The sequence below is a fragment of the Algoriphagus ornithinivorans genome, from assembly GCF_900115305.1.
In the GTDB taxonomy this organism is placed as follows: domain Bacteria; phylum Bacteroidota; class Bacteroidia; order Cytophagales; family Cyclobacteriaceae; genus Algoriphagus; species Algoriphagus ornithinivorans.
This window is the reverse complement of record NZ_FOVW01000002.1, coordinates 1-115343: the sequence shown is the minus strand read 5'-3', so window position 1 is coordinate 115343 and position 115343 is coordinate 1. Positions and strand designations below refer to the sequence as shown.

Sequence of the window (115343 nt, the reverse complement as noted above, 5' to 3'; positions counted from 1 at the left end):
GAAGCAATGAGCAGGTATTTAGCTAAAGAAGGTGCTACGATTTTGATCCTTGGAAGGAATGAAGTTAAAATAGAAGATCTCATTGTCAAAATAAAATCAGAAGGCGGAAAAGCTGAGGGCTTTCAATGTGATGTTACCGATGAAGACCAATTAAAAAAGGCTGTAGAAGAAGTAAAAAAAACAGTCGGTAGGATTGATATCTTGATTAATGCAGCAGGTGGAAATATGCCGAGTGCTGTAATCAGACCTGATCAAAATTTTCTTGATCTGGATGCCAAAGCTTTGAAGAAGGTAATGGATCTCAACTATTTGGGAACTGTGCTTCCAACCAAGCATTTTCTCCCTTTGATGCTGGCGCAAAACAAAGGAAATATTATCAATATCAGCTCCATGGCTGCCAGTAGACCTATGACGAGAGTAATGGGATATGCTTCCGCCAAAGCCGCTATAGATAATATGACCAAGTGGTTAGCTGTGGAATTGGCGAAGAAACATGGTCCTGATTTCAGAGTGAACGCGATTGCACCTGGATTCTTTCTCACAGAACAAAACCGGACTTTATTAACGGAAAATGATGGATCACTAACCAGTCGAGGAAATCAGATCATAGAGCATACTCCTATGGATAGATTTGGAAAACCAGAAGATCTCTTTGGAGCATTACAGTGGCTTTGTTCAGATGCCTCTGCTTTTGTCACTGGAACAATCATTCCGATAGACGGAGGCTTTAGTGCATTTTCCGGAGTTTAATTTTCATGATCTCAACCCAATAAACCCTAAATAAAAGACAATGGCACTATTCAAAATGGAACAAACCATGCGATGGTATGGACCTAATGATCCAGTCAGTTTAAGAGATATTCGTCAAGCAGGTGCTACAGGTATTGTAACTGCCCTTCACCACATCCCAAATGGGGATATATGGTCAAGAGAAGAGATCCTGCTTCGAAAAAAAACTATTGAAGATGCCGGATTAAACTGGTCTGTGGTAGAATCTGTTCCAGTTCATGAGCGTATCAAAACCAGATCTGGTAACTTTCAGGAACTGGTAGCCAATTACCAACAAACCATCAGAAATCTGGCATCTGAAGGAATTTTTACTGTTTGTTACAATTTCATGCCCATACTGGACTGGACTAGAACAGATTTGGAACTAGAACTTCCAAATGGATCCAAGGCCTTGTTTTATGAAAAGAAGGCGGTCCAGGCATTCGACCTTTTTATTTTGAAAAGACCTGCAGCTTTGGAGGAATATACTCCCAAAGAAATTGAGGAAGTACGGCAATATTACGAAGCCCTTTCTCCTGAAAAGAAGCAACTGATTATAGATAACATTCTGAAAGGTTTACCCGGCTCTGAAATTGGTTACACCATGGAGGAGTTCAGGGAAATGCTTTCAACTTATGAAGGCATTGATGCATCTAAACTTCAAGAACATCTAAGGCTTTTTTTAGATGCTATAGTTCCAGTAGCTGAAGAGGCGGGAGTTTATATGACTATACACCCAGATGACCCTCCCTTCTCGCTGTATGGCTTGCCTAGAGTAGTGTCAACAGCTGCAGATGCAAGAAGAATAATAAGGGATAACCCAAGTCCAAATAACGGATTGTGCTTTTGTACCGGAAGTTATGGAGTAAGACCGGACAATGATTTACCTGCAATGGTTGCAGAATTTGGTGATCATATCAATTTCATCCATCTGAGAAGTACTAAAAGAGATGAGGCAGGGAATTTCTTTGAAGACAATCATTTGGAGGGCGATGTGCCTATGGTTGCCGTAATTGATGAAATACTGAAAATTCAGGAAAAAAGAGGAAAAAGTATTCCTATGCGTCCTGATCATGGACATCAAATGCTGGATGATTTAGGAAAAAAAACGAACCCTGGCTACTCTGCAATTGGAAGATTAAAAGGTTTGGCTGAAATTAGAGGAGTGGAGCAAGCACTTCTTTACAGCAAAACCAAATGACAGAAAAAGAAAAAATGCTCGCCGGCCAACTCTATCAGGCCGGCGATCCTATTTTATCATCAGAGAGGCTAAGAGCAAGAAAGCTATTAAAGGAATTCAATTTTTCAGATCTGGAAGAATCCGAGAAAAGGCAAAATATCTTGAGCCAATTACTGGGCAGCATCGGTGAAAACTGCTGGATCGAGCCCCCTTTTTCCTGTGATTATGGTTATAATATTTCTTTGGGCAACCATGTCTTTTTTAATTTCAATTGTGTGATATTGGATGTAGTCCCTGTAACCATAGGGGATAGAACTTTAGTGGGTCCAAATGTTCAATTTTACCCCGCAACCCATCCTATCGATTCAAAAACCAGAGGAGAGCTTTGGGAATTCGGAAAAGAAATTCATGTTGGATCAGATGTTTGGATTGGAGGTGGTAGCATTATCTGCCCTGGAGTAAAAATTGGTAATAGGGCAATCATAGGAGCTGGATCTGTGGTAACCAAAGATGTTCCTGATGATGTGATAGTTGCAGGTAATCCCGCCCGAATAATCAAAAAATTATAAGCTAAAAATCATGACTCAATTTTATTCTAAGCGAGACCTTAAGTTTCAACTTTTTGAATTGATAAAAGCTGATGAGTTAAATCAAATCGAATATTTCCAAGACCATAACCGGGAAACCTTTGAAATGATCCTTGAGGCTGCCGATCAAATAGCTCAAAAGTCCTTGAGACCTTTACTTACCGAGATGGATCGCAATGAACCTCAATTAGAAGACGGGAAAATCAAGATTCATCCAGGAATGAAATCCATCATACAACAATTCGGGAGGGATGGATGGATTAATGCTACTTTTAGCTATGAAGAAGGCGGCCAACAATTACCTTGGACTATACATATTGCAGCGGGGTTCATTCTTCAGGCAGCAAATTACTCAGCCTCTGTATTTCCTTTTTTGACTACTGGAGCGGCTAACTTGATACGATCTTTTGGTAGTCAGGAATTAATAGAAAAGTTTACACCAAATCTCTACTCTGGGCTTTGGCAGGGCACCATGGCTTTGACTGAGCCCGATGCAGGAAGTTCCCTCTCAGACCTAAGCACTACTGCGTTTCCGACAGATGAAGCTGGAGTCTATAAAATTAAAGGTCAAAAAATCTACATATCCTGTGGAGATCATGATGCCTGTGAGAATATCATTCATCTCATGCTGGCCAGAATAGATGGTGCACCTGCACGAACAAAAGGAATATCTCTTTTTGTAGTTCCCCAAAAGCGAATTGATACGCAGGAAAGTAACGATGTATTAACTCAGGGCATTTATCACAAGATGGGTTATAAAGGAGCCCCAATAGCTCATTTGATGATAGGTTCAGAAGATCAGTGTGAAGGATATCTTGTGGGTGAAGCTAATCTTGGCTTGAAGTACATGTTTCAAATGATGAATGAGGCAAGACTTGGAGTAGGAATGAATGGGGTTGCAATTGCTACGGCCGCTTATTATTCCTCTTTGGCCTATGCCAAAGAACGTCCTCAGGGAAGGAGAATTAACAATAAAGATCTCAATCAACCACAAGTTCCCATTATAGAGCATGCAGATGTAAAACGGATGCTTTTGTTTCAGAAAAGTGTCACTGAGGGTTCATTGGGACTATTGCTATACTGCTCTAAACTTGCGGATGAAGTCCAGCGAGAGCCAAATTCAGAGAAGAAAAAAGCCAAGGAAGCATTGCTGGACTTATTAACCCCAATTGCAAAAAGCTACCCATCAGAAATGGGTGTTCATAGTACATCTGCAGCTGTTCAGATTTTAGGCGGGGCTGGCTATACTACGGATTTTCCTGTAGAGCAATATTATCGTGAAGCCCGAATACATCCTATTCATGAAGGAACTACAGGGATTCATGGATTGGATCTTTTAGGAAGGAAGGTCCTAATGTCAGAAGGACTAGCTTGGAAATTACTTCACCAAGAAATATTGAAGAGCCTAAATCAGTCAAGCCTTGACCCTAATTTGAAATCAAGATTTGAAAAATACCATAGGATAGTTTTAGAAACAGCCGAAAAAGTATTGGCAAGGAGTAAAAAAGGCCTGGAATATTATCTTGCCGATGCCACTTTATTCTTAGAAATGTGCGGAATCCTTTGCGTAGCTTGGAAATGGCTAGATCAATCCAATATCGCCCAAAGTCAATTAAATGGTGGATCTCCGGAGAAAGCTTTCTATAAAGGTAAAATAATGGCCTCAGAATATTTTATGGAATATGAGCTAACAAAAATAGAATCCCTTGCAGCAAGGCTTCAATCAGAGAGCTACCCTACTCTTGAAATGAAAAATGATTGGTTTTAATCCTTCAAAGTGAGAGCTACTGTTTAAATCGATCTTTATCCATGAATATTGAAAAACATTTGCTTATTTTGGCGAGCAATAAATTTTAACCTCATTTAATATTAATGAAAAGAGTTTTAGTAAGTGGTGGTGGCGGATTTTTGGGTAGCCATCTATGCGATAGATTATTAAAGGAAGGTAACGAAGTACTATGTGTGGATAATTTTTTCACGGGAAATAGAAGAAACATTCACCATCTTTTAGACAATAAGAATTTCGAATTATTGAGGCACGATGTGACTCATCCTCTTTATGTGGAAGTGGACGAGATTTATAACCTCGCTTGCCCCGCCTCTCCAATTCATTATCAATTTGACCCTGTTCAAACGACCAAAACCTCCGTGATTGGTGCTATGAACATGTTAGGTTTGGCTAAAAGGCTGAAAATTAAAATCCTTCAGGCAAGTACATCTGAAGTTTATGGAGATCCAGAAATCCATCCTCAACCTGAATCCTACAGAGGTAATGTAAATACGCTTGGTCCTCGTGCTTGTTATGATGAGGGAAAGAGGTGTGCAGAAACTTTATTCTTTGATTATCACAGACAGCATGGAGTTGCGATCAAAGTGATGAGAATATTCAATACTTATGGTCCAAGGATGCACCCGAATGATGGCCGAGTTGTCAGCAACTTTATTGTTCAGGCATTAAAAAATCAAGATATCACCATCTACGGCGATGGAAAGCAAACTCGTTCTTTCTGTTATGTAGATGATAATATCGAAGGAATGTACAGGTTGATGAACTCCAGAGACGGATTTACTGGTCCGGTTAATATTGGAAACCCCGGAGAATTCACCATGTTGGAGCTAGCCAACTTGGTAATCGAACTGACCAACTCGAAAAGCAAGCTGGTTCATATGCCATTACCACAGGATGATCCAATGCAGAGAAAGCCAGTTATCGATCTTGCAAAGAAAGAATTAGGCTGGGAGCCTACAATTCCACTCCGAGAAGGTTTGGTCAAAACAATTGAATATTTCGAAAGTATTATATAAATCAAAAGCCACCCTCTCGGGTGGCTTTTTTTTTATTTGTCTCCGTGCTTTTCTATATGAGCCTCTTTGATTTTTCTCCTCAGAATTTTACCCACATTGGATTTAGGCAGCTCATCAGTAAAATATACTTCTTTTGGAATCTTATAGTTGGTCAATGATTCGTGGCAATGTGCTATAACAGCCTCAGCCTTCAGACTTTGATCTTTTGCTACTACATAGGCTACCACCTTTTCAGTTGATTTAGGATCCGGCATTCCTATGACTCCGACTTCTAGTACTCCTGGACAGGAAGCTATACAATCTTCAACTTCATTAGGATAAACATTAAACCCGGAAACTAGTATCATTTCCTTCTTTCTATCCACGATTTTAAAGAAGCCATCTTCATCCATAACTCCAATATCCCCTGACTTAAACCATTCTCCATGCATTACATTTGCAGTTTCCTCGGGACGATTCCAATAACCTTTCATGACTTGAGGTCCTTTTATCAAAATCTCTCCTCTTTCTCCTAATCCCAATGGTTCACCCTCATCATTAGCGATCATTACCTCTGTATTTGGCAACGGAATTCCTATTGTCCCAATCCTCTCAGTTCCATCAATAGGATTACATGTAGCTACTGGTGCAGTCTCTGTTAAGCCATAACCTTCTGCTAAAGGAACTCCAGTAACTTTTTTCCACTTTTCAGCAGTAACTTTCTGAACAGCCATCCCTCCTCCTACTGCGATCTTTAATTTGCTGAAATCAAGATTCAAAAATGCCTCTTGATTGAGAAGTCCATTAAACAAGGTATTTACTCCTGTGAAAACCGTGAATTGATGCTTGGATAGGTCTTTGCAAAAGGCCTTCATATCCCTTGGATTGGTGATCAAAAGGTTATGTGCTCCAATTTTTAGCATAGCCAAACAATTCACTGTCAAAGCGAAAATATGGTATAATGGCAAAGCAGTAATTACAATTTCCTCTCGCTCTCTCAACTTAGGTTTCATCCAAGCAGAAATCTGCTGCATGTTTGCCACTATATTACTGTGCGTTAATTCAGCACCTTTAGAGACCCCTGTAGTTCCTCCTGTATATTGTAGGAAAGCGGTATCTTGAAGAGAAATCTTTGGTTTTTTGAAGCTATGCTTAGCTCCTTTTGAAAGTGTGGACTTCAAGGAAACAGCATTGGGAATACTGTAAGCAGGAACCATTTTTTTGATATGCTTCACCACCAAGTTTACCAATGTGCCTTTGAAACCGCCCAACATATCCCCCAATTCTGTAACTATGACATGTTTAGCGGGGATTTCATGAAGGATTTTTTCCAAGTTGTAGGCAAAGTTGGCTACAATGACAATAACATCAGCCCCAGAATCATTGAACTGATGCTTCATCTCGGAAGATGTATAAAGCGGATTAGTATTAACTACAACCATCCCTGCCCTCAGGGCACCAAACATCACCACAGGATATTGAAGGATATTTGGCATTTGGATTGCCACGCGGGAACCCTTTTTCAACTTTAATTCCTCTGTAAGGTAAGCAGCAAAATGAGCACTGTATTCATTTATTTGATTGAAAGACAGTGTCTTTCCCATGCATTCATAGGCGACCGCATCTTTGTATTTCTCAACGCTTTCATCGAATAAATCTGCAACACTGGAGTATGCTTCACAATTCACTTCTTTTTCAACAGAGGCAGGGTAATGTTTAAACCACGGGAAATCCTTCATCGATTGGCTAATTTGGGTGTAACGTTATATTTAATTAAAGCCTAATATAATTCTATTTTAAAATTTTTCGGGCAATTAACTCCTTCATAATTTCATTTGTACCTGCATAAATTCTCTGAACTCTCGCATCTGCATAAGCTCGAGCTACTCCATACTCCCACATGTACCCATATCCTCCGTGTAATTGTACACATTCATCCGCCACCTTGCACTGAAGTTCGGTCATATTGTATTTAGCTGCAGACGCCATGGCAGGATCAACTAATTTGGAATTATGCAACTGCACCAAATGGTCACAATAGATTCTTCCCTGCTCCAAAGCTGCTGTCATCTCTGCTAATTTGAATCTGGTATTTTGGAACTCCGAAATACTTTTATTGAAGGCTTTCCTTTGCTTCACATATTCAACAGTGGATGCCAGCATATATTCTCCCAAAGCAACTGCCGCCAAAGCGACTACCAATCGCTCTTGGGCAAGTTCGGTCATCAAATATTTGAACCCTTCTCCCAACTTACCAAGAAGGTTTTCCTTTGGAACTTTCACATCTTCAAAGAATAATTCGCAAGTATCTTGGGCATGAAGGCCAACTTTCTCAAAAGGCTTTCCTTTTGAAAATCCTTTCATATCCTTATCAATCAGAACCAAACTGATGCCTTTTGCACCTTTTGCAGGATCAGTTTTAACCGCAACAACCACAACATCAGATAGATAACCATTTGTAATGAAAGTTTTACTTCCATTAACCAAAAAATGATCTCCTTTATCCTCAGCTGATGTACGCATTCCCTGTAAATCAGAACCAGCACCGGGCTCAGTCATTGCAACGGCACCGATATAATCACCTGAAACCATCTTGGGGATATACTTCTTCTTGGCTTCTTCTGTGCCATAATGCAAAATATAAGGCATCACAATGTCACTGTGAAGGGGATATCCAATCGCAGGTCCTGAGCATCCACTCAATCCCAATTCTTCAATTAATATCGCATTGTATCGGAAATCTTGTATGTTCATTCCTCCCAATGACTCGGGAGCTTGTATGCCTAAGAATCCGTTTTCACCAAATTTTTTCCAGGATTCTCGAGAAACCATTTTTTGTTTCTCCCATTCTGCATTGTAGGGGCTTATCTCTCTGGCAATAAAATCTTTTACACTCTGCCGAAAAAGCTCATGCTCTTCGGTAAATAACATTCGTGGTAGTCCAAACATTGGGTTTATATCGTTTTTAATTCCCTCAAAAATAGAAAATTCAGCTGTTTTTGAGGTTAATTAAGGGTTTTCATTTAAGGAAAAATAAACAATTCCTTTTCTGAAAAATTGATTAACAAGACTTATGTTTAAACTTCAACCACAAAGACATCTAGCTTTCCTATGACCGAGTTAAGTATCAACAGCCCCATTTCTGATTTAGAAGTACTGGATTTTTGGAATAAAGGAGAAAAAATTCTCAATGTATTGCCTGCCGGCGACAGTAATATGAACCTGGTTTTAAGAGTACAGACAAATGAAAAGTCTGTCATCCTCAAGCAATCCAAACCTTATGTCAGGAAATTCCCTCAAATCCCTGCTCCCATCGAAAGAATTGATGTAGAATACCAATATCTCAGCAGGATTAATCAGAAGGAAAGTCTGCGTCCCTACTCCCCGGAAGTATTGGCTTATTATCCTGATCAACATATTTTAATTACTGCAGATTTGGGGACAGAAGGAGACTTTTCGAAAATGTATCAAGCTGATTTTTCTTTAAGTCAAAATCATGCAAAATCCATCTTTCAATATCTCAATTTCCTACATCAGGTTGATGGGTTGGGTTTTCCTGAAAATCTAGAAATGAAGAAATTAAATCATGAGCACATTTTCAATTTTCCTTTCTTAGAAGAAAATGGCTTTGACTTAGATAGCGTTCAGCCTGGCTTGCAGGATTTGAGTATGGCTTGGAAAAGGGATACCCAGCTGAAATCCAAAATCACTGAATTAGGTAAAAGATATCTTTCTACCGGAAAGACTTTACTTCATGGTGACTTTTATCCAGGTAGCTGGATAGAATCCCAGGGTGAGTTAAAAGTCATAGATCCTGAATTTGGTTTTATGGGTGATGCCGAGTTTGATCTAGGCGTGGTCTTGGCACATGGAGATCTCAGTGGAAACTCTGAAATTATTCAGCAGGCTTTCCAGGATCATTATACCCTGCCTTATTCCCAAGCTTTGTTGGATCAATACCATGGGGTTGAAATCTTGAGAAGACTGATAGGTATAGCCCAGCTTCCAGTAAATTTTGATCTGGAAGCAAAGAAAAAATTATTGGAAAAGGGAAGAAAGCTCATTCTTGGCTAAGTTGCCGTGAAAAACAAAAAAGCTCCAAACATCTTCGTCTGGAGCTTTTTTTCTTCAATTTTTGAATTAGAAATGGAGAATTTTCATTCTTCCTTTAGAGTCTGTTACCTCCAAATAAACTTCTTCAGGACTTAATCCCTGCAATTTGAAATCCTTGGTAAAGCCTTCTGAAACATTGATTCTTTCAGAGTGCAAAATTGCATCAGAATCTTCATGACGAACTTTAACTCGAACTCCAGGTTCGGTCAATCCAAACACAGATAAATTGATGGTCTGATCGTCCACTTTCTTACCGTAAGCTGCCAATGGATACTCATCAATTATTTTTTTGCGCTCAAACGTTTCCACCTTGTAAGTTACTTCCTCATCCTCTGTAGTAATTTTGACCTGATATTCTCCACAAGGCATTTCATTCAAGTCATAAGGAACGATTACTTGCTGGTCCTTTACATTTACTTTTCTTTGATGGAGCATTTTTCCATCCTCATCAAGGATTGCTACTTTGGCTTTCCCAATACCTTCTTTAAGAAGGACGTTTACTTTTTTAAACTTGGCGCTGGCAGTAGATAAAGCCATCAAGTCTTCATTTGAATTTGAAGCCAGAGTGCTAGTTGCTAAAAGTCCGGCCATTGCGATTGTGAATAAGGTTTTCATAATGTGAGTTGGTTTAGTGTTTCAATGTCTACCCTCTTGCGAAGGACATACCAACTCTGAATAATCCCAGTTTCTCATTAAAACTGAGAAAATACATTTTTCAAAAAATTAACAATTGAACAAAATTAAATTTGGATAACGTGTCAAAAAATTAACAAAAACTGTATAACTACTGAGCAAATCCCCGTTCGCTTGTATCAGTTCCGAACAAAATCCTTGGATTTCTTACTGGAAGAAGGTTGCATGATTACCGGTATTGTTAAGGAAAATTAATTCAAAAAAAATTTCCATCGCATCATGCCAATTTTTACAAATAAAAAAACCTGTACGCTTCTGTACAGGTCTTGTTCGTCGCGGGACAATTAAAGTCTTCTTTTAAGATTTCTTAAACTCTGAAATCAACATTTTCACTCGATCTTTGATATCTAAATCACTGATATCCAGGTTTCCTGAAGTAGCCTTTAGGAAATCTGCCACTGCACCTTCATGATCTGTTGACTTCCCTTCAGCCAATGTCACATAGCGCATAGTAGACCAAAGCAAGGTCTTGAGCTGAGTCTTGCTATCATCAGTCATGTAGTATTCAACCACTATAGTATTGTGATTATGCCAGATGATTCGGCTCATGATGCGGACCCACTCTCCCACCATGGCAGGTTTGACATAGCTGATATTATGATTGTACACCACCCAGGCAGCTTTATACTTTCGGATCAAATCAATAACTTCCAAGCCATACAGCTTTGGCACCTGATCTTCCCTCGCATTGAAGAAGTAATCAAAATACTTCGCATTATTTAAATGCTGTAAAGGATCGCAATCTTGAAAACGGATTACAACTCTGCTTTCCGTTTCTTGGGGGTAGTATTTGTCTGGGTTAAATTCAAACATTCTTTTAAAGGTCTTTTGAGGTAATTAAATGAATTCCTGCATCCTGCATTTCCTTCAAAGCCACATCTCCATCTTCCGCTTTAAGGTTTACAGGCTTGGTCGCATCCGTAATTAAATAGGTTTCAAACCCCAGGCTTTTCGAATCCATAGCTGTAAACTTCACGCAGTAATCTTGTGCAAGACCGCAAACATATACCTTTTCCACTCCAATATCTTCTAAAAATTTTCCCAAACCTGTAACCCCTCTTCTGGCATTATCGAAAAAGCCTGAATACGAGTCCACTTCCGGATTAGTCCCTTTTTGAAAAATATCCTCCCATTGAGATTGATTAAGGTCCGAGGAAAATTGGGCTCCTTTGGTAAACTGTACACAGTGAACTGGCCACAAAACCTGCGTCAATCCCTGGAGATCAATCAGATCCCCAGGATTCTTGCCTTCATGATTGGCCGCAAAGCTTTGATGATCAACTGGATGCCAATCCTGAGTCGCTATGATCAATTCAAATTTTTCCTGAATTGAATTAATGATGGGTACAATTTGATCTCCATCAGAGACCGCTAAAGCGCCTCCCGGTAAAAAATCATATTGAACATCAACTATTACTAAAGCTGACTTTGAATTATGCATTGCCATTTTCCATCTTTTTTGCCTGTAAAACCAATTCCATTCTCAAATGGTGCAAATTTTCCTCCAAGCCCACTGGATATAGATGCGGATTGACCAATCTCTTATGTGTTTTATCAAAGGAATCCAGCTGTTTCTGTGCTCTTTCACGGATTTTTTGAATATCAGGACTTTGATAAACTGCTTTCCCTTTTTTGAAAATAGGTTTTAATAAATCCTCTTCCTGATAAAATGCCGGCATGATTCTTTTTCTTCTAGTCGGATCAGTTGGATCAATAATGACCGTACCTCTTGGGTTGATCTCCTCATTTTCCAAGTAAATCATATCAGCCACTGCTTTGTCATTAGAGTAGTATCGCTTCACATTGTGAATTCCCGGAATATTGATTTTCAGGGATTGTTGACTGATTTTAATCTTAGGCTGAAAAATTCCATTCTCGGTTTTAATAGCTGACAACTTATAAACGGCGCCCAAGGCAGGCTGATCAAACGCTGTAACCAGTTTGGTTCCAACACCCCATACATTGATTGAGGCCTCCTGCCCTTTCAAAGAAGTAATGATATGCTCATCCAGGTCATTGGAAGCTACAATTTTTGCCTCAGGAAACCCTGCCTCATCCAAGAGTTCTCTTGCTTGATTGGAAAAATAAGCCAAATCCCCGCTGTCAATTCGGATCCCCATCATCTCTTTTCCTTTTTTTCGCAAAGCTTGGCCAACCTTAATTGCGTTTTTGATTCCATTGATTGTATCATAGGTATCTACCAAAAAGACACATTGATTGGGAAATGCATCTGCATAGGCTTCGAAAGCTTCCAGTTCAGTCTCAAATGACATGATCCAGCTATGGGCATGTGTTCCGGAAACAGGTATTCCAAATAGCTTTCCTGCCATTACATTACTGGTAGAAGCACACCCTCCAATATAGGCCGCTCTACTTGCTGCCAATGCTCCATCTATGCCTTGTGCCCTTCGTAAACCGAATTCTAATACAGGTTCTCCTTTTGCTGCCAAATTAATTCTAGCTGCCTTAGTAGCGATCAATGATTGGAAGTTGAGGATATTCAGAAGGGGTGTTTCCAGCAACTGACACTGGATTAAAGGGCCTTTTACACGCACCATAGGTGCATTGGGAAATACCACGGTTCCTTCCTCCACGGCATCTATGTCACAACTGAATTTTAATTCGCTCAAATACTCCAAAAATCCCTTTTCAAACTGTGGGCTTCCATCAGGGGCTTTCATTTGTGAGAGGTACTCTATATCCTCTTTCCCAAACCTGAAATTACTGCAATAGTCAATGACATAATCCAGTCCAGCTGCCAAGGTAAAACCGCCCTGAAATGGATGTTTTCTGAAAAACAGATTAAAAACAGCCTCCTGCTCACCTTTTCCCGATTTCCAATAGGCATACGCCATGGTAAGCTGATAAAAGTCAGTGAGAAGGGCCAAGCTTCCCTGATATAAGTCTTTCGTGATTTTCATAAATTCAATTCTGACTTAAAAATATAACAGACATTGATTCTTCCCTAAAGTTTTCTAAACACATTTCCGGACAAATGAAGTTTTATCACTGATGAACTGTTTTTTTTGGATATTGTGGTTACAAAATTCCAAGCTGTATCGACCTAAAGATGAATAGCAAATGAAGCTAAATCCAAATTTCACTGATCAGGAACTGGTGGAAATGATCCTAACCAAAAACCGGCAGAATATGGCAATAACTTTACTTTATCGACAATATTACGGAGTCTTAGAAAATTACATTTTACAGAATTCCGGCAGTTCAGACGATGCGGCAGACATCATTCAGGAAGTGATGCTGATTTTTGTACAAATGATTTCTGAAGGAAAATTCAGAGCAGAGTCCTCCATCAAATCCTTTCTTTACAGTATTTGTAGAAACCTTTGGATCACAGAGTTAAGAAAAAGAAAAAGCTCTGCTGCAAGGCATGAGAAATATGAAGAAAGAACTGAAAAAGTAGATTCAGATGTCTCGGAAAGCATAGCAAAAACCGAGAGTCTCAAATACATCATGGGACTCTTTCAAGAGTTGGGAGACAAATGCAAGCAGATTCTTCAACTCTTCTACTATGAAGAACTTCCAATGAAGGAGATTTGCGAGAAACTTGACTTTAGTTCAGAGCAGGTTCTCAGAAACAAAAAATACAAATGCCTGAAATCATTGATTGAAAAAACACAGGCTTCACCTCAAGTATATCAAAACCTTCAAAAAGCTTTACGCCATGAATAATATAGACTTGGAAACATTGGAAGCTTATTTGGATGGAAAATTAGCTTCTGAAGAAAAAATACTACTTGAAAATAGCTTAAAGGAAGACGCCTCTTTAAGAGAGGAACTGGAATTACTAAAACTCTCAAGAGAGGCAATAGCTATGAACTCCTGGGCAGAATTGATCTCCGGAACTCAAAAATCATTTTTGAAGGAGAGAAAAAAAGCAGATTCAAAAGCAACTCCACTTTGGTCTTGGGCTGGAAGAATCGCCGCAGGTCTGTCTTTTTTACTGGTGGTGGCAACTGTGGTACTATTCGTCACAACGTCCCAAAATTCCATGGTAGAGAATTTTTACAGCTATCAAATTCCTGTGATGCGAGGAGAACAAAATACATTCTCACAAATTCAGGATGCCTACCTCAACCAGGATTATGAGCTGATAGAGTCCTTAAGAAGTCAGGTCAGTCAATCAGATTTAGAATCCCTATTTATTTTAGCCATGGCTGATTTGGAAAACGAAAAGTCAGCTTCGGCTGAAATCATATTAAAAGATCTAGAAACCAGAAGTTCACAATTGGAAGAACCAGTATTTTCGGAGGAAATCGATTATTATCTGATCCAGTCATTACTTCAGCAGGAAAAATATGATGAGGCTGAATTACGTCTTGAAAAGATCTTGCAGGATCCTTCACATCGATATTTCAAAAACTTTACAAAGTTGGATTTATGGAAAATAAGAATTCTAAAACTGAAAAAGGGATTATAATAAAGCAAAAACTCTCTTCGGGGAGTTTTTTTAATTTTTTTTCAGTTAAGTGGTTACATATTTGCAATTGACTCCGACAAAGGATTAAACCAACAAAAATTATGAGAACACTAATCAAATTAACACTAAGCACATTTTTGATTATCGGGCTAGCTGCCTGTAACAATGATGAAGATCCTCTTTCCTTAGGTGAAGGAGAAGTGAGAATGGGTGTTGGAGTCAAAATGAACTCCGGTACGAATCCAGGCGCAAGAATCCAAAATTCAGGACTTGATATCAACTCAGGCTTTTTACAAGTGAAAAAAATTGAGTTGGAAACAGAAGGAGTTGACGAAAATGGAGAATTCGAGCGTGAGCTTGAATATAAATTTCCGGAAATTCTGAAAATCGATTTCAATGAATTTGATTCAGGAGCCGACTTCTTTATCAATATTCCTGCTGGAAACTATTATGAAGTTGAATTTGAAATTGACTTGATTGATAACAGAAACGAGCCAAGCATTCAGCTAGACGGTACTTTTAATAAGGAAGACGGAAGTTCAGTACCATTTAGACTTCAGGTTTTTGGAGATGATGACGAGGACTTGGATTTTGAAGTTGAGTTGGAAGCCGAAGATGATGATGAATTATTCTTCCTCGATGCAGTAAATAATCCTTTGGCAATGCTAGAAATTAATGCAAAAGGTTGGTTCTCTAGTATCTCAAATTCTGAATTAGAAAATGCAGAATTGACTGATGGTGTCTTGCTAATTTCAAGAACAAAAAATAGAGAAATCTATGAAAGAGTATTGGATAAAATAGAAGCTTCAAGCGAAATTGAGCTGAAACTAAAATAGGGCTAATTTTCAGCGAAATAATCCGGCAGAGCAATTTGCCGGATTTTTTTTATTCCTTTTTATTTGACCTGTAAATTATCCAGACTATACCCGCTAGAATAAAGAGAACCAAAGCTATCCTACCTATTACTTCTTTTACTTTTCGCTCAAAAGAAACTACTTCAGGCTGACCGATTAACACATAATTTGCCCAATAACCAGGGTGAGAGAACTGGGACATTTTGGGATCATTTAGTAAATCCAATTTTGCCAATCTTAATGCCGAGGCATAGGTTTCACCTTCTTGCAAGTGTTTGTAAAAGGCGTCGGATAAATACACAGCTACCTGATTTTCGGTTAACCATAATGAGGTAATTAAGTGATCAGCTCCAGCCAAAGCGAAACTTCTAGCTAAACTGATCAACCCCTCAGAGTCACTCAACTGCCCTGCTCCTGTTTCGCATGCACTGAGAAATACAAATTCAACCGAGTCCAAAGCCTGATAGCTCAATTCCTGAGAAAAAAGCCTAAATTCTTCCAGACCGGGATAGAATGCGATAAATGAAGAATTGATGTCCCCGGGCTCAGCTTTTGCATGCGTCGCCAAATGGATATAGGGATAATTAGAGGCTTCTTTCAAGAAAGTTTCCAGATCGGCAGACTCATCTGTAAACACGGTAAATCCTTTCCTGCTTATTTCCTCTTTGGATCCTGGCAATCTGGATAAGCCTTGAAATCCCTTTTGCTCAAATGGAGAAAAACCCAAAACAGCATTGGAAAACCATTCTTTCTTGGGTTCTGATTTAACCAAAGCGGCAGAAAACTGATATAAAACTGCAATTCGCTCAATTAAATATTCTCCATCAATGGGTAATACCTCAAAAGGAATAGAATTAAACTGCGCATGAGGAACTACAATCAACTGATTCCTGCTTTTCATTCTCACCAGCCAAGGATCAAAAAGTGTTTTCCCAAATTGACTGATAAAGGAACCAGCATCATACTTTCTGCCCAAGTTAGGAGTTTGTAATGCCTTCCTCCAATTTTCAAGTTCTCTGAAATTGATTTCTTTGATATCCAACGCTTTGAAATCGAAAAAATCAGGCTCAACCCAAAAAACAAATAATTTTGAAGAAGTTTGGAATAGAGATAAACTCGCCTTCCTCCTACCCAATTGATCCTGATATCTAGCTAAACTAAAGACATCTGCATTTTCAAAATCAGGCAAAAAACTCTTGAATTCTTCACGTAACCTGGACAAGTCAACTTGCAGTTTGACAAATTCCTCCTGAAGCTTCTTTAACTCTTCGGGATCATTGGATAAATATTGTCTTTGATAATTTTTTGAAAGCAGAAACTGGAGGTTTTCCTCTTCCTGAAGCTTCGCTAAAGGGATTCCAGACCTTCTTTTGAGTCTTTCAAAATAGGCACTTTGTCTCAAAGCCCCGGCTTTGCTTTGCTCTGCCCAAACAAAAGCCTGCTCCATTAAACCCAATTCATCTCTCTCAAGAGCAATATTATAAATCCTCTCGATGGCGATTTGATAGGCCTTGAGAACTTGGTCTCCCAAAAAAATTCTAGCCTCATCGTTATCAAAATTGAAGCTGATGTAATTTGCAAAATCGAAAGCACTGAGATAGGTACTCAAGCCCAACCTGAACCATTTGGAATCTTCTTCTTTTTCGTAAAGCATCCAGGCTATTTTCGCCTTTGATGCTAAAACTTCAAAAAGCGTTATAGACGACATTCCTAAGGATGATTTTTCCGGATTTTGAAAAATATCTGAGTTTTGAAAAGTTGGATGTAGCTCAATGATTGCTTTTTGGTAAGAATTCAAAGCCTTCTGATACTCCTTTTTCTGTTCATGGAGCTGGCCTCTAAGATTATGATAGATACCTCTCTGAAGATCATTTTTCCTTGTCAATTTGATCATGAGAGAGTCCCTAGTCCTATCCAAAGCCAATTCAGCAGCCTCAAGATCATTTTTTAACAAATAACCTTTCGCAAGTAAATTCCAATGCGAAAACTTTAAAGGCTCAGAGGTCTCACTTATCTGGTTTAATACATCCAGCGCTTGATCAGGATTTCCCTCTTCCAAATGAGTGTTTGCCAGATTGATTCGAACTTGATTTGGATTAATCTCCCAAGTCAGTAAATCCTCATAGATCTTTTTCGCACTATCGTATTTTTCCAGATTATACAAGGCTGATGCCTTATTACTCAAGAAACTATAGCGTGCATATCGTCCATAATCCCCTAAAGAAGAAGGCAAGGCTGACTCTGCCCTACTGAAATAGCTGATACTTTGGCTGTAATTTCCTGTTTCAAAAAAGTAAACCCCTAAAGCATTAAATAGCCGTTCAGGCTGAGTCTTTTCCTGAATTAATTTCTGAAGATTTTCCGCCTCCTTCAAATGGTAAATTGAACTATCCAGCTTACTCAAGCTAAAAAGAAGCTCTCCCAAAAATAGATGAGATGAGTAAACTAAAGTATCCGGAAGCTTAAATGCTTTGGCAAGTTGAATTCCTTTTCTGTAAGATTTGGCTGCAGCTTCATTTTTACCATAAACTGAAAGTAACACTCCTAACCTTTCAGAGCCTCTCAAGAAAAGCTGAACCTCTTCAGAATTGGGAGTTTCAGCCAAAGCCTCAGAGTACAGCTTGATGGCAAGCCTATCATCCTCCTCAGTAGGTGAAGGCAACTGGTAAAGAGAGTCGGCTTTTTTCAGCAAATCCAGTTTTCCTTGCGCTAATACGCATATGGGTGAGAAGCATAAGCTTAGGAAAATGGAAAGATAGAGTCTCTTTACAAACACGGAAATAGGGATAAACCCTACTCCAGACGAGCAACGATTACCACAAAAGGAGGTCTCGGCTTGCCGGCAGGTCGGGTTTCATTTAGTGATCTAAAATTAACCCAATTTCCTCCTCTTCGCTCATTGATCAAGTCATTTTTTTCCTCAATATCATCCAATAATGCTTGAGGAATGTCTGCCACAGTTTCAAAATAGAAAAATCTCAAGGGGATAGAATTGAGTGCCAGATTGCTTAAATCAGGTAATCTGTAAAGCAATTCAACATCTAGGACTTGTCCGTTTACGGGAATAGCACCAAATGTCCCATTTTCAACTGTTTTTTGAAGGTCAAAAACACCTTTGGATGAAATCTCAAAACCGAGATCCTCTAGAGAAATACCGTTTTGATCCTCTACATCAAAATCACAGCTGGTATCATCATCGTCGTCATCATCTCCATCATCGCAGGGAAGTAACAAACCCGGAACTCCATTATAAATTGGAGCTGCCTGTATTTGATTCTGTCCAAGGACATAAATACCATCCCGGTAATTCACCCCTCCGATGGTAACAAAAGTATCACAGGAACTGGAGCTTCCTTCCGGAGTAAATGTTACTTTATATTTCAATCCGGTTTCACTTGCATTTACATCAATAGCCCCCGTCTCTCCATTGATAGCCAATCCATCAGGACTGGCAGTGAAAGTTCCTGATGCATTGGTAATCGGATTTACAATTACATTTTGGGTTGCATTGATGTAATAAATGGTGTCTGTGTAAGCAAATAACTCGCAATCAAATGAATTATCTCTGATCTGATTATCCTGAACACAAGAAAAAGATAGCAAAGCCAATAAGGCAAAAGTCAAAGTTGAAAGTAAAGCATGTGGGCGCATGAGTTCCTTTTTTATTTTAAGTCGATTCCAATTATAAAATTGTAATCAGATAACAGATTATTTTTCTCTTAAATTCAACAAAATGCCTATTAATACCAATCCCATTCCAACATAGGACATAATTCCGAAGGTTTCTCCAAATAGAACGAACCCAAAGAACAATGCATATAAAATTCCTAAATAACTCAGACTGGAAATTTTTGAGACATTGGCGTTTTGATAAGCAACTGTCATAAAATACTGTGCTGCCTGAGTACAAATACCTATCCAAAGTAAAATCAACCAATCCCAGCCTATCGGTTGAACCCAAGTAAAATAACTGATCAACGTAGCAACTGGAAGAGTTACCAAAGGAAAATAAAATATGATTACCAGCGGGTGCTCTGTGTTTTTGAGCTTTCGAATCACATTGTAAGCCAAACCAGAAAAAAGTGCAGCGATGATTCCGATTCCGGCATAAAAGAAATCTATTCGAGGATCAAAACCCTGTATCACTAAAACGCCGGCGAAGGATATAAAGAAATAAAGAAACTGTATAGGTTTGACTTTTTCTTTGACTAAAAAAATACCAAGAATGGTAGTAAAGATTGGGGATAGATATTGTATTGTTACAGCACTGGCCAATGGAATTTTCTGAAGCGTGTAAAAGAACCCTATCAGGCCCACAGAGCCTACAATTCCACGGATAACCAACAGTTTCTTATTATTCCCAAAGACCGGTATTTTTTGATTTTTCAAAAAAACATAGCTGAAAATCAAGGAGAAAATAGACCTAAACAGAATAATCTCTATGGCAGGGATATGAGGAATGAACTTGACTGATACATTCATCAACGCAAAAAATACTCCAGCCAAAAGCATGGATTGAACGCTAGAAATCTTCAATTTTTTATTTCATTTTAGGGTGTTGTACTTACAAAGCAAAATTATCATTGGAGAGTTCAAAAAAAATCTTCAAAAACAGAATAAACTATCTATACTTAGGAGAGTTAAAAAAGATAAGATGGCATTAAAACTAGGACAAATCGCTCCGGATTTCACTTTGAAAGGAACATCCGGAACGGAACTCAAACCCAGCAGGGATTTAGAAGGCAAATCATTCATCCTTTATTTCTACCCAAAAGATTTTACAAGAGTTTGTACTGCAGAGGCATGTGAATTCAGAGATCAGTTTGCGGCATTTCGGGATCTGGACATTCCTGTTTTTGGCGTTAGCAGAGATGATTTGGCTACGCATGAGAAATTCAAAAAGCAATTCAATCTTCCCTTCGAACTTTTATCTGATACCTCAGGAAAGGTTTGCCAAAAATACGATGCCTTGGTACCGTTGATCAAAATGCCGAAAAGGATTACCTATCTGATAGATGCTGAAATGAAAATAGCTGGAGTTTTTTCAGATATGTTTGAATCCAAAGGACATATAGAAAGCATGCTCAAAAAACTCAATAAATAAGTTAACTGAGAATATTTCCGTCTCTCATTTCTACTTTTCTATCGGCCATGGCAGCCAATTCCTCATTGTGAGTAACTATCACAAAGGAATGCCCCAACTCTTTTCTCAAGGTAAAAAACAGCTCATGCAAAGCTCTTGCATTGCTGGTATCCAAGTTGCCACTGGGTTCGTCAGCAAACACCACTTCCGGACTATTGATCAAGGCTCTCGCCACTGCCACACGTTGCTGTTCCCCACCGGATAAAGTGGATGGTTTATGATCCAGTCGATGAGAAATACCCAGAATTTCAGCTAATTCGCCAGCTTTTTTTTCGATTTGCTGAGGATTTTTTCCCTGAATAAAGCTTGGTATTTGAATATTTTCCAAAGCTGTAAACTCAGGAAGTAAATTATGAAATTGAAAAATGAAGCCTATTTGCTGATTTCTAAATTGAGCCAGCCCCTCTCCTTTCATGGCTATTAAATCCTTACCATTCATGGACAAAGTTCCTTGATCTGGCTTATCCAAAGTCCCCAAAATATGCAACAAAGTACTTTTTCCGGCACCCGATGAACCGACTATGGAAACAATCTCTGAAGTGGAAATCTCAAGATCCACCCCTTTTAAAACATGGAGATTTCCATAGGATTTATGGATGTCTCTGGCTATCAACATACTATTAAAATTTACGCTCCTAAAATTAGAACAATTCTTCGAGGCAAAGGGCATTTATGCCATCAAATAAGGTCCTAACAAATAAAAAAGGCAAAATTCAGATTTGATTTATCCACGGCTAGGGCTTAACTTCGCCCAAAAATTTTGAGAGATGAACATTCACGAATATCAGGCTAAAGAAGTACTAAAAAGTTACGGCGTTAGAATTCAGGAGGGCATCGTAGCAGACAGTCCCGAAGCCGCACAAGAAGCTGCAGAAAAACTCAACGCTCAAACAGGAACTTCCTGGTATGTGATTAAAGCTCAAATCCATGCTGGAGGCCGTGGAAAAGGTAAGGTTCAAGAAACTGGTTCCAATGGTGTTGTACTTGCCAAAAAATTGGAAGAGGTAGCTGAAAAGGCTAAAAATATCCTTGGAGGAACCTTGGTAACTCACCAAACCGGACCGGAAGGTAAAAAAGTAAACAAAGTTTTGATCGCTGAGGACGTATACTACCCTGGTGATTCAGAACCTAAAGAATATTATGTTTCTATCCTTTTGGACAGAGCTACAGGATCCAATGTGATCATGGCTTCTACCGAAGGTGGTATGGATATCGAAGAGGTAGCCGAGAAGCATCCTGAGAAAATTATCAAAGAATGGATCGATCCTAAAGCAGGACTTCAGGGATTCCAAGTAAGAAAGGTAGCTTTCAAATTGGGATTGAGCGGAAATGCTTTCAAGGAGATGACCAAATTTATCACTGCGCTTTATAAGGCGTATGAAGCTACAGATTCTTCTCAGTTTGAAATCAACCCAGTATTGAAAACTTCAGATGATAAAATTTTGGCAGTAGATGCTAAAGTAAATCTGGATGACAATGCACTTTACAGACATAAGGATTTGGCTGAATTGAGAGATTTGGCTGAAGAAGATCCATTGGAAGTTGAAGCTGGAAAATCCGGTCTTAACTATGTGAAGTTGGACGGTAACGTTGGCTGTATGGTGAACGGGGCAGGTCTGGCTATGGCAACTATGGATATGATCAAATTATCTGGTGGTGAGCCGGCTAACTTCCTAGATGTAGGAGGAGGAGCAAACGCTACTACTGTGGAAGCTGGATTTAGAATTATCCTTCAAGACCCTAATGTAAAGGCAATTTTGATTAACGTATTTGGCGGTATCGTAAGATGCGACAGAATCGCTAACGGTGTGGTTGAAGCTTACAAATCAATCGGAGACATTCGAGTTCCTATCATCGTAAGACTTCAGGGAACCAACGCTGAAGAAGGTGCTAAGATCATTGACGAATCAGGCCTTAAAGTATTTTCTGCAATCACTTTGAAAGAAGCTGCAGAAAAAGTACAAGGTGTACTAAAAGGCTAAAATATAGCAGCACTCGTAGTTCAACTGGATAGAATATCGGATTTCGGCTCCGAGGGTTGAGGGTTCGAATCCTTCCGAGTGCACTCTTTTAAGCTCAGACTCCTAGTCTGGGCTTTTTTTTTGTTATATACTCTAGCAGGGATAAGGTAATATGAGAGAAAGTGGACCGTATTTTTTTTGATTATGGAGAAAAAGGCTGGAGTATTAAACTTTAAGAGAAAATATTTTCTCCCTAAGGAAACTCCCTTGAAAATATGGATAAGGAAAAGGGAAGGATAGAAATAAGTTAAAAAGCTAGAAATTGTACTTATCCAAGATTAAAATAAAAAAGCAGGAGAAAATCTCCTGCCCTTTATTTGAAAACTAAACCAACTATTATTTAACTACCACAATGAATTCAAAAATAATACAATTATTAACAAAACAAAATCCAAAATAAAAATTTGTTTTTATTAATTACTTAGCCGGAAACGTACTGCGCTTAAAGGAAATCCCCAAAGCTAGCCCTTGGCTAAATTGTATTTTATCGTCTTGATCAATATCGTAAATGCTCAAACTGGTTAAACTCACATTGATCAAATTGGAAACTTTCGCTGTTAATGCTACATCCAATCTATGATCAATCGTGTCAAATGCTAAGGTCTCGTAATTTGCATACAACTGGTAACGCACCAGGAGAGAAACATTCTCTGAAAGTTGTTTATTCCAATCTGCCATGATATTCATGGCAAGCAATTCTGTTCTGACCTTGTCTCCTATCGGCACTCCATAATTTTGAGGGACATTCAAATATAATTCGGTATCGGTGACAAATGTAAATCTCGGAGCAAAGGGGGATAAACGAAGGCTAAACTCATCATTGGGCTTATACTCAAATCCCAAAGCAAATGTAAGGTAAGCCGGATTGGCAAATTTGGAAATTAAGGTTCTACCTGTGTCGTCAAAGTTATAGCCCGGTGCAAACTGAGAAAGGAAGTTTGCAGAGGAGTATAAATTCCAGAACTCACCAATCTTATATCCAACTTTTGAATCTAGAAATAACCTATCATTGGATTTTCTACCGTCTTGGTCTTGGTTTTTTACCACACCGTAAATGAAATCCAAGGTATTATCCCAAGTCCATTTCTCCTTCTTGTAATTTGCCCTGCCCTGAAGATAGGTACCAACTGCAATGGAGTTCACTCCACCACCCGTCCAGTTACCACTGAAGGAAGCTTGGTTAAAGTTTAGGCCTCCCCCTATTTCTTTTAACCAATAAGTTGTATCCTTTTCAGTTTCTTGAGCTTGCGCAAAAGCTACCCCAAAAACTAAAAAGAAAAGCGTAAATATTCTTTTCATAGGCTGTGTGATTTGTTAAATTACTTTTATCAACTAGTATAAGGTATGGAAAATGACTTTGAAAATGAATTAATAATCAGGGATTTTTTAGCTAGACAGAGAACTACTTTAGCCAATCAACGAACCCTGCTATCTTACATCCGTACTTCTTTGTATTTCCTGGTAAGTGGCACGGCATTGTTTGAGGTGAAAAATTTGGACCACATACGGGATTTAGGATACCTGTCATTTGGATTATCTCTGATTTTAATCATTCTAGGTTTTTACAATTATTTCAGAGTTCGGAAAAAACTCAAAAAAGGCACTTATCACCTGATGTAATATGACGTTTGAAATCGGTCTTGTTTTCGCCATCATTGGTTTGGCGATGATTTTATTTTTTACAGAAAGGCTGAGCATAGATACCGTTAGCATTGGCATCATGGGGCTTTTCATCTTTACAGGGATTTTAGACCTAGAAGAGGGCTTTGCCGGCTTTTCCAATCCTGCTACAGTCACTGTGGCAGCCATGTTTGTTATCTCTGCTGCAATCTTTAATACAGGACTTTTAGACTCATTCGGTCGTTTATTGACACTTCAAGCCCAAAAAAGTGAGGTTGGTCTGATATTAAGTTTGATGCTCTCCGCAGGTATTTTATCTGCATTTATCAACGATACTGCAGTTGTCGCCTTGCTAATGCCAACCGTTATTCAACTCGCCAAAAAAAATGGAATTTCACCATCCAGAGTTTTAATGCCCTTATCTTTTGGAGCTTTAATGGGCGGAATATGTACCCTACTAGGTACCAGTACCAATATCCTAGTAAGTGGAATCGCTGCAAGAGAAGGCTTGGAGGAGTTTGGTGTATTTGAAATGACTAAAGCGGGAGTTATATTTTTTATCGCTGGTATTATATATATGATTTCAATAGGCACTTGGCTTATTCCCAAGCGAAAGGCTCTTTTCAGTGTAAAAGACAGCTCCCATCTCGGAAATTACCTCATAGAAATTGTCATTACTAAAGAGTTTGAACAAATCAGTGAGCCTTTTCACAAACAGAAATTATTCAAAGCTTATCCTATCGAAGCCCTACAAATTTTAAGAGCAGATGGAAGAAAAGTGAAAGTATACCCCAATACTCCCATTGAAAAAGATGACCTGATAAGAATCACCTGTGAAAAAGAAACCATACAAAAACTCAAGAAAATCGCAGGACTATCGATAAAATCAGAATTGGAATGGAGCACGGAGAATATTACAGATGATGAAGTTAGACTGTATGAAGCATTAGTCACTCCAAACTCAGACTTAGTTAATAAAAAGCTATTAGCCCTTAACTTTCGGCATATTTTTGATCAGATTACTGTAGTAGGTATACGACACAGAGCGGGGCTTTTGGAAGGCTTACTCAAGCAGACTAAGCTACGTGCAGGGGACATTTTACTTCTTAGAGGTACAGAAGAAGCAATTCAAAGGCTAAGTGAAGGAAACGACCTTCTATTACTGGCTGAAAACAAGAGCAGAAATATCAATAAGACTCAGAGTATTCTTACGGTAGCTACCTTAGCAGCAGTAATATTACTTTCGGCTTTCAAAATTTTTCCAATTGCAGTTAGCGCAATAGGTGGTGTGGTAGTCCTAGTTTTACTTAAATCAATCAACCCGTTGGAAGCTTATAAAGCTATTGATTGGAAAGTGATTATGATGCTGGCCGGCGTACTCTCCATGGGTGCTGCTCTGGAGAAAACTGGAGGAGCACAGCTCTTAGGGGATTTGATTACAGAAAACTTGGGGGAGTTTGGCCCTAGAGCTGTTTTGGGAGGGATATTTGGACTGACTTTCTTATTGACCAATATCATGTCCAATAATGCTACCGCTGCTCTCTTAGCTCCTATTGCCATCACTGTAGCTGCATCAATTGGAGTGGATAGCAGACCTTTTTTGATGGCTGTTACATTTGCGGCAAGCTTAAGTTTTATGTCTCCTATGGGTTACCAGACTAATACGATGATTTACAATCCAGGAAATTATAAGTTCAGGGATTATTTGGTGGTGGGAATTCCACTAAACCTGATCATGTGGATATTAGCAACTTGGTTAATTCCATATTTTTATCCTTTTTAATAATTGGATAAATCACCAATAAAACCAACCTTTATACTCGTTTTTGTTCCATTCAAACCCTCTTCCAATGAAAATTTTCGGAATTATTTTAATTATTGCAGGCATTTTTATGCTTTTTAGTGGTAGTATCAGTTTCACTACCAAAGAAAAAGTCATAGATGCGGGGCCATTAGAAGTCACAGCTGACAAAGAAAATAAGCTGGATTGGCCTCAATATGCCGGAGGAATTGTGGTGGCAGCAGGAATTGTTCTATTGGCTGTTGCAAGTAAAAAGAAATAAAAAAAGCGCCTCTCGGCGCTTTTTTTATTAATCTATTAATCTGACCTGCATTACCTTATCAGGGTCCAGATTGAAAAATTCTTTGTGAACATTGAAAACTTCGTCCCCATTTTCCGGCTCCTTAGCCAGATAAGTCCCATCCTCTTGCATCACGTATGAATTGAAATTATCCCGAAGATTAAAAGCTAAGATATTCATCAACTGCTTTTCCAATAATGGAGATTCTACCTTGAACAAAGACTCCAGTCTTTTGTCAAAACTTCTAACCATCATATCAGCACTACCTGCATAAGTTCGTGTTTGGCCATTATTATGGAAATGATAAATCCTGGAATGCTCCAAGAAGTCACCAACAATAGAAATCACTTCTATATTTTCACTCAGTCCAGGTCTTCCAGGTCTTAGGCAACAAATTCCCCGAATCACTAATTTAATAATCACACCTGCCTGAGAAGCACGGTACAAGGCATAAATAATTTCGGAATCTTCCAAAGAATTGACTTTGATAAAAATCCCACTTGGAAGACCATTTCTTGCATTTTCTGCTTCCTGCTCAATGTATTCAATTAGCTGATTTCTCATGTCCCGAGGAGCAGTAATCAAATTTTGATATTGAGAAGGCATGCTGTGACCAGTTATTACATTAAAGAATTCTGATACATCATTTGCCAAAACCTCATTAGTAGTCAGGAGCCCAATATCTGTATATAGTCTTGCTGTATCCTCATTGTAATTACCTGAGCCTAAGTGAACAAAACGCGTAATCTCATTTCTGTCTTTTCTGACAATCAAAAGAAGTTTGGTATGCGTTTTTAAATGAGTGATGCCATAAATCACAAAGCATCCAGCCTTTTGAAGTTTTTTGGCCTCTCTGATATTATTCTCCTCATCAAATCTTGCTTTGACCTCAAAAAGAACAGAAACGTGCTTTCCATTTTCAGCAGCCTTTAACAAAGCTTTGGTAATTCTACTTTCCTTCGCTAACCTGTAAATGGTCATTTTGATAGCCATCACATCCGGATCATCGGCTGCCTTCTCAATTAGGTCCAGAATAGAATCAATATTGTTATACGGGTGATGAAGCAGGATATCCTTTTCTTTCAAAATCTCAAAAATATCAGCAGTCCCTTCATCTCGATAAGAAAGAGGCTTAACCGGCTCAGGGATTTGTGGCAATCTATCTCTGAATTTTTTATTTCCAACGATTTGCCAGAAACCGGTAAAATCAATCATGCTGGATCGTTTCACCAAAAAGACCGAATCACTTTTCAGATTCCATCTCTCTAATAATGAGTTCAGCATCCATTTGCTATACCCTTCTTCAATTTCAATTCTAACTACCCTACCGGTTTTTCTTTCCATCAGCTTCCGCTTCACTTCTTCCAGAAAGTTAGCGTCCATATCTTCACTTTCTTCCAGAGTAAAATCACCATTTCTGGTAATTCTGAAGAGACTGACTGCTTCTATTTCTACATTTCTAAAAAGCGAAACGATGTTTTCACGAATTACCTCTTCAATAGGAATCAAAAGCAACATGTTATCCCGCTCGATTTCAAAAAAACGAGGGATATTTGCTGGAATCTGTACAAAGCTGAGTTTGCGCATATCCTTCTTCTCTCCCGGGCTAGTTGTCACCACACCGAAGATCAGAAGCTTATTCATCAAAATTGGGAAAGTTCTGTACCCGTCATACACCATAGGCGTAAGCATTGGATAAATAGCCTTCTGAAAATACTGACGAACCTTTTCCTGTTCATCGGCTGTCAGTCTGGAAGTATTGACCAAAGAAATCCCCTCTTCGCCCAATCTAGGAAGTACATTTTCAATAAAATGATGATGCTGCTCTGCATGAAACTGCTGGCAATCTTTCATTAATTTAGCTTTGAAAGGCTCTTCTCTAAGGCCGGAGTAATCAATCCGCTCTTTATCATAATCCAGGTAATTATACAATGAACCTACACGGATCATAAAAAACTCATCCAGATTAGATGCAGTGATTGCCAGAAATTTCAGTTTTTCAAAAATTGAACGGTGCTCCTTCTTGGACTGATCCAGCACGCGTTCATTAAATTTCAGCCAGCTTAAATCTCTACTGACTAAATCACTTTTTTGGATGATTGACTCGTATTTATCTCCAACTGCCAGTTTCATACCTGATAATTTTGTTCCAGAATAGCTTATCTTATTTATTGGCCAAAAAAAGGGGCTCGAAAGCCCCTTTGGGAAGTATTAGGTATCGATTTTTGCGTATTTAGCATTTTTCTCGATAAACTCTCTTCTTGGGGCGACTTCATCTCCCATCAGCATGCTAAAGAGATGGTCTGCTTCAGCCGCCGAATCGATAGTCACCTGTTTAATGGTTCTGACATTTGGATCCATGGTGGTAGTCCAAAGTTGCTCTGGATTCATCTCACCGAGACCTTTGTATCTCTGAATACCGACACTGTCCTCTTTACCGTCTTTGGCCATTTCAGAGATCAATCTTTTTCTCTCTTCTTCAGTCCAGCAATAGCGCTCGTCTTTACCTCTCTTCAATAAATAAAGTGGTGGTAAAGCAATGTAGATATACCCTCTTTCAATCAAGGTCCTCATATATCTGAAGAATAAAGTCAAGATCAAAGTTCGGATGTGGGAACCATCAATATCAGCATCCGTCATGATGATGATTTTGTGATATCTCAAACCGGTCAAATCAAGTTCCTTATCGTCATCAGCAGTTCCAAACTTAACCCCTAAGGCAGTCAGGATGTTTTTGATTTCATCATTATCGTAGATTTTGTGCTCATGCGCTTTTTCTACGTTCAGGATTTTTCCTTTCAAGGGAAGAATAGCCTGAAAATCTCTGTCTCTCCCTTGCTTGGCTGAACCACCCGCTGAGTCACCCTCCACTAAGTACAATTCACAAACAGTAGGATCAGAATTCGCACAATCCGCAAGCTTTCCAGGTAGACCACCGCCTCCAAGGACATTCTTACGCTGCACCATTTCACGAGCTTTTCTAGCTGCATGTCTTGCCTGAGCTGCCAAGATTACTTTTCCTACGATAGTTTTCGCTTCTTTTGGATGCTCTTCCAACCATGACTGTAATGTCTCGGAAACAGCAGAATCCACTGCGCCTACCACATCGGAGTTACCCAATTTGGTTTTGGTCTGGCCTTCAAACTGAGGCTCTGCAACTTTGACGGAAATAACCGCAGTAAGACCTTCTCTAAAGTCATCACCGGAAACCTCAATCTTCAACTTATCCAACATGCCGGATTTATCAGCATAGGACTTGAGCGTTCTGGTTAGAGCTCTCCTGAATCCAGTTACATGGGAACCTCCTTCGTAGGTATTGATGGTGTTCACATAAGAAACCACATTTTCAGTGTAGGAATTGTTATAGCTCATTGCCACTTGCACAGGAACTTCCTGATCAAGGGCCTCTATGTAAATAGGTGCATCGATGATTTTCTCTCTAGTCTCATCCAGGTATTCTACGAATTCAACCAGACCACCTTCAGAGAAAAATTCATCAGACTTTGGATTTCCATCGTCTTCAATTTCTCTGAGATCCTTGAGGTAAATTCGAATTCCTGCATTCAAATATGCCATTTCTCTAAGCCTGTTGGCAATGGTCTCATACTTGAATTCAGTAATAGCAAAAATGCTGGAATCTGGCTTAAAGTGAATGATCGTTCCTCTCTTATCAGTTTTTCCTATTTCTCTGGCAGGATATTGAGGAACACCAATTTTAAATTCCTGCTCGGTGATAACACCGTTTCTAAATACTGTGGCTTTCAAGTCAGACGACAATGCATTCACACAGGAAACACCCACACCGTGCAAACCTCCGGAAACTTTGTAAGTGTCCTTATCAAATTTACCACCAGCGTGAAGCACAGTTAGTACGACCTCCAGGGCCGAACGTTTTTCCTTCGGGTGCATATCGGTTGGGATACCCCTACCATTATCCTCCACTGTGATGGAATTGTCTTCATTGACAGTGACATGAATAGTATCACAATGACCAGCCAAGGCCTCGTCAATGGAATTATCCACTACTTCCCAAATTAGGTGGTGAAGACCTTTTACTCCCACATCTCCGATGTACATGGCAGGTCTTTTTCTAACTGCTTCCAGACCTTCCAAAATCTGAATATTGCCGGCTCCGTACTCTGCCGGATTCTTCGCTTTTTCTTCGCTCATATTAACTGGAAAAAAACCCTTAAAACGGGCTTAAACGGTGATTTTCTGAAATTCAATTGATTCGGCAAGATAAGCAAAAAAAGTGACTCAAACGAGAATAATTACAGCATTATCTAAGTGAATATAATAGTATGCCTTAGCTCTGATAACCCAAATATTATTCTAAAATCCATATTTGTTGTAAAATTTTTTTCACCTATTCCTACCTGATTATAGTACATATAAACTTGTTTTTTAACACTTTATACCATTTTGTTTAATTTCAGATTCTTTTTGTTAAACAAATTTAATTCTGAATCTATTTAAGTAAGCAAATCAAACAGTTAACACTTTCCCCATTAAAAAATTATGAACCTAACCTTAGCAGCCGATCTAGTAGGACTAGATCGAATCATTAACTCAGACCCGGTAGCCATTACCTTCTTCATTGGGTATATGGCTATGTTCGCTTCTGCAGTCTTCTTTTTCGTAGAAAGAGGATCTGTAGATGGAAAATGGAAAACCTCTCTTTTAGTATCTGGACTGATCACAGGTATTGCCGCAGTTCACTATTACTACATGAGAGATTTCTATTTACAAACTGGTTCCAGCCCAACAGCTTTCCGTTATGTTGACTGGACTTTGACAGTACCTTTGATGTGTGTGGAGTTCTATTTGTTGACCAAACCATTTGGTGCAAAAGGTTCCACTCTTTTCAAATTGATCGTAGCATCTCTTTTCATGCTAATAACCGGTTACATCGGTGAAACTTCAGGTATCGATAGCAACATCATGTGGGGTATCCTATCTACCCTAGGTTATTTGTATATCGTATATGAAGTATTCGCAGGAGATGTAGCGAAATTGGCTAAAGATTCCAACAGCCCTGCTTTAGGAAGAGCTATGTTCCTATTGAAAATCTTCATCACCCTAGGATGGTCAATCTATCCAATCGGTTATATGGTATTGCCAGGAAACTTGTTGTCAGGTGCATTTGAAGTAAGCTCAATCGACTTGTTCTACAACTTGGCTGATGCTATCAACAAAATCGGTTTCGGTTTGGTAATCTACTCTGTAGCAATTTCCGAATCATCCAAAAACAAAACTGCAGCAGCATAAACCTAATTAAGAGTCGCCCTCTCGGGCGGCTCTTTTCTTCCCATGAAGCACTACGATTTCATATTTGCAGGTGCGGGTTGTGCCGGACTTAGTATGGTGTATCACCTACTCAATAGTCCGTTAAAAAATTCAAAAATATTACTTCTAGACCCAAATATGGGTCAAATACCGGATAAAACCTGGTGCTATTGGGCTGAAAAGCCTTTACCAATTCACCCAAGAAATGCGATCCATTCCTGGAATCAACTTAGCTTGAGTTCCAATTATGATAAGGATACTCACCAAATGGAAAACCTTCAGTATTTCCATTTAAATTCTAGAGATTTTTTTGAACACATCTATACTTTTTTAAAATCTCACCCCAACGTGACTCATGAACAACATGCTGTCACTCAAATCATTGAAAAAGAAAATTCAGTAGAAGTATTCACCTCAAATGATACTATCTATCAAGGAAATTATATTTTCGATTCCAGACTTACAGATTCGGATCACCTAGGTTCCAAAGCTCTAAAACAGATCTTTGCTGGATGGAAAATCGAAACTGATCAAAACATTTTTGATAAATCAACCTTCACGATGATGGAGTGGACCCACAGTGAAAAGGGTCTATTTGATTTCTTTTACATTCTACCCTATCATTCCAAATCAGCCTTGATAGAGTATACCGCCTACAGTCGACAGGATATAAGTCAAGAAATCTTAAACGCAAAAATCAAAGAATATCTGGAGGAAAAATTTAGTGGAATAGCTTATGAAATCACTTTTCAGGAAAAAGGAGTTATTCCAATGACAACTCAAATAAAAGCCCCCGATTTTTCAAAACGGATCATTCCTATCGGTACCAAAGCGGGATGGACTAAGGCATCTACAGGTTATACATTCCACACCATTCAAAAGAGAGCTCAATCACTTGTCAATCAGCTATTGAGTGGTGAAAACAACATTAAAACCGAAAAGTCTCCTGCCAGATTTCGCTTTTATGATAACATCCTACTCAATATCGCCCATAGATGGCCCCATGAACTCAAAGGAATTTTCGAGGATTTGTTTAAAAGGAATGAAACTGATTTGGTCATGAAATTCTTGGGAGAAGAAACTAGTCTTTTTCAAGAAATTAAATTGCTTAGCCGACTAAGGTTTCCGATTTTCATCAAAAGCCTCATGAATTATGAGAAGCATTGAAGGCATTTTCAAAATATTGGGCTTGGGGATAGGCTGTGTATATGCCCTTTTCTCATTTGACCTTCCTATCTTGGATTATGGGATTTTTCTACTAATACTCCTTACAGCCGGAATCCCTCACGGAGCAATAGACCATTTGACATCCAATCCTCATACCAACCAAAAAAGCCTTATCAGGTTTTTAATCAACTACTTATCATTGATTGCAGCTTATCTTTTGATTTGGTATATAGTACCCAAAATCGCCCTTTCTGCATTTCTTCTTATGTCCGCATACCACTTCGGACAAACTCACTTTATTAAGCGGGAATTTGTTAATAATAGACTTTTAAACTTTTTGTTATACTGCAGCAGGGGATTGTTAATGCTGTCTGTGATTCTCTTTGGAGATTTTGAAATGACCCAATCAATCTTAGCTCCTATTTTAGATGTTGAGGGATTCTATGATTATCAAATTCTCATTATAAGCGTATTTTTGATCAGCAGTTTATCAACTCAATTATATCTGAAAATTGGATTCAGTAAAGCTGATTTGATTGATCTGACTGTACTGCCCATACTTTTATACTTTAGCCCATTGCTAGTTTCCTTTATTATTTACTTTGGATTCTGGCATGCTGTTCCGAGTATGATGGTCGAATACCGATTTTTGGAAAAATTCCCCAAATTTCGGGGCTTTAAAAAATTTCTAATTCAACTTCTCCCCTTCTCAATATTGAGTTTCATAGGAATTGGCCTTATCCTATTTTTGGGTCTTAGGTTTTTAGAATCTCAGGAATTACTGCTTTTATTTTTCGTATTAATCTCCCTGATTTCCTTTCCACATATTTTGTATATGGATAATTTCTTCAAAAAAATCTCTAATACTGACCAGTACTAAGCATAACTAAAGTACATGCTGGGGTCACTTCCACACCTTGCTTTTTTGCTGCCTGAAAAAACTCTGGGTTTTCGGTTCCTGGATTAAAAATGATTCTCTTTGGATTGAGTGAAAGCAAATAATCAATCCACTCTTCTTGATGATCCGGACCAATATATAATGTGATCGTATCAATATCTTCCAAAGCTGGCTTTTGTCTCAAATCCAGAATTTCCTTTCCAAAAAGTTCTCCTTTTTTGATTCCAATGGGGATAAATTCCATATCTCTATCATCAAACATTCCCGCCGCTACAAATGCATATCGGGAAGGATTGGGAGTAGCACCTACGATTAATGTTTTTTTAGATTTGCCCATTTCTACTTCCTAAAACTCTGTCTCTTTCAAAGGTATCCATGTGTCTATGTTTTTTGGTATCATAGATATCTTTTAATGTGATTAGAATTCCTGTTTCCTCTACCTCTCCAAACTCATCATTCAGAGCCGTACCAAAAGTCATCATGGTAGGAGACAAATTCATATAAGTATTGATCAAAGGCGGAATATTTTCTCCGTAATTTCTAATCCGGGAATTGAGAAGTTTGTAGCCCTCTTTATAGTCTAGGCCTTCAAAAATATTTGGACCTGTTCCTAATTCGGTTTCATAAGTAAGTCTTAACTCAGGTTTGGGGCTGACTAAATTTTCTTTATCTGGGAAATAATGATTCATAAATCTCAGCAAAAGATCTCTTCCTTCTCTATTGTAATGCGGATACATGGTCACTTTGCCAAATAGATATTTGACATCTGGATTTAATAAGACCACTGCTCCAAGCCCATCCCATAGATTATCCAAGCTGAAAATTCCTTTTCTATTATCTATGCTTGGCTGATATTTAGGCTGAACAAAAGAGCGTCCCAACTCAATAGTGTAAGGCAAGTAGTCAGAAATAAATTTCTCTGAAAAATCGAATAAGTGAGTGGTGGATAAATTGATTTTCCCAGATGAATTAATGGCTTTTTTACAATGAATTAAACGGTATCCAGCCACAATTTCCTCATCTTCGGGGCTCCAGGTAATCAATTGATCATAGCAATTTTCACAGGTATCATTTTCATCAAGATCCAATGCTAGGCCAGTTCCTCCTCCTGCTGCTCTAAAGGTCAATTCTCTCAAACGGCCGATTTCTCGGACCACATTTGGTGCATTGTGGTAATTAACCAAATAAACCAGATTGTTTCCATTGTTTGCGTAACGAATGAATCTTTCAGGCCTTAATTCAGCCTTAATCAACTCCGTGCTCACTGCAGGAATAATTTCAGCCTCTTTATGCATTTTTCGATCCGAGTTCATACACTTTTTCTTTCATTTGATCAGCCCATTGAGCGTCAGATTTCTCATCGGTAAAGGTTTGATATTTGATTCTTTCACCAATTCGAATCTTAACTTTTTGACCCCTTTGCTTATACATTTCATCTGCAAGATAAAACATCTCCAGATTTGCCTTTATCCCAAGTTTCTTTCGCCAGTTAGCTAAATTGTAAAAGAATTTTGAATTTCCCCCCTCAATAAAGCTTAGAAGTATATCTTTTTTATATTTTTTTGACTTGGCAATAAAACTTTTTTTCCATTGCAAGTCCTTTATTTCTCCGTCTATTTTTCTGGAAACCAATCCTGCCGGAAATATTAGCACAGCAAAATCTTTGGAATATACCTCTTCAATTTTATCCAAAGTTTCTTGAGAATTCCTTCCATGCTTATTGACAGGGACAAAAATTGGATTGAAATTATCGAAGGTCATTAATAGATCATTCACCAAAAAGCGGATATCAGTTCGGATTCTACCCAAGGCATACATCAGTGCAATTCCATCCATTCCACCCAAAGGATGATTCGCAGCGATGATTACGCCTCCTTCTCTGGGTACTTTTTCCTCTCCTATTAATTCCACATCCATCTCAAACTCCTCGATCAATGCATTGACAAAATCAAGACCTTTCAAGTGCCCAATGCGGTCCATGATTCCATTCATCCATGACTCATGCGTGACACGTTTGATGTAGGAGAGCACAAAACCAGGCATCCATTTCAATAAAGATGGGTTTTTGGAGGCAATTGCCTTTTCTATATCAATAAATTTCTTCGACATAGCCAAATGCTATTCAATAGAGTTAGGATTTATTCGCTTAGATTGGGAAAATAAGGCTAAAATTACAAAAATTCTGCATGCATAACATTTTTGTATGTTATCAACTCTACAGTAAACTGAAAACCAAGAGAGTACTTTTTGAGTAGTCTTAGAAAAATACTATATGAATTTACTTTTGACAGGCAGCACTTCCGGAATTGGACTAGAAACTCTAAAAGCACTTTATCCCCATTTTGACCGATTTATTTTACCGGTAAGAAATATGGAAAAAGCCCAAAGGTTAGCCAGTCAATTCCCAAAAACCGAAAAGCTAGACTGGGTAGAAATGGATCTTTCTTCCATGAAATCCGTTCAAAATGCCGGATCTTATATTAAGGAAAATTACTCTGAAATCCATGTTGTGATCAATAATGCAGGCGGCATGTTTCCTGCTGGAAAAAAGACAGATGATGGCTTCGATATGACTTTTGCTGTCAACCATCTGGGGCATTTTTTCCTATTTAAATTAGTAGAAAATGCCCTGTTCAAAGGCAAAGCAAAAATTATCAATGTGAGTTCAGAGGCTCATAGAATCGCAAGTTTTAATACTGAAGACCCAAGTCTCAAAAAATCCGGAAATACCTTCTCAGCATACTGTCAGGCAAAACTTTATAATATTTTATTCACCAAAGAATTAAAACGAAGATTTAGTGAGCAAGGCATCTCTTCTTTCTCATTACATCCTGGAGCAGTCAAAACAGCATTCGGATCCGAAACAGACCCAATCAGCAAGATGATCATTCGGGCAACTCAATTATTTTTTATTTCAGCCAAGAAAGGAGCCCAAACCAGTATTTTTTTAGCAAAAATACCTTCAAAAGAACTCAAAAACGGAGCTTATTACGTCAGAAAGAAGCCTAAATCATCTAATTCCGCTTCCTCAGATCCTGAAAATGCCCGAGCTCTTTGGGAATATAGTGAGGAATGCCTGGCGAATTTGGGTCTGCTATAATTTCCCTATTTTTGCTCGCTCAAATAACTAGCTATGCAAGACAGAATTTTATCCCTTAGTCCCGGAGTTTGGAAAGATTACGAGCTGATAGATACAGGAGGCTTTGAGAAATTGGAACGCTTCGGAGAGTTTATTGTCAGCAGACCTGAACCGCAGGCTATTTGGGATAAAAGCATGCAAGACTCCGAATGGAAAAAGTTGGCACATGCCCACTTTGCAAAAGAAAAAAACAACCCTGAAAAAGGCCATTGGGAGCAACTAAAAAGAATGCCTCACAATTGGCAAATCGGCTATCAAAATGAGGAAGGTTTGGATATCAAGCTAAATCTTGCCCAAACGTCCTTTAAACACATTGGCCTGTTCCCAGAGCAAGCAGTCAATTGGGATTATATTTTCTCCACCATCAAACGCTCTCCTGTAAAAAACCCAAAAGTTCTCAATCTCTTTGCCTACACCGGAGCAGCTTCTGTGGCAGCCAAAGCTGCGGGAGCAGATGTCACCCATTTAGACTCAGTCAAGCAAGTAGTGACCTGGTCTAGACACAATATGGAGGCTTCTAAGCTGGATGGAATCCGCTGGATTGTGGATGATGCGATGAAGTTTATCAAACGGGAAGCCCGAAGAGGAAATAAATACCAGGGAATTATTTTGGATCCTCCAGCCTATGGAAGAGGACCAGACGGAGAAAAATGGGTATTGGAAGAGCAAATCAATGAAATGCTTAAAACCTGTGCAGAAATCTTAGATCCAAAAGATCATTTCTTACTCTTAAATATGTATTCACTCAGTTTTTCTTCTTTGATCGCTGTCAACCTGATCAAATCCAATTTCGGAGAAGTGAAAAACCCAGAGCACGGAGAATTATATCTGCAGGATAAATTTGAGAAAAAGCTTCCTTTGGGAATTTTCTTCAGATTCTCGAGTTTCTGATAAGTAAATCATGAATAACCGACAATTATTTTTATCTCATCTCGCCCAAACCACAGATTTTCCACTGATGATAGAAGTGGAAAAGGCGGAGGGAGTATACCTATATGGCCCCAATCAAGAAAAATACATTGATCTGATTTCAGGAATCGGAGTCAGTAATGTGGGGCATAGGCACCCCAAAGTGTTGGAGGCAATCCAGAATCAATTGGACAAATACCTCCACCTGATGGTATATGGAGAATATGTTCAAACTCCCCAAACCCTACTTGCCAAGGCACTTTGTGATACTTTACCGGATCAGCTTGACAATGTCTATTTTGTAAACAGTGGTTCGGAGGCAATTGAAGGAGCGCTCAAGTTAGCCAAGAGATACACTGGCAAGAAAAAGCTTTTCTCCTGCATCAATGCATATCATGGGAGTTCTCATGGTTCACTGAGTATAGGAGGAAATGAAATTTTCAAAAGAGCTTATAGACCTCTTTTACCTGGAATCACCAATATAGTGTATGGTGGCTATGCAGATCTGGAGAAAATTGATTCGGATACTGCTGCAGTAGTCGTAGAAACAATCCAAGGAGAAGCCGGAATTCGAGTAGCCTGCACAAATTATTTTCAGGATTTACGGAAAAAATGTGATGAAGTAGGAGCATTATTGATCTTGGATGAGATTCAGGCTGGCTTTGGCAGAACCGGCAAATTCTGGGCTTTTGAGCATTTTGATATAGTCCCGGATATAGTTGTTTGTGCCAAAGGTATGGGAGGTGGAATGCCGATCGGAGCATTTATAGCCAACAAAGAGGTGATGGGAGTTTTTAAGAATAATCCTTTGCTGGGCCATATCACTACTTTTGGTGGGCACCCAGTAAGCGCAGCTGCATCCTTGGCCACTATTCAGATTTTACAAAAAGAAAATTTGATCGCTCAGGTAGAGGAAAAAGCAGCGCTTTTCAAAAAACTACTCATTCACCCCAAAATCAAAGGTATCCGAAACAAAGGTTTGATGATGGCCGTTGAGTTTGAATCTTTTGAAGTTCTAAAACCAATTATTGACCGGGCAATCGAATTGGGTGTGATTACCGATTGGTTTCTGTTTTGTGATGATTCTATGAGAATCGCTCCACCATTGGTAATAACCGAAGAAGAAATAAAAGGTGCCTGTAGCATCATTTTGCAGGCTATTGATGATGTAGCTTAATTTTAAACTTTATTTTTTATGGGACAGAAGAAATGCCCCCATTGTGGGCAATGGTCGGATTGGAATCAGAATCTTACAGATACTTGCCAGCATTGCGGCAAACCACTGGGAGGCAAAGACCTCGAAAATCAACAAAAACGAGAGGCTGATAAGAAATCCAATGAAGAAAACTGGATGTTTTACATCAAGGAAGATGATTCTGATTTGGTCAAAACTTTCAAAAAGATCGGAAACTTCTTTTATACCATATATATGGCTATCATTACCTTCATCCTTTGGTTAATTGCAGCGCTCCCCGGATAATGAAAGTGATCAAAAATCCATTCTTTTTTATTCCTGTGATATTATTTTGGACGAACCAGTTTTTTGAAAGAGTCATGGGCTGGCATTCAAGCGGATTCCTTTCCTCTTATGCTGATGATTTGTTAGCAATGCCTGTTATACTCGGAATAACCCTTCAAATATATCAGTGGATTCATCCTAAAAAGGAGCATTTCAAATTTTCCAAGGCTCAGGTTTTGGTTGCATTTGTGTATGTCTCAATAGTGTTTGAGTTTTTGTTACCAAGATATTCATCTACCTATACCTCTGATTATTGGGATATTCTCTGCTATGGATTAGGGAGTATCTATTTTTATAAATTTATCAACCATACCAGAAGCCAGAAGGTCTTTAATTAGATCAAAAGTTTAATATTTCGCTGCTCATTTTTTCCGCTATCTGCCGAAGGCATATTTTGATAATTTCTCGAAGAGTGCCCCTCGGATCACCGACAGGAGTCGGGAGTAATTCCGAGGCTTTATCGTTGGATTTTCTATCCGATAAAAATAAAATCTCGTTCTATCTTGCTGGCACAGGGCCCCATTTCCAAAAGGAGAAATAGGGCCAGCGCTGGGGAGGGAAACGTAACCTTCCTAACCCTGGGTTGCACCCAGGCCTGCGCGCCTCTGGCGTGGCTAATAAATTACGCTCCTTTGGAGCTTTTGATCCGAGTACGATCGGAGGTTTTTCTCGCCGAAAGCATATTTTGATAATTTCTTGAAGAGTGCCCCTCGGATCACCGACAGGAGTCGGGAGTAATTCCGAGGCTTTATCGTTGGATTTTCTATCCGATAAAAATAAAATCTCGTTCTGTCTTGCTGGCACAGGGCCCCATTTCCAAAAGAAGAAATAGGGCCAGCGCTGGGTAAAGGCGTTGCATAATGAAACCAGGGGTTAAAACCCCTGGCTACGATATAGTACGCTCCTTTGGAGCTTACGATCCGAGTACGATCGGAGGTTTTCCCGCCGAAGGCAAATCTTGATAATATCTTGAAAAGTATCTTCTGAATATTTCGCCGAAGGCGTATTTCAAATTATTTCTACTGTATTTCTTTATCTATTTCGCCAAAGGCGTATTTCTAATTTTTTCTACTGAATTTTCCTTGAATAAAGCTTTATTTCTAAATCCCCCTTTCCCCCTTTACATATAGCTATCATCCTGAATTGAATTTACACTTCCAAAGGGGGAATTGACCCGTATCTCGCCGAAGGCATATCTTGATAATATCTTGAAAATTATCTTCTGAATATTTCGCCGAAGGCGTATTTCTATTTATTTCCACTGTATTTATTTATCTCTTTCACCTGAGGCAGATTTCAATTTTTATTTCAATTATCTTTTCTAAAATTTTGACACATGAGAAAAACAGGAATCGTATTAGGCATTTTGCTTCTTATTTTAGCAATTGGTGCATTGGTTTTTACAGCATTGCATACTCCTCAATATGAAGGGGAGATTTCAATCCAAGGGTTAAATGAAGAAACCACTGTTTACTTCGACCAATACGGAATCCCTCATATTTATGCCTCAAACCAAGCTGATGCATACATGGCTCTTGGATACCTCCATGCTCAAGATCGACTATTTCAGTTAGAGATGATGAGAAGAGTCGGAACTGGAACCTTAGCCGAATTTTTAGGGCCGGATTTATTGGAAATAGACCAGTTTTTCAGAACGCTGGGAATTCCTGAGCATGCTCAAAGCTCCACTGACTTTTGGAACTCTCAACCTGATTCTCCTTGGAAAAAAGCCACTGAAGCCTATATAGCTGGAATAAATCAATTTATTCAGGAAGGTACTTTACCTGTAGAATATACCCTTTTGGGAGAAAAGCCCCGGGAATTCACCATCAATGATGTTCACTCTATTTTGGGCTATATGTCATTTACTTTTGCCATGGCGGTAAAGACTGATCCATTGATTACTGAAATGAGCAGAAAACTCGGTGAAAATTACCTACAAGCATTATCCGTTCATACACTTCCAGAACACCATGTAATCCCAAACAATTATCCTGATTCTCTTAAGTCTACTTTAGGCAGCGGGCTTATATCCATGCTAGAAAAACTTCCTGTTCCTCTTTTGGAGGGTTCCAATGGCTGGGTCATTTCTGGATCTAAAACGAAAAGCGGGAAGGTCATTTTTGCCAATGACACCCATATTGGCTTTTCTTCTCCATCTGTTTGGTATGAGGCGCATTTGGAATATCCTGGTTTTAATTTTTATGGAAATCACCTTGCCGGTGTTCCTTTTGGTCTGGTTGGACATTCCTTGTTTCACAGCGTGGGCTTGACCATGTTTGAAAACGACGATCAGGACTTTTTTGAAGTAGAATTGAATCCCAATAATCCCAATGAATACAGATATGGAGATGAATTTCTTCCCTTTACTATACTCAAAGATCAAGTCCCAGTAAAAGGGCAAGACCCGGTAGATTTTGAAATACGTCAAACCATTCATGGTCCCATCATGAATGGGGTCGTTCCTGAAATAGCCTCTTTGACACAAAGTCCTGTTAGTTCTTGGTGGGTATATACATCAGAACCCACAAGAGCTTTAGAGTCACTTTACAAGATAAATCATGCCAAATCTATGCAGGATGTGGCTCAAGCCGCAGAGCTCATTCATGCGCCCGGCTTGAATATCATGTATGGTGACAGTTTGGGCAATATCGCTTGGTGGGCCGCTGCCAAATTGCCTATCCGATCTGAAAAAGTTCATTCCAAGATTTTTGCAAATGGCTCAGACCCCGAAACCATGCCTCTTGGTTGGTACCCTTTCAGCATGAATCCAATGAGTATCAATCCTCCATCGGGATTTGTTGCCTCTGCAAATAATCAACCTGACACCCTAAGAAATGGCGTGTTTTTTCCTGGCTATTATTATCCCGGTGAAAGATGGCTAAGAATCGCTGAGGCTATTCAATCCAAAAATGATTGGACCTTGGATGATGTAAAAGCGGTGCAGCTTGAAGTGATCAATACAGACCACTCTCAAATCGCCCAATTCATGTTGGATCAAATCCCGGACTTTGATTTTCAAGGAAGAGAAAAAGCTCGAGAGCTTCTAAACCAATGGGACGGCAATCATGAGTTAAACTCCCCTACTCCAACTATTTATTACAAATGGTTATACCATACCCTTCGCCTTTCAATGGAAGATGAGCTGGGAAAAGCAGGCTTTGAAAATTATCTAGGCACATTTATGATGATTCGATCCAACCTTCCCTTTATCAAAAACCTAGGAAGCCCTTGGTGGGATGATATACAAACCCCCGAGAAGGAAAGCGCAAAAGATATATTCACCAACAGCTTGCAGATTACCCTGGATGAGCTTAGCGATCAATTAGGAAAGGATTTGGATGACTGGGACTGGAAGAAGGTAATAATCGCCGAGCACCCCCACCCTTTAGGAAGTAAAAAACCGTTGGACAAGATATTCAATGTTAAAACTGCACCGATTCCAGCCAATGATGAAGCAGTCAATAAACTGGCCTTCAAATTAAATGGAGAAGGAATTTATAGGGTTACTACTGGACCGGCTATGCGGATTTTGATAGATTTTCAAAATATTCAAAAATCGCTTTCTGTGCTTCCCACAGGTCAAAGTGGGAATCGTTTTAGCAAACACTATAAAAATCAGGCGAATCTTTACGCCAAAGGGAAATACCGATATCAGTTGATGGATAAAAAGGACATCATCAAAAGCGCAGAGGAGCCTCTCATATTAAAGCCGAGATAAACTTCTTTGGCATCGGATGGGTTAGAATTCTAAATAGATATCTATGAGCAAGAAAAATAAAAAAGAATATCCGGTTCAATTCTCTGAAGAGGAACTTAAAAATAAACTAGATCCTGAGTCCTATCATGTGCTTAGAGAAAAGGGAACAGAAAGGCCATTCACGGGGCAATATTACTTAAACAAGGACACCGGCATATACGAGTGTAAGGTCTGCAATAATGAGATTTTTCACTCTTCGAAAAAGTATGACAGTGGCTGTGGTTGGCCTAGCTTCACAGAGCCAATTCGTCCAGAGGCAATCGAGGTGCAGATGGACTATTCGCACTTCATGATTCGGGAAGAAATTCTCTGCGGAAATTGTGGATCCCATTTAGGTCACCGTTTCCCGGATGGCCCTAAAGATCAAGGAGGAATTCGCTATTGTATTAATTCAGTCAGTATGGATTTCAAGAAAGGAGAGTAAAACCGGATTATATCAATATCCGGAATCTTGTCAGTTGCCAAATCTCCTTTGCTTATCGAGCAGGGAGACCGAAGACAGTTGACCGAAGCTTGTTTGAATTGAACTGTTGTGCTTCTTTTATGCACCTCAGTTCTCTTATAGACAGAAAATCGGATATACATGTCAAAAATATGTCAGTTCGAGCGAAGTCGAGAACCCATCGACCTTGCCCGAATTGACATAAGTTTTTTTAGTCAATACAATTATTTCCTTTTCCCTGGCTTATAACGCTCCTTAGCTCTGGCTTCAACATCTTCTTGATAATAAGCCACATCTTTCCAATTTGCATCAGCATAACGCTGCGCCTGATCGGTAAAATGAGGTGAATTAGGATCCCCACTTTGACCTCCAGCTAAAATACTTTTAGCTTTTACCTTTTCACCAAATTCAACTACGGCTACAAAGCTATTCCCTCTATATCCATATAATCGCTTGGTATCTTCTGTACTTCTTGCACCATAAGCCGCCAAAGCTCCCCAGGTTCCAGAAGCCATACCTACAGGGATATATGGTTTATCATCGTCAAACTTCAAATCAATAGCACCTGAAAGTCTTTGAAATCTATTGATCTCGCCCCAAGGGGTATTCCAAGATCCGAAATCTGCGTTCATTTCCTCAATAGTTTGATCAAAAGCCTCCACGACTTGATTGTCGCTAGGCTTAGAAAATTCCCCACTAATTGATGGATCGTCGATGAAGCGATTCAACGAACCTACATTTCGCGCATAATTCATCCCATAAAAATGAGCCAGAGACATAGCCACTGATTCCTTACTAGTACGGAAATCCCAAGCTTTCAGCTTCTGAATTGCCTCTTTATTTTTAGATCCTACTTTTTCATAGGCAGCGACCAATTCAGGAATCAAAGCTTCAAATGCAGGTAAATATGGATCGTGTGCCAATTCTATAAATGAATCCAATGTCAAATTTTTAGCCTCTTTCAAAACTTTAACTGCATGAATGCCTCGGAAATTTTCCTGATCAGGGGCCATGTAAATAGGATAATTTTCCCTTTTCGGAGAATATTCCCCTGCGGCTGTATATGGTGTGGAATTACAATTTTGAATCCAGCCCGTTTCAGGATTGAGGATCACAATGCTTTCATCCACCGTGTGTAAGCCTTGCCAGTCTGTAGCCGGATTAGAGCCATCTACGGGTTCAGAAAAGTCAAATTCAGGATTCCTTTTAGGAATAAAATTCCCGTGGAAATAGCCGATATTCCCTTCTGCATCAGCAAAAACAGTGTTATTGGATGAGTTGGTACGGATATTCATCATATCCTTAAACTCTGCAAAATTATTCAACTTGGTTCGGGTAAAACTTTGAATCAAGGCCTGAACAGGATCCCAATTGATTTTGGTTGCCACCCATTTTCCATCCATTTCGTGAGTGATCGGGCCATGATGGGTTCTATAAAAGTCAAAAGTTTTCTCTTTAATCCCCTCGGCTGTTTTATACTTAATTGTCGCTTGCTTTACTTCCACCGGTCTTTCCTCATCTCCATATTGATAAACCAGTGAGCCATCCTCTTTTTGGAATACTTCTTCTACAAATTCATCGATAAAGTCAACTCGGGTGGAAGTATGAATCCAACCGGTTTTTTCATTAAATCCCTGATAAACAAAAAGCTGACCCCAGGTCACAGCTCCATAGGCGTTCAAACCCTCATTGGAAACAACATGCACCTCTGGTCTGAAATAAAATGAGGTATGGGGATTGATAAGAAGCATAGCATTTCCTGACTCTGTCAGTTCCCCGGCAACTGCAATTCCATTCGATCCCGCAGGTTCTTCCAATGCCTCAGGGCTTTTCCATTCAGCAACTGCCTCCAAAACAGGTACACTGATTTCTTTTCCGTAGAATTCCCGAATTCCATTTAGAGGTATCTGCTCGATGTCTCCACCTATGGAACCTTCAAAAAAGAATAAATGCATCCATGGTTCATAATGAGTAATTACCTGAGCCTCAACTTCTGGATGTGTATGTAGGTAGTAATTTATGCCATCTGCGAAAGCCACACATAATTCCTTCAACCAATCCGGAGCTGTTTCATAAGCAGCCTTAGCTTCCTCTTCTGTCATGTACAAATTGGCTCTCAAATCAGAGAAAATTGCCTCCTCCCCTTCCAGTTCAGCTAATCTTCCTGTTGCCCATACATAATTTCGCTCAACCCTTCTAAAATCATCTTCGCATTGAGCGTAAAGCAGTCCAAATACCGCATCAGCATCGGTTTCTCCGTAAATATGAGGAACTCCAAAGTCATCCCGAATTATTTCCACTTGGGCAGCTCGGGTTTCCCAGCGATCAACTTCTGTTTCAACTTTGGGACTGCAAGCGATAAAAGCTATCAGAAGTAGCAAGCAAATATTTTTAATCATAGGTATCTATGGGTGGTTGATTTTCAATCTTGAAATTAAGGGAAATATAAATCCTGTATAGAAGAAATTGATCAGCGGTGATCTTGGTAATGATTTGCGGGTAATTTCCTTCGAATTGCTTGGATGAAGTCTTCCTCTATCTGCATCCCTTCTTCGTAGGCTCTCATCATTTTTTCAACTTGGCCTACTGAACTAGCCCCAATGACCAAAGATGCAACTGCCTTTTGGCTTAAGCCAAAGCGAATCAACAAGGACTCGGCTGAGTAGATGAATGAATTTAAAAAGTCCTTCATAGCCTTTACTTTATCAGCATGATAACTCAAGAAATCAGAGGATTGCTTATCTATCAATAAGCCTTTTGCGAATGCCCCTCTTACCAGAACCCGGGTTTCACTTTGTTCCAACACGGGAAAAACAACTTCCTCAGGTCTTCTATCCAATGGACTGTATTGCATCATAATGCTGGCCGGAGGGTTTAATTCCATTACTTTTCGGATAACATTGGGCCGAATAGAGGAAATCCCAAAAGCTCGGATTTTTCCTTCCTTCTTTAATATTTCAAAGGCTTCTAGAGTCTCCTCCCATGGATCCTCAATAGTGCCTCCGTGTAGCTGATATAAGTCTATATAATCGGTTTTCAAACGGGACAAACTTGCATCCACCGCCCGTAAAATGTATTCTTTTTTAGGGTTCCAATCCCATCCGGAACCATCCTTTCTCCATTCATTCCCAACTTTACTTGCTAAAATCACCTGATCTCTGCGGTCTTGAATGGCTTCTCCTACCATTTCCTCATTAAAGCCTCTTTGATACAAATCAGCCGTATCCAATAAATTGATTCCTGAAGAAATCGCAGCCTGAATGATTTTTATACCTTCATTCTTCTTTTCAGGAAGAGACATACAGCCTAAAGAAATTTCGGGTATTTGGAAATCCACAAGGGGAAGAGTTCGTCTATTCATTTTGATTTTGGGTTTACAATTCAAAAATATGATTTCATTCCATAGATAAAATTTTCCACTTAAATCATCCCAGAAACTACGGCTTTCCTCCTTTAATCCCTATTTTTGCGGGGCTTAAAAACCTATTTTATTAAAACCAGACGATCTAAGATTTTCCCTCATGGGAATTCTATCAAGAGATTGGTTTTATTGACCTTTTAGATAATACAGAAAACATGAAAAAAATTGCCGTTTTTACTTCAGGAGGTGATAGTCCAGGAATGAATGCCTGTGTGAGAGCTGTTGTCAGGACAGCTATTTTTAAAGGACTGGAAGTTTACGGAGTATTTCGCGGATATGAAGGAATGATTGAAGGTGATATCAAACGCATGCATTCCTACTCTGTAAGTAATATTGTTCAGCGTGGGGGAACCATCCTTAAATCTGCCAGATCAAAGGAATTTAGAACTCCGGAAGGCAGAAAAAAAGCCTATGACAACCTGATGAAACACGGAATCGAAGGAATTGTCGCAATCGGAGGAGACGGAACATTTACAGGTGCAAAAATTTTCTTCGAAGAATTTGGAATCCCAACAATCGGCTGTCCAGGAACCATAGACAACGATCTATACGGGACAGATTACACCATAGGGTTTGATACGGCAGTTAATACCGCTTTGGAAGCAATCGATAAAATTCGGGACACTGCTGCTGCTCATGACAGAATCTTTTTCATAGAAGTGATGGGACGAGATGCTGGCTTTATTGCAGTGGAATCAGGAATTGGAGGCGGAGCAGAATTCGTGATGGTTCCTGAGACCGCTACGGATATAGAAGGGGTGGTAAAGTCCTTGAAAAACCTTAGAAAGACTAAATCTTCCAGCATTATCGTAGTAGCAGAAGGAGATGATGCCGGGAATGCTGAGGAAGTGATGCAGAAAGTTAAAAGTAAAATCAAGGACACTTCCAAGGAATTTAAGGTGACTACTTTAGGACATATTCAAAGAGGTGGAAACCCTACGGCCCGAGATAGAGTTTTAGCAAGTAGATGTGGAATGGCAGCTGTAGAAGGTCTGTTGAAAGGAGAAGTGAACTGCATGGCCGGAGTGATGAATCAACAGGTTGTTTACACTCCATTTGGAGACTGCATAGGCAAAACCAAACCACTGATTGAAGATCATTTGAAACTGATAGAAATCTTAAGTATCTAAAATGGGCTATATCCCTTTATTTCTGACTGTAGGAGGCGCTTGTCTCCTTTTTTTCTTAACCGTTAAAACTTCCTTACAAAGGAAGCTCAACCTTCAAAAAGAGTTGCTTACTCAATTAAGCTTGGCCTTTCCTGAGCTTCAACTAACTGCAGGTAGTTTGGTAGATCCAGATGTGATTTTGGAAAAACTGAAAAAATCAGACGAAAAAAAATCCAAAATAAAAGATGCCTTAAAGGTAGTCAGAGAACTAAAGTATAATCGGATTCAATACAATCAACTGATCAAAAAAGCACCTTACAATTGGGTGGCAAAAATCAGTGGTTTTCAGCCAATCTAGTTTGAACCCACTGAATGATTTCTGATTTTTGATCAGGATGAAACCAGTGAATAGCTAAATCCCGTCGAAACCAAGTCAATTGACGCTTGGCGTATCGTCTGGAGTTTCTTTTTAATAAGCGGATAGCTTCTTCCCTATCATATTCACCTTCCATGTAGGAGAATATCTCTTGGTAACCTACGGTCTGCAAGGCATTCAAGTGTCTTTTTTTGAAAAGGCTTTCTGCCTCTTGAAATAAACCTGCCCAGATCATCTCATCCATGCGTTGGTCAATCCTTTGGTATAATTCTTCCCTTTCCCGATTCAGTCCAATTTTAATGGTTTGAAAGGGTCTTTCCACTTTTTGCTTTACCCTAAAAGAAGAAAACTTCTTGCCAGTGCCCCTCCAGATTTCCAAGGCTCGCATAAGTCTTTGGGGATTTTGCCTGTCGACAGTTTCAAAATATTCAGGATCTGCTTTTTTGACCTCTTCCTGCAAAAATTCTATGCCTCTTTCTTCATACTCTTGGATAATTTGAGCTCTGATTTCGGATTCAACTTCCGGCATTTCATCCAAGCCTTCTGTGATGGCATCTGCAAATAAGCCTGAACCACCGGTCATAATGACCACTTTTTTTTCCTTGAAGAGCTGAGTTAAAATATTCATAGCATCCTGCTCGAATTTCTTCACATCATATGCATCTTCAATAGACAGCGTATCTATCAAGTGATGCTTAACCTGAGCCAGTTCATCCGGGATAGGTTTTGCAGTACCCAAGTTCATTTCTTTATAAAATTGCCTACTATCGCAAGAAATGATTTCGGTATTGAAAAATTTAGCTAGCTTTAAACAAAGGTTAGTTTTCCCAACTGCAGTGGGGCCAACAACCAAAATTAATGTAGGTATTTCAGACAAGTCCTGAGGATTTGATTTGATGTAAAATTCTAAAGTAAAGGAATGAAAAGCAAAAGCATCCTGATCGTTGATGATAATGACCTCAACAGAAAGCTTTTCGAAAATCTCATCAGTCAATCCTGGTATTGTGAAACTGCGAGGAATGGTCTGGAAGCATTGGAGAAATTAAAGTATCAGAGTTTCGACCTGATTTTAATGGATATTCAGATGCCGGAATTGGATGGTATTTCAGCCATGAAGCTGATCAGATCGCGTGAATTAGCTGATTGCCCGATTATTGCAATCACGGCCTATGCAGATGAATCAGATCGGGAAACCTTCCTTTCCCAAGGTTTTGATGAGTTTATGGTCAAGCCGATAAGGCCAAGAGAATTTCTAAACTTGATTCAAAATACCCTGGACTCAAAAAATTTACCTGAGGAAGAAAGTGAAGAAAAAACTCTTCAAAAAAATATTTTAGACCGGGAAGTTTTTGAGCAATTGACAAAATACAATAACCCGGAAATGATCAAACAGGTATATCTAGACTTTTTGCAAGAGTGTGATCAACTGATAAAAAAATCAAAGATTGCATATGAAAGCAAAAATTTAGAGGGTTTGAGCAATTCTATTCATATTTTGAAAGGCAACTCGGGCACCCTTGGAGCCAATAGAATATTTCTTGCGGCACAGACTCTTGAGCTATCCGGTAGAAAAGGATCTTTAGAAGAAATCCCCAAACAACTGAATCAATTAGAAGAAGAAATACAATCTTTCAAACAATATTTAAACCAAGCAACTATTTTTGAGCTATGAATGCAGACAAGAAAATTTTGGTAGGTGAAGACAGTTCAGTCATTATCAACCTGACGAAAAATGTATTGGCATTTGAAAATTACCAAATGACAGCAGCCCGAAATGGACAGCAAGTTTTGGATCTTTTAGCCAAGGAGGATTTCGACCTTATTTTGATGGATATCAGCATGCCGGTCTTGGATGGAATCGCTTGCACCAAAGCAATCCGCGAATTGGCAGATGAGAAAAAATCCAAACTTCCTATTATTGCCATCTCTGGAAATATCCACAACATGACTCATGATGATTTCAGAAAGGCCGGCTTTGATGACTTTATTCAAAAACCTCTTGATTACGATCAGGTATTGGCTACAGTGAAAAAATTCCTAAGCTAAATGGCAGTCAAATACACAAAGCATTTTTTAGATAAACTCGAAAACTTATTCGCAGCTTCAGACTACGTTTTGCGCTACGAAAAAGGGAGTTTTAAATCAGGCTATTGTGTATTAAAAGACACCAAAATCGTCATTGTCAACAAATATTTTCCGCTAGAAGGGAAAATTAATGCACTGATCGACATTTTAGGGGAACTTCAATTCAATCCTCAGGATTTTAAAGAGAAGTCCGTTCAGGATTTCTTAAAAGAATTGCAACAAACCCAATTAAAATTTTGAAAGTACGATTTTTAGGAACAGGAACCTCACAGGGAGTGCCAGTCATCGGCTGCTCATGTCCGGTCTGTAAATCTTTGGACTTTAGGGATAAAAGATATAGGTCCTCTATTCATATACAGGTGGGCGAACTGAGTTTGGTAATTGACACGGGTCCAGACTTTCGATCTCAGATCCTTCAAAGTGGCATAAGCACGTTAGATGCCGTACTATTTACCCATGAGCATAAGGATCACACCGCTGGTCTGGATGATATCAGACCATTTAATTTTGCCCAGCAAAAAGATATGCCAGTGTTTGCAAGAGCTCAAGTGCTGGATCAAATTCGTAGGGAGTTTTCTTATATCTTTTCCAGTCAAAAATATCCGGGAGTCCCTCAGGTTGAAACCATAGAAATTGATGAACAAAGCTTTACCATAGAAGGCATTACCATCACTCCTATTCCGGTTTTACATTACAAATTACCTGTTTTAGGGTTTAGAATCGGCGATTTCACCTATATAACAGATGCCAATCACATTCCCGATTCATCTATTGATTTGATCCGAGGCTCTGAGACCATCGTCCTCAATGCCCTTCAAAAAAAGCCCCATATTTCCCACTTTACTTTGGACGAAGCATTGAAAATGGCTGAAAGTTTAGGAGCAAAAAATACTTATTTCACCCATATCTCCCACAAACTGGGACTTCATGCTGAAGTTGAAAAGGAGCTTCCTGAGGGCATTCATTTAGCCTACGATGGATTAGAGTTAACTTTAGACTAATGCATCTCAATTATCATTTTCTGAAATACCTCTGCCCTGAACTTGAGCAGGAATTGAAAGGAATGACCATTATCTCCTGCTTTTCACAAAGCAAAGATGAATTGGTGATAGAAACTGAATTAGGTGAAAATCATCGGTACATTCGGGCGCACTTTTTACCACCTCAGATTTATTATGCTTTTCCTGAAGATTATAAAAGAGCTAAAAGGAATTCGGTAGACCTTTTTCCAGAGTTAATAGGAGAAAAGATCAGTTCTTGCAAAGTATTAAGCTATGAAAGGGCTTTTAGATTGGAATTGGAGTCTGGAGGCACTTTGTTGTTTAAACTGCATGGAAATCGAAGTAATGTGCTTCATTATCAATCTGGAAATAAGCTACCCATTCGGGTTTTCAGAAATGAATTTGTAGAAGATAAAAGTCTATACTGGCCCGATTTAGAAAAACCCTTGGATTTAAGTCAAGAACAATTTTTCAGGCTTGAAGGCAATGCTTCCCAGTTTTTGCCAACTCTCGGGAAGATTCCTCGGGAATGGTTGAAAGAGCGGGGATACATACAGGCAACGATAAATCAAAAGTGGGCACTCATGCAGGAGTTGTTGGACATGCTCGACAGCCCGCTTTTTTCCTTGGCTCAAAAAGAGGAGGAAGTTTATTTGACCTTGCTTCCTGATTCCAATATCCAAAAAACCTTCGCCAACCCCGTAGATGCATTGAATGAGCTTTTTTATAAAGCCATGGTCGTGGGCTCTTTTGAAAAAGAAAAGAGGGCTTTGCTGAAGAAATATGGGGACGAACTCAAGAAAACTGAAAGCTATATCAAAAAATCTCAAGAGAAGCTGGAGGCATTGATTCAAGCCGCCCCTCCTTCTCAATTAGCTGATGTAATAATGGCTCATATTCATGAGTTTAAGCCAGGTCAATTAACCTATCGCTTTACCAATTTTTATTCAGGAGAAGAAGTCGAAGTAAAGCTAAAACCCAATCAGAAACTTCAAGATTATGCTGAAAACCTTTACAGAAAAAGTAAAAATAGGCAGCTTGAATTAGACCAGATTGAACAGGCTATCGCTTCTAAAAAAGCAAAAAAGGAGGAATTAGAAACCAAGCTCTTTGAGTTGGAAAACCTGGATGGTTATAGAGATTTAAAGGATTTTAAAAAATCACATAAAGAAGATAAGTCGCTCCAAAAGGATAGTGTCAGTCTTCCTTTTAGGCAATTCGAATATGCCGGTTTCCCTATCTGGGTGGGTAAATCTGCCAAGGATAATGATGAGATGCTGAGAAACTATATTCACAAAGATGATTTATGGTTGCATGCAAGGCAGGTTCCGGGATCTCACGTTGTCATCAGAACAAAGGGCAAGGAGAAAGTCCCCAATCAAGTGCTTGAAAAAGCGGCTTCTTTGGCAGCTTATTATTCAAAATACAAAACTGAAAGCTTGGCTCCAGTGATTTACACTGAAGCAAAGTTTGTAAGAAAGGTGAAAGGTCTTGCTCCAGGTGCAGTCATGGTAGATAGAGAATCGGTGATAATGGTAGCACCTGAAGGCCCTTCAGAGGAGCTCTCTACCTAATACCCAAAGGAGGATCAGGAGCTCTTAGAGAGAGCTTTTTAAATCCTTTGACTAGAACAAAAGTTCCGGCGATACCTGTGGCTCCTCCCACATATAGGAGTGACTTTCCCAAATCAGGATTAGACCCTAATAATTGACCACCAATAATGGTGATTGTATATCCCATGGTGGCTACAAAAATCCCGGTTTTCAGTTGGCTTTGAGCTTGATGTAAATTCAGTTTCACTTCATAGACTTCTTGATCCAAAGCAAGAATAGTTCTTTTCAAAGAATCATAGGCTGGATGTTCTATTACCTGACTATGGGCTAGATTCGAAATCAAAAGAGTTGCGATAAATAGAAAAAATATTTTTGTCAACATGTTATTGATTGATCCAATTTTTAAACTCACTCACCCTTTCTCTTGCCACAACTATAGCAGCCTCACTTCGGGCATTTAAAGATAAAACAAGCCTCCCATTCAGGTAAGGTTTGATCTCCATCAGGCCATCCAGATTAATAATAATGGATCGATTGACTCTATAAAATTGCTGAGGATCCAATAAATTATCCTGAAGTTCCTGCAAGCTGTGATCTATCATATATCGGGAAGAAGAGCCTATTTCTACAACGTAGGTAAAACCTTCTTCCGAATAGAAATAAGCTATTTTGTCACTGGAAATAAAACTGAATTTATTCCCAACTTTTACCAAAAATCTTTTTTTGTAAGATTTTGAATTATAGTGACTTATTAATCTATCTATCAATCTTGAGTTTAAGTTTAAACCCGAATTTGAAATACAGAGTTTTTCAGCTTTTTGACAAGCCAGAACCAACCTGTTTTCGTCAATAGGCTTAAGTACATAGTCTATACAATTATGGTCAAAAGACTGCAGTGCATATTGATCATAGGCTGTGATAAACACAACCGGATGAGCAATTTCTCTCCCTTCGAAAGCTTTAAAACTCAAACCATCAGCAAGGTGGATATCGCAAAGAATAATATCAAAAGCATCAGGACTTTTTAACTCTTCCCGAAGTTCCTTGATACTTTGTACAGCAGAATGAATAGTCCAGGAAGGAAAATGATGCTCAATGATCGATTTGATTCTGTCTTGAGCTAAAGGTTCGTCTTCGACTAAAAGTATCCTCATGGGTCTCTAACAATGGTAAAACTACTTCAAACCAGTCTTTCTGATCGGTAATCCTAATGGACTGATTTAAAAACCTATATCTATCGGAAATGTTTTTGAGGCCAATTCCCGTAGAATCCTCCACGGCTTCTTTCAATTGCTTTACATTTCCAACACTGATCCTTTGATCATCCGCAGAAATCTGAACAATCAATGGCTCCTTTTTAGTGAAATAATTATGCTTAACCACATTTTCTACCAGCAATTGGAGTACGGCTGGCGGAATCAATTTGTTTTTTGCTTTTTCAGAAATTGAAAAATTAAAGCTGAGTGAATCCTGAAATCGAATTTGCAAAAGCTCTATATAGTCCTCCAGAAAGACTAATTCATCTTTTAAATTAACTAGTTCTGATACCTTGTTTTGAAGAATGTATCGATAGGTAGCACTCAATTTTTGAAGGTATTGATCTGCTTTCTCCACGTCCTGATGGATCAAAACTGAAAGGGCACTGAGATTATTAAAGAAAAAATGAGGATTTAACTGTGAATTGAGGGATTCTAATTTGGCTTCAGTAGAGAGCAATCTTAACTTATCTGCTTCTAACTTTTTCTCTGTAAATTTTTTAAAGAAAAAATAAATTGCATTGACACAATTTAGGAAGAGGTTAATTCTAAATAAAAAACCGAGAGTCAGCAGAAAATTAGGTAGCGAGTTCCCAAAAGGCCCTCCAAATAAAAAAGAGGTAGTTTGTACTGAAAGTGCCGCTAATCCAGCTACCAAAACAAAACTTCCCAAAAATTGAGCTAATAGCGGATGTAAATTCTTGAATGAATAAGAAAAAAACCGCTCTAAACTCCAATTAATAAACCAAACAGCGTAACAAAGTACCAGGATAAGTGAAAATAATTGGGCCTCCGGCAATGCAGCCTGATACAATCTATCACCATCCAAAATAAGGATATTCAAGAAAGAATAAACCCCTAATAATCCTGGAAAGATAAATTTAAATCGATGGCTAAACATATCGGTTTTTGACTTTCATCACGGTTGGTAAATGTACAGAAACCTACGATGGAAAAACAAGGGGCAGATGTACCTGCCCCTTAATTGTGGTATTTAGTTGATTGTCAGATTAAAGGGTTGGCAATAATACCCCGTCGATTACGTGAACAACACCGTTTTCTATTGCCACATCAGCTGCTACAACATTGTAAGTTTGTCCATTGGCATCAGTGACGGTTACTTGATTTCCAGATCGAGTTACCATTAGATCTTCTCCGGCTAGAGTTGTTACCATTTGAGTTCCCTCAGCTAGATCAAATGAGAAAGCCGTTGTTGGTACAACATGAAATCCTAATACTTTTTGAACAGCTTCAAGCCCTAGATTGGAGATCATTTCTTGAAGAGAAGAAAAACCCAAAGCATTCAATAGATTCACAAAGGCCTGATTGGTAGGGGCAAAAACTGTAATTTCATCCGCATCCAATAATGTCTGTCCCAAATTAGCGGCAGTTACAGCGTCCAACAATACAGAAAGGTTAGCGGCTGTTGCTGCTTCCACAACATTTGGAAGATTATATTCCGGCAACAAAACCCCGTCAATGACATGCACCACTCCATTAGAAATGGCGACATCAGCAGTCACTACATTAGCTGTATTTCCTAATGCATCCGTCACAGTCACTCCAGAGCCTCCAGCGGTAACAGTTAGCTCCTGCCCTGCTAGAGTGGTAAAAGTATTACTTGCGTTCAAATCAGTAGAAAAAGCTACCGCAGGAACAACATGAAAACCAAGGACAGTTTGAAGGTTTTCTACGCCTCCTATTTTTGTCACCAACTGAGAAAGATTAGCAGCGCCGAAGGCTTGTAAAGCTGCCCCGAAAGCATCATTGGTAGGCGCAAATACTGTAATTGCATCAGATCCAAGCAATGCTCCTCCCAGATCTGCTGCAGTCACTGCATCAATCAAGGTAGTCAATCCTGCAGCAGTTGCAACCTCTACTACATTTGGAAGCATCAAATCTGGTAGTAGTACTCCGTCCACAACATGAACTACTCCATTGGCAATTTCTATATCAGCAGCAACTACGTTTACTGTTCTGCCCAATCTATCGGTTACAGTAACTGAACCTCCAGAAACTTCAACCAATAAGTCCTGTCCAGCAACTGTCGTGAATGTATTGCTTGCTTGCAAATCTCCTGAGAAAGCAACTGCTGGGACAACATGGAACCCTAAAACTTTTTCAAGATTGGCTACTCCTCCTAGTTTGATCACTAGTTCATTCAAATCTGCTGCACCAAAAACTTCCAACGCTGCAGCAAAAGCCTCATTGGTTGGCGCAAAAACAGTTATTTCTCCAGCTGAAAGTAAAGTATTACCTAAACCATCCACGGCATTTACAGCGCTTAAAAGGGTACTTAAACCAAATTCATTAGCTGCCTCAACCAAGTTTGGCTTTGGCAATTCAATGGATGGAAGCAACACCCTATCAATGATGTGCATAACACCATTTTGAAACTGCAAGTCAGTTTCTAATACATTGGCAGTATTACCTTGTGCATCCACTACAGTTATTCCGCCTATACTTCTGGTGACAGTTAATTGCTGCCCTGCCAAAGTGGTCACAGTACTTGTTCCAGAAAGAGAAGATGATAAAATTCTGGTTGGTACAACATGGAAACCTAAAACAGTCTGGAGATTTGTAGCTCCTCCTAATTTAGCAACCAAGTCGTTTAAATCACTTGCGCCGAAGGCATCCAAAGCAGCTGCAAAAGCTTCGTTGGTCGGAGCAAAAACAGTAATGGAAGACTGGCTTTGTAAAGTTGACTCCAAGCCTGGTACAGCCTGAACAGCAGCGACCAGCGTAGTTAGACCCTCATTTTGGGCCACAGACACCACAGTTCTTCCTTCTATTGGATCTGCGTCGACAATTTCCTGACAGGAAAACATCGAAAAAAGCGCAGTCCCGATAAACAGGTACTTAAATAATTTTGTCATAGCATTAAATTGGTTAGTTTGCTTTCAAAACTTTTAAGTAGAAATTAGGATACGAGTTTTACTCTAACCTGTATCAAAAGAAGCTTGAACTGTCTTATTTTTTCTTTGAACTGTGATCCTAAAAACAAAAAATCCCCAACAGAATAACTATTGAGGATTTTAAAGTATTAAACCTTAGAAGAATCAGGTTACCTGATGAATCTTAAGCATGTTTGTTCTGCCTTTAGCTTTCAAAGGCATACTTGCCGTGTTGATAATAATATCACCAGCGCTGACATGATCATCCCTTTTCAGGGTTTTCTCAATATCCTCAAAAGTAGCATCTGTTGAAACCTGATTTTGGTATAAATATGCTCTCACGCCCCATACCAAAGACATTTGAGTAATCAATTGCTTATTTCTGGTGAAAATGAAAATACTTGCCAAAGGTCTGTGGGAAGCAATTCTAAATCCTGTAAATCCTGAAGAGGTAATGCCTACAATAGCTTTAGCCTTGACGTTCCTGGATAGCCTGGCAGCCATCAATAACAGGTTATTACTTAAGAAAGTGGTATCGTCTTCAGGAATCTTGTAAAGATTATGATAGATCTCTGCATTTTGCTCCAAGTAGCTGATAATACTACTCATAGCTTTTACCGCATTTACAGGATATTTTCCAGAAGCTGTTTCAGCAGAAAGCATTACTGCATCTGCACCATCTAAGACTGCATTGGCTACATCATTGGTTTCAGCCCGGGTTGGTCTGGGATTCTGAATCATGCTTTCCATCATCTGGGTTGCAATAATTACAGGCTTACAAGCGAGCTTACATTTCTCCACCATTCTTTTTTGCCAGAGAGGAACTATCTCCATTGGAACTTCCACTCCCAAGTCACCTCTTGCAACCATAATCGCATCAGTAGCATCAATGATGGCATCTATATTTTCAAGAGCTTCAGGCTTTTCAATCTTAGCAACGATTTTGCAAACCTTTCCAGCTTTTTGAATTCTTTCTCTCAAATCATAAATATCCTCTGGAGATCTGACGAAAGACAAAGCGATCCAGTCAACATCCTGAGAAAGACCGAATTCAAGATCCTCAATATCTTTTTCAGTCAAAGAAGGAGCAGAAACTTTGGTATTAGGAAGATTGATTCCTTTTCTGGATTTCAAAATCCCTCCATGAATAACGGTACAGTTGACATTTTTGCCATCTGTATCGTTTACTACCACTTCCAGATTTCCATCATCGATTAGAATTCTGTCCCCTGCAACCACATCATTAGGGAGGTTTTGATAAACTGTGCTCACCAATCGACTGGTACCCACTACTGGGTCATTGGTGATGGTGATTGGCTCCCCAGGTTTGATTTCTACCCCATTGTTTTCCACTTCACCTACCCGGATTTTAGGACCTTGAAGATCCTGAAGGATGCCTAAATTCAAATTTTGTTCTTCATTGACCCTTCGGATGATTTGAATGACTTCCTCGTGGATGTCATGAGTACCATGAGAAAAATTTAATCGAAACACATTTGCCCCTGCAGCAGCCAAGCTTTTAATTGTTTCATAATTATTGGAGGCTGGGCCTATAGTTGCGAGGATTTTGGTTTTGTTAATATGACTCATTGATTTTTAATAAGTTAATAGGTTTTCTCTAGATTTTAGCTTGGTGACATCCAGTTTCATCACGTTTTGAATGAAGGGAATTTCAGCAAGTTTATTCGCAAATGTATTAATACTTATTTGAAAGGTCTGATCTTGGACCAAAAGGAAATAGTCCATGGTTTTTAGTTCAGGTATCAGGTAAGAGACCTGATTTTGTGAATTGATCGCTTTATTTTTCAAAAGTTGAACAAATCCATGGGGTAAAGAAAGGAAATATTGACTAATTTTCAGTTGTGGATCTGAAAGAAACTCAATCTCAAGATCCTCCCACTTGATAAGGTCTAAATCCAGTTGACGATTGATAAGCCAGGCCATCTTGTAGTCCTTTACAGGGGATACAAGGCCCAAAACCTCAAAGTCGTACGTATGTTCAATCTGTAATTTTACCTTCTTCATTTGGGAAGAAAATGGAGCAAAACAAAGGTAGAAATAAAAATTCAACTCAACGAAAAGCCCCAAAGCTTAAAAATTTACTTGAATCATTTCTTTGCCAATTAGCTTTTAAATATATTTCTTTGCGGAGTGTTATTAACTAAACTGATCACAAAATGTCTGAAATTGCACAAAAAGTAAAAGCCATCATCGTTGACAAACTGGGCGTAGAAGAGTCTGAAGTGACTATGGAAGCAAGCTTTACCAATGACTTGGGAGCTGACTCTCTAGACACTGTAGAATTGATTATGGAATTCGAGAAAGAATTCAACATCTCTATCCCAGATGATCAGGCTGAGCAAATCGGCACGGTGGGACAGGCTGTTTCCTACCTTGAGGCTAACGTAAAATAATAACCAATAAATTCAGTCCATGAATTTAAAAAGAGTTGTTGTAACTGGTATTGGTGCCCTTACACCCATAGGCAATACTTCCGAAGAATTTTGGAAGGCTTTGTCTACGGGCGTAAGTGGTGCTGCACCAATCACCAAGTTTGACGCTTCACTTTTCAAAACCCAGTTTGCCTGCGAAATCAAAAACCTCGATCTAGATCAATTTATTGACAGAAAGGAAGCCAGAAAAATGGATCCCTTTACTCAATATGCAATGATCACTGCAGATCAGGCAATGGCAGATTCGGGATTAGATCTTGAAAAAATTGACAAATCCAGAGCGGGAGTCATTTGGGGCTCAGGAATAGGTGGATTAAAAACCTTCCAGGATGAAGTCACCGATTATGCAAAAGGTGACGGAACTCCAAGGTTCAATCCTTTCTTTATCCCTAAAATGATCGCTGATATAAGTGCAGGTTTTATTTCCATCAAATATGGATTTAGAGGACCAAACTTTGTAACTGTTTCGGCTTGTGCTTCTGCAACCAACGCCCTAATCGATGCTTTTAATTACATCAGATTAGGAAAAGCAGATATCTTTATCTCTGGTGGATCTGAAGCAGCAGTTACCGAAGCCGGTATCGGTGGATTCAATGCTATGAAAGCCCTGTCTCAGAGAAATGATTCTCCTGAAACAGCCTCCAGACCTTTTGACAAAGACAGAGATGGCTTTGTATTAGGCGAAGGAGCTGGCGCATTGATTCTGGAAGAATACGAACATGCCAAAGCTAGAGGTGCTAAAATCTATGCTGAAATTGTAGGCGGAGGAATGTCCGCAGATGCCAATCACATTACCGCTCCACATCCAGAAGGCTTGGGAGCTAGTTCAGTGATGGAATCAGCCTTGGATGACGCCAACTTAAAGCCTGAGGATATTGATTACATCAATGTACATGGAACATCTACTCCGTTGGGAGATGTAAGTGAGACTAAAGCTATCCAAAAAGTTTTTGGAGAGCATGCTTACAAACTCAATATCAGTAGTACTAAATCCATGACAGGTCACCTGTTAGGTGCAGCTGGTGCTATCGAAGCTATCGCATCTATCTTTGCTATCAAGCATAGTTTGATCCCTCCTACCATCAACCATTTCACGGATGATGAAACATTTGACCCGGGATTGAACCTGACTTTCAATAAGGCGCAGCAAAGAGAAGTGAATTATGCGCTGAGTAATACATTTGGATTTGGTGGACACAACTGTTCTGTCATTTTCAAAAAATATAACTGATCAGGGTTTGAAACTCTTTCAGAAACTCGGAGTACATCTTCTCTTTCTCAACAAAAAAGACAAAAGGCTTGCTGCCTCGGTCAAATTAATGACCGGGAGCAAGCCTTTTAATATTTCTCTCTACCGACTCGCATTGACTCCTGCCGGATTGGGAGAGGAAACTTCCAAAGGATTCAGGATTTCCAATGAAAGACTGGAGTTTTTGGGAGATGCAGTGCTAGGTGCTGTCATCGCTGAGCATCTTTTCCAAAAATATCCCTACAGAGATGAGGGCTTTTTGACGGAAACCCGTTCAAAACTGGTAAACCGGGAAAGTCTGAATGAAACGGGAATTAAAATTGGGCTCAGAAATGTCCTGGATCAGGAAATAGGAGAAAGAAACTTTACAGGAAATAAATCTCTTTATGGAGATATGCTGGAAGCTTTCATCGGAGCCACCTATTTGGATCGGGGCTATCATTTTACCAAGCGCTTTATTCTTAAAAGAATTCTCCTCCACTTTGACTTGGAGGGAATGATCGCCACGACCACCAATTACAAGAGTAAAATCATCGAGTGGTCCCAAAAAGAAAACAAACAGCTGGAGTTTAAAGTATTGCAAGTACACGGCAATCAGCGATTCAAAGAATTTATTGTGGGGCTGGAGGTAGAAGGCAAAAGTGTAGCTCAAGGAAAAGGAAGCACTAAAAAGAAAGCCGAACAAGATGCCTCCAAAAATGCCTGTGAAGAACTGAATATCGCCACCTGATTCAAATCAATTACACATGTCTGCAATCAAAATCGGAGCAGCTCCCCTAAATCAAACACCTTTGGATTGGTCTGGCAACCTCCAAAGAATTGTTTCTGCAATCAATGAAGCTAGAGAAAAGAAGGTAGAACTTCTTTGTTTCCCTGAGCTGGCCATCACAGGCTATGGCTCTGAGGATTTATTTTTAAGCTATTGGTTTCCTATCAAAGCTCTGGATCAACTCAAAACCTTATTGCCCCATTGCAAGGGAATCACTGTTGCCATTGGGCTTCCTGTGAGAATTGAAAATAAAGTCTACAATACCATGGCTATTGTGGAGAACGGGAAACTGAAAGGTTTTGTAGCAAAGCAGTATATGGCCATAGACGGAGTTCATTACGAATTTCGCTGGTTTACCCCTTGGAAAGCGCATGGGATTATCGACCTGGATTTCTTCGGTGAAAAAATCCCTTTTGGAGATATTTCTTTCCATCACAAAACTATTCATTATGGTTTTGAAATTTGTGAAGATGCCTGGAGAGGACCTATTCGACCTGGCTATAGACTTTGCGAACGAAAAGTAGATTTAATATTCAATCCAAGTGCTAGTCATTTCGCCATGGGAAAAACCCTGGAGCGGAAAGAATTGATTGAATTTAGCTCCAAGGAATTTGACTGCTATTACTGCTATGTCAACTTACTTGGAAATGAAGCTGGTCGAATGATATTCGACGGAGAGACTATGCTGGCTAAATCCGGCAAGGTTTTGTATAGAAATCAACTCCTATCCTACCAAGATTTTCAGGTTTTGACTTTTGAGGTCAAAGAAGAAGTTCAAGAAATTGCTAGAATCCTAAGCAAGGAGGAAGAATTTGTTCAGGCCGCCAGTCTAGGACTTTTTGATTATTTGAGAAAAAGCAAAAGCAGAGGATTTGTTCTTTCCCTATCCGGAGGCGCTGATTCCTCCACCGTTGCGATTTTGGTTGCAGAAATGGTCAGAAGAGGAATTCAAGAATTAGGACTAGAAAACTTCTGCAAAAAAATCTCTTTTCCAATCCCTCAAAATTCAGCTTCTGCTGAAAAAGAGTTGGTAAATCAACTTCTCACTACAGCTTATCAGGGCACTAAAAATTCATCGGTTGACACGTTTAAAAGCGCTAAAGAGTTGGCTGAAAGCCTAGGAGCAACCTTTTATCATTGGACGATTGATGAAGAGGTCGGCACTTATACCCAGAAAATTGAAGATGCTATTGGCAGAAAATTGACTTGGGCCGAGGATGATATCACCCTGCAGAATATTCAGGCTAGAACTCGATCTCCAATTATTTGGATGCTGGCAAATATCAATAATGCTTTGCTGCTCGCTACATCCAATAGAAGTGAAGGAGACGTAGGTTATACTACCATGGATGGTGATACCAGCGGAAGTATCTCCCCTATTGCAGCGGTAGATAAATATTTTATACTTCATTGGTTGCGCTGGGCAGAAAAAAATCTCGACAGGCCAGGATTAGCTTTAGTGAATTCCCTGCAGCCTTCAGCTGAATTAAGGCCGGCTGAAAGGACTCAAACTGATGAAAAAGATTTGATGCCTTACTCCCTGATTGTAGAAATAGAAAAACTCGCAATCAGAGACCGAAGATCACCTATGGATGTATTTCTGATTTTAAAAGAAGAGATACAGATAGAAGATCAGATTTTGAAGGGATATATTAAAAAATTCTTTCAACTTTGGTCCAGAAACCAATGGAAAAGAGAGCGATTGGCTCCCTCCTTTCATTTGGATCAATTCAATGTAGACCCCAAAACCTGGTACAGATTTCCAATTTTATCAGGGGGATACAAAGAAGAATTAGAACAATTAGATCAACTTTGACCAAACCTAATTTATGCTCTCTTTTATCTTAAATTATGTAGTGTGGGATCCTAATCCAGCTGTGTTTGCAGGATTTGAAAGACTTCGGTGGTACAGCCTTTTGTTTGCCTTGGGCTTTATTATCTCCCAACAATTCATGGTTTATTTCTTCAAAAAAGAAGGACATAATGAAGCTTTGGTTGATAAGTTGACCATTTACATGGTGCTGGCAACAATCATTGGCGCTCGATTGGGGCATGTGCTTTTTTATGAACCCGAAAAATATTTAAGCAATCCCATAGACATCCTCAAAGTCTGGGAAGGCGGACTTGCTTCCCATGGAGCCGCTATTGCAATCCTTTTTGCGCTTTGGCTTTATGCCAAAAAGACTCCTGGACAAAGTTACCTATGGGTGGTTGATCGAATTGTCATTGTAACAGCTATGACGGGTGCTTTGATTCGCTTTGGAAATTTAATGAACTCTGAAATCGGGGGTAAAGACACAGGAACGGACACTGGCATTGTGTATATGAGAGATACCGAGGAGGTTTTGGAAAGCTTGCGGGTTCCTATAGAGTCTATTGATGCCTACAAACCAGAGGATAGGCAAAATGAGCTAACTGGAAATGGTATTGTTCCTGTGAATATTGACATTGTCATCAACAAGGGGAACTTCACTAAGGAAACCTTGGAGTCTACTTTAAGAAGTGATATCAAATACGCATTGACCCAGTTTAATTCCTCCAAAAAGTATTTGGCAGAAGAAGTAGAAACTCCACTAAATCTGACTTTGACTGAGGAGTCTAACCAATATGTGGCCACAGTCAAAACATTTGGCCGAGCCAAGCACCCAACCCAGATTTATGAATCCATTTCTTACTTTATTATTTTCTTAATTCTATTAAGCATTTGGATTAAATATAAGGAGCGGGTTCCTGAAGGTTTGCTTCTTGGTTTATTCTTGATTTCAGTTTTTGGAATGCGATTCGTCTGGGAGTTTTTCAAAGAGAATCAAGTGGAATTTGAAGAGACCATGCAATTCAACATGGGGCAAATCTTGAGTATTCCACTGGTGATTGCAGGTGTACTCCTCGTTTTGAGAGCCTTGAAAAAAGGTATTCCTGCGAAAGAAAATTAAGGTACGGGATCATGTCCATGTCCTCCCCAAGGATGGCATCTGGATATGCGCTTGATCCCCATCCATCCTCCTTTGAGTGGTCCATGTTTTAAAATGGCCTCTTTGGTATATTGACTGCAAGTCGGTGTAAATCTACAGCTTGCAGGAAATAAAGGAGAAATGGTGTATTGATATACCAAAACAGGGAAAATGGCAATCTTTCTGATGGCGTCTTTGAGCATGGTTCAAGCGTTTGGAGAGCTCGCTTATTTAAACCAAAAGTATTGATTCTGAATTCCTTTTGAAACTTAAAATTTCACATATTCTTTTTCTTAGCCTTACATGGCTAATGCTCAAGCCGGATAAAATCTTTGCTCAGGATACCTCTTTGGCGCCTATGGTAGAATATATCAACGGTTATCCCGACTCAGTGAAGGTCAATAATATTTTCATTATTGGAAATGAAAAGACTCAAAAGAATATCATTCTGAGGGAGTTGGACTTTACTACCGACTATTATTATGACTGGAATACATTTTTGGAAATTATCCAGGCTGACCAAAAGAAAATCTACAATCTCAGACTTTTTACCTCAGTTGAAATTACGCCTTTAATGAGCGGGAATAACGAAGTGGAAGTTCTCATAGCTGTCAAAGAAAGGTGGTATATCCTACCCTCTTTGATTTTTGAGTTGGCAGACAGAAACTTCTCAGAATGGTGGACCAACCAAAACCGGGACTTCTCAAGAGTTAATTTTGGGCTACGTCTATCTCATGCCAATGTGGGAGGAAGAAATGAAAAACTTCGCTTTGCCGGGCAGCTGGGTTTTACCAGAGCATTGGATGTGCTTTATAGCAAACCATATATTGATAAAAAACAAAAGCACGGGATTGCAGCTCAAGTAACATTTTTTGAGCAGAAAACTATTCCACTCAGATCCAGCAACAATAAACAAGTCTTCTTCTCCAATGAGCAAGAAGATGTTTTGAGAAAAAACTTTGGATTAGCCCTTAGATACACCTACAGAAGGACTTTTTACAATTTTCACTTCTTCAATTTGGGTTATAATAATACCAGAATAGATCCCGAAGTTCTTTTACAAAACCCGAATTATTTCCAGCATAACTCTAATTCTCTTAAGTATTTATACGCTACGTACACCTTTAGACATGATAAAAGGGATAATGTAGCTTACGCCACGGATGGGGAATTATTGCAGGTTTCGGCAACCAAATACGGGATTTTTAAAACAGAAAATCTGGACGAGATTGAGGTGAATTTGACCATGAATCGATATTGGAAGCTAAATGAGAAATTTCATTTTGCGAGTGGGTTAACGGCCAACTGGTTTCTCAGTCAATCTCAGCCCTATACTCTGGTTAGGGGTATCGGTTACAACCCTAACTTCATTCGTGGATATGAACTCAATGTAATTGAGGGACAGCAACTCTACGTCCATAAGAATAGCTTTAGATGGAAGTTTATCGATTGGGAATATGATATCTCAAGCGTTGTACCTCTTGAACAATTCAGTACTATTCCTTTTACATTTTATCTCAGTGCCAATTTTGACCATGGATATGTAAAAGATAGAAACAATATCCCTGAAAATGCCTTGTTGACCAATCGCTACCTGTTTGGTTACGGCTTAGGTATAGACATGGTAGGATTTTATGATGCAGTTTTGAGGTTTGAATACTCATTTAACAACAACGGAGGCGCCAATTTCTTTTTAAACTTTAAGGCTCCTTTTTAAAAAATATGGATATCCGCTTTCTTACCAGTATTGACAAAAATACGGCTTATTGTCTGCTAAAAGGAACAGAATCCGGAAGCTTCGGTCTTCGGTCATCGGTCTTCCAATCTGTCAAGCAAGGAAAATAAGGCAACTGGCATGATTGGGGATAATCAGATTAAAAAAAAAGAATTTCCTGATTCAAACTTAAAAGTTAGAATTTTTATAACTAACTTATCATTAGATTTTTCTTTCTCTATTACAGCGTTTTTAGTAAACCATTTTTAAATCCTGGCCTGAAAGAAAGGGATTTAGCTCACGCTTTAAGAAAAGGAAAATAGCTGTCTGAATTCTGGCAGAACTTTTAAACAATAATTTCAATCCTATGAGAAAGGGATTTTTTTTCTTCTTCTTTTTCGGTTCGATTCAACTGACTTTTGCGCAAATGGATCCCTTGACCCAAGTGCATGGAGCGAGCAATCAAGCTTTGGGAAACATTCGAGTTCATCATTCTAACGTTTGGTCCATTTTCAACAATGTGGGCGCTTTGGACAGAATTTCAAATTCAGAAATCCTTGGAGTAGGCTTTGATCATAGATACGGTTTAAAGGAACTCACGACATTAAATCTCGCCGGAGCATTTCGGTCCCAAAAAGGCACATTCGGGATTGGGATTAGCCGGTTTGGGGGCAAATTATTCAATCAGCAAACATTCAACCTGGGATATTCCAACACCTTGGGAATCGCCAGTATTGGAATCAAAGCCGAATGGTTTCAAACCCAAATTGAGAATTTTGGCTCAGCAGGTAGCTTACTAATTAGTTTGGGCGGAGTGGCAGAACTATCCCCCAACCTATTTTTAGGAGCTCATATCAGCAATATCAATCGGGGAAAAATCAGTCAGGATAGCGAAAGTCGCCTTCCAACAGCGGTTCAGATGGGTTTGGAATACAGACCCTTGGAAAGCTTAAATTTATTTTTTGAAGTGGAAAAGGATATTCAAATACAGCCAATTACTAAGGTTGGAATTGCCTATACGCTTCAAGAATTCCTGGTCTTACGTTCAGGAGTAAACACAAACCCCTCACGCTTATTTTTTGGTTTGGGAGTTTTACCCGGCAAAATTCAATTTGATTATTCTTATGGGCAAAATTCTGCCTTAGGGAGTACGCATCACCTTAGTTTGGGGTATCAACTGAGAGACTAATGCGGGCATTTGGATTTTCTATCGTGCTGTTGTCTTTCATTTTGACTAATCTAGTTTATGGACAGGCTCCACCACGAGCCAATTTCAAATTAGAAGAATTGATCGAACGATTATTCCCGGTCCAAGATGCTGATTTGGATTATGAGAGTATTTACGAGGTTCTTTTTCAGCTTTACCAAAACCCCATTGATATCAACAAAGCAGATATGGAAACTTTACAGTCCACATTTCTGCTTAATCCTCTTCAAATCAATGAATTTCTCCAATACCGAACTGAGATGGGTCCTTTTTTGTCACTTTATGAATTACAGGCAATTCCGGGATTTGATCAGGCAACCATAGAATCATTGCTTCCTTTTCTGACATTGAATCCTTCTATCAAACGGGAAAAATCCTTTTGGAAAAGAGTCTTTGAAGAAGAACAAGCCTATCTAATTTTCAGAACTCGTAGAGTTTGGGAAACCAGAAGAGGATTTACAGCCCCTGATACCAGCTCAACAGGAAGAATAAGCACTCGCTATTTGGGAGACCCTAATGATATTTATTTACGATGGAGAATTCAGCATGCCAAAGATTTCAGCATGGGGATGACAATGGATAAAGACCCTGGCGAAAAATTCACTTGGGATCCCAAAACCGCCCGATATGGCTTCAATTTTCTTTCTTTTCACTTAACCAGATATCAAGTGGGAAAATGGAAAACCATTTCTCTGGGAGATTTTCAGGCTTCATTTGGACAGGGATTGGTATTTGGCGCCGGATATTCCTTAGGGAAGGGTGCAGAGACTGTGCCTATAGTAAGAAGAAGTTCAGTAGGCATAATCCCTTACACTGCAGCTCTAGAGTTTGGATTTTTAAGAGGAATCGGGTCAACCTATACTCATAGGAACTGGGAATTCAGCTTTATTGGATCCTTTGCTCCCAAGGACGGAAGATTGGCAGAATCACTTGATAGTTTAAATCGGGAAGAATTCAGGATCAGTTCTTTCAACCAAAGTGGCCTACATCGCACCCCAAGCGAGCTTTCTACAAAAAATCAATTTAAAGAGCTCAGTTTAGGAGGAAATATACAATTGAAAGTACCTAGTAAAAGACTGAGTTCCGGAGTCAACTTTTTACATACTTCCTTTGATAATGAATGGAGACGAGATCCCAGACCCTACAATCAATTTGAGTTTGCCGGAAAAAGCAATCAGGTAGGAAGCGTCTATCTCAATTACAATTGGAGAAATTTTTTCCTTTTTGGGGAGACTGCCTATTCCAGTTCAGGAGGAAACGGTACGGTCTTAGGGTTTATCAGCAGCCTGAGCAATCGTTTGGACTTTTCTTTTTTATGGAGAAATTACGATCGAAACTTCCACAGCTTTTATGGAAATGCCTTTTCCGAAAATACCAGGCCTATCAATGAGCGTGGAACTTATTTAGGCTTGGAATTTCGTCCCAACAAAGTGTGGAAGATCAATGCTTATTATGATTTATTCAAATTTCCCTGGCTGAAATACAGAGTGTATGCGCCTTCAGCAGGTCATGAGTGGCTTGCAAGAATTACTTATAGACCCACTCGGACACTCACGGCTTTTATTCAATTCAGGGAGGAACAAAAAGATAGAAATGCATCTGACTCCGGAGAACCTAATCTTCCTTATCATGTGTTGCCTATCAAAAGATCGAATGGCATCCTAAGCTTGGAGTATCAACTGAGCAAGGAGGTTTTTATTCGTTCTCGCATACTTTGGTCACAAGTACAGATGGACGGTCTCAAAAGCAAGGGCTTTCTTATTCTTCAGGATTTGAAATGGGATAAAAACAGATGGAAATTTACTGCCCGCTATTCGCTTTTTGACACTGATGATTATGATAGTAGGTTGTTTGCATTTGAAAATAATGTGCTTTGGACATTTTCAATTCCAGCTTTTTTTGGACAAGGACAGCGAAGTTATTTAGTAAGCGAGTATACAGTAAACTCCCAAATTAGACTGTATTTAAGAATAGCACGAACAAGCTATACTGACCGCGAAAGAATAGGCTCTGGGCTCCAAACCATTGAAGGATCCACACTTACCGAAAGCAGTTTTTTAATTCGGTATTTATTTCACAGGTAATTTTCCATCAATGGCTGAAAGAAGCCATCCTTTTTTGATAATTTGAGGGCTAAGTTTGAATCTGTTATAGCCACTTCAATTGGAAGTTTTTAACAATTGGAATCCACTATTGAATCGGTTATCACAGCAGATAATTCAAAGAAAAAAATAAACTCTAATCACGTGAAAAGATTACTGACCACCACCCTAATTCTATTACTCCTTGTTTTTCAAATTCAGGCACAAAATCTGGATTTGGGAAAACTCTCCAATAAAGACGGCTTTGTCACCTTCTATCTAGATGAAGAAAAAGGAAAAATTTACCTGGAAATAGACAAACTTGATCATGAATTCCTTTATGTAAGTTCTCTTACAGCAGGCGTAGGATCAAACGACCTGGGATTGGATCGCGGTCAGTTGGGAGACACCAGAATCGTAGAATTCAGAAGATCAGGAAATAAGGTTCTCTTGGTTCATAAAAACTATGATTACCGCGCTTATTCAGATAATCCTTATGAGGTCAAATCCATTCAGGATGCATTTGCCGAATCCGTTTTATGGGGATTTGAAATCAGCCAAAAAAATGGAGATAAGCTAATTGTAGATGCTACCTCCTTCTACATGCAGGATACCCATGGAGTGGCAGAAAGGCTCAACCAAAGAAGACAGGGAAGCTATAAAGCAGACGCTTCCCGATCTGCATTGTACTTTCCTATGACCAAAAACTTCCCGAAAAACACGGAAGTTGAAGCCATCATAACCCTTACTGGAAATGCTACTGGAGCCTTGATAAGATCAGTTACTCCTAGTCCAGATGCAGTTACCGTTAGACAAAGACACTCATTTATTGAGTTGCCTGATGATCAATACGAGCCAAGAGAATTTGATCCAAGAGCCGGATTCTTTTCCATCAGCTACATGGATTTCACGACTCCAATTTCAGAGCCTATCGTTAAGCGTTTTATATCCAGACATAGATTAGAAAAGAAAGACCCGACAGCAGCTGTTTCGGAAGCGGTTGAGCCGATTGTGTATTATTTGGATCGTGGTACACCTGAGCCTGTGGCATCTGCCTTGATCGAAGGCGGAAATTGGTGGAATCAAGCCTTTGAAGCAGCGGGATTTAAAAATGCCTTTAGAGTTGAATTGGCGCCTGAAGGAATGGACTTGATGGATGTAAGGTACAATGTGATTCAGTGGGTGCATAGATCAACGCGTGGCTGGTCATATGGTAGTAGCGTCAGAGATCCTAGAACAGGCGAAATCATCAAAGGTCATGTTTCTTTGGGTTCACTTCGTGTAAGACAGGATTATTTGATTGCTCAAGGTTTACTTCAGCCCTTTGAAGATGGAAAACCTGCCGATCCAAAAATGCTGGAAATGGCACTTGCAAGATTAAGACAATTATCTGCTCATGAAATTGGACATACTATTGGTTTGGCTCACAGCTACGCGACCTCGGCAGTAGGTAGGGTTTCAGTAATGGATTATCCTTATCCTTTAATTACTCAAAACGCTCAGGGTCAATTGGATCTAAGTAATGCTTACGATGATAAAATCGGAGCTTGGGACAAGTGGGCAATAACCTATGGCTATGGATATCCTTCTCAAGGTCAGACTGAAGAGACATTTTTGAAAAACACCTTGGAAAAAACTTATGCTGAGGGGTACGAATTTATTACTGACTCTGATTCTAGGGACCCAAGTGGAGCCCATCCAAGGTCGCATTTATGGGATAATGGCGAGTCTGCTCCCAAAGAGTTGATGCGAATGCTAAGCATCCGGTCCAACAAATTAAAAACCTTTGGTTTAAATGCCATTCCTGATGGTACGCCGGAAGCTTTACTTGAAGAAGTTTTGGTACCGCTTTATCTCATGCACAGATATCAAGTTGAAGCCACCAGCAAGTTGATTGGAGGTTTGGATTACACATACAAAGTCAAAGGTGATAATCAAAAAAGACATCAGTGGATTACAAAAGATGCTCAGATGGAAGCATTAAATGCATTGCTATATACCATTTCCCCAGATCAGTTGGAAATCCCAGGTGATATCCTTTCTCTAATTCCACCAAGACCCTATGGTTATGGGAAAACTAGAGAAACATTTGTTTCAAGGACTGGACCTGTTTTCGATCCGATAGCTCCAGCTGAAAGCGTTGTAGATTTAACTTTCAGCTTCCTTTTCGAATCCGGCAGAGCTAACCGCATTTACCTACAGGGCCTACAAAGCAGTAGCCTTCCTGGATTTTCGCAAGTTTTAGATCAAATCTCCGCTCAGGTATTTACAGCAAATTTGCCGGCAGGTTTGAAAGGCGAAATCAAACTGATGACAGAATCAAAATTGGTAGATCAGCTTATCTCCTTGGCTAAAAACAAAGAAGTTTCCAACACAGTAAGAGCATTAGTGAGATCAAAATTGGGCATGCTTTCCAGTGGGAATACAAAGCTGACTGCTAGAAGTGGCAGTCCATTATTGGCTGCTCACTCCAAATATCTGGAAGATAAAATTTCAGCATTTCTAGAATTGCCTGAAGAACTCACAGTTCAGGAAAGTCTTAAAGTTCCAGACGGAGCACCAATCGGCTCAGATATCATGAGCTGCGATATGGATTATTAAATCTTCCCTAGGGGCTGTCTTGAAAGTGATTATGTCACATTGAGCGAAGTCGAAATGTTGGCCATTATGGTAGAAACGGCCTTCGACTCTGATCAGACTGACATCAGAACGAATATGAGACAGCCCCTTTTCTTTTTCATTTTTTCTTCTTTCGTTTATCGATCCGGCACAATTAAGTAACTTAGAGTTTGCTTTTAAAAACCTGAGTTTGGAGGAACCAAAGAATCAGGAGACTGTTATTTACCCGAATAAAAATCTGAAAAAATGAGTAACCCACTTTTGAGAGAGTTCAATACTCCTTTTGATACAGCACCCTTTGATAAAATTAAAACTGAACACTTTATGCCGGCGATCCAGGAAGGAATCCGTCTGGCTAAAGAAGAAATCGAGTCCATTAAGTCCCAAGCCTTGCCAACTTTTGAAAATACTATCGAGGCACTCGACCTAGCGGGCAAAAAATTGGGAATTATTTCGGGAATTTTCTTTAATCTGAACTCAGCTGAGACCTCGGATGAAATCCAAAAATTGGCAAGAGAAATATCCCCTCTCCTAACTCAGCACAGCAATGATATTCTTTTAGACAAGGATTTATTTCTGAGAGTTCAGCAAATTTTCAAGCAACAGGATGAACTCAATCTTAGCCCTGAACAAAAAACTTTACTGGAAAAAACATATAAGGCATTTGTACGAAACGGTGCCAATCTATCTGAAAAAGATGCAGATAAACTGAGAAAAATTGACCAGGAATTGGCCCAATTATCTCTGCAGTTTGGAGAAAATGTATTGGCAGAAACCAACAAGTTTGTACACTTTGTATCCGAAGAATCTGAAGTAGAGGGACTTCCTGATAGTATCAAGGAGGCTGCAGCGCAGACAGGTGAAGAAAAAGGGAAAGCTGGACAATGGGCATTTACTTTGGACTACCCTTCCTACATCCCTGCCATGACCTATCTGAAAAACAGGGAGTTGAGAAAAAAACTTTTCATCGCATATAATACCAAGTCTTCCAAGGGTGATGAACTTGACAATCAGGAAACGATCAAAAAAATCCTAAATCTCCGTCATCAAAGAGCCCATTTGCTGGGTTATTCTTCACATTCTCATTTTGTATTGGAAGAGCGGATGGCAAAAAGTCCAAAGGCAGTGATGGATTTTTTGGAGAACTTACTGGTTCAGGCGAAGCCAAAAGCTGAAGAGGAACTAGAGGAGCTCAGCAAGTTTGCGAATGATCTGGATAGTTTGGAAAGATTGGAAAAATGGGACTTCGCCTATTATTCCGAACTTTTGAAAAAGGAAAAATATGAATTGGACGATGAACTCCTTCGCCCCTATTTCCAGCTGGAAAATGTCATTGATGGAGTTTTTCAAACTGCCGGAAAACTATACGGTCTTAAATTCAAAGCCAATCAGGAAATTCCAGTTTATCATAAAGACGTCACAGCCTACGAGGTTCAAGATCTTCAAGGCAATCATATTTCCGTTTTTTATGCGGATTTCTTCCCAAGACCTGGAAAGAGAAACGGGGCATGGATGACCAGCTACAAAGGTCAATTCAAGTTAGAGGAGAAAGACCAAAGGCCTCATGTGTCCATAGTCTGCAATTTCACCAAACCCACCAAGAGTAAGCCCAGCCTTTTGACTTTCAATGAGGTCACTACCCTTTTCCATGAATTTGGACATGCATTGCATGGAATGCTGGCAAATAGTAAGTATGAGTCTTTATCGGGAACTAGTGTGTTTTGGGATTTTGTGGAGCTTCCATCTCAGATTTTCGAAAACTGGTGCTATGAAAAAGAGTGTTTGGATTTGTTTGCCAAGCATTATGAAACTGGAGAAAAAATCCCTGAAGATTTGATCGAAAGAATCAAAAAAGCTTCAAACTACCTGCAAGGCTATCAAACCGTAAGACAGATAAGTTTCGGGCTCTTGGATATGGCCTATCATAGTCAAGATCCTTCTCAGATCGAGGATATTTTTGATTTTGAGAAAGAGGTAATGAAAAAAACCGAGTTACTTCCACCTGTTCCAAATACCTTGATGAGCACTGCATTTTCCCACATATTTCAGGGAGGCTATTCATCTGGCTATTACAGTTATAAATGGGCCGAAGTATTGGATGCCGATGCATTTGAGCTATTCCAGGAAAAAGGAGTTTTTGATGAGGAAACGGCCAAATCATTCCAAAAGAATATTTTAGCAGCTGGAGGAACCGAGCATCCTTCTATTTTATACAAAAGATTCAGAGGAAGAGACCCACAGCCGGATGCTTTGATGCGGAGAGCTGGGTTAGTGAAAAAACAGTAGTTCTTATTTTTATTAAACAGAGAAATACGATTTAAATGAGCATCAAAAAGCTTCAAATTCCGACCTATCTGAGTGCTTTATCCGTGATGATTTTCATCATTGTATTAACCTTCTTTTTGATTGTTGGTAAAAGCCTTTTGATCCCTCTTTTTCTAGGTGGGTTCTTTGCAATCCTTTTCACTCCTTTTAGCAATTGGATGGAGAGCAAGAAAGTACCAAAAATTCTATCCTCTGTGATCTCCCTTTTATGCATGGCTTTGATCGTGGGAGGCCTTTTGTCCTTTATTGTGGGGAATGTAGCCTCATTTACCAGTGACTTCGATGATGTCACAAGCAAAATCAATACCTATGCCCAGCGAATAGACGAGTGGACTCAGTCCACTTTCAAAATGGACTATGAAATAAGAAATAAAGCTAATCCCGATTATCTGAAAAGAGTACTCAAAGAAAATAGCTCCAACATTTCAGATTTTGCCATGAAAACTGTGGGGTCACTTTCTGGATTGGTTCTTATACCAGTTTTCATGTTCTTTTTTCTTTTGTATAGACATCATTTGACTCAAATGATGATCATGATCTATAGAGACAGGGATCCCAACTTGGTGAAAATGCGAATCACCAGTCTGAGAAAGGTGATTCTACACTACATCGTAGGAGTGGGAAAAGTTATGATCATCTTGGCTATTCTGAATATTTCGGCCTATTCAGCATTGGGAATCAAACATGCAATTTTCTTCGGAGTCTTAGGAGCATTATTGAATATCATACCCTATGTAGGCCCCTTTTTCGGAGTTCTCCTTCCTGTCATTTATTCCTTTTTGACTAAGGACAGTCTGTTTTATCCGGTTGCTGTGATTGTTTGTTACCAAATTATTCAAATGATTGAAGGTAACTTTCTAACTCCAAAAATTGTAGGAGGCAATGTTAACCTTAATGCCTTTATTACTTTTTTGGGATTATTAATTGGCGGAACAATTTGGGGAGTTGCTGGTATGATATTGGTAATTCCTGCAATGGCAATCTTGCGAGAAATATTTGATTTGAGCAATACGACCAAGCCATTTGCTTACCTCATGGGTGAGGAAAAAGAAAAAACACAAAAAAATGAAAAGCCCGAAGCTGACAATGAAAGTTCAGAATAGCATACTAAAATTAATTTTAATCCTTTTTCTAATTGGTTGTGATTCTGATGAAGATAGAAAAGGTCGCTTCCTTTTGAAAGGGAATGAAAAATTGGAAGAAAATGATCCTAAATCAGCTTTAGGATTTTACCAGGAAGCCTTGGATATTGATTCCACTTATGCAGATGCCTGGTTCAATAAGGCAGTGGCTCATTTACAATTAAACCAGCTGGAAGAGGCTATCGCGGATTTTTCCCAAGCTATCAGATTCAAAAACGATTATGTTGAAGCTTATTTCCAAAGAGGACTGAGTTATTTGGATAACGGAGAATTTTACAAAGCCCGAACCGATGCGGAATGGATGACTACAAACGACTCGGATAATTGGCAAGGCTTCTTTTTAAGTGGCTTGGTAGCAGAAAAACTGGAGGATTATGAACTTGCTCTCAATTCTTTTCAACAAGCATTAGAGCTTAATCCTGAAAATTCAGATCTATTAGTCAATCAAGCTACGATTTATTATTACCAAGATGAGTATGCTAAAGCTTCAGAATTATTGGATAAAGCGGAGCAGATAAATCCAAATGAACCTAATCTTCATAATCTTAGGTCTATGATTTCCTTTGATGAAGGAAATTATCAGCTGGCCTTAAATGCTGTAGAAAAAGCAATTAGCCTTAACAATAGAGAAGCCTATTATTACAACAATAAAGGATTATACCTTCTTTTCTTGGGGAAGGAAGAGGAAGCTTTGGATCTTATTAATCAAAGTCTTCAGATGAATTCCAATAATCCTTTTGCTTTAAGAAATAAGGGGATTTATTATGTGATGACGGGAGATAAAATATCTGCTTTGTCGTATTTGAAAGAATTGTATGAAGATTATCCTGAGATGGATTTACTAGAAGAATACTATCAAAAAGCGCTAGAACTTTAATTTTTCTCAGAAATTACTTCCTTGATTTTCTTTAGGAGTTCAGCTGCGTCGATTGGCTTTGCTACAAACCCGTCGAAGCCACATTCTTCTATTTTCTCCATGATTTCCAATTTGGCTGCAGCTGTTAAAGCTATTACCGGTGTATCAATATTTTTCTTGATCTCTTGAGTTGCCTCGAAGCCATCCATTACGGGCATTTGAATATCCATCAAAATACAATCATATTGGTTGTCTTTCAAAATTTCCACTGCCTGAGCTCCATCTCCTACTCTGTCAAAAGTATATCCCCACTTTTTGATAATTTTCCCTAATACCAAGGCATTGACATCATTATCCTCTGCCATCAACAAATGAAGCTTTGAAAAGTCCTGAGTTGAACCAATAACAGGCTTCTCCACCTGAACTTCCTGATCCGAAACTTCAAGCTCTAATTCGAAGAAAAAGCGGGAGCCCTTACCAACTTCAGATTCTAAAGCAATGGTACTTCCCATCAGATTTAATAATTTCCTGGTAATAGATAGTCCAAGCCCGGTTCCTCCGTATTTGGTGCTGAAAGTTGGCTTTACTTGATCGAAATCGTTGAAAATCTTCGTTTGATTTTCAGGTGCGATTCCGATTCCCGTATCTTTTACTTCAAAATATACCTTAGCTCTACCATTCTTTAATTCCTGAAGCTTGATGCTGACATCCACATTTCCTTGATGGGTAAATTTGAGAGCGTTGGTTATCAAATTATTCATGATTTGAGAGAGTCTGGTTTTATCGCCATTTACCCTCATGTCCAAACCTTCACTTAGGTGAAGTTGCAAATCATTTTTACTATCTCTCGCATGGAAAGACAAACCTTTCATCACCTGCTCTACTAAATTCCTCAAATTGAAAGGGGCCTTTTCTATAGTCAGTTTGCCTGCTTCGATTTTTTGGAAATCAAGCAAATCATTGATCATAATGATCAGATTCTCTACAGCAAAATTTATCGTATTTAAAGCACTCTTTTGGGAAGTATTTGGATTTTCCTGCAATAAGGAATAAACAGATCCTGAAATCGCATTCAATGGGGTTCTCAACTCGTGGCTAATCATAGAAAGGAAGTCAGACTTAATTTGACTTGCTTTTTCCGCTGTTCTTCTTGCCTCGTCGAGTTTGGATTCAAATTCTTTTTGTTGGCTGATATCTGTCAAATATCCATACCAAACCATATCTCCATTTTCCAGTGCTTGTGGTCTCGCAGCACCTAATACCCATCGATATCCTTCAGAATCGGAATTGTCTTTCACTCTAAACTGACACTGCCAAGGTTCTCCTTTTCTGGCAGAGGCCACCGAGGTCATGATCACTTGTGGTAAATCATTTGGATGCACTCTGGATATAGCTCCTGAAATATCCTCAAACTTTTCAATTTCAGTCTGAGTAAGTCCCAAAACTGAGGCAATACCTCTGGAAAGGAATGAGAAGCTCATTTTTCCGTTTTGATCCAAAACTAATTGGTAAAGGCCTCCTGGAACTTGCTCAGTCAAATTCATTAAAAAATCACTGCTTTCCTCAAGAGTCTTCTCCAGTGTCACCTTCTCAGAAATATTTCTAAAAGAAAGCACCACAAAACTTTCCTCTTTCTCTTGCAAAGACTTAGCTGCTACCTCTAAAGTGAGTTGCTTGCCCAGATTACTGATCAGTAATGTGGAGAATCGTCTGGACCCTTCCTCGTTTGCAGGGGTATCAATCCAATCCTTCCACTCATCACTCTCTTCAAAAAGCACATTGAGCTCACTTAAATGCTCAAATTTCCGGTTCTCTTCTACTCCCAAAAGCTTTTTCGCTTCTTCATTGCAGAGGAAAATTTCCCCATCTGGTCGAGCCACCAACATTGGGTCTGGAGAATTCAAAATGATATTTTTGAGCAATTCTCCTGATCTCTCTATATTTTTCTTCTCAGAAAGGTCTGATAATACACCTAACCAGAAACCTCTTCCCTGAATGGCATCGTGATATTCGGCCACAACTCCCAAATCAAATTCAGGCAATTCAAATTCGAGCTTTTTCTCTTCTTTTTTATTGCTCAGGTTCTCCGAAAAGTAATTTTCAAATTTGATCTGTAGATCCACCTTCTTTTCAAAAATCAAGTTGGCAACTTCATCGTATTCAAATGAAGAGCTCTTAGGATCATAAGACCATGTGGCTACTCTAGCTAATTCCGAACCTTTTTTTCTTAGCTGATTGAGTCTTTTTGTTTTTACTGATTCACTGTATGACTCGGTTTTATCCCTGCCTATTAAATAAAAATATTCAGCCGTAAACTGGACTGAAAACTCTAAATACTTATATGAACCATCCTTACATTTTACTCGTGATTCAAAAAAACCAAGTTCATCCTGCTTTCGCTTACTCTTCCAAAATGATCTGATTTTTTCTAAATCCTCTTCATGCAGAAAAGGACAAAGACTAGTATTCATCAATTCCGCTGGCTCATATCCCAGAATTGGCTTTACCGCGGCATTCAGATAAGTCAGGAAATCATGCTGACCGATAGCAATTAGATCTAGGCCATTTTTAAAAAACTGCTGAATCTCACGCTTACCCGGAAGCCCATGAGTTTTAACTTCCTTTCCTTTATAAAACAAAAAGTAATTAGAAGAACTTTCCTGCGGAAGCTCCAGACGAAAAGAATAATCCTTATCACCATGGGTAAGAATCAGTTCCTCTTTAAAAATGTATGCATTGATATCTAATCCTAAGCCTACAAGATTTCGTTCTTTGAGACTTTCTCCAATAAATTCCTCAAAGGATTCATTGGCATAAAAGATATTGTACGGATAGGTATCATCAGCCAAAAACACCATTTCCGAAGACTCGTAAATGATCTTTTTAAAAGTACTGTTGATACCCCTTTCCTGCATTTGTTTAGGTTTTTGAATGAATTGAAGTCCTACTTTTTTATTCCTAGAATCATCCAATTCATATTCATAGGGTAAACATACAGCAATTTGTATTTCATAGCAAGTTTTTTACTTTTCAAACCCAAAAAAATGTTTTAAAAATTATAGAAATAGCCAATTTTTGCCCATAAGCGGGTTCTAAAGCCTTCTTGGAAAAATCCATCTGTTCTATAATCGATACTATATTCAAGTTTTTGCTCTTCATTGATCAATTTTCCTAGGGTAAACACTAGTCTATTTTCCAATTCAAACTCACCGTCCTGCAAACTGAAAATCGGTTCATTGGAGAGTACCAAATAATTTTCGCCGGGATCCAAAGTTTTTCCATCTAAAGGAATATCCAATGCCACTCTATATCTCAACCTCCACTCTAAAGACTCTCCTCTTGTGGCAGTTTGATCCGTTCGTATTCTGTGAGCTATTCTCAAAGATCTTAAACGCTGGAGAAAAGCCATCTGCTGAATAATCCTGTTGGCATTTGCACCGTCTTGAATCCTATGAAAAGCACCTATGGCCAAGTTAATTACAGGACTAGCCTGCCAACTATAAAAACCCATAAAATCAGTTCGGTAATGCCTTACATCCCATTTCTCCCCCTCTCTAGCTGTGTTTCTAAAGAAAGTTTCCTGATTCTCAACTTTGAAATTGATCTTTTTTCCATTCGAAAGACTTTTGGTAACCGCCGCCTCAGGAAAGAATCCAAAGAAAAAAACTTGCTCCTGAGCAAATAGTTTTCCTAAAAACGAAAAAAATAAGAAAGAAACGAGTATATACTTTTTGAGAACTGAATTTAGATTCAATTGACCTCTTGAAATCTTACCTTCCAAAAATTGTAAACGAGAAGTTTTATTACTTATTAAACCAAAAGGAAAGATTTGATTAATAACCTTAATTCTTTTTCCTTCCATCAAAAAATCAGGTTATCCATAATTCTCACTATTACGACCCGCTTGGAAATAAATTTCCCCTGAGCATCAAAGGTAGCCTCCCATATTTGCTCATCACCATCCTTTTCCTTACCTATATATTCTATCTCATATTGCTCCAGAATATTCTCCACTTCATTCTCATCAAAAAAATCCTCCAAATCATCTGGCTCACCTGAATACTGCCTCTGGATTTTTATTAATTTGAAATCAGTGTAGGTTTCCTCCCAGTATGCAGTAAGATTTTTTTGAACCTCTGGCTGAATTTCGTCGAAAGGTATTTCAATTTCCACATCCTGAATGATTCCTAAAGAGTCAAATTCCACACTGAAATACCTGCCATCCTTAAAGAATTTGGCTTCAAAGGAATATCCTGACTCAAAAAACTCCTGATACCATTTAGGCTTTTTTATTTCTTCAAATGCATCATACAACCATTCAATTGCAGCTTTAGGTACTGCTTTTTCATCAACTCTTTTTTCCCTTTCTATTTTCTCCTGTGAAAAGCATAGAACAGGAATCAAACAAACCAAGACTAAAATTAGCTTTCTCACATTATGCATGTCCTAAAAATAAAAAAAACCGTGGTCTTAATAACCACGGTTTCTATCATAAGGTTGAAGGGAAATTATAAACCAGCTTTGATTAAGTTCAATGCAGAACCTGCCTTGAACCATTCAATCTGTCCTTCATTATAGGTATGGTTCACTTCAATTGTGTCAGAAGAACCATCAGCATGGTGTAAAACAACCTGAAGAGACTTTCCTGGAGCGAATGATTCCAATCCAAGAATATCGATAGAATCATCCTCCAATACTTTATCATAATCGGCAGCATTTGCAAAAGTCAATGCCAACATACCTTGCTTTTTCAAGTTGGTTTCGTGGATTCTAGCAAAGGACTTTACTAAAATAGCTCTCACTCCCAAGAATCTTGGCTCCATTGCGGCATGCTCTCTGGATGAACCTTCACCGTAGTTTTCGTCTCCGACTACGACAGTGCCAATTCCATGCTGCTTATAATGTCTTTGAGTTGCAGGAACTTCTCCATATTCCCCAGTCAATTGATTTTTAACCTTGTTGGTAGAATCATTGAAAGCATTGACTGCACCGATCAACATATTATTGGAGATATTATCCAAGTGACCTCTGAATCTCAACCAAGGACCTGCCATGGAAATATGGTCAGTAGTACATTTTCCTTTTGCCTTGATCAAAAGCTTCAAGCCTTTCAGGTCAGTACCTTCCCAAGCTGGGAAAGATTCCAAAAGTTGCAATCTTTCTGAAGTTGGAGAAACAATTACATCTACTTTGGATCCATCTTCTGCAGGAGCTTGGTAGCCTGCATCTTCAACTGCAAAGCCTTTGGTTGGTAATTCCAATCCTTTAGGCTCATCCAGTTTCACTGATTTTCCTTCTTCATTGACCAAAGTGTCAGTCAGTGGATTGAAAGTCAAATCACCGGCAATTGCCAAGGCTGTTACGATTTCAGGAGAAGCCACAAATGCGTGAGTATTTGGATTTCCGTCAGCTCGCTTCGCAAAGTTTCTGTTGAAAGAAGTGATAATGGAGTTTTTCTCCTGCTTTTCAGCGCCATGTCTTGCCCACTGTCCGATGCACGGACCACAAGCATTTGCCAAAACTACTCCTCCCATTTTCCCAAAAGTATCCAAGAAACCATCTCTGTCAACGGTGTATCTTACCTGCTCAGAGCCTGGTGTGATAGTGTATTCAGATTTGGCAACCAATTTCTTGTCCACAGCTTGCTGTGCCAATGAAGCAGCACGGGAAATATCTTCATAAGAAGAGTTGGTACAAGAACCGATCAAGCCAACCTCCAATTTTGCTGGCCAACCGTTTTCCTTAACCGCAGCTGCAAATTTAGAAATAGGCCAAGCCAAGTCCGGAGTGAATGGTCCATTCACATGTGGCTCCAATTCAGAAAGATTGATTTCAATCACCTGATCGAAGTACTGCTCAGGATTTGCATATACCTCGTCATCTCCTGTTAAATGAGCTGCAATGCCATTAGCCAACTCAGCAATATCAGCTCTGCCAGTTCCCTGAAGGTAAGCAGCAGACTTTTCATCATAACCGAAAATAGAAGTGGTAGCACCAATCTCAGCTCCCATGTTACAGATGGTTCCTTTACCTGTAGCAGAAAGAGATCTAGCACCTTCACCGAAATATTCTACAATTGCACCAGTTCCTCCTTTTACAGTAAGAATACCAGCAACTTTCAAAATAACATCTTTAGCTGAAGTCCATCCAGACATTTTCCCGGTTAACTTCACACCGATAAGTTTTGGAAACTTCAGTTCCCAAGGCAAGCCTGCCATTACATCACAAGCATCCGCTCCACCTACACCGATAGCAACCATTCCCAAACCACCCGCATTTGGAGTATGAGAATCTGTTCCAATCATCATTCCACCAGGAAAAGCATAATTCTCCAATACTACTTGGTGAATAATTCCAGCTCCCGGTTTCCAGAATCCAATTCCGTACTTATTAGAAACTGAAGCTAAAAAGTCGTAAACCTCTCGGTTTTTATCTTTTGCTTTATTCAAATCTTTTTCCGCACCAACTTCTGCCTGGATCAAGTGATCACAGTGAACAGTAGAAGGAACAGCCACCTGATCTCTTCCGGCTTGCATGAATTGCAAAAGTGCCATCTGAGCGGTAGCATCTTGCATGGCAACACGATCCGGCTTAAAATCCACGTAGGATTTTCCTCTTTCGTATGCCTGTGAAGGGGTACCCTCACTTAAGTGTGAATACAAAATCTTCTCTGTCAGGGTAAGTGGCCTACCAACTGCCTTACGGGCAGCAGCTATTCTTTCAGGATAGCGGGCATACACTTCCTTGATCATTTCAATATCAAAAGCCATTGTATTGGATTTAGGTGTGTAAATGGTTCAAAATTTTCGGTGCAAATATAGGAACTTCAAGCTGAAAAAGATAACCAGACAAAACCTCAAAACAGGGGGTCATCCTTATTTAAAACCATTTTAGACTAGAGCAGCTTCTTTAGAAGAAAATGTAGACAGAAAAGGCCAAAAAGAGCGTTCCCATCAAAAACAGCCAAGAGGTATATTTAAGTAAATCTCTGGCATTTAAACCGGTAATCGCCAAAAGCGGTAAGGCCCAAAATGGTTGTAAAAGATTACTGATTTGATCTCCGTAAGAAAAAACCATGATCAATTTTCCAGAATCTAATCCCAAGGACTTACCAACCTCCATGATTACAGGTCCCTGAACCGCCCATTGCCCTCCTCCAGATGGCACCAATAAATTCACAATCGCAGCAGAGAATAAAGTCAATACTGGAAAAAAGGCCTGGCTGGTCGTTTCCAAAAAGAAAAGTGAAACTGATTCCAGTAATCCAGAATAAGTTACCAAACCCAAAATCCCCGCATAGAATGGAAACTGAATGAAAATATCTACCGAACTCTTGATTCCCTCCGTTGTTGCTTCGGTAAAGCTTTTAAGATTTTTATACAGGAATAGTGTAATCCCAAAAAGCAGAAAATTCACCAAGTTTAAATTCAGAAACCCCAGTCCCAAAGCATCCAATTTTAAAAATTGTAAGCCAAAAACAAGAAGAATCACCAGCCCTGTCCACCTAGCTAAGTTTCCTATTTCACCTTGAGGAATTGGTCTGAGTGGATGGCTATAAGTGGGTTTAAGATAAGGATAATCTTTGCGAGAAAGAAAAATCAAGGTTACTAAGAAAACCAAGATTAATCCGCCTGTCATGGCCATATTGAAACTGGTAAAAAGTGTTTCTGATACTGAAACAGTACCAATTTGACTGGCTAAAAAATGTCCTTCTTCAGCGACTTTTAAGGGTGCGGAAGCTGAAAGTCCTCCATGCCAAACTGCCATACCCAAATACCCGGAAGCTCCTAATAATGCTGGATTGATTTTAACCCCTTTTTCCACCATGGCCAAGTAGACAAACCTTGCCAGTAATGCTCCTATGATCAGTCCAAAGCCCCAGTTTAAAAGTCCCGCCACCATGGTGATAGAGCCAGTGAATAAGATTGCAGATAGAGCGCTGGAAGGAATCTTCGAAATCTTTCTTAAATAAGCATGGATAGGTTTAAAAATAGCTATGGCATAGCCAAAAACTAAAATCATCATCATTTGCATGGTGAAATCCAATAAACTGAAAAAGCCATCTTTCCAGAAATTCAGTGATTGTAAGATGCTATCCCCTGCTGATTGACCCTCTCCTATCAAATTGAAAACAGCCATAAGGAAGCAGAAAAGGCTTAAGGCCAAAACAATGCTAAAAGGTGAAATAATTGAGGCTTGATTTTTTTCTGATTTCAAAGATTTTGAGTTTATTAGTTAGAACGTTAAAGTAGCATCTTTTGAGTATTCACCCAAAAATTCAAAATACTGCTACCTCAATTCGCTGAATGCAAAAATAAATGGAATTTATCCACAACGCATTTTCAACTTCCCTGATTATATCCAGTCTTCTGGTGGGTGGGCTGTCATTATACATCGCTTTTAAATTGAGCGATTCAACCAGATGGATGGCTCTGACCATGTTTTTGATGACTATCTGGGGATTTTTTTACGGATTGGAGCTAGCGAGCAGCAGTTTGGAACAAATGATCAAGCTCATTTATCTGGAATACATTGGAATTTCATTTACCCCCGCTGCCTGGCTGATTTTTTCAATGATTTATACCGGATACAAAAAATGGTCGAAGCCTGCTGTTCTAGTTTCTGTTTTTTTGATTCCCATTACAACATATTTGATGGTTTTAACCAATAATTTCCATCATCTCCACTATAGCTCAGTTGGCATTTCAAATTCAGGCCCATTTCCCCTTCTAGATATAGAGGTTGGCCCTTGGTATTATATCCATACTATATACTCCTATATAGCATTTCTATTGGGTACTTTGATTTTGTGGAGCAGGTTCAAAAATGCAGATCCTCTCTACCAAACTCAAAGTATATTTCTGATTGCCTCAGGTTTCTTTCCCTTGATTTTTAATCTCTTCTATCAAGTTGGAATCATTAAGCCATTTTCGGGAATAGACCTTACACCCTATGCCTTTCTGCTCACTTATTTGATTTTAGGTTTTGCCATCATCAGGTACAGGCTTTTCAGTCTTAAGCCTGTGGCACAAAATCGGATCATGGAGTCCTTAACAGTAGGAGTTTTGGTTTTTGACAGCAATGAAAAGCTTATCGATTTCAATCCTGCAGCTAAACAGTTTTGCTTCCAAGAAAACCAAATAAAAATTGGAGTTCCGGCTGCTACATTATTTAATGAGAGAAAAGAAATTTATAAAATTCTTCAAGATGCAGAAGAAACTATACTATTGATCAACGCCGAAAAGAATGGAAAAGAGGTAAACATTCGAGTGAAATCTATTCCTATGCTTGATAAGACTTCAGGCTTTTATGGAGTCATCATACTTTTAGACGATCAGACCGAGCAAATAAAAGTAAACAATCAGCTGAGGCAACAGGCCAATGATTTGATTCAGCTGAATGAGCTAAAAGACAAATTTTTCAGTATTATTTCACATGATTTAAAAGGCCCAATTTTCGGTGTGAAGGAGTTAATCCATATGACCCAAAGTAATATTATCAGTAAGGAAGAATTTTTAACTATGCTTCCTGAAGTTTCCAAAAACATGGAGCAAGTAGCCATTCTTTTGGAAAACTTATTGGCATGGGCAAGCAGCCAATTGAGAGGGGAACATATTCAGATCCAAACTTTTAATATAGTCACTTTACTTACACAGCAGCAAAAGTTATTGGATAGAATAGCAAATGAGAAAAAAATTGAAATCATACTGGAAAGTGAAGAGATCATAGAAATTTTAGCGGACCGTAATATGATTGATTTGGTTTTGAGAAACTTGATAAATAATGCCGTCAAATTCTCTTCTGCGGGTGGAAAAATAAAACTGACAGCAAAAAAACTCTCCAAAGAAGTCAAAGTTTGCATTAAAGACTCTGGCGTAGGCATATCAAACCAAAACCTGAAAAAAATTAGAGAGGGAATTTCATTTACAACCAGAGGCCTTAACAATGAAAGCGGAACAGGCCTAGGCTTGGTTTTGGTAAGGGAATATGTCAAAAAAAACAACGGTAAACTTGAGGTAGATTCTATTTTAGGAGAAGGAACTACATTCTGTCTTTATCTACCTCTCAGCAATTAACCTTACAAGTTTGTTAAAAACTCTAGGGTATCCACTCCATCTGCATAATCCCAAAGTTCTGGCATTTGAGCTTGGCCAAAAGGGACACTTGCAATTCCATGATCAATATTCCCGACCACGCATTGGATTTTAGAACTGAGGCTGTCTATTTTTTCGGTTAAATCTTCTTTAGATGAATACAATTCGTAATAAAGAACAGCTATTGGAGAAACAAGATCTTGGCTTTCCTTCAGAATCAAAAAACCATTATCCAAATGCGAATCTTGATTAACGAGATAAATAGACTTATTGTAATCGTAATTATTCAAGTATTTATGATGCTCTGCCTTTTCAGCAAAAATCTGAAGTTCTTTCAATAATTGCTGCAATTGCTCTTCATTTCTAATGAAAATTTTCGAGACATTTCTACATCCCAATCCGTAATAGCTAAAAATATCTTTGCCTAAGTTGACTAAGTCATCCTGATTTTCATCTCCTTCCAAGATGGCAACTGAGGTTCTATTTTGCCGAATGACGGAAGGGTATTTTCCAAAGTAGTAATTGAAATATCTGGCGGAATTATCTGAACCTGTAGCGATGTAGGCGTCTTTATTTTTCAACATATCACTGAATTCAATCAGATTTTCGAATTCAGGTTCGAGTTGGATCAATTGCTGCAAAAGCCACTTCATAAGAACTTCATCTGCAGAACTTAATTTTGCACTGAGTTTATTTCCGGAAAGAAGAACCGTCATAGCATCATGAAAACCGACCGCAGGAATATTACCGGCCATTAGGACTCCCACGTCTTTTGGAGATGAATATGGAGGGAATTCGTACTTGGAAACCCATGCTCGCAACTTGGACTCTTGCAGCATAAATGCCAATCCATTCAGCGCCTGCTCGCAACTTTCAGCAGTAAACCAGTTGTTTCGATTTTCTGCTCTTCTGAATAAATCTTCTTTTTGGTCTGGTGCTAAGTTTGAAAGTAATGTTCCGAGAGAAGCAAAAGCCTTGATTCTTTTTTCCAATTCCATCATGCCCGCAAATTTACCAGAATCCCTAAGAACAAAATAAGAATTATTTTAAATTAGTTAGTATGACAACTTTTTATTGTGGGTCTGTGTTAAGCTTATTACTTTTGGAACAAATAGAGTGAGTTATGGCAATAATGATAACAGACGAATGCATCAATTGCGGTGCATGCGAACCAGAATGTCCTAATACAGCAATCTACGAAGGTGGTGTTGAATGGACTTGGGGAGGCGGAACAAGCCTCAAAGAAGTAACATTAGAAGACGGAACAGTTGTAGATGCAAATGAAAAGCAGGAACCTGTTTCTGATGAATTTTATTACATCGTCACTGCAAAATGTACGGAGTGTAATGGTTTTCACGAAGAGCCACAATGTGCTGCAGTATGTCCAGTGGACTGCTGCGTAGATGATCCAGATCATCGAGAAACAGAAGAAGAGCTACTTGCTAAAAAAGCAATGATGCATGGAGAATAAAAAAGGCGTATCAACGCCTTTTTTGTTTTTCTGACTAATTTTTGATCATGAACTTCACTTCCCTTAATCCAATTTTTCAGAGATAATTTGGGTTAAAACCTTTTTGATTGAATGGTTTATCTTGCCGCAGACATATCTTGAGAATTATCTTTTTCAATATCTCGCCGAAGGCGTATTTCAAACTATTTCTACTGTATTTCTTTATCCATTTCGCCACAGGCATATTTCTATTTATTTCAATTGTATTTCTACTTAAATCCCCCTTACCCCCTTTGATAAAGGAGGTAGTCCTAAACTGAGTTTACACTTCCAAAGGGGGAATTGATCCGTATTTCGCCGAAGGCGTATTTCTATCTATTTCTACTGTATTTCTTTACCTATTTCGCCGAAGGCATATTTCTAAGCTACTCGAGATTTGCAATCTCGAGCTCCTATCGAAGGATTTGTAATCCGAAGAACCCTCCAAGGGTTGGTCAAAAAGATGGTAAAGGCATTTTTTAATCAACTACTTAATTTGATGAATCCCTTGGAGGGTTAAAATGAGATTCTCGAATGTCTTGCTGGCACGTTTAATTAGTTTCCAAACATTGATCTCGGGCCAGCGCTGGGGAATTTGTTGCTCATATCTTTACCCCGAGTTGCACTCGGGGCTAAAATATTGTCGCTCCTTTGGAGCTTTTGCTATTAGTTTGACTTGAGGTCTATCTTACCAAATGCTTTTCTTGGTAATATCTTAAGGAATATTTTTTCAAAATATCGAGAGTTCTGTAGTATTTCGCCGAAGGCGTATTTCAAACTATTTCTACTGTATTTCTTTATCTATTTCGCCGAAGGCATATTTCTATTTTTTTTCAATTGTATTTCTACTTAAATCCCCCTTACCCCCTTTGATAAAGGAGGTAGTCCTAAACTGAGTTTACACTTCCAAAGGGGGAATTGATCCGTATTTCGCCGAAGGCGTATTTCTATCTATTTCTACTGTATTTCTTTATCCATTTCGCCGAAGGCGTATTTCTATTTATTTCAATTTTATTTCTTTAGATAAATATCTTTTAAAGTGATTTATAAACATCAAATCAAGGGCTATTTTATCATCCAACACCTTTTTTCATAACTGATTTTTAACCACTTATCCTCATAATTTAACTTTTTCTTGAAAATATTCCTTTTTCAGCTTGAAATCTAAAAATGATTTATGCTATCTTAGTTTTCAAATAAATTACCCCAGCAACTAAAACTAAAGCATTGTGGAAGATCGAAGAGGATACGACAGAGATGAAATTTTCTCTAAAAAAGTGAAAGCAGGTAAACGGACCTATTTTTTCGACATCAAATCTACTAGGGCAAATGATTATTATTTGACCATCACTGAAAGCAAAAGAAAAGTAAATGGTGATTCATTTACTTATGAAAAGCACAAAATTTTCCTTTATAAGGAGGATTTCCACAAATTTGTGGAAGCATTGAATGAGTCTGTGGATCATATCAAAACTGAATTGATGCCGGAAGTGGATTTTACTCAGTTTGAAAATGAAGATTCAGAAAACGAATACCGAGATGAATTAAAATGGGAATAGAAAATTTCCAAAAATTTAGATCACGTTGAGTAAATAGTATATTAGAGGAGGCCAAATAGCCTCCTTTTACTTTATCCAATATGCAGAGGTTTTTTATATATCTATTCTTGTTCATTGGAGCCTTCCTCCTCTTCGGTTGGTACTTTTCAAATATTACTGCTTATCTAATTTTATCCTTGATTTTAGCAGCTTTGTTGCGGCCTTTGACCAATCGATTGAATGATTTCCACATTGGCGGACAACATGTGCCACGTTGGACAGCGATTCTTATTTCATATTCTGCGATCGTTATACTTCTGATTCTTTTAGGCTTGCTCTTTTTCCCTTTGATCAATAATCAACTGATCATTCTGAGCAACTTAGACTTAGAAGGTATTTACCAACAAATTCAAATTCCAATAGCTCGGATTGAAAATTTTCTGCTGAAATATCAGTTAATCGAGTCACAACCTGGTTACCTTTTTGAGGAATTTAAGTCATTTATTGTAAGAGCAATTACGGGTTTTGATTTTGGCACCTTTATCAGTCAGGTATTCAGTACCGCCAGCTCCTTATTTATAGGTTTGATTGCCGTAGCTTTCATTACCTTCTTTCTACTTCTGGAAAATGGTTTATTGAGAAGGAATCTACTTAATTTGATTCCAAACCCCTATTTTGAGTTATCAGTGGCAACTTTCACTAAAGTGGAGAAGCTACTATCGAATTATCTATCTGGACTTTTATTACAGATCTTGGCCATCTTCACGATTGCAAGCTTAGGGCTGTCTCTAATGAGAATAGAATATGCACTTACCATCGCTCTATTTGCAGCAATTGCCAATTTGATACCTTATGCGGGTCCTATATTGGGTGCTACTTTTGGGATTATTGTGGGGATTTCAACAGGTAGTTTTTCCGAGGATTCTGAACTCACCTATTTATTAATCAAGATTCTCTCGGTTTTTTCCATAGTTCAGATCATAGATAATATCCTTTTACAGCCTATGATTTTTTCGAAATCAGTAAAAGCGCATCCCCTTGAAATTTTTGTTGTTATCTTTGCCGGGGCAAAAATCGCCGGAGTACTGGGGATGATTTTTGCGATACCGGTTTATACCATTTTTAGAGTTTCTGTGATGGAATTTTATAAGGGGTATAAATCCTATAGAATATTTAAAATAAAAACATCTAATTAATGGCTTTACAATGTGGCATAGTAGGACTTCCTAATGTAGGAAAGTCCACTTTGTTCAATTCCCTTTCTAGCGCGAAAGCTGAGGCGGCAAATTTCCCTTTTTGTACGATTGAACCCAATGTGGGTGTGGTGACTGTTCCGGATAAAAGACTCAAAACTTTGGAGCAACTTGTAAACCCTCAGCGGGTTTTACCAACAGTCATCGAGTTTGTTGACATCGCCGGATTGGTAAAAGGAGCTTCCAAAGGAGAAGGTTTGGGAAATAAGTTTCTGGCAAATATCCGTGAAGTCGATGCAATTATCCATGTAATAAGATGCTTTGAGGACGATAATATAGTCCATGTCGCAGGTAGCGTTGATCCTATTTTCGATAAGGAAGTAATCGACACTGAGCTCCAATTGAAGGACCTAGAATCAGTAGAGAAAAAAATCCTTAGAATAGAAAAGGTAGCCAAATCAGGGGATGCCAAAGCTAAAAAAGAGCTTGAAGTTTTGGTTAGATTCAGAGATGGATTGAAATCCGGTTTGAATGCCAGAGCGATCGAAATCGAGAAGGAAGACTTGGAAATTATCCGTGACTTACAACTTTTAACCATCAAGCCCGTGCTATATGTAGCAAACGTGGATGAAGGAAGCATTCAAACTGGCAACAAGTACGTAGAAGAGCTTAGGAATAAAGTTCAGGAAGAAAATGCTGAGGTCATTGTTTTATGTGCGGCATTAGAATCTCAAATTGCTGAATTTGAGGACCCTGAAGAAAAGGAATTATTTTTAAGTGAGTACGGTTTAGAAGAAAGTGGTCTTAATAAACTGATTTCTGCCGCCTATGCCCTGCTGGATTTAATCACCTATTTTACAGCGGGACCTCAGGAGGTAAGAGCATGGACCATCAAAAAAGGTTGGAAGGCGCCTCAGGCTGCCGGGGTAATTCACACTGATTTTGAACGTGGATTTATTAAAGCAGAAGTAATCAAGCTTGCAGACTATCAGCAATTCAAAACGGAAGCTGCATGCAGAGAAAATGGAAAAATAGCGATAGAAGGGAAAGAATATATCGTAAAAGATGGAGATATCATGCATTTTAGATTCAATGTTTAAGATATTATAAAAATTTAATGTAATTTTACCTCGCTTATCCACCCAAAAACGTTATCTGTTTTCAATAATTTATTGTCTCATTTATTTTTAATTTATCGTGAGAGTTAGACTAATATTTTCATTAAAAAACAAAGGTTCCTATTTACCTTTTCATCACCAGTACATCCTTGCGCAATTCCTTAAAGGTTTAATTGTCAAAGGAGGAAGAGAAGAGTTCTTCAACTACAACTACTTTAATTTTTCTGGTCTTAAGGGTCAGACTAAAGTAAGTAGAAGCGGTTTGCACTACTACTCCAGCTTGGTAACTCTTGTGTTATCTTCTCAAAGTGAAGATTTCATGGATTACTTGTTGGAGCAGGTATTTGCAACTCCAAAAATTGAGTTGGGAAATTTAATTCTCTCTCCAGAGTACACTGAATTGGAAGTAGAGCCTGAGTTGGAAACTTCAAACAAATTTGTTTGTATTTCCCCGTTGGTATTAATCACCCCTGCATTCAACGAGGAGATTGGCAAAAGATTCATCAGCCCAGATAGCGATGAATTTTCAGACTTATTGTATGAATCTACTTTAACTAGAATGGAACGATCCGGCTGGTATACACCAGAGCAAATGGAAAGTTTCTACAAGTTTCAGGTAGTTCCAGACATGGTCTATGTCAATAAACTCAAAGAACAACAGAAAAAATTCGCAAGAATCTATGCAGTCTATGACATGGATGTGAAATATGAAGTAAGAGGATACACCCTTCCTTTCACTTTGTATGCCGCTCCGGAAGTTCAAGACTTCGTATTTAAATGTGGGTTGGGTGCCTTTACACACAAAGGTTTTGGTATGTTGGACTTGGCAAATCACCCTGCCGGTAACAGAACAACTACTTACAAATTCAAGAGAGAAGGCTTTGTGCCTTACCGACCTACTGAAAGAGTTCGTCAAAATGTAGCTCCAGAGGAAACAGAAGGTTCCTCAGACGAGAGCACAGAAGATTAAAACATAAAATCCCCGCTAGCTAGCGGGGATTTTTTTTGACTTTTATTTTTATTCCTTCTTTTATAATAAAATTAACGGGCGTTTTCATCTCTGTTAATTCTTTTAGTAAAATCGGTCATGCCTACGGCATTCCAAACCCTTTCGATATTTCTTATTTCCAGCCATTGAAATGGGTGCCTGCCTGTCGAAGACAGGGCTAGGAAATCATTCATGCCTACGGCATTCTGAGCCATACCATAAACTTCATATTTATTTTTTGAAATTGAGTTTTTTGTGAAATGCCTCACGCTTTGGGCATTTTGCCACACCTAAAAAATTTGAATAAGCTATTAGTCGCGTAGCGACGATAGATATCCTAGCCCCACCGCGGCGGGCTAGCGGAAATTTAAATCTCTGGATGATTAATGGCTTTTCGAATAATCATAGAAGTCCTATAGGGACGATCCATTTGAAATCAGTCATCTACAGAATTCTGAGCCATGCCATAAACAATATATTCATCTTTTGAAATTGAGCTTTTTGTTACAAGTCTTAATCATACGGCGTTTTTAGTGAAACCATTTATTCTTTGTTGGGGAAATAGTCGCGTAGCGACGATAGATATCCTAGCCAGAGATTTTAATCTCTGGATATTTTAGTTATCTGCCTTTTAATCATAGAAGTCCCATAGGGACGATCCATTTGAAATCAGTCATTTCTACAGAATTCTGAGCCATGCCATAAACAATATATTCATCTTTTGAAATTGAGCTTTTTGTTACAAGTCTTAATCATACGGCGTTTTTAGTGAAACCATTTATTCTTTATTGGGGAAATAGTCGCGTAGCGACGATAGATATCCTAGCCAGAGATTTTAATCTCTGGATATTTTAGTTATCTGCCTTTTAATCATAGAAGTCCCATAGGGACGACCGATTTATTCAATCATTCCAACTCCTTAAATAAATATTCAGGCAAAAATTCAATTTGATGAGCTTTTAACAAATTCAAATATTCCTCCCTGAAGGTTATTTTTTCATGATGTTCATCTTGATTTTTTATATAATCAAATAGTTTCCCAATCTGATTCTGGCTATTGGTGAAAGAACCAAATCCTGTTTGCCACTCAAATCTATTATTCAAAAAACCATTCTCATTTATCCATTTAGAGGATTTAGCCTTCACGCTTTTCATTACTTCTGAAATAGAGTGCTTCGGATAAAACTTAAATAAGGCATGAACGTGATCTGAAACCCCATTTACAATTACGGTACTACATCCCGATTCATTTATAAGGTTTCCTAATACACCAAATAACTCTTTTTTAAAAGAGTTTTGGATGACAGCATGTCTAAACTTAACCGCAAAGATGGTGTGGCAATAAAGAGAAGAATATGTGTTTGGCATAAAAATTTAGATTAAAAATTTAAAATTCAAATCAAACTAACGATTATTTATATTTTTGGTTTCATTATTATCGGCCATGCCTACGGCATTTTTAACCTAATTAGCTATTCAGCATCCCAGCCATTAAAATGGGTGCCTGCCTGTCGAAGACAGGGCTAGGAAATCATTCATGCCTACGGCATTCTGAGCCATACCAAAAACTTCATATTTATTTTTTGAAATTGAGTTTTTTGTAAAATGCCTCACGCCTTGGGCATTTTGCCACACCGAAACTATTTGAATAAGCTATTAGTCGCGTAGCGACGATAGATATCCTAGCCCCACCGCGGCGGGCGGGCAGAGATTTTAATCTCTGGATATTTTAGGGATCTACCTTTTAATCATAGAAGTCCCAAAGGGACGACCGAATTAATCAATCATTGATATGAATATGAGCAACTCGAATGGACTATCGGTTTTTAATCCCAATTACAATCTTCTTCTATTGGGATGTAAATACACATAGCCTACCAATTGATCATATCTAGAACCCAGATTTCTGAAGTAAATCAATACTTCGTATTCATTTTCTGTTTCAAAATGGGCTCCTTCAAAAGCCTCGGTTGAGAACTGGCTTCCATCTTTGTAACCATATTGGTAATCATACCATCCTTGCTTCAGTAACAGCGTAGTTTCATAAACTCCCATTTCAGCATTCCACTGCATTTTAGCCTCCGGATTTTTTCCCCAATTTGTCAAAGCTCCCAACAAATAAACTGGGTTAGAACTTTGAGGATGATACAATCGAAAAGTGGTCAGCATATACTCACTTTCTATCTCGGGATTACCCCCTGGCCTATCGTTGGTATTCACCAAATATTGCCCATTGAGATCTAGGTATTGAGAGTAAATCTCAGCGGGTCTAGGTCTATCGACTTGAGCTTCTGCATAAATAATATCGTCTAAAACCTCCACAGAAGCCACATTCACCCCTGTTGCCCGAATAAATCTCAAATCCACAAACCTGAATTCATTCCCCGCACTAAAAGCATTTTCTCCATCAAAACTCTCGAAACGCATAGTTTTTGAGCTCTCATTTAGAAAAGTTGGCCTGCTTAAAAATCGGGCATTATCCCAACGCTGATTTTGTCTGATAACCACTTTAACCTGAGAGTTAGGATCCATCACCTCCCCTTTTGAGTAATTGACAGCTAAGTTTATCTGCTGTGAATTTCTTCTTTGAGAAGTTTGGGATGGTGGTACAATGGAAGCTCCTACTGCAAATAATTCCTCATATACCATGAATCGCTTAGTGAGAACTACATTGTTTTCATCGCGATTTGCATAAACCTTGACTACATAATTCCCTGACTTGGTAACCCTTGGAATTTGAAAATAATAATGAATAAAGGGTACTCGGGTATTATTGGAGTAATCAAAATCCTGGATATTAAATTCGTTGAAAGTGGGTAAAAAATCATTGTCTTTCAGTTGACTTGGCTTCCAATCCGCATCGCAGTGAATCAGTTTAGCCGCATACAATTCCGGATCATAGGCCAAATCATCAAAGAACAACATCAAAGGCCGAGAATCTGACATGGATATTACCGGCGCATCCAACTGGCTGTCAAATGCAGCACCAATAGGAAAAATCCTGACTGACTGAATATGGTCTTTGTAAACCTTGTCCTCTACCTGTCCAAAAGCATGAATGGATATCAAACAAAAAAGTAAAAGTGTATATCTAAAGGAATTAAGCATCTTTCAAAATAGAGATTTTAGCATCCAAAACGAAAAGCTCAGCTGAGAGTTTCCTGCAATTTTGAAATCTCATCCACCAACTCTTCCCATTCCGCATTTTTCCGGTCCAATTGACCCTTAACCGACTGGTATTTATCCTGAACTTTTGCAGCCTTTTCATCATCATTGTATAGCTCGGGGTCAGCCAACTCTATCTCTATTGTAGCCAGATTTCCTTCTAACTTCTCCACTTCTTTCTCAACCGACTCCAACTGATTTTCTAATTTCTTCAGGTTCTTTTTAGCCTGCTGAACTTCAGGATCCTGAGGATTGACAGTTTTTTTCTGTTCTTTCTTACCTGCCTTTTCCTGGGCCTGATTCGTTCCCTCCTCTTTTACTTGCTGGCTTTTCCAAAACTCATACTCTTCGTATGTTCCAGGGTATTCTTTTATCTGATTATCCTCTATGTACCAGATTTTATTGGCTACCCCTTTGATGAAATGCCTATCGTGAGAAACTGTGATAAATGTGCCTTCATACTGCTGCAAAGCTTGGATCAGAATATTGACAGACTGGAAATCCAGGTGGTTGGTCGGTTCATCCAGCAATAGAAAATTCGCTTCAGAAATCAGTGTTTTAGCCAAAGCCACTCTGGATTTTTCACCTCCTGAAAGAACTTTGATCTTTTTAAAAACTTCCTCATTTGTAAACAAAAAGCAACCCAAGACATTCCTCAACTCTGTTTCAGTTTTAGGACTTCCCGCCTGTGCCATTTCCTGAATAATTTCATTGTCCAGGGTCAAGGCTTCCAACTGATGCTGTGCAAAAAAGGACTTGATTACATTATAGCCTTCGGTTCTCTCACCCTGGATTTTTTCAGTACCATCAATGATCCTCAGCAAAGTAGACTTCCCTTTACCATTAGCACCGATCAGAGCAATTTTATCCCCACGTTCTATTCTGGCAGAAGTATCCTTCAAAATGGTCAAATCGCCATAACTTTTGCTCACATGATCCAATATGACCACGTCCCGACCCGATTTTTGAGAAAATTTGAACTTGAAATTCACAAATGCTTCATCATCCACCACTTCATGCACCCGCTCCATTCTATCCAATGCCTTTACTCTTGATTGAACCTGATTGGACTTGGAAGCTTTCGCACGGAAACGCTCTATAAATCGCTCAGTTTGCTTAATCATCTGTTGCTGATTTTCATAAGCATTCTGCTGAATCTCCATTCTTTCTTTCTTTTCCTCCTTGTAGAAAGAATAATTGCCTGCGTACAAAGTCAGGGTTTGATTCGCAACTTCCACAGTCGAGGAAATACAATTATCCAAAAAGGTTTGATCGTGAGAAACCACAATCACCGCACCTTCATAGGTTTTAAGATAATTCTCAACCCACTGAATGGATGGAAGATCCAGGTGGTTGGTCGGTTCATCCAGCATCAAAAGCGAAGGCTTTTCCAAAAGTAATTTGGCTAGCATCACTCGCATTCTCCAGCCTCCGGAGAAAGTTCGTAAAGGTTTTTCCAAATCTTCGGTCTTGAAACCAATTCCCTCCAGTACCTCTTCTGCTTTGGCTTTGATGGTATACCCTTCATTGGCTTCGAACCGATCTTGTAGAAAAGCCAATCTGTTGATGATCTCTTCAGAATGATCCGTTTCCATTTTTTTCAATACCTCATCAATTTCATCCTGGAGAGCCAATGTTTCCTTGAATGCAGCCAGAGCAACATTCAAGATACTTTCATCAGATTGATAGGAAAGCAAATCCTGATTCAAAAAACCAATAGTACAATCTTTGGCTTTTTGAACTTCCCCGCTGCTAGGCTGGTAGTCTCCGCTGATAATTTTTAATAAAGTTGATTTTCCTGTACCGTTTTGACCTACCAACCCAATTTTATCTTTTGGCTTGATGTGTAAGTTGGCATTTTCATACAAGGCACGTCCGCCGATGAAATAGGAAAGGTTTGAAATTGAAAGCATGGCGCAAAAATAAGGATTCAACCGTTTATTGAGGAAGACTATAGAAAGTATCTCAAAAGAATTAAATTGTAAGTAAATAATGATACTATGAACTCAATCAATAAAATATGTCTTTTAGCAGCCCTTACTATAGGAAGTTTGGGGGCAAGCTGTCAGCAAAAGGGGAAGCTAAGTGAAATCAAAACACCTGACTCCAGTAATAAAGTGGATATCAGAACCGCTAGTGCGGAAGTTCAGCTCGATAAAATCAAGCTTCCTGAAGGATTTAAAATTGACGTTTGGGCAGCAGATGTACCTAATGCCCGATCTATGGCGATTTCGGATAATGGAATCATCTTCGTTGGAAACCGCCAAGAAAATAATGTATATGCCTTGGTAGATGAAAATGCGGATGGAAAAGCTGATTTTAAATTCATTTTGGCAGAGGGCCTTCGAATGCCCAATGGAGTTGCCTACAAAGACGGTGATTTATACGTAGCAGAAGTAAGTAGAATCTTAAGGTTTAAGGATATCAAAAATACCTTGAGCAATCCTAGCTATGAAGTGGTTTATGATGCTTATCCAACGGAAGGACATCATGGCTGGAAATTCATAGCCTTCGGTCCAGACGGCATGTTGTATGTCCCAGTTGGTGCTCCTTGCAATATCTGTGATCCAGAAGATGAGATTTATGCATCTATCACCAGATTAGATGTGAGTAAGCCTAACCCTACTCCGGAAGTCTATGCTCATGGGGTAAGAAATACAGTTGGGTTTGACTGGCATCCTCAGACTGGTAACCTATGGTTTACCGATAATGGAAGAGATATGATGGGAGATGATATCCCTGATTGCGAGTTGAATAGAGCAACAGAAAAAGGCCAACATTTTGGATATCCTTATTGGCATGCCGGAACTGTCAAAGATCCTGAGTTTGGAGATAGTGGAAAGGCAGCTAGTGAATATGTGCAACCTGCAGCAAAAATGGGAGCTCACGTTGCTCCTTTGGGAATCCGTTTTTATGAGGGGGGAATGTTCCCTGGCACCTATAAAAACAATGCGATCATCGCAAAACATGGATCTTGGAATAGAAGCAAAAAATCAGGTTATGAAGTAGTTCTGGCTGAAATTGATGGATCCGGAAATGTAACCGGACAAAAAGTCTTTGCTAGCGGATGGTTAGATGATGCCAGTCAAGAAGTATGGGGAAGACCAGTGGATGTTCAGGAATTACCTGATGGAAGCTTGCTCATTTCAGATGATATGGCAGGATGTATTTATAGGGTGACTTATGGGGGATAATTTTTGGAGAGTAATTGAGGAGATTTGGTTAATTGTTATTAGTTATTGGTTATTAGATACTTCACTATTCGACGTTCATTATTCGATGTTCGATATTTGTGAGTAATTGAGTAAAGGGTAATTAATTGAGGATCAGTTAATTGTTATTGGTTATTAGGCACTTAGCTATTCGACGTTCATCATTCGATGTTCGATATTTGTGAGTAATTGAGTAGCTGAGGCAGATCAGTAATTTGTTATAAGTTATTGGTTAATAGATTCTTCGCTATTCGAAATTCATCATTCGATGTTCGATATTTGTGAGTAATTGAGTAAGGTGTAATTGATTAACTGGGGTCCTAATATGATTTGGATCTGTTCAAGGTTCAAAAGTTCAATGTTTTCCATCCCTAAATGGCTTAGATAAGCTACTGAGCAAGTCCAGTCGGGTCTTTAAAACTCAAAGCTCAGTATTTCTTGGTTGTTTCTTCTTGAGCTTATGACTTGAATCTGCTGGGCTGAAAACTGATGTAAAAATTGCCTTAGCACGTAGGAGGTTTCGGGATATGGCTTAACAGCTTCCAACTTTTCTGATTCATCTTTGATAAATCCATATTCCCGAAGCATTCCTCCCTCAAAAACACAGACTGCTCTTTCATCTTCCGTTCTACCTTCTAACTCTAGTCGAATAGCGCCTTTGCTGTCTTTCACTTTTTGGATAAATATCTGAGCTCTTTGATTGTACTTAAGGGCATCCTCCTTTTCTGCACATGCACCTTGGCAAATTGTATCATTCACCACTTCGCAGTTTACCTTTCGAATCCCGCACAATTTGGAACAAAGTTCATAGGTCTGAATCGCATCTGTTAAAAAGGCCTTCGCTTCCTCGGAAGAGAAAAAAGTTTCTAATGGCTGCAGGGATTTATTCACTTTTGCGATCTGAAACCGAGTGAACCCTCTCCCATCCTGATAGGAAAATAGGACCCAAATATTCCTTGGGCTTTTTAAAGCTGCATTGTACTTCGGCCAAATTCGTTTGATTTCCAAAGTTTCCAGAAGCAAAGCCATAAACTCAGAACCAGTCAATTTCCATTTTAAATCGGTAACCTCAGCCTTCAGTTCCTGCTTGATGCTTGGATGGCTCTGTCCGGTAAAATGACCTCGAAAACGATCTCTAATATTATTTGCTTTGCCTACATAGATGACTTTACCTTTTTGATCCAGCATGTAATAGACTCCGCATTTTTCAGGTATTTCACGAAATCTCTGAGATGAAAAATTTGGAGGCAAGAAGCTCTCTCCTGAATTCTTCTTTAAACCAGAATAAATAACCTCTGGATTTTCTTCAAGCATTTGACCAAACAATATGGCAGTTGCCTTAGCATCTCCCATCGCTCTATGCCTGGCAAGAATGGGAATATTTCTTTGTTCACAAATTCTTCCCAAACTGTAGGAACGCATCCCCGGAAAAATCTTCCTGCTTAATCTAACTGTGCAGAGTTTCGGATTCTTCAATTCAAAGCCTGACCTACCTAAAAACTCACGGATAAAACCGAAATCAAAATTGACTTGGTGGGCTACGAAAACCTTTCCATCCAATAACTCATAAATCTCCTCAGCGATTTCCTCAAAAGTAGGTGAATCTCTCACCATGGCATCATCAATCCCTGTAAGACCGGTGATGTAAGCTGGAATATTTTGCTGAGGATTGATCAGGCTTTGGTATTCATGCACGATTTGTTGTCCATCATGGATGACAATAGCAACTTCGGTGATCCCTCCATTTCTGAAGTTTCCTCCTGTTGTCTCAATATCCACAATAGCAAATTCCATGATCGAATTTAGGAAATGATTTTGAAGGAATAGTATTTCTGACGATAAGAGTCAGAAAGCTTAGCGCTTCACGTAGGTTCCAATCAAATGCTCAGCACAACGTTCACCATCCATGGCAGCCGATACAATCCCACCTGCATAGCCTGCCCCTTCCCCACATGGATACAATCGCTTAATCTGAGGATGCTCAAAACTCTCTCTATCTCTTGGAATTCTGACCGGCGAGGAAGTTCGGCTCTCCACCCCTATCAACTGTGCCTCGTTTGTCAGGTATCCCCTCATCTTTTGACCAAAAGCCTTAAAGGCCATAGCCAGTCTCTCAGAGATAAAGTCCGGAAGCACAGCATGCATATCTACTGAATTGAGTCCGGGCTGGTAGGAGGTATCCAAAAGGCTGGAGCTAACCCTTTTTTGAACAAAGTCAACCATTCTTTGAGCTGGTGCCACCTGCGTTTTTCCTCCGGCCTCCCATGCCTTTTTTTCAATATCTGCCTGGAAATGCATAGCGGCCAAAGGACCAAATTGATGGTATGTTCGCAAGTCTTCCAATTCAACCGAGGCTACCATTCCAGAATTGGCAAAGCGGCTATCTCTTCGGCTTGGACTCATGCCATTCACCACCAGTTCTCCGGGGGAAGTGGCAGCAGGAACAATAAAGCCTCCAGGGCACATACAAAAGCTAAAAACTCCTCTTTGTTTTCCTTTAAACTGCGTTTGCTGAACAAGAGAATAAGAAGAAGCAGGAAGATAAGGTCCGCGGTCAACCTCGCAATGGTATTGGATTTTATCGATCAGATTTTGACTATGCTCTATTCTTACGCCTAAGGCGAAAGGTTTTGCTTCAATCAAAACCTCTCTATTATGTAATAATTCAAAAATATCTCTGGCAGAATGACCTGTTGCCAAAATGACACCCTTACCGGTAATTTTCTCCCCATTTTGGGTTACTACCCCTTTGATCTCTCCATCCTTTAAAATCAAATCCTCAACTCTGGTTTCAAAAGCAATTTCTCCACCTGCGTTGAGAATACTTTGTCTGAGTTCAGCTACTAAAACCGGGAGCTTATTTGTTCCAATATGAGGATGAGCATCGACTAGGATTTCTTCCGTAGCCCCATGTGCTACTAAAATCTCCATGATTCTTCGAATATCTCCTCTTTTTTTGGATCGGGTGTACAGTTTCCCATCAGAGTATGTACCTGCTCCTCCTTCTCCAAAACAATAATTGGAGTCAGGGTTTACCACATGATGCTTGTTGATAGCAGCAAGGTCTCTTCTTCTAGCCCTAACATCCTTTCCTCTTTCTATTAGGATAGGCTTAACTCCCAGTTCAATCGCTCTCAAAGCAGCAAATAAACCTGCAGGCCCCGCTCCAACAATGATAATGGCTTCTGCATTTTTGACATTGGGATATTCAGGAATAGCATGCAGCAAAGGCTTAGGAGATTCTTTTATAAAAAGTTCTGCCTCCACATTAACCCGAACTCTTCTTCCTCGGGCGTCTATGGATCTTCGGGTTTGCCGGGCAAAGGACTCCGCTGTTTCGGTTGAAAGTCCAGCTTTATTTAGTAGAACTTTCTTAAAAAGTTCAGGGTCATAAGCCTCTTCCGGGCTTAGTTGCAAAGTGAAATTCTTCTTCATGGTAAGGTATTTATCCTTAAATCAATTGCAAAGGTAGGAAAGGGATTTGGGATTTACGAAGGACGAGGTACGATTTACGGCGATGAGAGGCGAGAAACGAGAAGCGAGAAACGAGAATTAAAATGGAGGCGACACTCAATTACACGGTTTCACTTACAAAAAATATCGAACATCGAATGATGAATGTTGAATATCGAATGAGGAATGTTGAATATCGAAGATCTACTTCGACCTAAGAACGGAATTAAATTTCAGATTTACGAAGTACGCCCCGAAAGCTTTCGGGGTACGAGAGGGCAGAGTTTATTTAATTGTTTATCGAAGCCATTTGTGTGTGGTAAAACGGTGAACCATGAACGCTGAACCAAGATGTGAGACGAGAAGCGAGAGACAAGAATTAAAATGGCGGCGACACTCAATTACACGGTTACACTTCCAAAAAATATCGAACATCGAATGAGGAATGTTGAATATCGAAGTTCTACTTCGACCTGAGAACAGAGATAAATTTCAGATTTACGATGATGAGAGACGAGAAACGAGAAGCGAGAGACGAGAAACGAGAATCTAAAGTGTGACGAAACCCAAATACACTATTACCCTTCTTCCAAAAAATATCGAACATCGAATGAGGAATGTTGAATATCGAAGTACTTAATAACCAATAACATATCCTCCTCAGTTACTCGATTAAACACTTACTCTTTAAATCACTTAATCGCCAGTATGTAAGAAAACATGGTAAATGGTATGGATACTGAAAATAAGATTACTCAGAGAGTGTACACAAGTTCAACCAAAACTCTTCAATTTTTAATATTGCTGACAAAAAATCATCCATTTGAATCGGTTTGGTCACAAAACTATTTACATGATTAGAGTAAGCCTTTTCAATATCCACTTTGTTTGAAGAAGTGGTTAGCATAATCACGGGAATTTTTTTTAAAATTTTATTTGATTTGATATCCTTCAGAACTTCATGTCCATTAAGCAAAGGGATGTTGATGTCCAATAATATCAAATCTGGCTTAAATGCATCTTTAAATTCTCCCCTTTGATAGAGGAAGTCTAAAGCATCCTCTCCATTTTTAACAACGTTAATTTGCGTTTTAATTTTACTTTCTTCGAAAGCTTCCAATGTGAGAAAGATATCTCCATCATTATCCTCCACTAGTAATATTTTTGCCTGCCTCATTTCTTTATTCATTTAAATTTGGGGGACATCCATAATAAAAACTCTTGATAAAGTTTAATTCAGATCCGCATTTATTATCCAAAGTTAATTCAGTTTTATTCCTTAGATTGATTTTACTACCAAACTGTTTTAAATCATGAATAATTATTCCAAAATAATATTTTTTGGAATAGTAAAATAAAAGGTAGTTCCGTTCCCTAATTCAGAATTTACCCAAACTTTTCCTCCCCAAGATTCTACGTTTTTCTTTACAATTGATAGTCCAATTCCTGTTCCACTAAATTCTGTCCTATCATGCAATCGTTGAAAGATGATGAAGATTTTCTCAAAGTATTTTTCTTTTATTCCGATACCATTATCCTTGACTTGGATCTGCCAATGATCCTTAGCCTCTTCAACAGAAATTTTAATTTCAGGTGATTCATCCTTTCTGGAGTACTTAATCGCATTATCTAAAAGGTTATGAATCACTTGAACAAACGGAGTTTTAAATACAGTTATTTCTGGCAAACTTTTAAAATGCAGCTTTACTCCTTTTTCTTGTATAGACTTTCTTCTCAGAATCTTAAAATCGTTAAGTATTCCATTAAAATCCACCTTTTCTGGACTTTCTTTAAACTTACCTGCTCTGGAGTACTCTAATAGATCTAGGATAATTTGCTTCATTCGAACAGCCCCATCTGTTGCAAAGTGAATGTATTGAAGGCCTTTTTCGTCTAAGACAGGTTCATATTTCTTTTTCAATAGTTGTAAAAAACTATTGATCATTCTCAAGGGTTCCTGCAGGTCATGGGAAGCTATAAAAGTAAATTGCTCTAATTCTTCATAAGCAATTTCCAGATCCTTGACATGCTGTTTCAAAGTATCGTTTAACTTGACAAGCTCATCTTCAAATTCTTTACGATAAGTGATGTCAGTCATGGCGCCTACCATTCTGATCGGCTTTTTTTCTTCATCCCTAATAATAATCCCTTTATCTAAAACCGTAATTATTCTACCAGAGGTTTGCATGATTCTATATTCAAACTCCCATTTTGACGCTTTGGGATTTTCTAATGCTTTTCTAAGGCTCTCTTTTACGCCTTCTAAATCTTCAGGGTGAAATTTATCCTTCCAGAATTCCTCTTGTGAAAGTTCTCGCTTTACATGAATTCCATATAGTTTTTCGAAACCTTTGCCACGGTAAAATTTATCATTTGCGATATCCCAATCCCAAATTCCATCTGTGGCTGCTTCTGTTACCTTTTCAAATCTTTCATTAGCTCGAAGTAAACGTATATCTGTCTCTTTTCGGGTAGTAATATCTTTAAGATAAACAGATAAACCCTGATCCGATGGATAGATACTTCCTTCTATCCACTTTTTCTTATTCTCAAAAAACTCCTCAAATTGAATTAATTGATTTAAAGATTGAGCTTTGGTCAGGTACTCAAGAAAAACCATCTTATAGGTGTCATTCAATACTTCTTGAATTTCCTTGCCAAGGACTGAAGCTTTCTTACTACCAAAGAGTTTTTCCGCTCTTTTATTCCAATAAGTAATCTGTCCTAGTTGATTTACAGCCAAAAATGCATCGCCAATACTTTCAAGAATATTCTCTTTCTCTTGATAAGCATTTTCGAGACGTTCTTTAGCTTTAATTCTTTCATCAATATTTTTAAAATAAACTGAAAGACCGCCATTAGAAGGGTAAGCATTTATTTCATACCAGCAATTATTTCCGGGATAAAAATATTCAAAGCTTTTGCTCTCATTTTGATTAACTACAGACAAATAGATTTCTTCAAGTTGGGTACCTTTCGCCGCCGGAAATTCCTTCCAAATATTTTTGCCCATCACCTCCTCGCTCTTTCTAGCCAAAAGATTCTCCGCTTCTTTATTGAAGTAAATAAAGTTCCAATTAGAATCTACCGCATAAAAAGCATCAGAGATACTGGCTAAAACCTCCGAAATTCTTAATTCCAAGAGTTTTCTTTCGTGTATATCCTGAAAGCTTCCATATATTCTAACACAACTTTTGTCAACAAATTCCACTTGGCCTCTGGAGCGAACCCAAATTTCGTTTTGTTCGGCAGTGACCAAAATGGCTTCAAAATCGAAAGGCTCTCCAAATTGAATAGCCCTATCCACTTTTTCTTTGACCAAATCCCGAAAATCAGATCTATAAAAATTTATAACAGCTTCCAACTCAGGAACGTAAGTATCAGGGTTTGTTTCATGGATTTCATGAACCATTTTTGACCAATAAATCTTATTGGACATCAAATCCACCTCCCAGCCCCCAACTCGAGAAACAGCAGATGCCTCATTTAATAATTCAGCCATCTGTTTTTCTGAAGTAATATCTTTAGCAGTCGCAAAAACAAGTCCCTCTTCGTGCTGCACCTCGCAACTCCAACTAAGCCACTTGATTGTTTTGTCACTTAAAACCTGTCTCGTTTTAAATTTGAAATTGTCTTTATTCTTGACAGACGAAACAAAGAAATCGGGCTCCGATATGCTAGAAAAATCATTCAAATTCCTTCCTCTAATCTCATCTTCTAAAGCATTCAAAAATCTTGAACCAGTTGTATTTATTTTTAAAAAATTTCCAGATAGATCCAATAAAGCAATTAAGTCTGGAGCTGATTGAAACGTGAGGTTCACCTCGTTCTCCAGCTTTTTCTTGTCTAAGTCTATCCCTAAGGATCCCTGCAGTGAATTGAGGACAGGAAAAATTGCTTCCAACTCAGAAATTGGCTTTTCAGCTCCAAAAAGTAAAACTCCTGATATTTCACCTTTATGAAATATTGGAATACCTGCCATAGAGTTTATACCTGATTTTTCGGCTTCTTTGCGCCTAATGAATCTTTCATCCTTAGATATATTTTTCCAAGAAATGGGCTTCTGCTTTTTCCAAACTTCTCCAGGTAAGCCCTCATTAGGGTTGAATTGCTCGTAGACTTTACTTTCTTTCCAAAAAATTTCTCCAGACTTGCTACCGAAACAATTCGCAATCCGTCTTAGCTTATCACCTGAAACAGTAGGAAGCCAGAATTCGGTATATTCTAATTCTAAAAATTCAATCAATTCTTCACAGACTCCATTTAAAGCTGTTTTTAAAGACTTCTTATCTCTAAATATTTTATTGATCCTTGAATCTAGTTCTTTCTTGAGTTCTATATTTTTCTTTTCTGTTACATCCTTTTGGATAGAGACCCAATGCGTAAACATTCCAGTATGATTTGCTACTGGGCTTACTGAAAAATTCACCCAAAATTCCTTGCCATACTTAGTGTAATTGACTGTTGTGACCTCTGCAGGTTTCCAGTTCCTAATTTTTTGACCAAACTCTGCCAAACCTTCAAAATCCGATTTGGGGCCTTGGAGAATCCTGGGATTTTGACCAATAATTTCCTCTAAAGTGTATTCCGAAGCATCCAAAAAAGCCTGATTGGCATAAACTATTTTAGGCCCAGGCTCCTCCATAGGTTCAGCTTCGGTTATCAAAATAGCATCATTTGTATTATTGATGGCATTCTCCAAAAGTTTTAACCTCTGTTCTTCTATAACCTTCTCCGTGATATCCCTTGAATTTGCTACTATTCCCTTAACCACCTGGTTATCCAACATATTGGTTAATATGGTTTCAATCCATCTCCACTCACCATTATTATTCTGAAATCTAAAGGGATCGACCTGAACTCTTTGCTCCTCAAAGATTCTATTTAGAAAACCCATTGTTCTTTCTTTATCCTCAGGATGGATAAATTCAAATGCATTTCTATTTTCAAATTCATGGGGTTCTATTCCCAAAATTGAGCTACTCGTAGGACTCACATACTTATAATTCCCCTCTTGATCGAGGATGGCTATTAAATCAGAACCTTCTTGAACCAAAGCTTTAAACCTTAATTCATTCTGGTGAATTAACAATTCATTTTCAATCTTCTCCCTTCCATCCCGAGCTACGCAGTACATCATTTGGTCTTGCTCGTCCCAGCGAGCCGACCAAAAATTATAGGCTATTTTCCCATCTTTTCTTATGTAGCGATTTTCAAAAGTGGTGATCTTTTTACCAGATAATATCTCTTCAGCCACCTTTGAGGTTTTTTCAATATCCTCCGGATAAATCAAATCAGCATAAGGAGTTCCCTCCAACTCCTCAGGCTCATAACCCCATAAATCTTTGGATGCGGCATTAACTTTCACAAAGTTTCCATTACTATCAATAGAACAGATAACATCTAGCGAAGCTTCAAAAAGTTTCTTCTCTTCTTTTCTAAGTGCTACAAAATTGGTCACATCAGTGTTCCTGCAAAAAGCCAGATTACCTAAACTTTTTTGGTCCGTAATCAAGTCAAACTTAATTATTCCAAAAATCTTCTTTCCAGTACTGGGATCTACAAATGACTCTTCAACCTCCTTTAATTGACCTGAAAACACTTTTTCATAAATAAAACTCCATTTACTTAAGTATTCCTCTCCAAATTCCGGAATGAAAATAGAGTCCCCTTTCTTCAAAACATTTCCCGTAAAATTTTCAATTAAACTTGAATATGAAGGATTAGCATAAACTATCTCGAGCTTATCATTTACTACCCAACAAAGGTCTGAGCAATAGTCAAAAACGCTAAAATTCATGTGATGGGTTAGGATTTTTCAAAGATGGGTTAGGGTTTCTCAAAATCGTATTTTCCAATTTACCAAAAATACTAGGAACGGTTAGCATTAGGTCTCCTTATTTTTAGTAATAGGTGCTTTTCAATTTTAACTAATTCCAAGATAAAATATGGGAAATAACAGAATTTTATCAGGATATTAAATTATCTGGCTATCTGCAATCTTGCCGCTTAACATATTTTCTTTGTTTGACCGATTAGATACTTCGACCTCGCTCAGCATAGGCAACCGAAGACCGAAGCTTGCGCGACCCTGCCTGATGCATAATGGATTAAGCACAGTTACTCGATTACATATCGAACGGCGAATGAGAAATGTAGAATTGGAGAGTTCTATTTCGACCTGAGAACAGAGGGAAATTTGAGATTTACGGCGATGAGAGGCGAGAGAAGAGGATTTAAAGTCAGACGAAACTTGATTAATCGATTACTCAATTGCACAGTTACACTTCCAAAAAAATATCGAACATCGAATGATGAATGTTGAATATTGAAGTTCTGCTTCGACCTGAGAACAGAGATAAATTTCACATTTACGATGATGAGAGACGAGAAACGAGAAGCGAGAGACGAGAATTTAAAGTGTGAGGAAACTCGATTAATCGATTACTCAATTACACAGTTACACTTTCAAATAATCAATTCATCCTATCCAATACCTGAAATCTGGAGGAATTGGAAATAAATTCAGGTACAATCGACTTCAAGTGAGAGACTAATTCATTTTCTGAATTTTTAGAAATCAACTCCTGGAAAAGCTCGACCTGACCATCTATCTTATGGTAGGCAGCAGGCATCACTTGGGCAATTTTAATCTTAGGATGATGGGTAATCTTCACTGTTTCAAAATCATTCAACAGTTCTTCATACAACTTCTCCCCTTCTCTCAATCCTGTAAATACAATACTGATGTCCTCATCTACTTTCTTACCGGAAAGCTGAATCATTTTCTTCGCCAAATCCAGAATCTTCACCGGCTCTCCCATGTCAAATACATAGATCTCTCCTCCATGTCCCATTACCCCAGCCTCCAATACCAATTGGCAAGCTTCAGGAATGGTCATAAAGAAACGAGTGATTTCCGGATGGGTAACTGTAATCGGGCCACCGTGCAAAATCTGCTTCTTGAAAAGTGGTATTACTGAACCATTAGAACCCAAAACGTTTCCAAATCGGGTGGTAATGAATTTAGTATGATACTTCTTATGATTGACTTCCAAATATTCATTCAATGCCTGCACATACATTTCAGCAGCTCTTTTGCTCGCCCCCATCACATTGGTTGGGTTTACTGCCTTATCTGTAGATACAAATACAAACTTATCTACCTGAGACAACACAGAAAGATCTGCCAAAACTTTGGTACCTATCACATTGGAATGGATCGCTTCTTCCGGATAGTTCTCCATCATCGGCACATGCTTATAGGCCGCTGCATGAAATACTACCTGAGGCTTAAAGTTTTTGAAGACTTCCTTCATTTTCTTCTTATTCCTCACGTCTCCCAAAATGATTTTAATCGGGCATGATGGATAAGACTCCTTAAACTCATTTTCCACATCATACAAAGCTGATTCAGCAATGTCTAACATGATTAGAAGTTTCGGTTGATAATAAGATATTTGTCGGCAAAGTTCAGAACCGATAGAACCTGCAGCTCCAGTTACCAATACAACCTTGTCTATCAAATCTTCATGGATTCTTGGATTATCCAATTGAATCTGATCTCTGGATAAAAGATCCTCAATTTTGATTTCACGAATTGCACCGGCAGTTAAGCCACCATTGATCCATTGATCTACAGGAGGAACTATGGAAACGGAAATCTTTAACCTCAAGCATTCATCAATAATTTCTCTTTTCCGCTGAACTGAAAGATCCCTAACTGCAATAATCAATTCAGTGACTCCATGTGCACTGACCAATTTTTCCAACTGAGAAAGCCCGTGGAAGATTCTGGTTCCAGAAATATTTTTGCCATCTTTTTTGGGGTCATCATCCAAAAAAGCAACCGTATTGAAATAGGATTTACTATCCGTCTTTATGGCATCCTGAGCAATAATACCGGCCTCTCCGGCACCAAAAATGACTCCGTTTCTTTGTTCTTTGGCAATAAATCCGTTTTTCAAATAGACAAACAGCTCTTTAACAAGCAGTCTATAGAAAACAAGCATGAAGAGCGAGGACAAACTCGCAATAATCAAAACAGAGGTAGGAAGTAGGAATCTGTCATTCAGAAAACTCCCATGGAAAAAATTAAGAAAGAGAAATAAAATAAAATTGATAAGAACCGTTTTAAAGATATTGGAACCATCCTTAAAACCGGTATGTCTAACAATTCCCTCGTAGCTTCGGGTATTTTGCATAACCAAAAGTCCACCGATCATAAAGGTAAAACTTCCAGCTACAGCATCATTTTGTTCGATTAAGGCTAATTCAAAATTGAATCTAACCAAATAGCCGAAAAGAGCACAGTGGAAAAGAATAAGGGCATCTAGCGTGGCAATGATCCATCTAGGAAGGATTTTGAGCCTGGTTAAAAAATTCATAGTAGAGATTGTTTCAAATTGATAAGGTTAAAAGGTTAAGCCTCACTAATTCTATGACTTTGCAAAATAAGATTTTTTATCCTGCTAAACCAAATATCCTTGTGTATTTTTCAGTTCAATCCAATATTATTTTGAATTATTTCAATTGAATGTTAGGTATTTTTGAAATACGATAAAAACAAAGGAATTGGATTTAAGCGGAAACAGTTTTTGTAATTCTTATTTAAGTGGGAAAATTTGGAGTACAACAGGTTTAAAAACGGGTTTGAAAGTATTAAATAATGTATTCTGATATTTTGTTCGAAAATATACAAATTTATTTGAATAATCTGTTAATTCACAGGAAGACTAAGTTGGAAGTGTGAATTATGAAATTAGAAAGCTAAAAATATTTTTTGAAACCAAGATTTTCATACTCTATTGTGAAAGATGAACCTTTTCCTGCTTATTTCCTTCAAATCTCCCCATGCTCACATGCCCTTGTTGGGAAACTCCTTTCCCCAACAAAACATTAAAAAAGGTGATAAGTAGAATTTTACAATCCAGCAGAAAGCTAACATTTTCCACATACCAGGTATCAAATTCAAATTTCTCCTCCCAAGAGATGGTGTTTCTACCATTGACCTGAGCCCAACCACTGACTCCTGGCTTGACTAAGTGCCTTTTGATTTGCTCTTCATTGTATAGCGGAAGGTATTCCATCAATAAGGGTCTTGGACCTACCAAACTCATATCCCCTCTGATTACATTGAGCAGCTGAGGCATTTCATCCAGAGAAAACTTCCGGATGACTCTTCCAAACTTGGTAATCCGCTCCGAATCTGGCAACAGGTTTCCTGACGAATCTTTTTTATCCGTCATGGTCTTGAATTTTAGAATACTAAAAGGAATGGTTTGAAATCCGGGACGGGTTTGTTTAAAAATTGGATTACCCCGGAAATAAAAGAATAAGGCTAGATAGAGAAATAGAAAAAGAGGAGATAGCAATAAAAAAAGGGTTCCTGCCACCAATAGATCCAGCAGTCTTTTACCGACTTTTCTATAATTCACAAACTCAGAATGTTTTGGCTAATTCTTTGATTACAATACCTACAATTTTTTCCTGATCCTCATAGGTCAAATCAGCAGAACTTGGTAGACAAATTCCTTTTTGAAATAAACTTTTGGAAATATCACCCCCGAAAAACTGTACATTTCTAAATACAGGCTGCATGTGCAAAGGTTTCCACAAAAATCTGGTTTCTATTCCATTCTTCATTAAGGCAACTCTCAGGTTATCATTAGTAAAGCCAGTCACTTTATCGTCAATCAAAATTGTAGTCAACCAATAATTGGAGGTGACGCCTTCAGGCTCATCCTGAAATACTATACCTGGTATTCTACCTAGGAGTTCGCGGTAAATAGCATTAACCTCTCTCCTTCTGTCAATCCATTGATCCAACTGCTCCAACTGAGCCAAGCCCACCGCAGCAGCCAAATTATTCATTTTATAATTATAGCCTATTTCCAAGTGCTGATAGTAAGGAAGATCTTCTCGTGCTTGAGTTGAAAGGTATCTTGCTTTTTCTACCAAGGAACTATCATTAGCGATTAATGCTCCTCCTCCACCGGAAGTGATAATTTTATTTCCGTTGAAAGAGTATACACCGATATCTCCCATGGTTCCACAAAAGCGATCATTCACTGTACTACCCACAGCCTCAGCAGCATCTTCCAAAACCGGAATATTGTATCTGCCAGCAATTTCCATGATTTCCTGCATTTTAGCAGGCATTCCAAAGAGGTGTACCACGATGATTGCCTTGGGCTTTTTCCCATGAGCAATCCTATGCATAATGGCATCTTCTAATAGTTCCGGCGACATATTCCATGTTTCCTTTTCACTATCTACAAAGATGGGAGTTGCTCCTAAGTAAATGATGGGATTAGCTGAGGCACAAAAAGTAAAAGATTGGCAAATTACTTCATCACCTGCTTTTACGCCTAAAAGAACAAGGGCTAAATGTAAAGAGCTGGTTCCAGAGTTAAGAGCTACAGCTTGATGAGTTTTCAGTTTTCGCCCAAGTTTCCTTTCGAATTTATCGATAAAGCTGCCTGAAGTTGCCAGTTGCCCGGAACTGATGGCTTCTTGGGTGTAAATAAGTTCATTTCCACCAAAGATTGGAGCGGAAAGTTTAAACTGAAATGCCATTTAGAGGGTGCGCCATACCGTTTACGATGGGAAACTAAATAGATTCTATCAAAAACCCAACCAAACATAAAATTTATTCAAATAAAAAATGCCCCGAAGGGCATTTATAAGCTTTGAACGGCTCTAAACCTAATTTAGGTTCATCTTGGATTCTTGAATTTCTTCCATTTCCAATTTGATTTTTCTTCTTTGTTGCTGCGAAAGAGGCCTTACTTCCAGCACTCTTGGCTCTGCATGAACCTTCTTTTTCACATACTTAATTGTCACCTGATCCAGCCTATATCCGAGGCCGAGGGCAATGGCAGAAATCAGTGGTAAAACCAAATGATCTGAATAATCTTTCAATGCGACCACCAATATCACGAAAGCCAATTGAATGAAGCCAAGAAGCATAGCCACATGATTATGCTTCAATCCAGATCTCATTAGGAAATGGTGTACATGGCTTTTATCCGGAGTCATAGGTCCTTTTCCCTGCATGAGTCTACGGGTAAATACACGTGCCATATCATAGAGTGGAAAAATCATCAACGCTATTCCTGATGAAAATACAGGTTCGAACTTCCAAGCCGATCCAGCAGGCAAAGCCGCATTATATTCCATAAAGGCAATAATTAAAGCTCCCATTGTAAAACCAAGTGTTAGAGAACCTGTATCACCCATGAAGATTTTGGCAGGATGCCAATTATATACCAAGAAGGAAAGAATTCCACCCAAGAAAGTAAAGCAAAGCACGGCGAAGCTGTCAAGCCCATGCACATAGAACCAAACACCAAGAGAACTTAGAACAATCACCGCCATGGTTGAGGCCAAGCCATCCAATCCATCGATCAGGTTGAACGCATTGGTCAAGGCCAAGATTACAAAAGCAGAGAATCCGTATGAAACATACAAGTTGAGCTCCCCTACTCCCATAAATCCATGTAGATCCTTGATTCGGATATCTGCGGCAACAATTACAAGCAGAACAGCAACCAGCTGGCCCATGATCTTATGGGTGGCTTTCAGTTCCACCATATCATCCCGAAGGCCCACAAAGAATACCAGGGCAATAGCACCTAGTAAATAGCGGATATCAGGAAGTGGAAACTGCCAAGCCCAAATGGACATGGCGATAGATGCAGCTAAAAAGAAGGCAATTCCTCCCATGGAAGGGATAAATTTCTTGTGAATTTTCCTTCCACCCGGCAGATCACCTATTTGAGCTTTGTGGAGTAGCTTTATCAGAATCGGTGTGACAAAAAATCCCACCGAAAAAGCTGTGAGTATGGCTAGTAAAAAAAACATAATTGGTTGGTTTAATCGGTTAAAATTACAAAGTATGAATTACAAAAGTCTTGCCTTTAATGATTTATTAATGGAAGGCCTGATATGATGAAAAGTATGAAAAACATAATTTAATGTATATCAGGTGTTTAAACTAAGATTAAATTCAAATTTTTGAATATAAAATTTTTTCAAAAATCATGCCTTTACATAAGGGCTTTGGATTTAGTTTTCAAAAACTCAGGAAGACTTAACCAAAACGATGAGACTTGAGTAATAGTGTAATTGAGTAATTGAGTAATTGAGTAACTGATTAATTGATAACGATCTCAAGTCTAGGTTCTTACCTCTAATCTCTCGCGTCTTGGTTCTCGATTCTAATCTCTCGCCTCTCGCTTCTCGCTTCTCGTCTCTAATCTCTCGCTGTCATTCCCTGAAATAGGTTGACCGTTTTTAAATCAGAATGAAGATGCTAAAAACGGGAAAAAGGATCAATTCACATCGTAAATTTTCTGAAGAATTTAAACGTAAATTGGTAGACGACTTCGAAAAAGGAGTCATGTCTGTTCCTCAAATGCAAAAGCATTACGGAGTTTGTAATGCTCTTATTTATCGTTGGATTTACAAGTATTCCACTTACAATGAAAAAAATATCAGAATCGTTGAGATGAAAGACAGCCAGACACATCGGTTAAAGGAACTCGAAGAAAAGGTCAAGGAGCTCGAACGAACTGTTGGACAGAAACAGATCATGATTGACTATTTAGAAAAGATGATTGACCTGGC

At 38.9% G+C, this 115343-nt stretch carries 95 protein-coding genes and 1 tRNA gene (1 of these 96 running past the window's edge); 52 read left to right on the top strand and 44 right to left on the bottom strand.

Annotation, left to right across the window (positions count from 1 at the left end):
• The 5 genes from BM073_RS02620 to BM073_RS02600 form a co-directional block, all read left to right on the top strand.
• Positions 1 to 750, top strand: partial view of an SDR family oxidoreductase gene (locus tag BM073_RS02620; RefSeq protein ID WP_091649958.1) — the 3' portion only. The gene continues 69 nt to the left of window position 1, outside the view; the window shows 750 of its 819 coding nt (coding positions 70–819); its start codon lies beyond the left edge, outside the window; the stop codon is at positions 748 to 750.
• A 40-nt stretch (positions 751 to 790) separates the two neighbouring features.
• Complete coding sequence (gene uxuA / locus BM073_RS02615; RefSeq protein ID WP_245756358.1) at positions 791 to 1969, top strand: mannonate dehydratase; 1179 nt, start codon at positions 791 to 793, stop codon at positions 1967 to 1969.
• Positions 1966 to 2517 carry a sugar O-acetyltransferase gene (locus BM073_RS02610; protein WP_091649955.1) on the top strand — a complete coding sequence of 184 codons (552 nt, stop codon included), beginning with the start codon at positions 1966 to 1968 and terminating at the stop codon, positions 2515 to 2517. Before uxuA ends, BM073_RS02610 begins: the two co-directional genes overlap by 4 nt.
• A 10-nt stretch (positions 2518 to 2527) precedes the next feature.
• Positions 2528 to 4303 carry an acyl-CoA dehydrogenase gene (locus BM073_RS02605; protein ID WP_091649952.1) on the top strand — a complete coding sequence of 592 codons (1776 nt, stop codon included), beginning with the start codon at positions 2528 to 2530 and terminating at the stop codon, positions 4301 to 4303.
• A 104-nt stretch (positions 4304 to 4407) separates the two neighbouring features.
• Positions 4408 to 5340 (top strand): UDP-glucuronic acid decarboxylase family protein, encoded by a 933-nt coding sequence (locus BM073_RS02600; RefSeq protein ID WP_091649949.1) that lies wholly within the window; start codon positions 4408 to 4410, stop codon positions 5338 to 5340.
• A gap of 32 nt (positions 5341 to 5372) precedes the next feature.
• Here BM073_RS02600 and BM073_RS02595 read toward each other — a convergent pair whose 3' ends face one another.
• Both BM073_RS02595 and BM073_RS02590 read right to left on the bottom strand, forming a co-directional pair.
• Positions 5373 to 7058 (bottom strand): AMP-binding protein, encoded by a 1686-nt coding sequence (locus BM073_RS02595; protein ID WP_091649946.1) that lies wholly within the window; start codon positions 7056 to 7058, stop codon positions 5373 to 5375.
• Between the two features lie 52 nt (positions 7059 to 7110).
• Positions 7111 to 8268, bottom strand: a complete 1158-nt coding sequence (locus BM073_RS02590; protein ID WP_091649943.1) for an acyl-CoA dehydrogenase family protein — start codon at positions 8266 to 8268, stop codon at positions 7111 to 7113.
• Between the two features lie 162 nt (positions 8269 to 8430).
• Between BM073_RS02590 and BM073_RS02585 the strand changes: the two genes are divergently transcribed.
• Positions 8431 to 9393, top strand: a complete 963-nt coding sequence (locus BM073_RS02585; protein WP_091649939.1) for a phosphotransferase — start codon at positions 8431 to 8433, stop codon at positions 9391 to 9393.
• A gap of 66 nt (positions 9394 to 9459) precedes the next feature.
• Here BM073_RS02585 and BM073_RS02580 read toward each other — a convergent pair whose 3' ends face one another.
• The 4 genes from BM073_RS02580 to BM073_RS02565 form a co-directional block, all read right to left on the bottom strand.
• Positions 9460 to 10047 (bottom strand): hypothetical protein, encoded by a 588-nt coding sequence (locus tag BM073_RS02580; protein WP_091649934.1) that lies wholly within the window; start codon positions 10045 to 10047, stop codon positions 9460 to 9462.
• A gap of 375 nt (positions 10048 to 10422) precedes the next feature.
• On the bottom strand, positions 10423 to 10938 hold the full coding sequence (locus BM073_RS02575) for an acyl-CoA thioesterase (protein WP_091649930.1): 516 nt from the start codon (positions 10936 to 10938) through the stop codon (positions 10423 to 10425).
• A 4-nt stretch (positions 10939 to 10942) separates the two neighbouring features.
• Positions 10943 to 11572 carry a bifunctional nicotinamidase/pyrazinamidase gene (gene pncA / locus BM073_RS02570; RefSeq protein ID WP_407639966.1) on the bottom strand — a complete coding sequence of 210 codons (630 nt, stop codon included), beginning with the start codon at positions 11570 to 11572 and terminating at the stop codon, positions 10943 to 10945.
• A complete protein-coding gene (locus BM073_RS02565; RefSeq protein ID WP_091649925.1) occupies positions 11559 to 13046 on the bottom strand; it encodes a nicotinate phosphoribosyltransferase in 1488 nt (495 codons plus the stop codon). Before BM073_RS02565 ends, pncA begins: the two co-directional genes overlap by 14 nt.
• A gap of 160 nt (positions 13047 to 13206) precedes the next feature.
• Between BM073_RS02565 and BM073_RS02560 the strand changes: the two genes are divergently transcribed.
• The 3 genes from BM073_RS02560 (at position 13207) to BM073_RS02550 (ending at position 15399) form a co-directional block, all read left to right on the top strand.
• Positions 13207 to 13815, top strand: coding sequence for an RNA polymerase sigma factor (locus BM073_RS02560; RefSeq protein ID WP_091649921.1), 609 nt, complete (start codon positions 13207 to 13209; stop codon positions 13813 to 13815).
• Positions 13808 to 14563, top strand: coding sequence for a hypothetical protein (locus tag BM073_RS02555; protein WP_091649918.1), 756 nt, complete (start codon positions 13808 to 13810; stop codon positions 14561 to 14563). Before BM073_RS02560 ends, BM073_RS02555 begins: the two co-directional genes overlap by 8 nt.
• Positions 14564 to 14664: 101 nt before the next feature.
• Positions 14665 to 15399, top strand: a complete 735-nt coding sequence (locus tag BM073_RS02550) for a hypothetical protein (protein WP_245756357.1) — start codon at positions 14665 to 14667, stop codon at positions 15397 to 15399.
• A gap of 49 nt (positions 15400 to 15448) precedes the next feature.
• On the opposite strand, the gene BM073_RS02545 is transcribed toward BM073_RS02550, so the two are convergent.
• The 3 genes from BM073_RS02545 to BM073_RS02535 all read right to left on the bottom strand — a co-directional run bounded on the left by BM073_RS02545 (position 15449) and on the right by BM073_RS02535 (position 19929).
• Positions 15449 to 18109 carry a CHAT domain-containing protein gene (locus tag BM073_RS02545; RefSeq protein WP_091649917.1) on the bottom strand — a complete coding sequence of 887 codons (2661 nt, stop codon included), beginning with the start codon at positions 18107 to 18109 and terminating at the stop codon, positions 15449 to 15451.
• A gap of 101 nt (positions 18110 to 18210) precedes the next feature.
• Positions 18211 to 19068, bottom strand: coding sequence for a hypothetical protein (locus BM073_RS02540; RefSeq protein ID WP_091649915.1), 858 nt, complete (start codon positions 19066 to 19068; stop codon positions 18211 to 18213).
• A 57-nt stretch (positions 19069 to 19125) separates the two neighbouring features.
• Positions 19126 to 19929, bottom strand: a complete 804-nt coding sequence (locus BM073_RS02535) for a DMT family transporter (RefSeq protein ID WP_091649912.1) — start codon at positions 19927 to 19929, stop codon at positions 19126 to 19128.
• Positions 19930 to 20071: 142 nt separating this feature from the next.
• Between BM073_RS02535 and BM073_RS02530 the strand changes: the two genes are divergently transcribed.
• Positions 20072 to 20521 carry a peroxiredoxin gene (locus BM073_RS02530; protein WP_091650894.1) on the top strand — a complete coding sequence of 150 codons (450 nt, stop codon included), beginning with the start codon at positions 20072 to 20074 and terminating at the stop codon, positions 20519 to 20521.
• 1 nt (position 20522) lies between these two features.
• On the opposite strand, the gene BM073_RS02525 is transcribed toward BM073_RS02530, so the two are convergent.
• Positions 20523 to 21176: an ABC transporter ATP-binding protein gene (locus BM073_RS02525; protein ID WP_091649910.1), complete on the bottom strand. Its 654-nt coding sequence runs from the start codon at positions 21174 to 21176 to the stop codon at positions 20523 to 20525.
• 151 nt (positions 21177 to 21327) lie between these two features.
• Between BM073_RS02525 and sucC the strand changes: the two genes are divergently transcribed.
• Positions 21328 to 22542 (top strand): ADP-forming succinate--CoA ligase subunit beta, encoded by a 1215-nt coding sequence (sucC, locus tag BM073_RS02520; RefSeq protein ID WP_091649907.1) that lies wholly within the window; start codon positions 21328 to 21330, stop codon positions 22540 to 22542.
• 9 nt (positions 22543 to 22551) lie between these two features.
• Positions 22552 to 22625 (top strand) — tRNA-Arg (locus BM073_RS02515).
• A gap of 373 nt (positions 22626 to 22998) precedes the next feature.
• Here the strand turns inward: BM073_RS02515 and BM073_RS02510 are convergent.
• Positions 22999 to 23880, bottom strand: a complete 882-nt coding sequence (locus tag BM073_RS02510) for a DUF3078 domain-containing protein (RefSeq protein ID WP_091649905.1) — start codon at positions 23878 to 23880, stop codon at positions 22999 to 23001.
• A 45-nt stretch (positions 23881 to 23925) separates the two neighbouring features.
• Here BM073_RS02510 and BM073_RS02505 point away from each other — a divergent pair, with 45 nt between their 5' ends.
• The 3 genes from BM073_RS02505 to BM073_RS02495 all read left to right on the top strand — a co-directional run bounded on the left by BM073_RS02505 (position 23926) and on the right by BM073_RS02495 (position 26264).
• Positions 23926 to 24201 carry a YidH family protein gene (locus BM073_RS02505; RefSeq protein ID WP_091649902.1) on the top strand — a complete coding sequence of 92 codons (276 nt, stop codon included), beginning with the start codon at positions 23926 to 23928 and terminating at the stop codon, positions 24199 to 24201.
• Position 24202: 1 nt separating this feature from the next.
• Positions 24203 to 25984: an SLC13 family permease gene (locus BM073_RS02500; RefSeq protein ID WP_091649899.1), complete on the top strand. Its 1782-nt coding sequence runs from the start codon at positions 24203 to 24205 to the stop codon at positions 25982 to 25984.
• A gap of 67 nt (positions 25985 to 26051) precedes the next feature.
• A complete protein-coding gene (locus tag BM073_RS02495; RefSeq protein ID WP_091649897.1) occupies positions 26052 to 26264 on the top strand; it encodes a hypothetical protein in 213 nt (70 codons plus the stop codon).
• A 27-nt stretch (positions 26265 to 26291) separates the two neighbouring features.
• Here BM073_RS02495 and ppk1 read toward each other — a convergent pair whose 3' ends face one another.
• Both ppk1 and gyrB read right to left on the bottom strand, forming a co-directional pair.
• Positions 26292 to 28415 carry a polyphosphate kinase 1 gene (gene ppk1 / locus BM073_RS02490; protein ID WP_091649894.1) on the bottom strand — a complete coding sequence of 708 codons (2124 nt, stop codon included), beginning with the start codon at positions 28413 to 28415 and terminating at the stop codon, positions 26292 to 26294.
• Between the two features lie 78 nt (positions 28416 to 28493).
• Positions 28494 to 30452 carry a DNA topoisomerase (ATP-hydrolyzing) subunit B gene (gene gyrB / locus BM073_RS02485; protein WP_091649891.1) on the bottom strand — a complete coding sequence of 653 codons (1959 nt, stop codon included), beginning with the start codon at positions 30450 to 30452 and terminating at the stop codon, positions 28494 to 28496.
• Between the two features lie 348 nt (positions 30453 to 30800).
• On the opposite strand from gyrB, the gene BM073_RS02480 reads away from it, so the two are divergent.
• From BM073_RS02480 to BM073_RS02470, 3 genes are read left to right on the top strand one after another with little or no spacing between them, the layout of a single operon-like run.
• A complete protein-coding gene (locus tag BM073_RS02480; protein ID WP_091649886.1) occupies positions 30801 to 31550 on the top strand; it encodes a bacteriorhodopsin in 750 nt (249 codons plus the stop codon).
• Between the two features lie 42 nt (positions 31551 to 31592).
• Positions 31593 to 32735 (top strand): lycopene cyclase family protein, encoded by a 1143-nt coding sequence (locus BM073_RS02475; RefSeq protein WP_091649883.1) that lies wholly within the window; start codon positions 31593 to 31595, stop codon positions 32733 to 32735.
• Positions 32722 to 33615: a Brp/Blh family beta-carotene 15,15'-dioxygenase gene (locus BM073_RS02470; protein WP_091649881.1), complete on the top strand. Its 894-nt coding sequence runs from the start codon at positions 32722 to 32724 to the stop codon at positions 33613 to 33615. Before BM073_RS02475 ends, BM073_RS02470 begins: the two co-directional genes overlap by 14 nt.
• On the opposite strand, the gene BM073_RS02465 is transcribed toward BM073_RS02470, so the two are convergent.
• From BM073_RS02465 to BM073_RS02455, 3 genes are read right to left on the bottom strand one after another with little or no spacing between them, the layout of a single operon-like run.
• Positions 33596 to 33970: a CoA-binding protein gene (locus BM073_RS02465; RefSeq protein ID WP_091649878.1), complete on the bottom strand. Its 375-nt coding sequence runs from the start codon at positions 33968 to 33970 to the stop codon at positions 33596 to 33598. The genes BM073_RS02470 and BM073_RS02465 overlap by 20 nt on opposite strands.
• Entirely contained in the window at positions 33957 to 34928 is a 972-nt protein-coding gene (locus BM073_RS02460) for a glycine N(alpha)-acyltransferase GlsB (RefSeq protein ID WP_091649875.1), read from the bottom strand. Before BM073_RS02460 ends, BM073_RS02465 begins: the two co-directional genes overlap by 14 nt.
• Positions 34921 to 35742, bottom strand: a complete 822-nt coding sequence (locus BM073_RS02455; RefSeq protein WP_091649871.1) for a lyso-glycine lipid O-acyltransferase GlsA — start codon at positions 35740 to 35742, stop codon at positions 34921 to 34923. The genes BM073_RS02460 and BM073_RS02455 overlap by 8 nt, the downstream gene beginning before the upstream one ends.
• Positions 35743 to 35905: 163 nt before the next feature.
• Here BM073_RS02455 and BM073_RS02450 point away from each other — a divergent pair, with 163 nt between their 5' ends.
• The 7 genes from BM073_RS02450 (at position 35906) to msrB (ending at position 43384) form a co-directional block, all read left to right on the top strand.
• On the top strand, positions 35906 to 36733 hold the full coding sequence (locus tag BM073_RS02450) for an SDR family NAD(P)-dependent oxidoreductase (protein ID WP_091649868.1): 828 nt from the start codon (positions 35906 to 35908) through the stop codon (positions 36731 to 36733).
• A 33-nt stretch (positions 36734 to 36766) separates the two neighbouring features.
• Positions 36767 to 37663: an RsmD family RNA methyltransferase gene (locus BM073_RS02445; protein WP_091649865.1), complete on the top strand. Its 897-nt coding sequence runs from the start codon at positions 36767 to 36769 to the stop codon at positions 37661 to 37663.
• A 10-nt stretch (positions 37664 to 37673) separates the two neighbouring features.
• Positions 37674 to 38858, top strand: coding sequence for an aspartate aminotransferase family protein (locus BM073_RS02440; protein ID WP_091649863.1), 1185 nt, complete (start codon positions 37674 to 37676; stop codon positions 38856 to 38858).
• 18 nt (positions 38859 to 38876) lie between these two features.
• The gene (locus tag BM073_RS02435) at positions 38877 to 39161 is read left to right on the top strand and encodes a hypothetical protein (protein WP_091649860.1); all 285 of its coding nucleotides are present in this window, start codon (positions 38877 to 38879) and stop codon (positions 39159 to 39161) included.
• Complete coding sequence (locus BM073_RS02430; protein WP_091649857.1) at positions 39161 to 39538, top strand: magnesium citrate secondary transporter; 378 nt, start codon at positions 39161 to 39163, stop codon at positions 39536 to 39538. Before BM073_RS02435 ends, BM073_RS02430 begins: the two co-directional genes overlap by 1 nt.
• A gap of 998 nt (positions 39539 to 40536) precedes the next feature.
• Positions 40537 to 42921 carry a penicillin acylase family protein gene (locus BM073_RS02425; protein WP_091649854.1) on the top strand — a complete coding sequence of 795 codons (2385 nt, stop codon included), beginning with the start codon at positions 40537 to 40539 and terminating at the stop codon, positions 42919 to 42921.
• Positions 42922 to 42964: 43 nt separating this feature from the next.
• Positions 42965 to 43384: a peptide-methionine (R)-S-oxide reductase MsrB gene (gene msrB, locus BM073_RS02420; protein ID WP_091649851.1), complete on the top strand. Its 420-nt coding sequence runs from the start codon at positions 42965 to 42967 to the stop codon at positions 43382 to 43384.
• 242 nt (positions 43385 to 43626) lie between these two features.
• On the opposite strand, the gene BM073_RS02415 is transcribed toward msrB, so the two are convergent.
• Positions 43627 to 45801: an acylase gene (locus BM073_RS02415; RefSeq protein WP_091649848.1), complete on the bottom strand. Its 2175-nt coding sequence runs from the start codon at positions 45799 to 45801 to the stop codon at positions 43627 to 43629.
• A gap of 71 nt (positions 45802 to 45872) precedes the next feature.
• Positions 45873 to 46763 carry an aldo/keto reductase gene (locus tag BM073_RS02410; RefSeq protein WP_091649845.1) on the bottom strand — a complete coding sequence of 297 codons (891 nt, stop codon included), beginning with the start codon at positions 46761 to 46763 and terminating at the stop codon, positions 45873 to 45875.
• Between the two features lie 215 nt (positions 46764 to 46978).
• Between BM073_RS02410 and pfkA the strand changes: the two genes are divergently transcribed.
• Complete coding sequence (gene pfkA / locus BM073_RS02405; protein WP_091649843.1) at positions 46979 to 47953, top strand: 6-phosphofructokinase; 975 nt, start codon at positions 46979 to 46981, stop codon at positions 47951 to 47953.
• Position 47954: 1 nt separating this feature from the next.
• Positions 47955 to 48290, top strand: a complete 336-nt coding sequence (locus BM073_RS02400; protein WP_091649841.1) for a hypothetical protein — start codon at positions 47955 to 47957, stop codon at positions 48288 to 48290.
• Here BM073_RS02400 and miaA read toward each other — a convergent pair.
• Positions 48268 to 49185, bottom strand: a complete 918-nt coding sequence (miaA, locus tag BM073_RS02395) for a tRNA (adenosine(37)-N6)-dimethylallyltransferase MiaA (protein ID WP_217643086.1) — start codon at positions 49183 to 49185, stop codon at positions 48268 to 48270. The genes BM073_RS02400 and miaA overlap by 23 nt on opposite strands.
• Positions 49186 to 49227: 42 nt before the next feature.
• Between miaA and BM073_RS02390 the strand changes: the two genes are divergently transcribed.
• Genes BM073_RS02390 through BM073_RS02370 form a run of 5 tightly spaced genes read left to right on the top strand, consistent with a single transcriptional unit; the run spans position 49228 to position 52968 of the window.
• Entirely contained in the window at positions 49228 to 49980 is a 753-nt protein-coding gene (locus BM073_RS02390; protein WP_091649839.1) for a response regulator, read from the top strand.
• Positions 49977 to 50354, top strand: a complete 378-nt coding sequence (locus tag BM073_RS02385; protein ID WP_091649836.1) for a response regulator — start codon at positions 49977 to 49979, stop codon at positions 50352 to 50354. The genes BM073_RS02390 and BM073_RS02385 overlap by 4 nt, the downstream gene beginning before the upstream one ends.
• The gene (locus BM073_RS02380) at positions 50355 to 50633 is read left to right on the top strand and encodes a hypothetical protein (protein ID WP_091649833.1); all 279 of its coding nucleotides are present in this window, start codon (positions 50355 to 50357) and stop codon (positions 50631 to 50633) included.
• Positions 50630 to 51394: an MBL fold metallo-hydrolase gene (locus BM073_RS02375; RefSeq protein WP_091649830.1), complete on the top strand. Its 765-nt coding sequence runs from the start codon at positions 50630 to 50632 to the stop codon at positions 51392 to 51394. Before BM073_RS02380 ends, BM073_RS02375 begins: the two co-directional genes overlap by 4 nt.
• Complete coding sequence (locus tag BM073_RS02370; protein ID WP_091649828.1) at positions 51394 to 52968, top strand: NFACT RNA binding domain-containing protein; 1575 nt, start codon at positions 51394 to 51396, stop codon at positions 52966 to 52968. Before BM073_RS02375 ends, BM073_RS02370 begins: the two co-directional genes overlap by 1 nt.
• Here BM073_RS02370 and BM073_RS02365 read toward each other — a convergent pair.
• The 6 genes from BM073_RS02365 to BM073_RS02340 all read right to left on the bottom strand — a co-directional run bounded on the left by BM073_RS02365 (position 52961) and on the right by BM073_RS02340 (position 59122).
• A complete protein-coding gene (locus BM073_RS02365; protein ID WP_245756355.1) occupies positions 52961 to 53329 on the bottom strand; it encodes a hypothetical protein in 369 nt (122 codons plus the stop codon). The two genes, BM073_RS02370 and BM073_RS02365, sit on opposite strands and share 8 nt — an antisense overlap.
• A gap of 1 nt (position 53330) precedes the next feature.
• Positions 53331 to 54101, bottom strand: a complete 771-nt coding sequence (locus tag BM073_RS02360) for a LytR/AlgR family response regulator transcription factor (protein WP_091649825.1) — start codon at positions 54099 to 54101, stop codon at positions 53331 to 53333.
• A complete protein-coding gene (locus BM073_RS02355; protein WP_091649822.1) occupies positions 54040 to 55104 on the bottom strand; it encodes a sensor histidine kinase in 1065 nt (354 codons plus the stop codon). Before BM073_RS02355 ends, BM073_RS02360 begins: the two co-directional genes overlap by 62 nt.
• Before the next feature lie 109 nt (positions 55105 to 55213).
• Positions 55214 to 57079: a fasciclin domain-containing protein gene (locus tag BM073_RS02350; RefSeq protein ID WP_217643085.1), complete on the bottom strand. Its 1866-nt coding sequence runs from the start codon at positions 57077 to 57079 to the stop codon at positions 55214 to 55216.
• Between the two features lie 183 nt (positions 57080 to 57262).
• Positions 57263 to 58687, bottom strand: coding sequence for a pyruvate kinase (gene pyk, locus BM073_RS02345; RefSeq protein ID WP_091649817.1), 1425 nt, complete (start codon positions 58685 to 58687; stop codon positions 57263 to 57265).
• 6 nt (positions 58688 to 58693) lie between these two features.
• A complete protein-coding gene (locus BM073_RS02340; RefSeq protein WP_091649814.1) occupies positions 58694 to 59122 on the bottom strand; it encodes an IPExxxVDY family protein in 429 nt (142 codons plus the stop codon).
• Positions 59123 to 59274: 152 nt separating this feature from the next.
• On the opposite strand from BM073_RS02340, the gene BM073_RS02335 reads away from it, so the two are divergent.
• The 5 genes from BM073_RS02335 to BM073_RS02315 are packed head-to-tail and all read left to right on the top strand — an operon-like array spanning position 59275 to position 64501.
• Positions 59275 to 59511 carry an acyl carrier protein gene (locus tag BM073_RS02335; RefSeq protein ID WP_024282156.1) on the top strand — a complete coding sequence of 79 codons (237 nt, stop codon included), beginning with the start codon at positions 59275 to 59277 and terminating at the stop codon, positions 59509 to 59511.
• Positions 59512 to 59530: 19 nt separating this feature from the next.
• Entirely contained in the window at positions 59531 to 60781 is a 1251-nt protein-coding gene (gene fabF / locus BM073_RS02330; protein ID WP_091649811.1) for a beta-ketoacyl-ACP synthase II, read from the top strand.
• A 7-nt stretch (positions 60782 to 60788) separates the two neighbouring features.
• Positions 60789 to 61529: a ribonuclease III gene (gene rnc, locus BM073_RS02325; RefSeq protein WP_245756354.1), complete on the top strand. Its 741-nt coding sequence runs from the start codon at positions 60789 to 60791 to the stop codon at positions 61527 to 61529.
• Positions 61530 to 61545: 16 nt separating this feature from the next.
• Positions 61546 to 63384 carry an NAD(+) synthase gene (nadE, locus tag BM073_RS02320; protein WP_091649808.1) on the top strand — a complete coding sequence of 613 codons (1839 nt, stop codon included), beginning with the start codon at positions 61546 to 61548 and terminating at the stop codon, positions 63382 to 63384.
• Positions 63385 to 63397: 13 nt separating this feature from the next.
• Positions 63398 to 64501 carry a prolipoprotein diacylglyceryl transferase gene (locus BM073_RS02315; RefSeq protein ID WP_091649806.1) on the top strand — a complete coding sequence of 368 codons (1104 nt, stop codon included), beginning with the start codon at positions 63398 to 63400 and terminating at the stop codon, positions 64499 to 64501.
• On the opposite strand, the gene yidD is transcribed toward BM073_RS02315, so the two are convergent.
• Positions 64498 to 64722, bottom strand: a complete 225-nt coding sequence (gene yidD, locus BM073_RS02310; protein WP_091649803.1) for a membrane protein insertion efficiency factor YidD — start codon at positions 64720 to 64722, stop codon at positions 64498 to 64500. The two genes, BM073_RS02315 and yidD, sit on opposite strands and share 4 nt — an antisense overlap.
• Positions 64723 to 64781: 59 nt before the next feature.
• On the opposite strand from yidD, the gene BM073_RS02305 reads away from it, so the two are divergent.
• The 7 genes from BM073_RS02305 to BM073_RS02275 all read left to right on the top strand — a co-directional run bounded on the left by BM073_RS02305 (position 64782) and on the right by BM073_RS02275 (position 76484).
• On the top strand, positions 64782 to 66236 hold the full coding sequence (locus BM073_RS02305) for a POTRA domain-containing protein (protein WP_245756353.1): 1455 nt from the start codon (positions 64782 to 64784) through the stop codon (positions 66234 to 66236).
• A gap of 364 nt (positions 66237 to 66600) precedes the next feature.
• Positions 66601 to 67422 (top strand): PorV/PorQ family protein, encoded by an 822-nt coding sequence (locus BM073_RS02300; RefSeq protein ID WP_091649797.1) that lies wholly within the window; start codon positions 66601 to 66603, stop codon positions 67420 to 67422.
• The gene (locus tag BM073_RS02295) at positions 67422 to 69524 is read left to right on the top strand and encodes a ComEA family DNA-binding protein (protein ID WP_091649795.1); all 2103 of its coding nucleotides are present in this window, start codon (positions 67422 to 67424) and stop codon (positions 69522 to 69524) included. The genes BM073_RS02300 and BM073_RS02295 overlap by 1 nt, the downstream gene beginning before the upstream one ends.
• A gap of 162 nt (positions 69525 to 69686) precedes the next feature.
• Positions 69687 to 72122 carry a zinc-dependent metalloprotease gene (locus BM073_RS02290; protein WP_091650883.1) on the top strand — a complete coding sequence of 812 codons (2436 nt, stop codon included), beginning with the start codon at positions 69687 to 69689 and terminating at the stop codon, positions 72120 to 72122.
• Positions 72123 to 72386: 264 nt separating this feature from the next.
• A complete protein-coding gene (locus BM073_RS02285) occupies positions 72387 to 74426 on the top strand; it encodes a M3 family metallopeptidase (RefSeq protein WP_091649792.1) in 2040 nt (679 codons plus the stop codon).
• 35 nt (positions 74427 to 74461) lie between these two features.
• Entirely contained in the window at positions 74462 to 75568 is a 1107-nt protein-coding gene (locus BM073_RS02280; RefSeq protein ID WP_091649790.1) for an AI-2E family transporter, read from the top strand.
• Positions 75531 to 76484 carry a tetratricopeptide repeat protein gene (locus BM073_RS02275; RefSeq protein WP_245756352.1) on the top strand — a complete coding sequence of 318 codons (954 nt, stop codon included), beginning with the start codon at positions 75531 to 75533 and terminating at the stop codon, positions 76482 to 76484. Before BM073_RS02280 ends, BM073_RS02275 begins: the two co-directional genes overlap by 38 nt.
• On the opposite strand, the gene BM073_RS02270 is transcribed toward BM073_RS02275, so the two are convergent.
• The 5 genes from BM073_RS02270 to BM073_RS02250 form a co-directional block, all read right to left on the bottom strand.
• Entirely contained in the window at positions 76481 to 79378 is a 2898-nt protein-coding gene (locus BM073_RS02270) for an ATP-binding protein (protein ID WP_091650878.1), read from the bottom strand. The two genes, BM073_RS02275 and BM073_RS02270, sit on opposite strands and share 4 nt — an antisense overlap.
• A gap of 134 nt (positions 79379 to 79512) precedes the next feature.
• A complete protein-coding gene (locus BM073_RS02265) occupies positions 79513 to 80244 on the bottom strand; it encodes a DUF2490 domain-containing protein (protein ID WP_175557831.1) in 732 nt (243 codons plus the stop codon).
• A gap of 80 nt (positions 80245 to 80324) precedes the next feature.
• Positions 80325 to 80897 carry a hypothetical protein gene (locus tag BM073_RS02260; protein ID WP_139217429.1) on the bottom strand — a complete coding sequence of 191 codons (573 nt, stop codon included), beginning with the start codon at positions 80895 to 80897 and terminating at the stop codon, positions 80325 to 80327.
• Positions 80898 to 80971: 74 nt separating this feature from the next.
• The gene (locus tag BM073_RS02255; protein ID WP_091649782.1) at positions 80972 to 83233 is read right to left on the bottom strand and encodes an aconitate hydratase; all 2262 of its coding nucleotides are present in this window, start codon (positions 83231 to 83233) and stop codon (positions 80972 to 80974) included.
• A gap of 139 nt (positions 83234 to 83372) precedes the next feature.
• Complete coding sequence (locus BM073_RS02250; protein ID WP_091649780.1) at positions 83373 to 84680, bottom strand: TIGR00366 family protein; 1308 nt, start codon at positions 84678 to 84680, stop codon at positions 83373 to 83375.
• A 101-nt stretch (positions 84681 to 84781) separates the two neighbouring features.
• Here BM073_RS02250 and BM073_RS02245 point away from each other — a divergent pair, with 101 nt between their 5' ends.
• Positions 84782 to 86539, top strand: a complete 1758-nt coding sequence (locus tag BM073_RS02245; RefSeq protein WP_091649777.1) for a sensor histidine kinase — start codon at positions 84782 to 84784, stop codon at positions 86537 to 86539.
• Between the two features lie 2 nt (positions 86540 to 86541).
• Here BM073_RS02245 and BM073_RS02240 read toward each other — a convergent pair whose 3' ends face one another.
• Positions 86542 to 87558 carry an acyl-CoA reductase gene (locus BM073_RS02240; RefSeq protein WP_317042642.1) on the bottom strand — a complete coding sequence of 339 codons (1017 nt, stop codon included), beginning with the start codon at positions 87556 to 87558 and terminating at the stop codon, positions 86542 to 86544.
• 122 nt (positions 87559 to 87680) lie between these two features.
• Here BM073_RS02240 and BM073_RS02235 point away from each other — a divergent pair, with 122 nt between their 5' ends.
• The 5 genes from BM073_RS02235 (at position 87681) to cas6 (ending at position 92865) form a co-directional block, all read left to right on the top strand.
• Positions 87681 to 88028 (top strand): 4Fe-4S binding protein, encoded by a 348-nt coding sequence (locus BM073_RS02235; RefSeq protein ID WP_091649774.1) that lies wholly within the window; start codon positions 87681 to 87683, stop codon positions 88026 to 88028.
• 1247 nt (positions 88029 to 89275) lie between these two features.
• Positions 89276 to 89605 (top strand): DUF3276 family protein, encoded by a 330-nt coding sequence (locus BM073_RS02230; protein WP_091649772.1) that lies wholly within the window; start codon positions 89276 to 89278, stop codon positions 89603 to 89605.
• 80 nt (positions 89606 to 89685) lie between these two features.
• On the top strand, positions 89686 to 90780 hold the full coding sequence (locus BM073_RS02225) for an AI-2E family transporter (RefSeq protein ID WP_091649769.1): 1095 nt from the start codon (positions 89686 to 89688) through the stop codon (positions 90778 to 90780).
• The gene (ychF, locus tag BM073_RS02220) at positions 90780 to 91877 is read left to right on the top strand and encodes a redox-regulated ATPase YchF (protein WP_091649768.1); all 1098 of its coding nucleotides are present in this window, start codon (positions 90780 to 90782) and stop codon (positions 91875 to 91877) included. The genes BM073_RS02225 and ychF overlap by 1 nt, the downstream gene beginning before the upstream one ends.
• A gap of 97 nt (positions 91878 to 91974) precedes the next feature.
• Entirely contained in the window at positions 91975 to 92865 is an 891-nt protein-coding gene (cas6, locus tag BM073_RS02215; RefSeq protein ID WP_091649766.1) for a CRISPR-associated endoribonuclease Cas6, read from the top strand.
• A gap of 71 nt (positions 92866 to 92936) precedes the next feature.
• Here cas6 and BM073_RS02210 read toward each other — a convergent pair whose 3' ends face one another.
• The 4 genes from BM073_RS02210 to abc-f all read right to left on the bottom strand — a co-directional run bounded on the left by BM073_RS02210 (position 92937) and on the right by abc-f (position 97961).
• Positions 92937 to 93152 (bottom strand): hypothetical protein, encoded by a 216-nt coding sequence (locus tag BM073_RS02210; RefSeq protein WP_139217427.1) that lies wholly within the window; start codon positions 93150 to 93152, stop codon positions 92937 to 92939.
• Positions 93153 to 93789: 637 nt separating this feature from the next.
• Complete coding sequence (gene tnpA / locus BM073_RS02205; protein WP_091649760.1) at positions 93790 to 94251, bottom strand: IS200/IS605 family transposase; 462 nt, start codon at positions 94249 to 94251, stop codon at positions 93790 to 93792.
• A 468-nt stretch (positions 94252 to 94719) separates the two neighbouring features.
• Positions 94720 to 95991 carry a type IX secretion system plug protein gene (locus tag BM073_RS02200; RefSeq protein WP_091649758.1) on the bottom strand — a complete coding sequence of 424 codons (1272 nt, stop codon included), beginning with the start codon at positions 95989 to 95991 and terminating at the stop codon, positions 94720 to 94722.
• Between the two features lie 38 nt (positions 95992 to 96029).
• Positions 96030 to 97961, bottom strand: a complete 1932-nt coding sequence (gene abc-f / locus BM073_RS02195; protein WP_091649756.1) for a ribosomal protection-like ABC-F family protein — start codon at positions 97959 to 97961, stop codon at positions 96030 to 96032.
• A gap of 87 nt (positions 97962 to 98048) precedes the next feature.
• Between abc-f and BM073_RS02190 the strand changes: the two genes are divergently transcribed.
• Positions 98049 to 99242, top strand: coding sequence for a PQQ-dependent sugar dehydrogenase (locus BM073_RS02190; protein WP_091649754.1), 1194 nt, complete (start codon positions 98049 to 98051; stop codon positions 99240 to 99242).
• 432 nt (positions 99243 to 99674) lie between these two features.
• Here BM073_RS02190 and BM073_RS02185 read toward each other — a convergent pair whose 3' ends face one another.
• From BM073_RS02185 to BM073_RS02150, 8 genes are all read right to left on the bottom strand, one after another.
• The gene (locus tag BM073_RS02185; protein WP_091649751.1) at positions 99675 to 101054 is read right to left on the bottom strand and encodes an exonuclease domain-containing protein; all 1380 of its coding nucleotides are present in this window, start codon (positions 101052 to 101054) and stop codon (positions 99675 to 99677) included.
• A gap of 60 nt (positions 101055 to 101114) precedes the next feature.
• On the bottom strand, positions 101115 to 102695 hold the full coding sequence (locus tag BM073_RS02180; protein ID WP_091649748.1) for an NAD(P)/FAD-dependent oxidoreductase: 1581 nt from the start codon (positions 102693 to 102695) through the stop codon (positions 101115 to 101117).
• 769 nt (positions 102696 to 103464) lie between these two features.
• Positions 103465 to 103902, bottom strand: a complete 438-nt coding sequence (locus BM073_RS02175; RefSeq protein ID WP_317042641.1) for a response regulator — start codon at positions 103900 to 103902, stop codon at positions 103465 to 103467.
• A gap of 132 nt (positions 103903 to 104034) precedes the next feature.
• Positions 104035 to 108513, bottom strand: coding sequence for a PAS domain S-box protein (locus BM073_RS02170; protein ID WP_091649746.1), 4479 nt, complete (start codon positions 108511 to 108513; stop codon positions 104035 to 104037).
• A gap of 676 nt (positions 108514 to 109189) precedes the next feature.
• Positions 109190 to 111100: a polysaccharide biosynthesis protein gene (locus BM073_RS02165; protein WP_091649742.1), complete on the bottom strand. Its 1911-nt coding sequence runs from the start codon at positions 111098 to 111100 to the stop codon at positions 109190 to 109192.
• A gap of 417 nt (positions 111101 to 111517) precedes the next feature.
• Positions 111518 to 112150 carry a sugar transferase gene (locus BM073_RS02160; protein ID WP_091649740.1) on the bottom strand — a complete coding sequence of 211 codons (633 nt, stop codon included), beginning with the start codon at positions 112148 to 112150 and terminating at the stop codon, positions 111518 to 111520.
• 4 nt (positions 112151 to 112154) lie between these two features.
• Entirely contained in the window at positions 112155 to 113291 is a 1137-nt protein-coding gene (locus tag BM073_RS02155; RefSeq protein WP_091649737.1) for an aminotransferase class I/II-fold pyridoxal phosphate-dependent enzyme, read from the bottom strand.
• A 129-nt stretch (positions 113292 to 113420) separates the two neighbouring features.
• The gene (locus BM073_RS02150) at positions 113421 to 114578 is read right to left on the bottom strand and encodes a glycosyltransferase family 4 protein (protein WP_091649734.1); all 1158 of its coding nucleotides are present in this window, start codon (positions 114576 to 114578) and stop codon (positions 113421 to 113423) included.
• 442 nt (positions 114579 to 115020) lie between these two features.
• Between BM073_RS02150 and BM073_RS02145 the strand changes: the two genes are divergently transcribed.
• Positions 115021 to 115343: transposase (locus BM073_RS02145; protein ID WP_245756351.1), on the top strand; the 323-nt coding region annotated here is incomplete at its 3' end.

Excerpts from the sequence above, each read along its gene's own strand:
- BM073_RS02530 (WP_091650894.1), top strand. The coding sequence starts at position 20,072 with ATGGCATTAAAACTAGGACAAATCGCTCCGGATTTCACTTTGAAAGGA.
- BM073_RS02435 (WP_091649860.1), top strand. The coding sequence starts at position 38,877 with ATGGGACAGAAGAAATGCCCCCATTGTGGGCAATGGTCGGATTGGAAT.
- BM073_RS02300 (WP_091649797.1), top strand. The coding sequence starts at position 66,601 with ATGAGAAAGGGATTTTTTTTCTTCTTCTTTTTCGGTTCGATTCAACTG.
- pncA (WP_407639966.1), bottom strand. The coding sequence starts at position 11,572 with ATGGCAATGCATAATTCAAAGTCAGCTTTAGTAATAGTTGATGTTCAA.
- BM073_RS02445 (WP_091649865.1), top strand. The coding sequence starts at position 36,767 with ATGCAAGACAGAATTTTATCCCTTAGTCCCGGAGTTTGGAAAGATTAC.
- BM073_RS02500 (WP_091649899.1), top strand. The coding sequence starts at position 24,203 with ATGACGTTTGAAATCGGTCTTGTTTTCGCCATCATTGGTTTGGCGATG.
- BM073_RS02165 (WP_091649742.1), bottom strand. The coding sequence starts at position 111,100 with ATGAATTTTTTAACCAGGCTCAAAATCCTTCCTAGATGGATCATTGCC.
- BM073_RS02495 (WP_091649897.1), top strand. The coding sequence starts at position 26,052 with ATGAAAATTTTCGGAATTATTTTAATTATTGCAGGCATTTTTATGCTT.
- BM073_RS02285 (WP_091649792.1), top strand. The coding sequence starts at position 72,387 with ATGAGTAACCCACTTTTGAGAGAGTTCAATACTCCTTTTGATACAGCA.
- BM073_RS02410 (WP_091649845.1), bottom strand. The coding sequence starts at position 46,763 with ATGAATAGACGAACTCTTCCCCTTGTGGATTTCCAAATACCCGAAATT.
- pfkA (WP_091649843.1), top strand. The coding sequence starts at position 46,979 with ATGAAAAAAATTGCCGTTTTTACTTCAGGAGGTGATAGTCCAGGAATG.
- yidD (WP_091649803.1), bottom strand. The coding sequence starts at position 64,722 with ATGCTCAAAGACGCCATCAGAAAGATTGCCATTTTCCCTGTTTTGGTA.
- BM073_RS02335 (WP_024282156.1), top strand. The coding sequence starts at position 59,275 with ATGTCTGAAATTGCACAAAAAGTAAAAGCCATCATCGTTGACAAACTG.
- pyk (WP_091649817.1), bottom strand. The coding sequence starts at position 58,687 with ATGAGTCATATTAACAAAACCAAAATCCTCGCAACTATAGGCCCAGCC.
- BM073_RS02590 (WP_091649943.1), bottom strand. The coding sequence starts at position 8,268 with ATGTTTGGACTACCACGAATGTTATTTACCGAAGAGCATGAGCTTTTT.
- BM073_RS02575 (WP_091649930.1), bottom strand. The coding sequence starts at position 10,938 with ATGTTTGAATTTAACCCAGACAAATACTACCCCCAAGAAACGGAAAGC.
- BM073_RS02360 (WP_091649825.1), bottom strand. The coding sequence starts at position 54,101 with ATGAGGATACTTTTAGTCGAAGACGAACCTTTAGCTCAAGACAGAATC.
- BM073_RS02400 (WP_091649841.1), top strand. The coding sequence starts at position 47,955 with ATGGGCTATATCCCTTTATTTCTGACTGTAGGAGGCGCTTGTCTCCTT.
- BM073_RS02455 (WP_091649871.1), bottom strand. The coding sequence starts at position 35,742 with ATGTCGAAGAAATTTATTGATATAGAAAAGGCAATTGCCTCCAAAAAC.
- uxuA (WP_245756358.1), top strand. The coding sequence starts at position 791 with ATGGCACTATTCAAAATGGAACAAACCATGCGATGGTATGGACCTAAT.
- BM073_RS02560 (WP_091649921.1), top strand. The coding sequence starts at position 13,207 with ATGAAGCTAAATCCAAATTTCACTGATCAGGAACTGGTGGAAATGATC.
- BM073_RS02605 (WP_091649952.1), top strand. The coding sequence starts at position 2,528 with ATGACTCAATTTTATTCTAAGCGAGACCTTAAGTTTCAACTTTTTGAA.
- BM073_RS02505 (WP_091649902.1), top strand. The coding sequence starts at position 23,926 with ATGGAAAATGACTTTGAAAATGAATTAATAATCAGGGATTTTTTAGCT.
- fabF (WP_091649811.1), top strand. The coding sequence starts at position 59,531 with ATGAATTTAAAAAGAGTTGTTGTAACTGGTATTGGTGCCCTTACACCC.
- BM073_RS02355 (WP_091649822.1), bottom strand. The coding sequence starts at position 55,104 with ATGTTTAGCCATCGATTTAAATTTATCTTTCCAGGATTATTAGGGGTT.
- BM073_RS02350 (WP_217643085.1), bottom strand. The coding sequence starts at position 57,079 with ATGACAAAATTATTTAAGTACCTGTTTATCGGGACTGCGCTTTTTTCG.
- abc-f (WP_091649756.1), bottom strand. The coding sequence starts at position 97,961 with ATGCTTTCAATTTCAAACCTTTCCTATTTCATCGGCGGACGTGCCTTG.
- BM073_RS02155 (WP_091649737.1), bottom strand. The coding sequence starts at position 113,291 with ATGGCATTTCAGTTTAAACTTTCCGCTCCAATCTTTGGTGGAAATGAA.
- tnpA (WP_091649760.1), bottom strand. The coding sequence starts at position 94,251 with ATGCCAAACACATATTCTTCTCTTTATTGCCACACCATCTTTGCGGTT.
- BM073_RS02610 (WP_091649955.1), top strand. The coding sequence starts at position 1,966 with ATGACAGAAAAAGAAAAAATGCTCGCCGGCCAACTCTATCAGGCCGGC.
- BM073_RS02480 (WP_091649886.1), top strand. The coding sequence starts at position 30,801 with ATGAACCTAACCTTAGCAGCCGATCTAGTAGGACTAGATCGAATCATT.
- BM073_RS02385 (WP_091649836.1), top strand. The coding sequence starts at position 49,977 with ATGAATGCAGACAAGAAAATTTTGGTAGGTGAAGACAGTTCAGTCATT.
- BM073_RS02255 (WP_091649782.1), bottom strand. The coding sequence starts at position 83,233 with ATGGCTTTTGATATTGAAATGATCAAGGAAGTGTATGCCCGCTATCCT.
- BM073_RS02170 (WP_091649746.1), bottom strand. The coding sequence starts at position 108,513 with ATGAATTTTAGCGTTTTTGACTATTGCTCAGACCTTTGTTGGGTAGTA.
- BM073_RS02315 (WP_091649806.1), top strand. The coding sequence starts at position 63,398 with ATGCTCTCTTTTATCTTAAATTATGTAGTGTGGGATCCTAATCCAGCT.
- BM073_RS02595 (WP_091649946.1), bottom strand. The coding sequence starts at position 7,058 with ATGAAGGATTTCCCGTGGTTTAAACATTACCCTGCCTCTGTTGAAAAA.
- BM073_RS02440 (WP_091649863.1), top strand. The coding sequence starts at position 37,674 with ATGAATAACCGACAATTATTTTTATCTCATCTCGCCCAAACCACAGAT.
- BM073_RS02275 (WP_245756352.1), top strand. The coding sequence starts at position 75,531 with ATGAAAAGCCCGAAGCTGACAATGAAAGTTCAGAATAGCATACTAAAA.
- BM073_RS02340 (WP_091649814.1), bottom strand. The coding sequence starts at position 59,122 with ATGAAGAAGGTAAAATTACAGATTGAACATACGTACGACTTTGAGGTT.
- BM073_RS02200 (WP_091649758.1), bottom strand. The coding sequence starts at position 95,991 with ATGCTTAATTCCTTTAGATATACACTTTTACTTTTTTGTTTGATATCC.
- BM073_RS02235 (WP_091649774.1), top strand. The coding sequence starts at position 87,681 with ATGGCAATAATGATAACAGACGAATGCATCAATTGCGGTGCATGCGAA.
- BM073_RS02525 (WP_091649910.1), bottom strand. The coding sequence starts at position 21,176 with ATGTTGATAGCCAGAGACATCCATAAATCCTATGGAAATCTCCATGTT.
- BM073_RS02280 (WP_091649790.1), top strand. The coding sequence starts at position 74,462 with ATGAGCATCAAAAAGCTTCAAATTCCGACCTATCTGAGTGCTTTATCC.
- BM073_RS02185 (WP_091649751.1), bottom strand. The coding sequence starts at position 101,054 with ATGGAATTTGCTATTGTGGATATTGAGACAACAGGAGGAAACTTCAGA.
- BM073_RS02370 (WP_091649828.1), top strand. The coding sequence starts at position 51,394 with ATGCATCTCAATTATCATTTTCTGAAATACCTCTGCCCTGAACTTGAG.
- BM073_RS02585 (WP_091649939.1), top strand. The coding sequence starts at position 8,431 with ATGACCGAGTTAAGTATCAACAGCCCCATTTCTGATTTAGAAGTACTG.
- BM073_RS02540 (WP_091649915.1), bottom strand. The coding sequence starts at position 19,068 with ATGCGCCCACATGCTTTACTTTCAACTTTGACTTTTGCCTTATTGGCT.
- BM073_RS02510 (WP_091649905.1), bottom strand. The coding sequence starts at position 23,880 with ATGAAAAGAATATTTACGCTTTTCTTTTTAGTTTTTGGGGTAGCTTTT.
- BM073_RS02175 (WP_317042641.1), bottom strand. The coding sequence starts at position 103,902 with ATGAATAAAGAAATGAGGCAGGCAAAAATATTACTAGTGGAGGATAAT.
- BM073_RS02555 (WP_091649918.1), top strand. The coding sequence starts at position 13,808 with ATGAATAATATAGACTTGGAAACATTGGAAGCTTATTTGGATGGAAAA.
- BM073_RS02295 (WP_091649795.1), top strand. The coding sequence starts at position 67,422 with ATGCGGGCATTTGGATTTTCTATCGTGCTGTTGTCTTTCATTTTGACT.
- BM073_RS02475 (WP_091649883.1), top strand. The coding sequence starts at position 31,593 with ATGAAGCACTACGATTTCATATTTGCAGGTGCGGGTTGTGCCGGACTT.
- BM073_RS02565 (WP_091649925.1), bottom strand. The coding sequence starts at position 13,046 with ATGAAAATCACGAAAGACTTATATCAGGGAAGCTTGGCCCTTCTCACT.
- BM073_RS02225 (WP_091649769.1), top strand. The coding sequence starts at position 89,686 with ATGCAGAGGTTTTTTATATATCTATTCTTGTTCATTGGAGCCTTCCTC.
- BM073_RS02245 (WP_091649777.1), top strand. The coding sequence starts at position 84,782 with ATGGAATTTATCCACAACGCATTTTCAACTTCCCTGATTATATCCAGT.
- BM073_RS02450 (WP_091649868.1), top strand. The coding sequence starts at position 35,906 with ATGAATTTACTTTTGACAGGCAGCACTTCCGGAATTGGACTAGAAACT.
- BM073_RS02425 (WP_091649854.1), top strand. The coding sequence starts at position 40,537 with ATGAGAAAAACAGGAATCGTATTAGGCATTTTGCTTCTTATTTTAGCA.
- nadE (WP_091649808.1), top strand. The coding sequence starts at position 61,546 with ATGTCTGCAATCAAAATCGGAGCAGCTCCCCTAAATCAAACACCTTTG.
- BM073_RS02600 (WP_091649949.1), top strand. The coding sequence starts at position 4,408 with ATGAAAAGAGTTTTAGTAAGTGGTGGTGGCGGATTTTTGGGTAGCCAT.
- BM073_RS02550 (WP_245756357.1), top strand. The coding sequence starts at position 14,665 with ATGAGAACACTAATCAAATTAACACTAAGCACATTTTTGATTATCGGG.
- BM073_RS02580 (WP_091649934.1), bottom strand. The coding sequence starts at position 10,047 with ATGAAAACCTTATTCACAATCGCAATGGCCGGACTTTTAGCAACTAGC.
- BM073_RS02390 (WP_091649839.1), top strand. The coding sequence starts at position 49,228 with ATGAAAAGCAAAAGCATCCTGATCGTTGATGATAATGACCTCAACAGA.
- BM073_RS02150 (WP_091649734.1), bottom strand. The coding sequence starts at position 114,578 with ATGTTTTTTTTACTAGCCATACTCACAGCTTTTTCGGTGGGATTTTTT.
- gyrB (WP_091649891.1), bottom strand. The coding sequence starts at position 30,452 with ATGAGCGAAGAAAAAGCGAAGAATCCGGCAGAGTACGGAGCCGGCAAT.
- BM073_RS02460 (WP_091649875.1), bottom strand. The coding sequence starts at position 34,928 with ATGCATAAAGAGGCTGAAATTATTCCTGCAGTGAGCACGGAGTTGATT.
- BM073_RS02465 (WP_091649878.1), bottom strand. The coding sequence starts at position 33,970 with ATGGGCAAATCTAAAAAAACATTAATCGTAGGTGCTACTCCCAATCCT.
- ppk1 (WP_091649894.1), bottom strand. The coding sequence starts at position 28,415 with ATGAAACTGGCAGTTGGAGATAAATACGAGTCAATCATCCAAAAAAGT.
- BM073_RS02180 (WP_091649748.1), bottom strand. The coding sequence starts at position 102,695 with ATGAAGAAGAATTTCACTTTGCAACTAAGCCCGGAAGAGGCTTATGAC.
- msrB (WP_091649851.1), top strand. The coding sequence starts at position 42,965 with ATGAGCAAGAAAAATAAAAAAGAATATCCGGTTCAATTCTCTGAAGAG.
- sucC (WP_091649907.1), top strand. The coding sequence starts at position 21,328 with ATGAACATTCACGAATATCAGGCTAAAGAAGTACTAAAAAGTTACGGC.
- BM073_RS02415 (WP_091649848.1), bottom strand. The coding sequence starts at position 45,801 with ATGATTAAAAATATTTGCTTGCTACTTCTGATAGCTTTTATCGCTTGC.
- ychF (WP_091649768.1), top strand. The coding sequence starts at position 90,780 with ATGGCTTTACAATGTGGCATAGTAGGACTTCCTAATGTAGGAAAGTCC.
- BM073_RS02535 (WP_091649912.1), bottom strand. The coding sequence starts at position 19,929 with ATGCTTTTGGCTGGAGTATTTTTTGCGTTGATGAATGTATCAGTCAAG.
- BM073_RS02430 (WP_091649857.1), top strand. The coding sequence starts at position 39,161 with ATGAAAGTGATCAAAAATCCATTCTTTTTTATTCCTGTGATATTATTT.
- BM073_RS02240 (WP_317042642.1), bottom strand. The coding sequence starts at position 87,558 with ATGATGGAATTGGAAAAAAGAATCAAGGCTTTTGCTTCTCTCGGAACA.
- BM073_RS02190 (WP_091649754.1), top strand. The coding sequence starts at position 98,049 with ATGAACTCAATCAATAAAATATGTCTTTTAGCAGCCCTTACTATAGGA.
- BM073_RS02270 (WP_091650878.1), bottom strand. The coding sequence starts at position 79,378 with ATGCAGGAAAGGGGTATCAACAGTACTTTTAAAAAGATCATTTACGAG.
- BM073_RS02380 (WP_091649833.1), top strand. The coding sequence starts at position 50,355 with ATGGCAGTCAAATACACAAAGCATTTTTTAGATAAACTCGAAAACTTA.
- BM073_RS02365 (WP_245756355.1), bottom strand. The coding sequence starts at position 53,329 with ATGTTGACAAAAATATTTTTTCTATTTATCGCAACTCTTTTGATTTCG.
- BM073_RS02470 (WP_091649881.1), top strand. The coding sequence starts at position 32,722 with ATGAGAAGCATTGAAGGCATTTTCAAAATATTGGGCTTGGGGATAGGC.